Raw genomic sequence first — 113,821 nt, forward strand, 5'->3', positions numbered from 1 at the left:
CTCAGGGATATAGAACGGGTTCGTGATAAAGCGGACATCGAATAGTAAATCCACATCGAGTGGGACCCCATGTTTAAATCCGAACGACATAAAGTTGACCGTGAACGGGATGCGTTCCTCGTTGAATTGTTGCAAGATACGGTCCTTCAACATCTGCGGCTTCAAGTCACTCGTGTCATAAAGCGTATGGGCACGGTCTCGGAACCCTTCTAACAGTTCGCGCTCCATCTGGATGCCGACGAGTGGCGCATCCTCTGGTGCGAGCGGATGTGAGCGTCGCGTCTCTTTGTAGCGACGAACGAGCACATCGTCACGCGTCTCTAAGTACAGAAGATGTGGGTGTACGTTCTTCTTTTCTAAATCGTCGATGACGATGAACAGGCTATCGATAAAATCTCTCGTACGTGTATCAATGGCGACCGCGATTTTCGGTCGGACCGAGCTGATGACATCAATCAATTGTGGCAAAAGTACCGGTGGCAAGTTATCGACACAGAAATAGCCGAGATCCTCGAAACTATTCATCGCGACCGACTTCCCAGCCCCGCTCATTCCGCTGATGATGATCAATTCTTCTAATCCTTTAAAATCTTCCATCTCGCTGACGCCCCCTTAAAATTGACAACCGAGCCGTGTGTGTAGCTCTCTCCATCTAGTATAACGAACGTCCGAAAAAAAGAGAAGGACCGCGGTTCCCCGCAGTCCTACCTTCTTGAATCATGCGTTTTGTTCTTGCAACGATTCGAGGAGCCCCTCGATGAAGTGCTGAGCGTTCTGAGCGGCAATCGATCCGTCGTTAGTCGCCGTGACGACTTGGCGGAGCGTTTTGTCACGAACGTCACCGGCAGCAAAGATTCCAGGAATCTTCGTTTCCATCGCCTCGTTCGTGACGATGTAGCCTTGCTCGTTCGTAATTCCGAGGTCTTGGACGAATCCAGTGATCGGGTTCATGCCGATATAGATGAAGACGCCGTCGATTTCATGGTCTGTCTCTGTACCGTCAACCGTGCTGACGAGACGAGCGCCACCGACTTTGCCGTCTTTTTCTGTAATTTCTTTCAATGTGTGGTTCCAAATGAAATCAATTTTCTCATTGTCGAACGCACGTTTTTGAAGAATCTTTTGAGCACGAAGCTCATCACGACGGTGAACGATCGTCACCTTGTTCGCGAAACGTGTCAAGAAGACACCTTCTTCAACAGCTGAGTCGCCACCACCGATGACGAAGAGATCTTTGCCTTTGAAGAATGCTCCGTCACATACCGCACAGTACGATACACCACGGCCGCCGAGTTCTTCTTCACCCGGTACACCGATTTTCTTATACTGAGCACCAGAGGCGAGGATGATGGCACGCGCTTTATAGTCGCGGTTGTGCGCATGCACGATTTTGTATTCTGTTTCATCCGAGATGCTTTGTACGTCCCCATACGCATACTCCGCACCGAACGCTTTCGAATGGTCGAACATCTTTTGAGACAAGTCAGGACCGAGAATGCTGTCGTATCCTGGGTAGTTCTCGATGTCTTCCGTGTTGGCCATCTGACCACCCGGAATTCCGCGTTCGATCATAAGTGTTGAAAGATTCGCACGTGAAGCATATAGCGCAGCGGTCATTCCGGCAGGGCCGGCACCGATGATAATGACGTCATAAATTTTTTCTTCTGTCATGTTGATTCCACCTCTGCAAAATATTGATTGCCTTTAGTATAAGAAACCTGTATGGGTATCGTCTATCTTTATGCTTGTTCGAGTGTCCGTTTGAACGAACGAACCGTCTCCGTCAACGTGTCGACTGGGAGATGGAAGGCGTTCGCACAGTCCTCGAGAATCAAGGCGTCTCGTTTCGTATAAAACATCCAGACGAGCGCAGCGGCCGATGCCGTTACGTCCATGAATGCTTCGTCCGATAACAGAAGCGTAGCAAATCGTTCATAAAAATCACCTTCTAGGCTCATCCGTTCGGCTTCCGAAACATGCGCTTCCGCAAGGACGAGAGCGTCAAAGGCGCGCTTGACACGAACGTCTCCTTGGAACGGTTGCTGACAAAGGTCGGCACGACACATTTCCGCAAACGCACGGACCGTCTCGTTCTCCGTCACGGCGTTCGTCAGTGCGAGCGCTTCAAACGCCTCATCGTCTTTCAGGTTAGAAATGATTCGAATGATCTCAACCCGTGCTAAGTCCGTCTCTTGACGAAGACCTTGCACGAGCGCCGAACGAAACTCGAGGTTTTCCCGAATATCGAAACTCTGTTTCTCTTCGAACCGTTTCATCTCATCTTTGTTCAAGTAGGTGGCTGCCTCTTCTAATCGTCCTGTCTTATAGGCAGACACGCTGAGCCAATGCCCGAACAATGCGTCACCACGAAACCCGCGTTCTTTCAATAGACGTAACTCTTCATACGCACGGTCATAATGACCGACGAGCGCGAGTGTCGTCGCCAATTTATAACGTAAGTCAAACTGGAGTGGACGAACACGTGTGAGTGGCGTCGATAATTGCATCGCCGCTTCGGATTGTCCCGCTTCATGCAATAGAAGGATCGTGTTCAAGATCGCATGCAAGTTGCCCGGATTTTGATCGAGCACGTACTCGAGCGTCCGAAACGCCGCTTGGTCGTCGCCGAGGTAAAAACTGACGACGGATAGATTGTTATAGGCCGGCCAAAACGATGGATACTGCCCGATCAAACGCTCGAGCGTCGCCTTTGCCGCAAATAGCCGTCCTTTGTCGATTTGACGCTGCGCTTCTGAATGCCATGTGATCAATTCGTCTTCTTCCTCGTCCTCGAGCTCTTGTTCGAGTTCGATTAGTTCGAGAAGGGATTGCACGGCTTCCGTGTAGTGACCTTTCGTGTCACGTGCGAGATATTCAGATGCATAGTTCGCCGCTTCTTCGTATTGAGAGACATAGGCACAGTTGCTCGCTAAATGATAGAGCGCCTCTGTCGCGGTCTCGTCGAGCTCTAATACTCGTTTCCACACGTCATTGGCGTGGTAGACCTCCCCTACTTCAAATAACAGTTCTGCGTACTGTTTATGATAGTCGACGCGATGCGTGGCTGCCGCTGTCGCTTCAGCCATGAAAAAAGTCGCTTCATCTAGGCGACCTTCCCGTAACGCACGACGACCTCTATAGTAGTGGAGCTCCGCAGCGAGCGGAGATTCTGGTTCGGGTAGCGTCATTACTGCTTCATAGTTCGCTTCCATATTCTAAATCCTCCACATCATCTCTAAATCTTTTTTTAGTTGCAGGGATAAGAATACCGCACTCGAACAACGAGGGCAACTGAAAAAGTTAAAAAAAATTGCGACTATATTCCCTCTATAATGAATATTTTTTACTAGGTTTAAAAATTGTTTTTGAGCGAAAATATGATTCAGTCATTTCGACTCATTTTCCCATTAAAAAGCGGCATCCCTTTAAAAAAAAGTGATACCGCTCAAGTATTCTTTCATGTCTCTATACAAAAGAGGCATAAAAACATTTTGCGAAAAATTGTGTCAAATATGTGTCAGCGACTGGAGTTTCGAACCGACGACCCGCTCTCCCGGCAAGACGTCGCGATGCACGACCGCGCCCGCACCGACGACGGCACCGTCGCCGATCGTCACGCCCGGTAAGATGGTCACGTTCGCTCCAATCAAGACTTCATTTCCGATGACGACATCTCCGATTCGATACTCATCGACGAGATACTCATGACAGAGAATCGTCGAGTTGAACCCGATGACCGTGTTCCGACCGATGGTGATCCGTTCCGGAAACATGACGTCCGGCGTGACCATGAGGGCAAGAGCACTATACTCTCCGATGTTCATCCCGAGAAACGTCCGGTACAACCACCGCTTCGCCTTCACCGAAGGGAAGTAACGCCCGACGAGCACGACCGTCGTGTTTTTGAAGACACGTAGGAAGCGAATTGTCCGATACATCTGCCAAAGTGGGTTCGGTCCGTCGATGCGAAACCGTTTCGTCTTACGCATGGACGCTGACCTCGTCAAGCCATGCCTCGAAATGTTCCATCGAGTCGATGATGACGTCCGGCTCGAGTGATTCGAGGAACGGACGACCTTTTAGCGCCCACCCGACAGCGACCGTCTTCGTCCCAGCGTTTTTCCCGCTGAAGATGTCCGTATCGTTGTCACCGACCATGACCGCTCGTTCCGGAGACGAACCGAGCGCTTGAAGAGCACGTTCGACCGGTTCAGCATGCGGTTTTTCATTCTCGACATCGTCCGCTGTCACGACGACATCAAACAAGTGGTCGATTTTGAACAACCGAAGGCCCCGTTCGACGACCGGACGACCTTTCGATGTGACGACGCCCATCTTGTACCCTTTCGCATGAAGGCGATATAAGCCTTCGATGACACCCGGGTACTCTGCGACGAGTTGGTCATGCATGGCGATGTTAAAACTCCGATAGAACGCCTGCATCTCTTTCCATTCTGCTTCGTTCAATTCACGGAACGACTTCTCGAGCGTCGGTCCGATGAAGCGATAGATGTCCTCATCCCGATACGTATGTTCCGGGAAATAATAATCGAACGTATGACGGAAGCTGGCGATGATGAGCGGGTTCGTATCGAGTAACGTACCGTCTAAGTCAAATAAGAGCGTATCCATTAATCAAACAATCCTTTCTCTGATGGGTCATTGTATCGTTTCGCGTTGCGGCGAAGGACCATCATGACGATACCGAAGAGGATCAAGGCAATCGACACCATTTGGGCCGCACGCAAATCGCCTGACATGAGACTATCCGTCCGGAGTCCCTCGATATAGAAGCGACCAATCGAATACCAGACGAGATACGACAAGAAGATGTATCCGCGACGTGGGTTTCCAATCATACGCCATGCGACGAGGAGGATGACCCCGATGATGTTCCATACACTTTCATAAAGGAACGTCGGGATATAGTATGCCCCGTCGATATACATCTGATTGACGATCCAATCCGGTAGCATGAGCGTGTCTTGTAAGAAGCTACGCGTCGTTTCGCCACCATGGGCCTCTTGGTTCATGAAGTTCCCCCAGCGCCCGATGGCTTGTCCGAGGAGAAGTGATGGTGCCAAGATGTCTGTGACTTTCCAGAACGACATCGACTTTCGCATACAATAGACGATGACGACAAGGAGTGCCCCGAAGATGGCACCGTGAATGGCAATCCCGCCTTGACGGATATCGATGATCTGTCCGAGATTCTCTGAGTAGTAATCCCATTGGAACGTCACGTAGTAAATACGCGCGAAGATAATACTGATTGGAATCGACCAGATGACGACGTCAACGAGTCGTTCCGAATCATAGTTGATGCGCTTCGCTTCGTAAAGGGCAAGGACGAGTCCGAGCATTGCTCCGAAGGCGATGATCATACCATACCAGTAAATCGGCAGAGACCCGATTTCAAACGCTACACGATCAAATGTCGGTTCTACCATGATCACAAGTCTCCTTCAGTGTCCTGAATCGCGTTCGCGAGACGTTCCGCAAACTCTTCAGCCGTATTGATGCCCATGTTTTGCAGACGATAGTTCATCGCTGCGACCTCGATGATGACCGCCAAGTTTCGACCTGGGCGGACAGGGATCGTGAGGAGCGGGACTTCACTGTCGATGATTTTCATCGTGTTGTGATCGAGCCCGACACGGTCGTACACTTTTCCAGCGTCCCAGTTCTCCAAGTTGACGATGAGGCTGATCTTCTTATGCGACCGGACCGCACCTGCACCGAACAAGGTCATGACATCGATGATGCCAATTCCACGAATCTCAAGCAAGTGGCGAATCAGCTTCGGTGCTGAACCGACGAGGAGCTGGTCGCCCGTTTGGCGGATCTCGACCGAGTCATCGGCGACGAGACGGTGCCCACGTTTGACGAGTTCAAGCGCGGTCTCCGATTTTCCGACACCGCTCTGTCCTTTGATGAGGACGCCGACACCGTAAATGTCGACGAGGACGCCGTGCATCGCTGTCATCGGTGCAAGTTCCATCTCGAGGAAGTTCGTGATTTGCGACTCGATTGACGTCGTCACCGCATTCGTCCGCATGAGTGGGACGTTTGCCGCTTCCGCTTCTTCTTCGATTTCTGTCGGAATATCAAATCCACGTGTGATTAAAATCCCAGGTGTCGATTCCGTACATAAAATACGGGCACGCTCGCGACGTTTTTCTTCCGATAAGCTCGCATAGAAAGTCAACTCCGTCTTCCCGAGTACTTGAAGACGATTTTTCGCATAGTGCGTGTAGTAACCGGCGAGGACGAGTCCTGGTCGACTAAGGTCAGGTGTGGCGACCGGACGATGGAGTCCCTCTTCTCCCGCAATGACTTGAAGTTTAAAACGCTCAACGACTTGAGCTGTACGTACGATATTTTGCATCAGTATCTGCCCCTTTCACGCTCATTATTGTATCATAGCTCTTTCTCGGAAGCGTTAAGGAAGTGATGAAGAACGTGTCAAAAAATTGTTGAAACTTTCATACATGGCGTTCGTAGGAAGGGTATAGGCAAATAGAGGAGGTGAAAATATGGATGCGTTGTTTTGGATTGTCGTGCTCATCGCGCTCGTCATCGGAATCGGGACGCTCATCTACATCATCAAGTCATTGATCGATATGTGGAAAGAGTATGCGGCGACGAAAAACGAGACGGTCTTGCTCTTGTTCATTTTGAATATCATCGGATTCTTCTTATCCGGCGCGCTCATCTCGATGATTGTCGCCATCATCTTCTACTGGAATCGCTCGAAATCGATGCGACTTCTCGGCATCATCTTGTTGATTGCCGGTCCCGTCCTCTTTATCGTCTTCGCAGTCAGTGCGTTCACGCTGTTTGATACACAGATGATGGATTGGCAACAGATGGAGTATGAAATGAATTTATAATCAAAAAAATCCCGAAGGCTCAGCCTTCGGGATTTGCTTATTGTTGATGGAACGGATTATTCAAATCGGCTGGGTCGACGGGATCGACCGGATCCGACGGCTCCGTCTGGTCTTCCTCAAGGAAAGTCGACGGTGTATACACCGATCCGTGTTCCAAATCGATCGTACCGGTACGTGTACCCGCTTCAACTTCGATGCGAGGCGTTTGACCTCGACCGGACAAGAATTCGAGACGACGCTGCGCAACGTCTTTTCGGTCACGGATGATTTCAAGTTCGTCGAGTAAGCAGTGGAGTCCACCGAAGTTCGTCTCGAGTTCTCCTTCCACCTCGACGCCGTGTGGCAACACGAGTCGAATATTTCCGGCGAGCGAAGCGAGTTCGAACTTGGCCGGACGTGCTGTCGCGAGTTCCGCGCGGATGTTGCCGTTCCCTGTCTTGAGGGATGCTTTATCGTACTTCCCTCCGACGATGACGGCCCCGTTTCCGGTACGGACGTGCACGAGCTCCGCCTCGACCCCTTCAACCTCGACTGTCCCGTTTCCGGTATTGAGGAGGAGTTCGGACGCATGTACTTCGTGTAGGACGACGCGACCGTTCGCCGTTTGCACGCGGACGTTCTCGACGTCCAAACCATCGGCACGGACTTCTCCGTTCAACGTCTGAATATGAAGATGGTTGAAATGGTGATGCGGGACGTACAGTTCCACGTGGGCCCGGACGAGCTTGTCACGCAAGGAGACGACGAGACGGTCCCCGATGACGGAATGCTTGACCGCCGATTGCAACTGTTCGAGCGCTTTGTCCGCGTCTTGTTGGCGAAGCGGACGACCGGTCACGATGAGCTCACAATCTTCTGCATCTGACGAGACGATGGTCGCCGATGCGTTGAAGAGATCGAGTGAGATGTCGCTACCCGTAAATGGGAATGATTTCGAATACGTCACTTCCGGTCCGAAGTTCGAGCTGAAGGAGAAGTCGCTGTCACGAAGCTTCGTGACGAGTCCTTCTACCGCAGACGTCAGTTTCGTCGTGAGCGATTCGACCGAATAGGCATCCACCTTCTCCGTGTCTTGTCGATCTTCTAACGCCTGAACTTGTTCTGGTTCGAGGCGCTCGAGACGCTCGAGTTGCGTCATCGCCTCCTCGATTGTCAATTTTCCTTCCTTCACTTGCTGGAGAATCAGTTCACGCATTTCTTGTTTCACGTTCGTTTTCCCCCTTCAATTTGGTTGCACGTCAATTACCTTCCCGTTTCTCACCATTTCTATACTTATTTCTTTTTTCCTGCTTTTGGTTTCACGCGAGCCGCATCGCGTTCGAGTACCGGCTTCAAATACTTGCCGGTATACGAACCTGACACTTCAGCGACTTCTTCTGGCGTTCCCGTCGCGACGATGAGTCCGCCGCCGTCCCCGCCTTCTGGTCCGAGGTCGATCAAATAATCGGCCGACTTGATGACATCGAGGTTATGTTCGATGACGAGCACCGTATCCCCGTTCTCGACGAGGCGCTGCAACACTTTCAACAAGCGTGCGATGTCATCGACATGAAGACCTGTTGTCGGTTCGTCCAAAATATAAATCGTCTTTCCAGTCGAACGTTTATGAAGCTCCGAAGCGAGTTTGACACGCTGGGCCTCCCCACCGGAAAGTTCCGTCGCTGGCTGACCGAGTTTCATATAGCCAAGACCGACGTCATAGATGGTCTGAATCTTCCGCTTGATTTTCGGAATTTTGTCAAAGAATTCGAGCCCTTCCTCAATTGTCATATCGAGGACATCGGCAATCGTCTTCCCTTTATATTTCACTTCGAGCGTCTCACGGTTATAGCGTTTCCCGTGACAGACTTCACACGGAACATACACGTCCGGTAAGAAGTGCATCTCGATTTTGATGATCCCGTCTCCACGGCACGCTTCACAGCGTCCGCCCTTCACGTTGAAACTGAAGCGTCCTTTCTTATAGCCTCGCATCTTTGCTTCGTTCGTCGAGGCGAAGACGTCGCGGATGTCGTCGAAGACGCCCGTATACGTTGCCGGGTTCGAACGTGGCGTACGCCCGATTGGGGATTGGTCGATATCGATGACTTTATCGATATGCTCGAGACCTTCAATCTTCTTATGCTTCCCCGGCTTCGCTTTGGCACGGTTCATATTGTGTGCGAGTGATTTATAGAGAATCTCGTTGATGAGCGTCGACTTCCCAGAACCGGATACACCCGTCACGGCGACGAACATCCCAAGTGGAATCGAGACGTCGACATCTTTCAAGTTGTTCTCTTCGGCCTTGACGATCTTCAAGAACCGTTCGTCCGGCATCTTCCGTTCAGCCGGAAGCGGGATGAACTTCTTCCCGGCAAGGTATTGACCTGTGAGCGAATTCTTGTTTTTCATCAATTGCTTTGGCGTCCCGGCAGCGATGACTTGTCCACCGTGCTCCCCGGCACCCGGTCCGATATCGATCAAATAGTCGGCTTCCATCATCGTATCTTCATCATGTTCGACGACGATGAGCGTGTTGCCGATGTCTCGCATCTGTTTGAGCGTGGCAATCAAGCGGTCGTTGTCTCGTTGGTGAAGACCGATCGACGGTTCATCGAGGACGTACAAGACGCCCGTGAGACGTGAACCGATTTGCGTCGCAAGTCGAATCCGCTGTGCTTCCCCACCTGAGAGGGTTCCTGCAGCACGAGACAGCGTCAAATAGTCGAGACCGACGTTATTCAAGAAACTGAGTCGCTCCCGAATCTCCTGCAAGATGAGTCTGGCGATGGCGATATCCTTTTCACTGAGCTGTTCATTCAGCCCTTCAAAGAACGCAAGTGCGTTCACGACCGACTTTTCCGTCACTTGTCCGACGTGCTGGCCCGTGATCTTGACGGCGAGTGACTCTTCTTTCAAACGATAGCCATGACATGTCGGACAGGCGTGCGTCGCCATATACATCTCCATCTGTTCACGGATGTAGTCGGACGTTGTCTCTCGGTAGCGGCGCTCGATGTTACGGAGGACCCCTTCAAAGAAGATTGTGTTCGTCCGGACCTGACCGAAGTCGTTCTCGTAACGGAAGAGGAATGACTCTTCCGAAGATCCGTTCAAGACGAGGTCTTGGTCACGCTTCGACAGACGCTCGAACGGCACATCCATATCGATATTAAAGTGCTGGCACATCGCCGCCAACAGTTGCGGATAATATTGCGAACTCGTCGGTTGCCATGCAGCGACCGCCCCTTCTTTTAACGTCTTCGATGGATCAGGGATGACGAGTTCTGGGTCGACGTCTAGTTTCGTCCCGAGTCCGTCACACGTCGGGCAAGCCCCGAACGGTGAGTTGAAAGAGAACATACGTGGTTCGAGTTCTCCGATTGAGAATCCACAAATCGGGCAAGCGTGGTGTTCGCTGAAGAGAAGCTCGGTCCCGTCCATCTTGTCGATGATGACACGTCCGTCGGCGAGGCGTAACGCCGTCTCGAGAGAGTCGGCAAGGCGCCCTTCGACGTCAGGTCGGACGACGAGACGGTCGACGACGACTTCAATCGAGTGCTTCTTGTTTTTGTCGAGCTCGATCTCATCCGTCAGTTCGATGGTCTCTCCGTTCACGCGGACACGGACGAACCCTTCTTTCTTCAACGAGTCGAACACTTTGACGTGCGTCCCTTTACGACCTGACACAATTGGTGCCAAAATCTGAAGTCGCGTCCGTTCTGGCAATTCCATCACCTGGTCGACCATCTGCGAAATCGTCTGACTCGAGATTTCAATACCGTGGTTCGGACAGACCGGTTTCCCGATACGTGCGAACAAGAGTCGGAGATAGTCGTAAATCTCCGTCACCGTTCCGACGGTCGAGCGCGGGTTTCGGCTCGTTGTCTTCTGGTCAATCGAGATGGCCGGACTTAAGCCTTCAATCGTATCGACATCCGGCTTATCCATCTGTCCGAGGAACTGACGAGCGTACGCAGATAAACTCTCGACGTAGCGTCGCTGCCCTTCCGCATAAATCGTATCGAACGCGAGCGACGACTTCCCGGAGCCGGACAAGCCCGTCAAGACGACGAGCTGGTCACGTGGGATATCGATGTCGATATTTTTTAAGTTGTTGACGCGTGCCCCTTTGATGACAATCGCATTTTTCTTTTCAGCCATTTAATTCCCTACCTTCAACTCCAAGATTAAGTCACGCAATTCGGCTGCACGCTCGAACTGGAGATCGCGCGCCGCTTGCTTCATTTCTTCTTCTAGTTTGGCAATCGCCGCCTCGCGTTCGGCCGGTTTCATCGTACTGAGCGATTCGAGTGCCTCTTCTTCGGCCTCGACCGTCGCTCGGATGACACCACGGACGTCTTTTCGAATCGTCTGTGGCGTAATGCCATGTTCTTCATTATATGCTTGTTGGATTGTCCGACGACGATCCGTCTCTTCGATGGCTCGTGCCATCGAATCGGTCATCTTGTCCGCAAATAGGATGACGTGTCCGTTCGCATTACGGGCCGCCCGTCCAATCGTCTGGATGAGCGAACGGTCCGAACGGAGGAATCCTTCCTTGTCGGCATCGAGAATCGTCACGAGACTGACTTCCGGAATGTCGAGCCCTTCTCGTAACAAGTTGATCCCGACGAGCACGTCATATTTCCCGAGACGAAGGTCACGGATGATTTCAATCCGTTCGAGCGTCTTGATCTCGGAGTGCATATAGTTGACCTTGATTCCTGCTTCACGCAAGTAGTCGGACAAGTCTTCTGCCATTTTCTTCGTGAGCGTCGTCACGAGAACGCGCTCGTCTCTCTTGATGCGTTCGCGAATCTGGTCCATCAAGTAGTCGATTTGTCCTTTGATCGGATGAATCTCGATGGTCGGGTCGAGTAACCCTGTCGGACGAATGATCTGCTCAATCATGTTCGGTGTATGTTCGAGCTCGTACGGACCTGGTGTCGCCGAGATGAAAATCGCTTGTGACAATTTCTTCTCGAATTCATCGAATTTTAGGGGACGGTTGTCCTTCGCAGAAGGAAGACGGAACCCGTGGTCGACGAGCACTTGTTTCCGCGCCTGGTCCCCGTTGTACATCCCGCGTACTTGTGGGAGCGTCACGTGTGACTCATCGGCGACGAGAAGGAAGTCCTCCGGGAAGTAGTCGATTAATGTATACGGTGTCGAGCCTTCTGGCATCAAGTTTAAGTGTCGCGAATAGTTCTCGATGCCTGAACAATACCCCATTTCACGCATCATCTCCAAATCGTAATGCGTTCGCTGTTCGAGACGTTGTGCCTCAAGTAGCTTCCCTTCTTCACGAAACTTCTCGAGCTGCTCCTCGAGTTCCGCTTCGATGTTGACGATTGCTTTTTGCAGTTTTTCGTCACGTGTGACGAAGTGGGATGCCGGGAAGATGGCGACGTGATCGCGGTCCGCGATGATTTCACCCGTCAACGGGTCCATCTCACGAATCCGGTCGATCTCGTCTCCGAAAAATTCGATTCGCATGCAGTGTTCATCACGTGACGCCGGGAAAATCTCGACGACGTCCCCACGGACACGGAAACGTCCACGCTGGAAATCGATATCGTTTCGTTCATATTGAATGTCGATGAGCTTACGAAGCATCTCATCACGACCCATCTCTTTACCGACCCGCAGACTCAATACGAGGCTACGATATTCTTCCGGGTTACCGAGACCATATATACAGGAAACCGATGCGACGATGATGACGTCATCCCGCTCGAAGAGAGCCGACGTCGCCGAGTGACGCAGCTTATCGATTTCATCGTTGATGGAAGCATCCTTCTCGATGAACGTATCGGTCGAAGGTACATACGCTTCTGGTTGATAATAGTCATAGTAACTGACAAAATATTCGACCGCATTGTTCGGGAAGAACTCTTTGAACTCAGAATACAATTGACCGGCGAGCGTCTTGTTGTGGGCGAGGACGAGTGTCGGCTTCTTCACTTCTTGGATGACGTTCGAGACGGTGAACGTCTTCCCTGTTCCGGTCGCCCCGAGGAGTGTCTGATAACGGTCACCCCGGTTAACGCCTTCGACAAGTTGTCGAATCGCTTCAGGCTGGTCACCTCCTGGTTGAAATTCAGATTGTAATGCAAACGGAATCGATTCCATAAGATACTCCTCACCTTCTCATTTCATAGTGTCTTGATTATACCATAGACACGAACAAATATTCGCTTATTAGCTTGCATACGGATTTAAGCCTTTTCTCTTATATATCATCATTTCTTTTTCCTTTACTGTCTCAAAAGAAACATCAAATCTTGTTGCGTTTCACCTTCGAGAATTGCTTCACAATCGTTTTTGTAGCATAGAACACGGAAAGTCGGATCCTGGACCTTGTTCCTATTCGATTGAAATTCCCATGATTTTTAAAAAGTAGTGTCAAAATCATAAACATGTCGCTCTCTATCTGACTCTTTATGTGAAGTTTACAGGTGTAAATGTGAACATTTGTAGGAAAAAAGTAGGATTTTTGAAAAACACTGTTTTAAAACGCTTACATTTTGGGCATATAATGAAGTGGTAAGTCAAATTGCATAAGGGAGAAAGGGGAGTATCACATGTCAGCATTTGTAAGTGAAATTATCGGTACGATGCTATTGATTCTACTCGGTAACGGTGTCGTCGCCGGCGTCGTCCTCCGCCATTCCAAAGCGGAAAACTCTGGCTGGATTGTTATCACAATGGGTTGGGGTCTTGCCGTTATGGTCGGGGTCTACGCAGCCGGTATTTACGGAGGCGCACATATCAACCCTGCCGTCACGATTGGTCTCGCGACAGCAGGAGAATTCCCATGGGCGGATGTCCCACTCTACATCCTCGCTCAGTTTATCGGGGCCATCATTGGGGCATGTTTGGTGTATGTCCACTACAAACCGCATTACGATGCGACGGACGATCCAGGCTTGAAACTCGCAACGTTCTCTACTGCACCAGGTATCCGCAACACACCATCTAACTTGATTGGTGAGATTATCGGAACTTTCGTTCTCGTCTTTGCATTATTGTCATTCGGGGCAAACACATTTGCAGACGGACTCAACCCGCTCATCGTCGGTTTCTTGATCGTCTCAATCGGTCTTTCGCTCGGTGGTACGACGGGGTATGCGATCAACCCGGCACGTGACCTTGGGCCACGTATCGCACACGCATTCCTTCCGATTAAAGGAAAAGGTTCTTCCGACTGGGGCTATTCATGGATTCCAGTTGTCGGTCCGATTATCGGTGCTGTCATCGCCGCACTCATTTACGGCATTCTCGTCCCTTAACACATAATTTTGAAGGAGGAAATCACATATGGCGAAAGAAAAACGTTATATTTTAGCATTGGACCAAGGAACGACTAGTTCACGGGCAATCATTTTTGATCATGATGGAAAAATCGTCACAGTCGCACAGCGCGAATTCAAACAGTACTTCCCAAAACCAGGCTGGGTTGAGCATAATGCCAATGAGATCTGGGGTTCTGTCCTCGCTGTAATGGCGGAAGCGTTCGGTTCGGCGGATATCGACCCGAATGAAATCGCAGGGATCGGGATCACGAACCAACGTGAGACTGCGGTCGTTTGGGAGAAAGAAACGGGACGCCCTGTTTACAACGCGGTTGTTTGGCAATCACGTCAAACTGCTGATATCTGTGAAGAGCTAAAAGCGGCAGGTCACTCGGACATGGTTCGTGACAAAACGGGTCTTCTCATCGACGCCTACTTCTCAGGTACGAAAGTCAAATGGATCTTGGATAACGTCGAAGGCGCTCGTGAGAAAGCCGAGAACGGTGAACTTCTCTTCGGAACAATTGACACATGGCTCATCTGGAAACTCTCAGGTGGTAAAGCCCACGTGACAGATTATTCGAACGCATCACGTACACTCATGTATAACATTTACGAACAGAAGTGGGATGACGAGTTACTCGAAATCTTGACGGTACCGAAATCGATGCTTCCTGAAGTCAAGCCTTCGAGTGAAGTCTATGCGAACACAATCCCGTATCACTTCTTCGGATTCGAAGTACCAATCGCCGGAGCCGCAGGTGACCAACAGGCTGCCTTGTTCGGTCAGACGTGCTTCGAAAAAGGTGAAGGAAAGAACACCTATGGTACAGGTTGCTTCATGCTCATGAACACGGGTGAAGAAGCCGTCAAATCGGATCACGGTCTATTGACGACCATCGCGTGGGGCTATAACGGAAAAGTCGAATATGCGCTCGAAGGTTCGATCTTCGTTGCCGGTTCGGCAATCCAATGGCTCCGTGACGGATTACGGATGTTGAAATCAGCGAAAGACTCGGAGCAGTATGCGACGCGAATCGAATCGACAGAGGGCGTCTATGTCGTACCTGCCTTCGTTGGTCTCGGTGCACCATATTGGAACTCTGACGTGCGTGGTGCCATCTTCGGTCTCACACGCGGAACAGAGAAAGAACAATTGGTCCGTGCAACAATCGAATCACTCGCTTATCAGACACGTGACGTCCTCACATCGATGGAGAACGATTCAGGCATCAACTTGAAGACACTCCGCGTCGATGGTGGAGCCGTCAGCAACAACTTCCTCATGCAATTCCAATCGGACATTCTCGACGTACCGGTCGAGCGTCCGGAAGTAAGTGAAACGACTGCACTCGGTGCCGCCTACTTGGCAGGTCTAGCCGTTGGTTTCTGGAAAGACCAAGCAGAAATCAAAGACCAGTGGAAACTCGATAAGAAGTTCGAGCCGAACATGGACGAGTCTCATCGCGAAGCACTCTACAAAGGTTGGCAACACGCTGTCGAAGCAACGATGGCATTCAAACCATCAAAACTTGACGTATAAGTGGCAAGGGCATCCTCACGGGTGCCCTTTTTGTATGCAAAAAAAAGAGTACCCTGTGAAGGATACTCTTACAATTTACGAAGTCGGACACGTGGGCTCGTCGGCTCCCCGACGAACAAGATACCGAGTTCGTGTGGATCGGTCTCATACATCGCCCGTTGAACGAAACGGATGTCTCCGTTCAGATTCAACACCTCGAGCTTGATGTACGGTTTATGTTGCTGGAGCGCCTCATAAAAACTGTGCCCTCCCGTGATGATCGTCCCATTCACTTTATAGATGGATTCACCTGGGATAAGCTGCATCGCCTCTCCTGGTGAATTCGGAAGCGTGTCCACGATGACCGCCCCACGATTCCCATTGATGAAGACAGGTGTCGTACCCCGATTCTCTCGTTTGATCCACTGAAGTCCAAGCTCATAAAGAACGAACAAGGCGAACAGCGCATAGTCGACATACGGAACTTCCCATACATATGAGAGACCGAATAGACCGAGAGCGATCAACGCGAGTACCGCGCGATAGTTGCTCAATCGTGCGAGAAGCGTTCCCGGTAACGCACCGGTCGACAGTAAACTGACCCCGATCGGAATCGGAAGAATGATTGGCACCATCGGCCAGTCGAGACCGAACGTCGGTGGCAAGAAGACGACGAGCGGGAAAAACCAAATGCGTTTGACGACATGCCCCCCGATGAACTGACCACGTTTCGATAAGATCAGTGTCGGGGATGTCTCTTTCGGCCCGTTCCAGCGCAAGAGAATCGCTTCCGCGAGTGTGACGAGTCCGAATGTGAGCGCGTAGACTGTCCAATCAACTCGAGCGAGCTCTATCACCCAATCACTGAGCGCCCCATAAGAGACGACATCTCGCAACATGACGACCGCGAACAAGACAAAGAGTGGAAGCACCGGATTGAAGAATCGCGGATGCATCGTCAAGACCACGAGCGTATAGAGCACCGTGAACGAGACGGCCCACTCAAACGTGATGGTCGTCTCAAGTAGAATCGTCGCGGCCGATGAGAGGACCGCTAGAAGAAGACTTGGCCAGATGAAATGCTTCCATTCCGACTTCGGCGAGCGTCGTCTCGAACGAAACATGGCTCGTTCTCGTTTGACTCGTGTCATCGATATGTATGTAAGGGCGACGAGTGTCACCCAAAACAGTGGACTACCTAACAACGTCAGTAAAGCCGTAACACTCATTCGTACAACTTCCACGCGGTCCAATCCTTTCTTTCATTCAACGTTATTTTGCGGCTTCTTCGAGCGCCCGGTTCAATTGGGCATCGTTCGCCTCATCTTGAATCGCCTCGAGCAATTTCGATTCGAGCGCCGAAGCGGTCTCTTCATCGACTGTCCCAGAAGCCTCGAGACCATTGTCTGTCTGGAATGCTTTCACGGCGTCTGCCATCGTGTCACCATAGTACCCTGGTTGACCGCCTGGCTCATAGCCGATTCCCGTCAAGATTTTGTGCAAGTTCGAGACAGCATCGCCGTAATCTCCGACTTTCAATGACTCTTCTTCTGTCAACACACGGGTCACATTGAAGTAATCCGGTTGTTTCACTTCGATGTCCGGCTCGATTCCTTTTTTATTGATCCAGTTCCCGTCCGGCGTGAGCCATTTGCTCGTCGTCAACTTCAAGTTGCTGCCGTCCTCCAAATCGAATGCCGTCTGGACGACGCCCTTCCCGAATGTTTTCGTCCCGATGATTGTCGCGCCAGCCCCTTCTTTCATCGCACCCGTCAAAATCTCGGATGCCGAGGCGGAGCCCTCATCCGTCAAGACGAATAACTCATACGGCTTCGCTTCACGGGCGCGACCATTCTGTGCGTCACGGTCCCCGTCCGCATTTTCGATTTGAACGACCGGTTTTGATGTCGGTACGAACCCTTCCGACATCTCGATGACGGCCGGCAAGAGACCTCCCGGGTTCCCACGTACGTCGATGATCAAGCTGTCGATATCTTCTGACTCGAGTTGTTCGAGTTGTTCAAGGAATTCATCGGCCGTCGGTTCTGAGAACTGCGTCACTTGCAGATAGCCGATTTTTTTACCGTCTTGCTCCTTCACTTCTGAGAACACTGTCTCAATCGGAATCGTGTCACGCGTGATCTCATAGTCCGCCGTCTGACTGCCACGGCGAATCGTCAACGTGACGGTCGTCCCTTTTTCCCCACGGATGAGCTGGACGGCTTCTTGTACATCCATCCCTTCGATCGACTCCCCGTCGACCGCGATGATGATATCACCGGGACGAAGGCCTGCCTCCTCGGCCGGAGCGCCTTTGATTGGAGCGACGATTAAGATGTCTTCTCCTTTCTTCTCCAAAGTCGCGCCGATTCCTTCAAAACTCGATTCAATCGAGTCGGTAAATTGCGATGTTTCTTCCGCGTCCAAGAAATCCGAGTAAGGATCATTGAGTGCCGCCGTCATACCATCGAGCGCACCTGTCAATAAATCCTCTTCCGAGATGTCTTGTAACGAATGTTCCTCAATCAAATCACGCACTTGGTCGACTTTATCCCAGCCTTCCGCATTCGTCTGAATCGGAAGTGATGTGTCTGTAAACGCCATCGTCGCAAGGCCTGCACCGGCCCCAGCCACGAACGTTGTGCCAGCGAGTAGTCCTGCGGTTGAATTTTTCACGGGTTGGTCCCTCATTTCTCTTTGTAAGTCTTTTCATTAGTATAGCAAAAACGAGAGGAAAAGCGGACGCGTTCCACATATTTGGGACGCGTCCGCTTTAGTCAGTATCCAATATACGGGGCTGGGTCAATCGCATTCGGTTGTCCCGGTGCCCATTTTCCTCGATGCAACTCAAAATGGAGATGCGGCCCAGTCGACCAGCCGGTGTTGCCGAGCGTCCCGACCGTTTGCCCTGCTGCGACTTGTTGACCGGCGCTGACCGTGATCGCGTTTAGATGGGCGTAGACGGTCGTCCAAATTTCTCCGTTCATGACGTGGGAGACAAAGACGACGTTCCCATATCCGGTCGCTGGCGCCGCCTTGATGACGACACCCGTTGCGCTCGCGACGATCGGTGTTCCTTGGGCGTTGACGAGATCAATACCCTTATGAATCTCAGGGACACCTGTCAACGGATTGTTGCGCGGTCCGAACGGGCTCGAGACGTAACCAGAAACGGGACGGACGAATCCAGTCGAAGTGGACACGTTCGTCGGTGTTTCAACAGGCGGTGGCGTCACTTCAGGTGCCGCGACCTCCGTCTCCGCTTCCCGCGCCTCTCTTTCGGCGCGTGCCCGTTCTTCAGCTGCGCGTGCCTCGGCTTCCCGCTTCGCACGTTCCGCCGCCTCAGCGGCCTCCCGTTCAGCTGTCGCGATTGCCTCAAGTTGTTCACTGATGATCCGGTTCTGTTCGGCCATGACGGCTTGTTCTTCGCTGCGCGTCATTTTTTCGAGTTCGAGCTGCTCGACTTGTTCGTTCAGTTCGACCAACAAATTACGTTTCTTCTCGGCCGTCCGGTCAAGGTCTTGTTTCGTGATGACGAGCTCACGCTCTTTTTGTTTGATGAAAGAGAGCTGGGTGCGCTGAGTCGTCTCTAACGACTCGAGACGTTCCATCTCACTCATATAGTTATGTATGAGCTCCCGGTCCTGTTCGGCGATCGTGCGGGCCGTCATGACCCGTGTCACGAAATCACCGAAGGAACGGGACTCAAAAATGACTTGTAAATAAGAAGAATCTTCATGCACTTGTAAGACGCGAAGGCGTTCGTTCAACAGTTCCTTCTGGCTTTCCAAGTACTCTTCCTGAACAGAAAGTTGTTGGCGGGTCGCCTCGAGCTCTTCACGGGCCGTATCGACCTCGTGTTGTTGAATCGCGATTTGTTCACTCAAATCATTCAAGCGGTCATCGACGACGAGAATTTCCGTCTGCACGGCATCCCGTTCTGCCTCGGTGACCTCGAGCTCGGCATCCGTCTCGGCCTGCGCTTTTTTCGACTCCTCCAATTCATTGGACAGTCGGTCTTGTCGAGCTTTTAACGTGTCTTTCTCTGTCGCCATGACCGGCATGGCAAGTAATGATACACACAACCCTAGCGCAAGCGAACGTTTCATCCGCCAACTCCTCCTTATTTAAGTTAGATTTTCAAGAAGCGACCGAGCGATGTCGTCGATCCCCAGATTCCGATGAACGCACCGAGTGCAAGTAAGACGAGCGATACTTGTACTGTGAGCGTCGATGGATCAATCAACTTAAATATATCACTATTCAATTGATCAAGCGATGGTTGTAAAGCACTATATGCGACGTCATATCCGAAATAAATGACGAGAATCGGGACGAGAGCACCAAGCATACCGAGAAGCAGTCCTTCGATAAAGAACGGCCAGCGGATGAAGCTGTTCTTCGCTCCAACGAGTCGCATGATTTCAATCTCACGACGACGTGAGAAGATTGTCATCTTGATCGTGTTCGAGATCAAGAACATCGCCATCAATGTCAATCCGACGATCAACGCGAGTCCACCGATGCGAATCCCGTTGAAGAAGGCAAACATTTTGTCGATGTAGTCTTTTCCGTACTTCACATCATCGACATTTTCGAGTGAACCGACCGACTTGGCCACTTCCTCTAATTCTGTCGGGTCTTGCGCTTTGACGATATAACGGGCGTGGAGCGGGTTGTCTTTCTCAACCGTTCCGTATGCCGCCGCATCGTCCCCGAGTTGGGTTTGGAACTTTTGCAATTCATCTTCTTTCGAGCTGAATGTGACCGTCGAGACGCCTGGCACCTGTTCAATGTTCTGTCCGAGTTTCTCTACCGAGTTCTCATCCGCTGTCCGGGTGATGAATACTTGAATCTCGACATCGTTCTCGACGTTGTCCGAGATCTCATTGACGTTGAACATGACGAGTGCGAAGACACCGACAAGCAACAAGGTGATTGTTACGGCGCTGATCGCCGCGAACGACATCCATCCATTACGAAGTGTTCCTTTGAACCCTTCACGCAAATGGCGCAATCCACTCTTAAACATCATAGCCATATGCTCCTTTCTCTTCATCGCGCACTACTTTTCCATTCTCAATCGCGATGACGCGGTGACGAATCTTATCGACGATATCACGGTTGTGTGTCGCCATGACGATGGTCGCTCCGCGGCGGTGAATTTCTTCAAACACTTCCATAATGCCCCATGCCGTTTCCGGGTCCAAGTTCCCCGTTGGCTCATCGGCGATGATGAGTTTTGGTTTATTTACAATCGCCCGTGCGATTGAGACACGTTGCTGCTCTCCACCTGAGAGTTCATCTGGATAGTTGCGCGCCTTGTTTTTCAATCCGACAAGGTTCAACACATCCATGACTTGTTTACGAATCGACGTCGTGTCTGCTCCGACGACTTCTAATGCGAACGCAACGTTCTCATAGACAGTGAGTGTCGGAAGCAACTTGAAGTCTTGGAAGATGACGCCGAGTTGGCGGCGTAGCTTCGGTACGTGCCGGTCCTTCAATTTTCCGACATCAAGCCCATCAATCAATAATTGACCAGCCGTCGGTTTCTCCTCACGATAAATCATCTTCATGAAGGTCGACTTTCCGGCACCGGAAGGCCCGACCACATAAAGGAACTCGCCGTCGCGAATCTCTAGATCGAGGTCATCCATGGCTACGACGCCGTTTGGATATACTTTACTGACTTTTTGCATCGAGATCATAACGTATTCCCTACCCTTTTTAAAATATTTTTATGCATCTATGACGAAGTTGAATCAATTGTTTTAGTTACTGTATATTTCGCCTAGAGTCTTTTTTACAGGAAACAATCCCCTCTGTCAAGGTGTCCTTTTTTCGTGTTCGCCTGGTCAAAAAATCATCTAGGGCATAGTTGAAGCGACTACAATTATATCAATCCAACTTTTAAAAGACCATTACAGGATTGTTTCAGTTCGATTGAGTTCAGTGGGAAAATGTCGCGAAGAATCTCGCTTTCTCTCTATATAACAAAAAGTTGAAACCGCACTTCAAAAAGGGTGCTCCCGTAGGAACACCCTTCACGATATCGTCAATAATTAGTCATGTGGTTTCTCTTTCAATGCGTCAAACGGAGACTTTTTCCGCTTCCGATACTTGATATGGATCGTCGACGATTCATAATCATCGGAGGCTCGGATATCCCGACTCGACACCCGGACGAACGACCAGGCCAGGAGGAACATGATAAAGATCAGAGGGAACCCACCGACGATACTCGCCGTCTGTAGCGTATCAAGTCCACCGAGGAACATAAGCGTGAGCGGCATGATCGCAAGTGCGAACGCCCAGAAGAGACGGTTCCAAACGATTGGCTCGTCCTCGACATGCTTTTGTGTGACCGATGCCAAAATGTAAGACGATGAATCGAACGTCGTCGCCAAGAAGATGATGGCGAGAAGCGTGAAGACGCCGACGACGACCTTACCGAACGGCAACTGACTGATGATGGCGATGATGGTCGGAGCTGGACCGTTCGCCGCCATATAACCGACGACATCGAACGTGCCGCTTAAGTGGAGGTATAGTCCGTAATTCCCGAGAATCCCGAAGAACAGGATACATCCGAGCGTCCCGTATACCATCGTCCCGAAGATCATATTCCGAATCGTCCGGCCACGCGAGATGCGGGCGACGAACAATCCTACGAACGGTGCGTACACGAGCCACCATGCCCAATAGAATACGGTCCATGATTCTGGGAACCCGGTTGTCGTGAATCCACCGAAGTCACCGAACGGTTCCATCCACGTCGCCATACGGAAGAAGTTGTCCATGACAATCCCGACTCCGTTGAATGTCGTCTCCAAAATGAACCGTGTCGGTCCAAAGATGAAGACGAACGTCAAAATCCCGAGCGCGAGCCAGATGTTCAAGTCACTCAGTACTTTGATTCCGCCCTTCAGTCCGATATATGAACTGACGGCAAAGATGACGGTACAAATCAACATGATGACGGCTTGCATGCCAAGCGTGACCGGAATCCCAGTCAATTCGTTGACCCCTTCGGCAATCATCGGCGTCCCGAGCGCGAGCGTCGTCCCGGCACCACCTAATAACCCAAAAATAAATAAGATATCAATCAATTTGCCGAGTGGTCCGTCCGCCCATTTGCCGATTACGGGACGTACCGCTTCACTGACTTTAAGTACTGACTTTTTACGGACATAGAAGAAATAGGCGATCGGCAATGCCGGTAACGTATAGATTGCCCAGGCAATCGGACCCCAGTGGAACATACCGTATGCTGTCGACCATTGGATCGCTTCAGGTGACTCGGGTGTCAATCCAAACGGTGGTCCTTCATAATAGTAGACCCATTCAATGACCGACCAATAAAGGATACTTGACCCGATACCGGCAGCAAACAACATCGCCGCCCACGAGAACGTACTAAATTCGGGTTCTTCATCTTCACGACCTAACTTAATATGTCCATTTTTACTGAAGGCAATAAAGATCAAAAATCCGAATGCACCTAAGCCCATCGCTAAGTACAATACTCCGAAGTTAGAGGTCATGTATTCGTTCGCCGCCCCGACCCAGGCCTTACCAGTCTCTGGGAAGAAGATGAGCGGTAATGTCACCCCTAACAGTAATACAAACGAGCCGATAAAAGTCGGCCAGTCAATCAACTTCGTCTTCAATTGTCATCACTCCATTTCCATAACGTCTACTACTACCCTAACAATAATTCCCCAAGCAATAACACCCCAAACAAAAAAGCACGAGGTAAATGTTCACCTCATGCTTACGTGTCTTATTTTTTCTCAGCGAGCCAGGCGGCAACTGCCATAATCTCTTCATCGTCTTCGATGACGTTCGCAGGCATTGCGCCTTGACCGTTACGAATTACGTTTTCAATCTCTTCTGCCGACAAACGAGCACCGACTTGCTCGAGTGACGGACCACTCATTCCTTCAAGGTTCGCACCGTGACATGCCGCACAGTTTTGTGCGTACACCGCTTCCGCGTCAACCGATGCCGTGTTCGAGCCCGAATCCCCGTTGCTCGACGTGTCCTCTTCTTCGCCGCCGCCACATGCGCCGAGTGTCAGCATGGCGCCAAGGCCGATGGCCATCATCCATTTTTTCATAACCACGTTCCCCTCCTAAGTTGTAGAAATGACCTACATTTACCATTATAGCCGTTCACGTGTACTTTCTAACCTAATCTCACGAAAAGTACACAAAGATTCCACAACTTACGGAACGTTGATATAGCGTTTATCCGACGTGAACCCTTGTCCGAGCACCTCGTGCGCCTCGCTGAAGACGAGGAACGCCTCCGGGTCAATCCGACGGATGATCTCTTTCAGACGGCTCACCTCGCTCTGACGGACGACGATCATGAGCATCGGACGGTCGAGACGAGAATACGCCCCGATTGCCTGAATCTCCGTCGCGCCACGGTCGAGCTCCTCAAAGACGGCCCGGACGATGAAGTCCCGCTTCTCCGAGATGACATACGCCATCTTGTCTTGTGTGAACCCGAGCTGGACGAAGTCGATCATCTTGACCGTGATGAATAACGCGATAAGTGCATAGAGCCCGGTCGAGAACGAGAACGTGACAGCAGCGGTCAAGACGACAATGCCATCGAGGATGGCGATACAGAGATAGAGCGGGATGTGCGTGAACTTATGTAAGATCTGTGCGATCAAGTCCATTCCGCCTGTCGAGGCACGTCCTCGGAAGATGAGTCCGAGCCCGACACCAACGCCGACTCCACCGAAGATGGCGGCGAGTAACGTATCGTTCACGACAGCTCCCGCATCGATCGCCTCATAGAAGAGGATGACACCCGGTAAAAAGATGGAGCCGACGAGCGACTTCACGCCGAAACCGAGACCAAGGATGGCCCATCCGATGATAAGTAGCAACACGTTCGCAACGAGCTGGAACGCCCCCGGCGAGATGCCGAACAGTTCATACGTGATGACCGAGATTCCGCTCACCCCGCCCGACGCGAGGTTGTTCGGCAACAGGAACAAGCTGAAGGCCGAGGCGACGAACACCGAGCCCGTCAACAAATATAGATAGTCTTTGACGATTTGCTTCATTAAAGAAATTCTCCTTTACAGACAACGTGGCCCAAAGACGGGAGTCTTTGAGCCACATGCATCACATATTTGTTTTACGAAGGTAAGCATCGATGAACGGCATGACGTCGCCATCCATGACACCACTTGTGTTTCCGACCTCGTGGTTCGTACGGTGGTCTTTGACCATCGAATACGGGTGGAAGACGTATGAACGGATTTGGCTACCCCAACCGATGTCCGTTTTCTCTCCACGGATCTCGTCGAGCTTACGTTGTTGCTCGTCGAGTTCGCGTTGGTACAATTTCGCTTTCAACATCTTCATCGCCGACTCACGGTTCTTGATCTGTGAACGTTCTGTCTGACATGAAACAACGACGCCTGTCGGAACGTGCGTAATCCGAACGGCCGAGTCCGTCGTGTTGATGTGCTGTCCACCGGCACCTGACGCGCGGTACGTGTCGATGCGGAGGTCTTCTGTCCGTACTTCGATCTCGATGTCGTCATCGAATTCTGGCATGACGTCACATGACACGAACGACGTGTGACGACGGCCTGACGAGTCGAACGGCGAGATACGAACCAAACGGTGAATCCCTTTCTCCGCCTTCAAGTAGCCGTACGCGTTGTGCCCGACGATGCGGAGCGTGACCGACTTGACGCCAGCTTCTTCACCAGGAAGGTAGTCGACCGTCTCGACTTTCCAGCCTTGCTTGTCTGCGAAGCGCTGATACATCCGAAGGAGCATCGATGCCCAGTCCTGTGACTCGGTACCGCCCGCACCCGGGTGTAATTCTAGAATCGCGTTGTTCGCATCGTACGGTCCGTTCAAGAGGATCTCGAGCTCGAAATCATCGAACTCTTTCTTGAGCGATTGAATCGTCTCCGCGAGCTCTTCTTGCATCTCGGCATCCGGCTCTTCTTTGATGAGTTCGAGCGTCACTTCGCCGTCCTCATGTTGTGTTGCGAGGTCTTGGTACTTGTCGACCATCGCCTTGAGGCCGTTCGACTCGTCGATGACTTTTTGTGCCTTCTCTTGGTTGTCCCAAAAGTCAGGGTACGTCATCTCGTTCTCGAGCTCGGCGATGCGTGCTTCCTTCTCCGTTAAGTTGAGCGAAGCTCTGTAGTTCTCGAGGCGCTTCGCCATCGCCTCAAGTTCGTTCCGAATATCTGAAATTTCCATAGTGTTGATTCACCTTTCCGTAGGAAAGAGGCGAGCGGACCCGCCTCTTCAATAATTAAGCCTGTTGTCTACCGTGACAGTTCTTGAACTTCTTACCAGACCCACACCAGCACGGATCGTTCCGGCCGATGCTGTCTTCTTTCGAACGACGGACCGGTTTTTTCTTGACCGGTGCGTCTTCCTTCCCTGAGACGGCAACTTCCTCTTCGACGACTTTCTCGCGTCGGAGGTTGTCCCCGACTTCGGCACGGAGCACGAAGCCTGTCACTTCTTCTGAGATGGCTGCGTTCATCGCATCGAACATGTTGATCCCTTCCGCCTGATACTCGCGGAGCGGGTCGTTCTGTCCGTATGCACGGAGATGAATCCCTTGACGCAACTGATCCATGTGGTCGATGTGAGACATCCAGTGCGAGTCGACGGCACGGAGCACAATGATCTTCTCGAACTCGTTGAAGCGCTCAGGCGGTGCGAGTTGACGTTTCGCCTCGTACTGCTCGTTCACGCGCTCCATGAGGAGTTCGATGATCTCTTCGCGTTCTTTGCCGAAGAAGTCTTTGCCTTCGACCGTACGCTCGAGCGCGAGCGTCTGGTTTGCCCAATGTGCGAGCTCGTCGATGTTCCACTCTTCCGGCACGAGTTCGATTGGTGTGTATTGACCGACACCGAGTTCGACCGTCTGTGCCATCATCGAACGGACGATGTCTGTGACCGACTCGTTCTCGAGGATGCTCGAGCGGTCTTTATACATGACTTTCCGTTGGTCGGCCATGACGTTATCGTAACCGAGAAGCTGTTTACGTGCATCGTAGTTATTTCCTTCGACGCGTTTTTGTGCCGATTCGACCGCTTTCGAGACCATACGGCTCTCGATTGGTTGTGTATCGTCCATCCCGAGACGCTCCATCATGTTCTGGAGGCTGTCCGTTCCGAAGCGACGCATGAGCTCATCTTCGAGTGACAAGTAGAACTGGGATTTACCCGGGTCCCCTTGACGACCTGAACGACCACGGAGCTGGTTATCGATCCGGCGTGACTCGTGACGCTCTGTCCCGATGATATAGAGACCACCGAGGTCGATGACACCTTCGCCGAGCTTGATGTCGGTACCACGACCGGCCATGTTCGTCGCGATTGTGACCGAGCCTTTTTGACCGGCGTTCTCGATGATTTCTGCCTCACGCGCGTGATTCTTCGCGTTCAAGACATCGTGACGAATCTTCTTCTTCGTCAAGAGCTTGCTCAAGTATTCAGACGTTTCGACGGCAACCGTACCAACAAGGATCGGTTGACCAGTCGCATGGACCGTTGCGATCTCCTCGACGACGGCTTTGAACTTCCCTTCCATCGACTTGAAGATGAGGTCTGAGCGGTCCTCACGAAGAATCGGTTTATTCGTCGGAATCGTCACGACTTGCATGTTGTAGATGTTGCGGAACTCTTCTTCCTCTGTCTTCGCCGTACCGGTCATCCCGGCAAGCTTCTCGTACATACGGAAGTAGTTCTGATACGTGATCGTCGCGAGCGTCATCGATTCACGCTGAATCTCGACGCCTTCTTTCGCCTCGATGGCCTGGTGAAGACCTTCCGAGTAGCGACGTCCGTCCATGACACGACCCGTGAACTGGTCGATGATCATGACTTGCCCGTCACGCACCATATAGTCGATGTCGTGATGCATGACCGCGTTCGCACGAAGGGCGAGCCCGACATGGTGGTTGACCGCGACGTGCTCGATTGCGAACAAGTTGTCGATGCCGAAGAACTTCTCGGCGAGGTCGACCCCTTGGTCCGTCAAGAGAACCGATTTCGTCTTCACATCGACCGTGTAATCGTCTTCCTCTTTTAACGTACGCACGAATGCATCGGCACGCGTATAGAGCTCCGTCGATTTTTGAGCCGATCCTGAGATGATGAGCGGTGTACGCGCCTCATCGACGAGGATCGAGTCGACTTCATCGACGATCGTATAGTAAAGCTCGCGTTGCACACGGTCTTCCTTATAAAGGACCATGTTGTCACGAAGGTAGTCGAATCCGAGCTCGTTGTTCGTTGAGTACGTGATATCACAGTTGTAGGCCGCCTGTTTCTCGACACGGTCCATGTTCGACACGTTGAGGCCGACCGAGAGGCCGAGTGCGAAATAGAGCGGCTCCATGAGTTCTTTATCTCGCTTCGCCAAGTATTCGTTGACCGTTACGACGTGTACGCCACGGCCCGTGAGCGCGTTCAAGTAGACTGGAAGTGTCGCGACGAGCGTCTTCCCTTCCCCGGTTTTCATCTCGGAGATGTCACCGTTGTGGAGCACGTAACCCCCGATGAGCTGGACACGATAGTGACGCATGCCGAGCACACGCTCTGATGCCTCACGACAGACTGCGAACGCCTCTGGCAAGATATCGTCGAGCGTCTCGCCTTTCTCTAGGCGTGCACGGAACTCTTCCGTCTTCGCTTGAAGCTGTTCGTCTGACAATGCTTTGATTGGTTCGGCGAACGACTCGATCAAGTCGGCCGCTTTCTCTGCTTTTTTCAATACTCGTTTCTGTGGAGCAAATAACTCTTTCAAAAAGTTCGCCATACTCATATCTCCTCTGCACTCACTAAAAAATGCATGTTTTTTCCCTAATGTACAGTTTAACCGAAGTGGTGCCACCTTTCAAGGAAAGGCAAAACGAAACGACCCCCCGAAGCCGGAGGGTCGTGTAAGGTCAAGTATATTATTCTGGTTCGATCAAGCCATACTTCCCATCTTTACGACGGTAGACGACGTTCGTGTTGCCCGTTTCCGCGTCAGAGAAGACGAAGAAGCTGTGACCGAGCATGTCCATTTGAAGAATCGCCTCTTCCGTGTCCATCGGTTTCAATGTGAAGCGTTTCGTACGTACGAGTTCGAGTTCTGCCTCGTCCTCATCGTAGACGGCCGGTGCATCATCAGGTCCTTCGAGGGACTTAAAGTACTCGCCGACGCCACCTTCTTTCCCGCGTCCTTTACGGTTGAGTTTCGTTTTGTGTTTACGGATTTGACGCTCCAATTTATCGACGACGAGGTCGATTGCCGCGTACATGTCGAGGTTGATGTCCTCGGCACGGAGCAACAAGTTCGGCATCGGGATCGTCACTTCCACTTTTTGTTTCTCGTTATACACTTTTAAGTTGACGTAAGCCGTCTGTGCATCCGTAGGAGTTGTGAAATACCGAGTCAACTTCTCCAGCTTTTTCTCGACATAGTCTTTGATTGCTGGTGTGACCTCAATGTTTTCGCCGCGAATGTTATAAATCATCTGAACTCCTCCTTAAAATAACCGCTTGAACCAATGATTCGTCGAACGTGACGGAATCTCCTGCTTCATTTCTAAAAGAAAGTGGAACCAGGTGGCTCACTAATATTATACCCCGAAATCGCTATTTTTGAAAACGTTATCATCAGAAAATAATGACAATTTTGTTCCGAATTCAACATTTCCTACAACGAGCGAAAGGTATAGAAAGAAAATACCCATTCCACCTATTTTTAAACGCGTTTTTTTATTATATAGACAAAATAAAAAGCCGACTCCCGAGGGAGCCGGCTTCACGGTTTGAAATTATAATTTTACAACGTTAGCCGCTTGTGGGCCACGCTCGCCATCAACGATTTCAAACTCTACGTCTTGACCTTCGTCAAGTGATTTGTAGCCTTCAGATTGGATTGCTGAGAAGTGTACGAACACGTCTTTGCCGCCTTCTACTTCGATGAATCCAAAACCTTTTTCTGAGTTAAACCATTTTACTTTACCTACCATGTGTAAATCCATTCCTTTCACCATTGGAGAATACAGAGGGTTGTCCTCTACGGCTAATCTTACCACCTTCTTGTAAGCGTGACAAACACTTTCTCAAATATTTGTAAACGTTTCGTCATTTGGCTTTCATTGGAATTCTATTTCCCTACTTTTCATATTGTCTTGTTGAATTTACATTTTTTGTGATATATCATTGAAGGGATGATTTAGGTTTGTGCCGTTTGTCATTTAGCCGATCCTGAAAATCTAATACGAGGAGGATGGTGCAGCGTATGCGCTCCTACTATTCTGAGGAAAAATATCGCATCACAAAGCGAACCGTGGCGATTCTCCCTTGCTTTGACATTATGAAGCAGTCACGGATCATTCTCGAGGATGGCACCGAGATTTCAACCCCGCTCCGGCCGTACCAGTTGTTGCAACTTTCTTGCCGCCAGTACAACAGCTCGATCGAGGAACGAATCTTCATCGCCAAACGCGTCGCCGGCGTAAAAGGGAAAGTCCCTGTCGTAATCGAACCGACAACCGGACTCGTCTTCTTCCCGACGAAGTCTCCGAAGCGAGACGATTGTGAATGGTATGCCTGGTCCCATATTCGAGACATACTGAACATTGAGGAGGAGCCGAACGGTCTCGTCCTCACAAAAGATGGACATCAAATTCAGACGAACGCGACACCGTACGTCCTTCGGAACCAACTGAAAGCGACCGGTGAACTCGTCGCCCGGTTCCAACAATTGAATGCGAGCCCAGCGCTTGAATCATGACACGCCTTCCGTCGAAAAGACGGAAGGTTTTTTTCGTTTGTTTTGCTTCATTTTTTGAAAAAGAGGTCGATATTATGGTCGAGGTGACAAACATGCAAATTCAAGCCCAAGCGACCGCCGTCAGTTCGGTCATACCAGGCATCCAGACGAACCGGACGTACAAGGCCGAGCTCGTCAAACAGACAGGCCCCGACTCCGCGATCGTCAAGATCAACGGCGAAGAAGTCGAGGTCACATTCAAAGACGGGCTTCCGAAGACGAACCCGTTCCACGTGACGCTTGCCGAACAGGACGGCGTCTTGCTCGCGACCGTCGTTCCACAAAAGGAAGAGACGCTTGAACCCGCACCACCTGCATCGTCAAAGCTCGACGCGAAGATCCAGACGCTCCTCGCTTCCCTTCCACCCGAAGTCCGAAGCGCCGTCAGCCGTCTGCTCCAGTCCGGGCGTTTGCCGATGAACGAGGACACGGTACGCCTACTTGAAACGGCCTTCAAAGGAGACATGCGCGACGTCATCCTTCATCTAAAGACACTCGATACGCAGACCGTCCCGCGTGAGGTCGCACGGGAGATTGCCGTCCTTTCTTTAACTGAGGCGAGACAGCTCCTCACACCCCCATCATCAGACGCCCCGTATCCTCAAAAAGAGCGATACGTCGAACTCGTCAACTTGTCACGTCCCGTGAGCGAACGGGTGACACCGACGCCGGAGACGATTGACCGGGTCATCCGTGACTTCCCAACTCCACCGAAGATGGAGCGCACCGAACCGTTACCGCTCCCACCGGTGAACGGACGACAAGTGATGGTCAAGGAAGTGACGAGTCATCTCGCGAACGTGACGAACACGTTCCGAAACGAACAGGCAACGGTGACGAAACAACTCGGACAAGTCGCCTCACTCATCGAGACGAATCCTCATGCGGCACGTCCCGCGCTCGAGACCGTCTCGACCCGCTTGACGCAACTTGTCCAAAAGACGGACGCGCTCCTTCATACAGATGTGACGCAGGAAAAAAAACTCGTCGCCATGACCGCCAAGCTCGACCTCGCCTTGTCGTTACTATCGACAAAGCCACAAGAGAGCGCGGCACTCGTCAAAGACGTCCGGGCGACGTTGAACGACTTCCGTTACGCTCCGAACCAGGCACGGATCGAATATATCCCACATGGCGCGATGCGCGCAGGGGAGATCCCGAACGTCACGCCGCTGAAACTTGACGCGACACTATCCGGTCGACACGTCCAGGAAGTGACGCAACGCGTCCAGGCACAGGCCCAGCTCGCCCAAGCGAACAGCACGCCGACGTCCGCTCTATCGGTGCGAAGTGACACGACAAACCCTGAAGCGCAGCGACTCGCGTCATTCCTTCAGGTCCAACAGACGCTCAACCGCCTCGATGGTGGGCAGCTCCACCAGCTCCTCTTCGCCCTTCCGGCGAAAGTACAGGAGATCGACACCGGGATTCACGTCCATATCCAAAACCGCGAGGCCGGTGACGTCGTCGACTGGGAGAACAGCGTCCTCTATATCCGCTTAGAGACGCCTCGGCTCGGCGAAATCGGTGTCAAACTCGAAGCGAAAGACCGGAACCTCCGCCTCACGCTCGAGCATGACGATGCGACGGTCGAACGACTCGCCCGCCCGCTCCTCGGCAAGATCGAACAGACGCTCGAGACGATCGGCTATAAGAGCGTGACGACCCAGTTCAAACCGCTCACGAAAGCCGAACGCGTCGTCGATGAGCCGAAAGTAGCACCGACGACCGGCTATGACTTCAGAATTTAGGAGGCCACGATGTACCAACGCATGGATTTGACGAAACGAAAGACGGCCGCGGTCGTCCGCTATGACGAATCGACGGACAAAGCGCCCGTCGTCGTCGCCCGCGGAACGGGAGCCGTCGCTGAAAAGATTCTACAGGAGGCACGTGCCCGAGGCGTGGCGGTCGAGAACGACCATTCCTTGCTCGGACACCTGCTCGACCTCGACTTAGGGGACGCCATCCCTCCGCAACTCTATGACGTGATGGCGGAAGTGTTGCTGTTGATAGAAGAACTCGATTCCATTAAAGGAGAACCAAGATGAAACCAACCCAGTTATATGAAATGAGGCCTGAAGAACTGACACAGGCGATGTTACACGCACTCACGTATCATTACGAACGCGCCCAAGGCTCGACGATTGCCGAACGAAATCGTCACCTGCGCCAAGCGCGCGAGCTGTTGGTTAAGCTCCATCAAGGACTTCATGACGGCGGTGGCATCATCGCGGCGCAACTTGATGAAATCTATCTCTATATGGCGAACGCCAGCATCGAGGCGATCATCGACCAGGATCAGCAAAAGATCGCAGAACTACATACGCTCGCAAGCGACCTCGACAAGACGTGGAGCGAGGCGATGGAACGCGCTAAAACACAATCTGTCCCGACTGGAGGAAACCGCTATGAAAATTACCAATAACGTCCAAGCGTTAAAAGCCTATACGTCACTCTCTTTGAACCAGGCGTCGATGAAGAAGACGATGGACCGACTTTCGAGCGGGGTCCGGATCAATAAGGCGTCGGATGACGCGGCAGGACTCGCCATCTCCGAGAAGATGCGGATGCGCCTCGACTCGCTCTCGATGGCTGAGCGCAACACACTCGACGGCATCTCGCTCACTCAGACGCTCGAAGGCGGGATGAACGAGACGCATTCCCTTCTCCAGCGTATGCGTGAACTGTCGGTCCAAGCGGCGAACGGGACGCTCAGCGAGGACGATGCGAAAGCCGTCCAAGAAGAGATCAACGCGTTGACGGAAGAAGTGACCCGAATCGCCGAGACGACCGAGTTCAACTCGAAGAAGATCATGAACGGAGAATACATGCAGGGCGCGAATACACTCTTCTTCCAAATCGGGGCCGGTAATAACGAGGCCGTCGTCTTGAACGTCGAAGACATGCGCGCGCATGCACTCGGCATCACGACGACGACAGCGGGAGGCGAAGCATTATCTCCTGTCGACCATGACAACGATCAAGCGACAGCAAGTGTTTCCTATTACTCCCTCAGCGTATTGACGCCAGACAAAGCGGGAGAAGCAATCGCGAAGTTCGATGCAGCCATCAACCGCGTATCACTTGAACGTTCGAAGCTCGGGGCAATCCAAAACCGGCTCGAGGCGAACGTCAGCGTCGTCGCCATCGGTTCTGAGAACTTGACGGCGTCCGAGTCACGAATCCGTGATGCCGACATGGCCCGTGAAATGATGGACTTCGCCCGACTCAATATCTTGAATCAGTCCGGCATGGCAATGATTGCGCAGTCGAACGCGTTGCCGCAAGGCGTGTTACAATTATTGAACTAACCTAAAGAAAGGACGGTTGCCCATATGGACATTCGTCGCATCATGGAGACGCAATCGCTCCTCGGCTCAAGTAAGGCAAAACGCCCCGAAGTCGAACCCGGCGTCTCCTTCCAAAACGTCATCGGTCAAAAGCGTGAAAACCGCGAACATGAGCGGTTCCATCGCCAAATCGCCGTGATTCAGGAACAAGGAGAGCTTCTTGCCGAGAGCCAGACGGTCGAGGCGCTCGCCGATTATAAGAAAATGATCAAAGACTTTATGAAAGAGGCCGTTGACGCGGCACTCCGCCTCGAGGACAAGCGCGGTTTCAACCGCCGGGGACGTGCGAAGATCTACAAGGTCGTTGAACAAGTCGATCAAAAGCTCCTCGCGCTGACGGATCAGGTCATCTCAGGGGAAGCTTCACGCCTCTCCCTCCTCGACCAGGTCGGTGAGATTCGCGGATTGCTCGTCAACGTCTATGTGTGAGGTGTCGAGATGGCAGAACATTTGTTTTTGAAGAAAGTCAAATGTCCGTATTGTTTACAGGAAAGCAAGACCCAGCGTGTATTGTCACGTCACATCCGTCCGCTCGAGGTCGAAAAGGACGGCTATACGACGTATGACGGACCGAACCCGTATTTGTATGAGCCGACCGTCTGCGGTCACTGCCACCTCGTCTTCCATGACTCGTTCGACAAGGTGCGAAAACATAACCGGGAAGCACTCGAGACGCATTACTTCACACAAGTGAACCCGGATGTATTGAAAGGCGACCGGACGAACGAGCACGTCATCCTTCTCTATAAGTTTGCGGTCATGACAGCCCAGTTGAGCGGACAAAAACCGTCCGTCGTCGCCATGCTCGGGATGCGAATCGTCTGGATGTATCGGTTGATTGGAGATACGGCGTCTGAGAAGGAATGGATGCAACGCACGCTCGATAAATACAATGAGGTGCAAGAGGCGTACACGGACCCGATTCGGACTGGTCTACCGTACGACCAGCTCATGCTTCGGATTGCCGACCTCTCGGCCGCGCTCGACTATTACGAAGACGCGCGTCGCTGGTATGGGATTCTTCTCAGCAGTAAGGAAGTATCGGAGCGGATTCGGAATCAGGCACGGACGCATTGGGAAGATTTTCGGTTGGAGCATACATAAACGAAAGCGTAGGACGCTAAATCCTACGCTTTTTTTCGTGGTTATCATTGAGAGGTTCGACGATGGGGTATAAACAAATAGCTTACATACTAAAGGAGGATTTCTCATGTTTGAAACGCAATATCTCGATACCGTACGTGCCACCTTCAACAGCCAGAAACAACTCGCTGAGAGTGCGCTCGTCCAAGTGAGTGACGAGGACCTGCACAAGACGCTCGCGCCCGATACACTCTCCCTCGCCCTCATCATCCAGCACATGGCGAACAATATGAAATCGCGCTGGACTGACTTCTTGACGACAGACGGCGAGAAGCCGGACCGGAATCGCGACGCCGAGTTCGAGGACCAACAGTTGTCCCGGGATGAACTGATGCAGGTGTGGGATGAACGTTGGCAACTGTTGGACGACGTCTTGGCCGACCTGACACCAGAAGACTTAGGAAAAGATGTCATGATTCGTGGGGAGGCCCACTCCGTGATCGATGCGATTGAGCGACAAGTGTCGCATTACGGCTATCACGTCGGACAGATCGTCTATCTATCGAAGCTATTTGCCGGTAGCGACTGGGACGTCTTGTCGATCCCGCTACCGCATCAGCGGAAGTGAGACGTTTTCTCTTGAGCGATTTCGATGAGACGACGCTCTAGCGAACCGTCAAACGGAAATTGCTGATGCTCGATTCGTCGTTTCACCTCAGCAACGGTGTGCCATACGTGTTCAACCAATGCATCTGGATAGCCGTATCGTACCCGGTTAATGTCAAACTCCTCTTCATCGACGAGTTGCCATTCACCCGGTTCTCTCGAAATGAGATCGACATCCAAGTCAACGAAATGAATCTCCTCATCCGTAATGGTTGGGGGAAGGCCAATATTGGAGTACCAGCGCATCGTGCCGTCCTGTTCTAAATCAAGCTGTGCTGTAAATCCTTCATGCCGCATGAAGCATTCCAGCGAGTAAGAATCGTATGTATAACAGGCGCCTCGCGTATGATGTTGGAGCGTCCGCCCCGGCCTCGCATACAACAATACGTAATCCTCCGTTTCTTCCAAGACATGACTCGACCATTCATAATGGAGCTTTTGGTCATATTTGAGTAGAGAGACATCCTTCATCACTGACCTCCTAAAAGATGGGATATCTTCATTATCCTCTATCGTTCAGGTTTAGACTAGACAAAGAGGGCGTGCCGTTTGGTTTCGGCACGCCCTTTATTTATTTCGATACATCGATTGTGTATTCGTAACGGTCTTCCGCAATCGTATTGAATTGGTCGTTATACGGACCCTCTACGACAAAACGCACTTCGGTCAACTCTGCTGGCATCGAATCTACATGAAAGAGTACCCCGCCCTCTTTCTTCACTTTACCTAAAAATTCTCCTCCGACATCTTCCGAAATGATTATATCAGCGTTTACCTGTTCTCCTGTGTTCGTGACGAGGCGGGCCTGATTCGGATGAAATGAGACCGTGTCGTCACTCGTATTTTCGACAATCACGTTGAACGAGACGATGGTCACTTCTTTTTTATCATCGAACATGAAACGAAAATCAGAAGCAACCTGTAATCGAAGGGTTTGCACTTTATCAATCTGAAAAATGATTGGACCGATCTTTTCTTCAATACCTAGGTTACGATTTTTCATATAAATTTGACTGATGCCAATCTCATCCTCCTCTACCGCAAACTCTTCGGAGCCACCGATCCCTTCTGACTTATCTTCACCCTTGCTCGATTCACTTCCTTCTGATGAAGAAGTGGTTTCTTCATCCGTAGTCTGTTCGGTCTGCTCGGTAGTTTCAGAACTCGTTGCCTCATCCGTCTCCCCGCATCCAATCAGAAATACGAGAGGCAAAGTGAACAACCAATGTCGAACCTTCATGACACGCTCCCTCCTATTCGAAAATCTCGTCGGACAATGACTTATATTGAATATGTACCCATCTAATTAGAAAAATCATATATTTTATGATCATTCACCTACTTATTTTCCAATGACCATACAAAAAACGTGCCGACACTCGTTCGGCACGCTTAATCTTATTTCGTCACGTTGATCGTATATTCGTAGCGTTCTTCTGCCACTTTGTCGAAGTTCTCGTTAAACGGTCCATCGATGACGACTTTCAAGTCCGTCAGCTCTTCTGGCTTCGCCTTCACGAAGAAGAGAACGTTCCCTTCTTTCTTCACTTTCCCCATAAATTCGCCACCGACGTCATCTGAGAACCACAAGTCTGAAGACACCTGCTCCCCCGTGTTCGTCACGAGCGTCGCCTGGTTCGGATGGAAACTCATCGTCTCATCGACCGTGTTCTCGACAATCATGTTCATCGCGACGACAGTCACCTCTTCCTGTCCATCGAACGAATCGCTGTACGCTTCTGCGACTGTGAGTCGTGACGTCTGCACTTTGTCGATTGCGAACTGAATCGGTCCCATCGTCTCCGTGATCGTGACTTCCTTATTTTTCATATAAATCTTGTTCGTCCCGAGTTCACTTTGTTGGACGTCCGTATCTTCAGCAGTCGCCTCCTCCGGCGAACTCGCTACCGCCTCTGTCACTTCTTCTGTATCCGTCGCCGTCGTCTTCAATTCATCCGCCTCCCCGCATCCGACGAGTAGTGCGAGCGGTACCGCCACTAGTAAGCCAAACCGTTTCATGTTCATCTTCATCTCTCCCTTTTCATAATCAAAGTAATGTGGTTAAGACGAATATAACGAATTGGCAATCCATACCGTGACAAGAAAAAGTTCCAGGCAAAATAAAAGCCAAGGTCCACAATCGGACCTTGACATATACACTTATCCTCTTGATTTCAGCTCTTCTTCTTCGTATGGGTCCGGACGATCTTCAAGCGGCGTATCGTCCTCGACATATGCCTCGAGTTTCGGGTCCCGTTCCACATACTCATCGTACGCTCCCTCTGGACCATAGACGAAATAACGGCGTTTCCGTGACGATACCGGTTTGGACTCTTTCTCACGCATCTCGTTTCCCTCCTCTTTCCAGAAAAGAAGCAACGGCTACAATGATGTTTACCCGATTATAGCGGAAAACAGACGTGATTTCATCTTCGCTTTTTATCCGAAACCTTTTTGCATGATGTTCGTATATATTCATAACAATTAAAAAAGGGATGATACATATGCAATTAGTGAAGAAAGGGTTCGTACGGAGCCTCTTATGGTCGCTGCCGTTCGCAATCTTCGCGCTCTACCAAGGGTGGTCAGGAAATATGGACGGCGTACACGCCATGCTCGTCTACGCCGGAGTCGCTTTCTTTCTCGGACTGACGAGCGTCATTTATGAAGTCCGACAATGGTCGTTCAAAAAGCAGATTTTCATTCACTGGAGCGTCATGCACGTGACAATCCTGCCACTCCTTTGGTTTGGTGGGTCTACGCCAGTGACGTCACTTCAAGATGCCGTCCGTCTCTACTTAAATTTTACGGTAAGTGGTCTAATCTTGTTTACCATCTCGTATTTCATCATTCGCATGCGTCGTCAAGTGAAAACCTCTTAACACAACAAAGCTCGAAGGCGTATGCCCTCGAGCTTTTTACGTCTGTTGGTCGAATAGACCAGAGAAGTTAGAATCGACGTCCTCATACGGGTCGACGTACGATTTGACCGTCTTCCGTTCCATTCGGGCCGTCCCGAGCGTCATCCCGAGACGCTGGTGCTCGGCCTCAATGAGACGCGCAATTTTTTGACTGTCGTCGACGAGCTGCCTGAGAACCGTCTGATCGGCTTTCTCCAAATCAGGACCGTGCGCCGCGAGCAACTGTTCCCGATCGTCTAAGAGTTCATGGATTTGTTCCATCCACGTGTCATACGTCGGCTCCTCCGGGACTTGTGCCAGCAACTCTTTCAGACGCTGCGTCTTTAAGATGATCTCATCAATCGGCATCATGACTGCTTCGCGAGTTTCATCGCTTCCTTCCACGTGTCGCGGAGTTCCGTCGTGAAATCGAGTACCTCGTCGAGGATCGTCGTGTCGTTCTTGACGTTCGCATCGACGAGACGGCGCCACATGTACTCATAGAGCGAGTCCAAGTTCGCCGAGATGGCGATGTCTTTATTGAGTGTGAGACGAAGCTCTTGGAAGATGGCTTGTGTCTTTTGGATATTGATGTTCTTCAAATCAGGGTTGCCCTGGTCGATCGCAAGCTTGGCGAGGCGCATGAACTTGAGCGCCCCGTCATAAAGCATAAGCGTCAGTTCCTGTGGGTTTGCGGTCGTGACCGCATTGTTTTGATAAGCTGCGTATGGATTGGCTACCATTTAAATTCCTCCTCTTACATGCCTCCGCCTAAAAACTGTTGAAGTGAAGCGGCTTGTGAGTTCGCCTGGTTCATCGCCGTTTCCATCGCCGCGAAGCGACGGTAGTAGGCGTTTTCTTTATCGATGAGTAAATCGTTTAATCGTTTGATTCGTGTATCCATCTGCGTCATCTCGCGACCCATTGAATACGTCGGAGCACCAGCCCCGTCCGCACCGGCGATACGCGTGATGGTCTCACGTGAGTTTTTCGCGGTGTCACGGATTTGTGGAAGAAGTCCTGTATTTTCATCCGTGAAAAGTTTATACACTTGTTCCGGATCTTTCTCGATGGCCGCTTTTAACTTCTCTTCATTCAGCTCAATCTTTCCACCGTTCGTGAAGTCAGAACCGGTCGAGAGACCGATCTGGAATAAGCGAGACATATCAAGATCATTCGTAGTAGATGTTGCGCCTGACCATTTGCTACGGAGCGTGTCCATCGTTCCGCGAAGAATCGTGTCCCCACGGAGCATCCCGCTCATCGCTTTCTCTTCCCACTTCTTGATCTCATCTTCAGACAACTCATCACGCTGCGCCTGCGTGAGCGGTGCGAACGAACGGAAGCGTTCTTCGCGTGTCTTCTTGTTCATGAGATCGATTGTCTCATTGTATTTATCGACGAAGCCTTTGATGTTGTCAAAGATCTTTTGAGTGTCAGTGGCAGCGGAGAGGGTGACTGGTCCACTCGCAAATGTTGATTTTAATGTCAACGTCATGTTGTCAATCGTCGTCGTGTTCGAAGCACGTTCGACTTCAATCCCATTCACTTCGAACTTCGCATTTTGTCCAGTCGGTACAACCGTCCCCATACTAAAGGCAGATTTGAAGTTGGTATCAAATTGAATAGTAGAAGTTGCCCCGGTCTCTTTCGTCGACAAAGAGATTTTTCCAGTAGACGATTCAAAGAATGCAGAGAGTCCTGTCTCTTTACTATTTAATTTGCTCATTAAATCTTGTACCGTCGCGTCCGCACCTAATTCTATCTTTTGATACGTCCCGGTTGTACTAGATTTGTACTGAATTTCAAAACCAGTCCCAGAGGCGAACGAAGCAGAAACATCTTTTGGAATGATTCCACCAGGATAGTTTGTTGTATTGGTGGCAGTGACTTTACCAGTCGCTGCGTCATACGCAAAGTCCGTAGAATCTAAAACGTTTCCTGCCGCATCTTTTAAGACGACTGTCGAAAAGTCCAAATCTTTCGGAATCGTTAACTCGGTTCCAGCCGTTTCTTGAATGACGCGCTTCTGACCAGCAACAAATCCATTCATGTCTGATAACTTTGTCGTACTCGTCAACTTCTGCCCATTGCGATCGACAGCATCTAAAATAGTCGTCGCCGAGCTGGCCAACTGTGTTACCGAGTCAATCCGAACCGCACTATTTCCACTTGATGGTCCAGCAGTCACGCTGATTTTTGACTCATCCGATGAACTCGACGTCTTCGCATAGAAGTTTCGGCTGAACATCAAGTCGACCGCACTGTTCCGTAGGGTCATGAGGGAGCGGTTGATTTCGCGATACGCATCGCGCTTCCACTCCGTCGTTTGTTTCTTCTGTTCGAGTTTATCGACCGGCGCACGCTCGGCCTGCATCAATTGTTTGATAATCGTATCCGTATCGATTCCACTGGCGAGTCCGCCAAATCGGATCGGTGTCGTCATGAGAATCCTCCTTTATACCCGTTCATCAAAGAGTTGGTTGAACTCCATGAACGCCGCAAAGAAATCGAGTGATTTCTTGCTAGGGATTTCGCGGATGACTTCGTTGTTCGTATCCACGATTTGAATATAGTAGTCGTTCAATTTTTCATGTTTCATAAACTTCAAGCCCGTACGTTGTTGTTCGAGCACTTGATTCGCCTTCTCGACGGCCGCCTCTAATTTGGTGACGTGTTGAGGCGTCGGAAGAATGACGATGCCTTCGTCGGCGAGCTTCGCTTGATTCGCTTCGACGAACACGTTTTTTGTTTGTTCATACGGCAAGACGGAAGAAGGTAGGTGAAGCCGGACTTCTGAAATGGTCGGGTTCATATGGGTCTACTCCTCTTATAATTGTTCTCATGGACTTTATCGGTTGAAACGCATGAAGTTTATAGTAGTTTAATCAATTGGTTATCGTTTCTGAGCTTGTAACTCTTCAAATTGTTTTTGTAAGTGATCTCTTCTTTTCTCATCACTCGTGATCGCTTCATATGCAATCGATCGCATTGTTAATAGTAAGTCTTCTAATTCAGCTAATCACTTTTGTTCGAAAGATATAGCTTCTAATTCCTTTAATAATTTTTTCAATCGACAACACCTTCTCTTGTTCTACTTATCGACATGTCAACCAATAAATCAATGTAAGCCAACAAATTAATGAATCAGGTCATTCAAATAATTCGGGAATAACTTAAAAGAGGTGAAAAATTGATAAGGGAGAGAAACATCATGGACTGGGAAGGACTATCTGAAGAACAAGTCGCTATTTTGGTCGCTAGTATTTTAGGAGATGGGGAAATCACAAAGTGTTATGCGTATGATAGAAGAATAAACAACAGTTACCGGGAACATTTTAGTTTAGGTCAGTTGAGTTATCGGGAGTGGAAACAGCGAAAACTTCCAGATTTACTATATTTACGTGGGGATAATTTAGTGTCACGATCTATCCCACTTATGACAAGACTATTCCCTCTTTTTTATCCGAACAATAAAAAGCACATCCCATTCGAATTATTGAAAGACATTTATCACCCAGCATGTATACTGACACTGTATTTAGACGACGGTTCACTTCTTCTCAGTAAACGATTCAACCATAGAAAAAAAGAAATTCAATTCACACCACATATCGCTTTCTATTTACAAGCCTTTTCGAAAGAACAATTAGAGCAGCTCGCTACATGGATGAAAGATCATTACAAGATCAACGTCCGTACATCAGGTACACCAAGCGGTACGGGTTATTACTTAAAGACGACAAAAGTGACGGATACATTTGATATTTTGAATTTACTTAAACCTTACCAAGCTGAACTTCCAGACTTTATGTATAAGTTGTCTTGGGAAAGCCGTTTAGACGCTGAAGCGAAACATTATAAACAAACACACCCTGACTATACGATTCGCGTCTCAATCCCTGCAAGACCTTACAGTCATGACGAAGTCTCATCACTGATTGAATGGAAACAACAAGGTGTGACAGACAAAGAAATTGCCCAACGCTTAAATCGAACGTATTGGTCAGTCGTATATAAATGGCAAGACATGAAAAACCGTGAAGCATAAGCTCCACGGTTTTTAGTATAACGATTACATATTCAATTGCTATATTAACGGAGCAATTGAAGTACAGCTTGAGGCTGTTGATTTGCTTGCAGATGTCCATATTTTTCAATATGGTCCAGACTATATCTTCACCCTTTTACAATTCTGATATATTGATTATCAATATTGTAAAATAGGGGCTGGGCACTTCCCTCGCCGTTGTCGAGGTACGGATCTCATAACCATGGACCACAAAGTCGGTAGGTCGTTCATCCTAGTCGTTGAACCTTCATCACAGTTTCCTGACAGATGCTTGGCTGCTGATTGTCCAATCCCTTCCTTTTTTCAAAACGTTCACGCCCACCGTTTCCAGTCACGTTGTCGTAAGGAGGGCTCTAAGGAGTTCCAGCAATTCACCCAGTTATATTCTTATCCGTTACCAGATAAGACGCCCGTAAAATCTTACCGAAGGAGTTGAAGAACCGCTTCTGGTTGAGATTTTGCTTGAGCCAACATTGCTTGTGATGCTTGGTTAAGGATGTTGTTCTTCGTGAAGTTCATCATCTCTTTCGCCATGTCTACGTCGCGAATACGTGATTCAGCTGCTTGGAGGTTTTCTGCAGATGTGCTCAAGTTATTGATTGTGTGTTCGAGACGGTTTTGAGTAGCACCCATTTTTGAGCGTTCTGCAGAAACAGTCTCAATTGCATCATTGATTGTTGTGACTGCCGCACTTGCTGAAGATTGGTTTGTAACATCGATATTTGCTACACCTAATGATTTAGCTCGCATATCATTGATGCCTACACTGATGTCTTGACCTGCATTTGCTCCAATTTGTAGTTTCAAAGCATTATTTGAGTTGACGGTGATACTAACGTTAGCATCTGCAGTTAATGTGAATTCGAGTCCTTTGTAATCTCCACTAGTCACGGTAACTTTGTTTCCAGTAGCATTGTAAGAACCTCCTAATTCACCAAGATCCATTACTGCATCTGTACCTGTAGTGTTATCTGTAGCAGATGTGCCTGCAAATGTTCCTGTACCAGTTCCAAATTCAATTTTTGTAGCAGAACCTTCACCAACCGATGTAAAAGTAAAACCAGTTCCATTTGCCCATTCTGCTGTTACGCCTGTAGCTGTTGCTTTTTCATTGATTACATCTAAAACATCCTGAACTGTATCAGTTGATGCAAAGCTAAATGATGTCCCGTTGATTTCAAGCGCACTTGCCGAACCAATAGCTGCACCTGTGTTTGCTAGTGCAGTAGAAGTTGCATCAACATGTGATGCTTTCGATGCTAAAGTAGTATTAGCTGCAGTCAAATTGATTACCCCAGCCTTGGTATCTGCTGTTCCAGTAACATTCTTGACTGTAGTGTTTGATGCAGTAATGTCTACACCAGCACTACCGTTCAGTAATTTTTTAGTGTTAAATTCAGTGTTTTCACCGATTCGATCGATTTCTTGTGTAAGTTGATTAATTTCTTTTTGAATTTCTGTACGATCTGCATCAGTATTCGTATCATTCGAAGATTGTACCGATAGTTCACGCATACGTTGAAGAATTGAATGTGTTTCATTCAAAGCACCTTCAGCTGTTTGAATGAGTGAAATTCCGTCTTGAGCATTACGCGTCGCTTGATCTAAACCACGAATCTGTCCACGCATTTTTTCAGAAATCGCAAGACCAGCCGCATCGTCACCTGCACGGTTGATGCGAAGACCTGAAGACAGTTTCTCCATTGCTTTACCAGTTTGCGTTGTGTTGAACGACATATTACGATGTGCGTTCATTGCATTCATGTTATTGTTGATAATCATTGTAATTTCCCTCCATAGGTTAAAAGTTTTTCCGCTCTTCCAAGTCCTTTTGTCCGAGCATGCAAGGTTTAGGCCGGCCCCTCACCTTGCATTTTTTGGAACGTTTTATCGTTTCCATACTCTATATCGGAGTCATCTCGTATCTGTTTAGTGTTTTTTTCAACTTTCTATTCAAAACCTGTAGATTCTTACTTTTGAATAGAAAAAACGCCCCATCACTGGGACGTCTCCTCTTATCTCTTACACTTCCACCTTCATTTGTTCCGTCTCATTCTGCAAACTTTCCGCCACGCGAACCAACTCCGTCATCGCCCCGTTCACCTCACCAAGACTTGCCGCTTGCTGGCTCGCAGCTGACGTGACTTCATTCGCATAACGAGATGCTTCTTCGACCATTCCGACGATGCCTGCCGAGTTTGTCACGACCGAATCGATTTGACCGCGTGACTCATCGAGGAGTGAATCGACCGAATGAACATGGCTGTATACTTCATTTGCCGAATTGTGGATCGATGCAAACGCACCGCCTGCTTTTTCAACCAAGCCGACGCCTGTCTCCACTTCCGCTTTCACGTTCGCCATCGATGATGACGTATCGCCAACGAGACGTTTCACATCTACGATGAGATCCGTGATTTCTTGAGTCGAGTTCGCCGTTTGTTCCGCGAGCTTTTTCACTTCTGCCGCAACGACAGCAAATCCACGTCCATGCTCCCCGGCACGTGCCGCTTCAATCGACGCGTTCAAGGCAAGCAAGTTCGTCTGTGCCGAGATGTCACTGATGACATCCGTGATGCGTGAAATTTCGCCTGTCATTTCCGTCAACTGGCTGTTGAGTGTCGATGATTGCTCCACTTTCCCAGCAATCGCATGCATCGCGTTGACCGAAGACGACGCGAGGCCTTTCCCGCTCTCCGCTTCCTGTTGCATCTCGCTCGCTGAATCAAGCGCCGATGACATCTCTTGACGGATGCTCTCCATCGTCCGCGCAACCGCTCCAAGTAAGTCCATCGAGTTGTACGTCGCACTGACGTTGTCTTCTAACATTTTGTTGAGGGCATCCATCGCCACTCGAATGTTTTCACCCGCGACGTTTCCTTCTTGGACCGCTGCCGCGATCTCTTGCGCCGAACCTGTCAACTGGTCCGCCGTGTAGCGCATGTTCGTCCCTTGCTCGCGAAGGTGCTCGACCATGTTGTCCATCGATAAGAGCAAACGTCCCATCTCCGAACGGTCTGACGTCTTCTCGTCCGCGAAGTGGACCGTCAAATCACCGTTTCCAACTTCGACAGCTTTTTCTGAAGCCATCTCCACCGCTTTCAGTGGACGACGGGCGATCAAGTAGATGACGATGCCGCCGAGTGACGAGATAAGTAGCGCCACGACCGTACCGACGAGCATGACCTGACCTTGTTCCATCTCGAGTTCTGTCAAAAGCAATAGCGTGATGTAGCCGACCGCTCCGCCCGTGATAAAGGACGTGACCAAGATCCACGCAAGCAATTGTGTCGTAAAGTTTTTAAATACTTTCACTGTGTTGTTCCTCCTCATTGTGTTCATCACTCCCTATATCGTCCGATTTCCAATGAATGTATAGCGTTTTCAGTTGAACGTTTGGTCAATGAAAAAACGCACCCCAGAAAGGAGTACGTTAAAATGCTTCATCGTCACGTTCGACTCGCGTCACCCGTCGTGGAGTCGTCGCCGCGTCAATCGCGAGCGTGATTGCTGCCGCCCAGTGGAGCATCATCCCGACGATCGGAATGAACCCGAGGACCGATGCCGTGATTCCGACGGCCGCGCCGTACGAGAATCGGTTCAGTCGACTGAACGAGAGAATCAACACGATGACGTGATAGACGAACATGAATCCGAGGGGAGAATACCCCATCCCGATGATGAAAAGACCACCGAGAATCGGAATCCCGAGAAATGCTTCAAACGCTGCACCGAGCCATTTCAGATTTTTCACCATGTGGTTCACCTCATAATTCGATCATGTAAAACTCATAGCCACCGTTCTCTGCAAAGCCGGCGCGCTTATAGATTTCGAGCGCCGCCTTGTTTTCCGTCTCGACATCGAGCTCGACTTTCGTCCGGCCCATGCGGAACAATTGTTGCACCATCTGCTTCAACATCTTCGTGCCGTAGCCTTTGCCTTGCTCTCCTGCTTTGACGCCGAACGCGTGGATGCTTGCCGCATCTTCACCGACGAGAAGGGCACGGATGACGCCGACCGGTTTGCCGTCGACTTCGCCGATATACGTCACGCGGTCCGGTGTATCGATTTGTTGATAGATGTTTTCCGTCACATCGACCGGGTCACCGAACGCCTCGCTGAGCGTCGCGATGATGAGCGGACGGTCGTCCGCTGTCGCCTCACGGAGCGATACCTCGTCCGGTTTCAAGAACAGCTCCGCCTTCTTCAAGACGAGATTATATTCCGAGAACTGGTACGCCGCCTGAAGGTGCTCGAGCACTGCCTTCCCAGATGCCGAGTTCCGGTCGATGACGAACGTGAACGCCTCACAGCCGTTCAGTTTCGCATCCCGTTTTGCCGTCTCGAGCAGTGCCGTGAAGACGCCTTGCTTCCGGTATTCCGGATGGACGAGCGCGTTCACCTCATACTCGTTCGGGAGATACGGGAAGAGCATGAGATACCCGACGAGCGTCTCGCCGTCGTATACTGCATAGTCGTTCTGTCCGACCGACTCGTGACCGACTTTGACGTCGATCTTATCGCTCGTGTTGACCGCCTGTTCTAACGTTTTCACATCATCCGCTTGCTTGACTTCTTCTACTGTCCAATTCATAAACATCACCTCATTTGTATTGTAGCACAAAGGAAAAAGCCCGCCGTAGCGAGCCAACTTACGAGATTATAACGTCCGGAACTCCAACTCAGGGAGCGTCTCGATCAATTCAGCGATTTCATCCGTATGCGCCTCCGCGCCTGGGACGGCCTCTGTCGGTTCGACCCAGAAGAACGTCTTGTCGTTCGTGCCGAGATAGTTGCCGTACCCGACCTCCGTCGCGAACGCCTCTTCCGTCAACTCACGGTCGATCAAGTCCAAGTGGAACAAGAGCTGGTCGTCGCCGTCCTCGACGTTATAGTACAAATCGAACGTGCTGTAGCTCTTCGTGTCACCGATGTCGACGACGTCCTGTGTCTTCTCGATATAGACGTCACCGCGCTCAATCGCCGCAACGATTTTTGATGGCAAGATGATCTCGTACCCGAGCTCTCGGTCACGAATCGTTTGCGTCGTATCCTCTGTCCGTCCCCGGGACGAGACGACACCGACCGTTGCCACCAATGCACCTGTCACACCGAGCGCGAGCGCCCATTTCATCGATTTGTTCACAAGAACCACTCCCTAGTTGTTGATGTCTTCACTTGATTATCCCACAAGTTGATGACTTTTCATCAAATATTCTGAAAAAATGTTTCCCCTTACATTGACGACCGTCCGTCAATCCCATACGATGGTAATAACGTACTAGAGAAAAGAGGAACTGACATGTCTAACGAAACTACTTTGACGCGCGCTCAGCTCGACGCGCTCTTGAAAAACGTCTTCGCCCTTCAAATCCCGGTCATCGAAAAATTCATGACAGATTTGTTTAAACAATACGTCTCGACGGCTTCCACGTTCAAACAAGATATGGACACGATGAAAGCGACAGACTGGCACAAGCACTTCTTCGGTCAAAAGGTCATGCCGCACCTCTTCATTGAGAACCTTGGCTTCGGCGCATCGTTCCGCCATCAAGGTCAAGAGAAGGTCGTCAGCATCCCGGAGAACATGACAGTCGTCAAACCAGACTCGGACGCACAGATTAAAGAGATTTTAGAGAACCTCGACAAGACGCTCGCGTCGATGGACGGAATCAAAAACAAAGGACTCGTCAAGAAGTTCTATAAAGAAACGCTCGAACTCATCTGCCAACTCGGTAGCCGTACCGGTATGATGGATGACTTCTACGACAAAGTCAAAGGCAGTTTGACAACAAGTTCATGACAATGCCTCGCTCGAAGGAGCGAGGTGTTTTTTATGCTTCCTTTTCGATTGCCATCGGGAGCTCGATAAATTGGCTCCGACTATGGAAGACGACGCCGACCATGACGAGCGTGATCCCGACCAAAGCGATTGGGGACGGCATGACCGCATGAAGGAATAGGAGCTCACCGATGAGGGCGAACAACACCTCGAGCGCCTGCGTCGCCTCGACGGACGCCAGTTTTCCCATGTCGTGTTTGACGAGGTCCGTCGCCTTGAAAAACAGGACGGTCGCGACAATCCCTGACAACAAGGCGACGAGGAACGTCTGCCCGAGCTGGCACGATGAGGGACGACCCGTCGTCAACCCGTACCCGAACAACAAGAACCAGACCGGGAGCGATCCGAGACACATGCCGAGGATGCGTTCGAACACGTCGAGGTCCGTATGTTGCATCATCTTGCGGTTGCCGAGCGGATACGCGAAAGCCGCGATCACGACTGGGACGACACCGAGCCAAAAGAAGCGAGGCTCGAATGATTCGAAGAACTCGACTTGCATCAAGACGACCCCGATCAAGATCAGGCTCGAGAATCGAAGTCCTCGCCACGGGATCTGTTCGCGGGAACCGTCTGCTTTCTTAAAGAGTGGCGACAAGAGCGCCCCTGCGACGATCGTCACTTGCCACGTGCCCGCAATGAGCCAAGGAGGTGCGACCTCGGCCGCGAGGCAGATGGGAACGTAAAAGAACCCGAACCCGACCGTCCCCCAGACGATCCACGGACGCGGATTGTCTTTAAGCGCCGAGATGACCCGCTTGAGTCCACCCCGTAAGGCGACAACCACTATCAACAACGGGATCATCCATAAAAAGCGGAGCGAGGCACTATAGGCGAAGCTTCCTCCCCCGACTTGCATCACTTCGTTCAACACGAACGTGCTCGCAAAAAACAAGGCCGCGAAGACCCCGAGTATGAGTGGACGCATACGTTCCCTCCTTTCCGAATCCTGTCTTGTTCTCGGTATCCACCTCTTTCTCCTGCAAAAAAGACGGACGACACGTAGTCATCCGCCTGTTGATTCGATGATTCCGTCACGTCCGCAGTTCGAGCGCGGCGATCCGCTCCATCCGCTCGAGGATGGGCTTCGCCTGATCGATATATGCCCTCACTTCAGCAAGCGACAACGACGCCGCATGTGCATCCTCACTCCGCCACACTTCATAGACGAACACCGTGTCCGCCTCGTCGAGCGATACGTGGACCCGATACGATTCACAGTCCGACGTCGCCTCCATCTCCCGTGCCGCTTCCGATAAAATCGCCACGAGTCGGTCCCGTTGTCCCGCTTTTGTGACGAGCTTTCCGATCAGTGCATACATGCTCCATCCTCCCCTTTCCCTTGCCTCGTCTCATTCCACTTTTTGCGTCCGATTTCCTGCCTTACGGGTTCACATGTGCGGAGGTAAAAAAACGGACGGCACGTGGCCATCCGTCAGTGAATATCGCGTTTTTGGAAATTACCGCCTTTGACCTCTGTCACCTCGTACACGACGACGAACGCTTTCGGGTCGACTTGATCGATGATGTCCTTGATCTTTCTTTCTTCGAGCCGGTTGATGACACACGTGATTTCGTAATAGCTCTCTTTTGAATACGCCCCTTGGATCTGATTCAACGTGGCGCTCCGTCCGAGACGATCCCGAATCGTCTCGACCATTTCATGCGGTTCACTCGTGATGATTTTGAACGTCTTCGCCCCGCTCAATCCCTCTTCGACGATATGAATCACTTTTGAGGCGATGAAATAGGCGATCGCCGACAAGACGGCTCCTTGCAACCCAAACACTGTCGAGACGACGATGAAGACGAACGTATTCAAAAATAGAATCAAGTCACTCGTTCCGAACGGCAGTTTACGGGACAAGAGGACGGCCAGCATATCGATCCCGTCAAGCGCCCCCCCGTTACGGAGGGAAATCCCCATCCCGAACCCGAGGATGATTCCGCCGACTACGGTGATGAGGAGCGCGTCGCCCTCGATGATGGTCGGGACATGGTGCATAATCACCGTACCGACAGACAACGACGCAATCCCTGTGACCGAAAGGATGGCGAAACTTTTCCCGATTTGTTTATACCCGAGATAGATGAACGGGATATTGAGAATCCCGATAAAGATCCCGAGCGGCAATCCCGTGAGTTGCGACCCGACGATACTGATACCGGTGACGCCCCCGTCCGACACGTTGTTCGGGATGAGGACGGACTCCAACCCATACGCCGCGATGAGTCCGCCGATGATGTTCATGATGATTTGAAACCCCATCAACCAGGCTCTATTCTCTCGTTTCATGATGCATTGACCTCCTTCTCATGTTCAACAACCTTCTTAGCCTACCACAAAATAATACTGAAATAATTTACAGGGAATCATCAATCTATTCTGAATATTCATGTTAGATTCTCTGTCGCAAAGGATTTTGTATCGGCTCGTTTTGGTATACTTAAGAAAATGGAAAGGGGGCACCACGTATGCAGCGTACACCCATGCCTTCCCCGACACCGGAGGAAGTGCAGCGCTTAAGGCGCGAACATAATCCGATCAAAGCGTCCGAACTGTTTGCGAAAGTCGTCCTCTTGCTACTCGGTTCCCTCGTCTTCGCGGTCGGCCTGGAGGCGTTCCTCGTTCCGAACCAGATCATCGACGGTGGGATCGTCGGGGTCTCGATCATCGTCTCGTATTTGACGGAGACGAAACTCGCCATCTGGCTCGTCCTCTTCAACTTGCCGTTCATCTACTTCGGCTATCGGCAAATCGGGAAGACGTTCGCCGTCGTCACGTTGACGGCGATCCTCCTCATGTCGGCGTTCACGATCGTCCTGCATGACATCAAGCCGTTCACGGACGATTTGCTGTTGTCGACCGTCTTCGGGGGCTTCTTGCTCGGTGCCGGGATCGGACTCGTCATCCGCGCCGGTGGGTCGCTCGACGGGACCGAGATTCTCGCCGTCGCCTTCACGAACCGATTACCGTTCTCAGTCGGAGAGATTGTCATGTTCTTCAACATCTTCATCCTCGGGACGGCCGGTTTCGTCTTCAGCTGGGACCGGGCGATGTACTCGCTCCTCACGTATTTCATCGCGTTCAAGACGATCGATGTCGTCTTGGAAGGGATCGATCAGTCGAAGGCGGCGTGGATCATCACGAACGCACCGGAAGAAATCGGTCAAGCGATCATGGACCGGCTCGGTCGAGGCGTGACGTATCTCCACGGGGAAGGGGCCTACACGGGAGACGGGAAGAAGGTCGTCTTCACGGTCATCAGCCGACTCGAGGAGACGAAATTAAAAGACATCCTCGACGACTATGACGAAAAGGCGTTCCTCGCCATCGGCAACATTCACGACGTCCGCGGCGGACAGTTCAAGAAGAAAAACATTCACTAAACGTGAAATCCCCTATAACCGCTGGACACCATTTGCCAACGGTTATAGGGGATTTTTTAGGCGAAGCGGACCTGGTCCCGTCCATTCCGTTTCGCATCATATAAAGCCTCGTCCGCTCGTTCGAACACGACCATGCTCGGTTCGTGCCCGGCGACCGCGGCACCGATCGAGACGGTCATCGGGATGACCTCGCCCTGACATTCGAACGTCGTGTGGCGCACCGTCTCGACTAACGATTCGGCCACTTCTTTCGCCTGTTCACACCCTTCGATCACGAGCAAGAACTCCTCCCCGCCGTAACGACCGACGAACCCGCCTGGCGGACAGTGCCGTTCGAGCGTCTGACCGATATGTCGGAGCGCGGCGTCTCCTGCTAGATGACCATATGTATCGTTCAACTGCTTGAAGTGATCGACATCGATGACGAGTAACGTCCATGGCTTCCCGGACATCTCCAAGTCGTTCATCTGTTCGAGCGTCCGGTAACGGTTCGGGAGTCCCGTCAATTCATCGACGGTCGCCCGATGCGTATGCAGGAGGAACATCCATAGATGCGCCTCGAGCTTCTTCGCCCCCCAGTAACAGAGCCACGCCCCGAGCGACAGCATAAGGAAGTACGGGATGAAGACGTTCACGAACACCATCGTATCCACACTGCCGGTCACACGAATCAAGACGAGGAGCGCACCGAATCCGACATAGACGGCATATCCTCGTGATCGATGCATCGGGACACGCGAGAGGAGAAGCGAAAAGATGTAAAAGACGACGAACATGAGAATCGAATCGACGAACGGGGCACTCATTCCATGCAAGGTCATGCGTCCGATAAAGATGAGCGCGAGCGTGACGACGGCACCGAACGGTCCGGCGTACGTTGCCGACAAGGCAATCGGGATGAGACGGAGATCGATCCTCGCATCGCCAAGCTCAATGGCGTTTAAGGTCAACAAGATCGCCGTCAATCCGTTCGATACCCCGAACCAAAAACGGACGAACAGCGGGGAGGACGGTTGAATCGGCAAGACCGTCCGCATCACATAGAACGTGAGCGACATGAGTAAAAAGATGATACTGATATTAATAAAAAACTGGTTGATGACCGTTCCCATCGATTCGCCTCCTTCCCTTTCCGTTTCCATCCTATCCCAACCAGGTGAAAAATGTCACCCTTACATTCTATATTTACAAAAAAAGTCGAAAGCTCACGCTTCCGACTGCTTTTTGATCATCTGTTTCATCAAGTTGGCACTGTTCCGTGCCGACTCGTTCTCTTCTTGCATCTGAATATACACTTCATGACGATGGATATCGATATGGCGCGGGGCATCGATGCCGAGCTTCACCTGGTCTCCCTCGATGGCGAGCACGGTGAGCGTCACGTCATCTCCGATATGGATCGCCTCACCTTGTTTTCGTTTCAATACGAGCATCAGCGCACCTCCGTCTTCGTGCCGCCGAGCGGATAACGGGCCGGGTAGGCATCGTCTAAGATGACTTGCTTCCCGCGACGTTCTTTCGTCTCGATGACGATCGGTGCCTTCAAGTTGAGCGTCGATGTATCAAACGGCTCACGGAGCGTGACGATCGAGTAGACAGAGACGTGTTCCGCTTCTTCAATCCCGAGCTGATCCTTCGCCCCCTCCGACAGTTCGAACGCATAGTCCGACTTATGCCAGAACGGATTCGTCACGACGAACGCACACGCTTTCTCTTCGATTGACTGGAGTGACCAGAACGGCAGCTCTTCCCCGTACGGAATCAACACGAACGTCTTCGATTCCGGGAATCCCGGAATCTCACTGACAAACGTGATCGTCTCCGCTTCATTTATTTCAATCTTGCCAAAGTAGTCTGTTTCAATGAACATGGATTGTCCTCACTTTCAACGCGTTTCATCATACATCCCACCGACCGGCCACATCTCGAGCGATGCCTGTTGACGGAGAGAAATGTCCGTCGTCCATGGCGTGAACGAGATGTCCGCCGGTGTGAGCGATACATCAATCTGTGGCGGTGTGATATTCCATTCGATTTTCACATCCGCCGGCGTATACGTCAACTTGACACGGTCAATCGATTTCGGCATATAGCCCATCTCGACGATCGGATACGGGTCGTTCACTTTCTCTGCCGCCATCGAAGCAATCGGGTTGCCGTTCTCGATGCGCATCATGCGGTCCCCTTCACGGGCGATGTTCATCATCGCCTCGCGGGCTCCTTGTTCCCCCATCTGTCCGAACGATTGACCGAGTTCGAGCGCCCCTTTCAGGTTGCTCTCACTCCGTGCCACCGACGAGTCGATCTCAAGTTTCCCTTGAGTCGTCTGTTGCGTCATCTCAGCTTTCCCTTGCTGCATCGACATGTCCGCCCGACCTTGACGCATCTCGAGCACCGGTCGGTTCGAGGTCATCTGGATGGCAGCAAACGTTTGCCGCATTTCAAGTCTCGCGAGATTCATGACCGATTACCGGAGGAAGTCAAGGAGCGTCGGTTGAATGATACGGGCCCCGGCAGAAAGTGCGGCGCGGTGTACCGTCTCATGTGACTTCAACTCCATGATCACTTTCTCGACGTCGATGTCTTCGTTATCAGACATGATCGTCTTCGCGATGATCTCGTGGTCTTGCAGACGGTTGTCGACGAGCTCCAAACGGTTCGCCCGGGCACCGAGCTCCGACCGCTCCGTGATCAAGTTCTGACCGATCGTATCGAGCGTCTCGAGTTGGGCAGATAAGTCGGCACCTCCCGTATTTTCATCGGCGAGCAAGCCGCTCAGTTGCTTCAACCCTTCAAAGAGCTCTCGTCCGAAGACGGTCTCCGGCTGCATGTTCACTTGCATCGTGATGCCTTTTGAGACTTCGAACTCAATTTTCCCGCTCGCCGTCGGAGGACCGTCCGTTCCATAAATCGACTCGAGCGTCGCTCCTGGCGCTTCATTCAAATAGTCTTTCAGCGCCTGCATGTCAATGAGCGGTTGATCCGTTTTCGTCCCGTTATAAATATACTTCTCGCCCGCCTTCGAGTTGGCGAGTGAGCCGATATGTTCGATCAACTGGTCGACCTCACTCTTGATGATCGCGCGCTGTGACGACTCATACGTGTCGTTCGCGGCTTGCGTCGTCAATTCCCGAATCCGTTTGACGGCCTCGGTGACCTCGTTCAAGGTCGAGTCCGTCATGTCCATCCAGCTCGTCGCCTCGCTGACGTTGCGACGGAACTGGTCGACTTCCCGTACCTCGGTCCGGTATCGGATCCCCTGCATCGCGACGACCGGGTCCTCCGATGCCTTTTGAATCCGTTTCCCGCTGATCAATTGTTCCTGGACGCGGGCGAGCGTGCTATAGCTACTCGATAAGTGTTTCAAGTTCGTCTGTGTGAGCATCGTCTGTGTGACACGCATCAGTCATTACCTCCCAACGACACCCATGCCGTTAATGATTTTGTCGAGCATCTCGTCGACGGCCGTGATGTTCCGTGCCGCCGCATTGTATGCATGTTGATATTGGATCATCATCGTCATTTCTTCATCGAGCGACACCGCGCTCACCGACTGACGGCGCTGGTCCGAACTACTCAAAAGGGCGAACGTGCTCTTCGCGAGGTTCGCGTTCTGGCTCGCCTCGACCGCCATGTTCCCGATGACGTTCTGATAGTACTTCCCGATTGATGTCGTCGTCGTGGCCGACCCGGCAAAACTTAAGGCCATCTCTTTTAAGCGTGCGAGTTCGAGTGCCCCGCTCCCATCCCCGATATTGCCGTCTTTTGAGGCAGCGATCAAGTCAAGGTTACTCATGAACGTCTCGTTCACTTCGATGTTCGACGCTTTGATGTCGGTGTTCGTGTTCGTCCCTGCGTTCACGAAGAAATCGTTTCGTCCGTCGGTCCCTGATGCCTCTTTGTTCGTCATGTGTGCGTCGTTGAACGCCGTCGCGAACACGCTCGCCATCTCGTCTAAGTCTTTGAGCATCTTCGTATACGCCCCATCCGCCGCTTCAGGACCCGATTGGCTTCCGTACATCTCAACGAGTGCTCGTAATTTGCCGTTCGGCATGTCTTGGAGCGTCATCGTCTCAGCTGTCGCAGCATCTGCCGCGCGATACGACGACTCGGTCACTTCCCCGACACCACCCGTGATACCATCGACCAATTTGATCGGATTCGGATTTCCTGGCACGGTAATCTGGATGTCGATCCGTCCTTCTGCGACACGTTGCGAGTTCCCACGCGTCTCCCCGTTCAAGTAATCGACGGGCACACGCTCGAACTCGATATATTGCGAAAGCTCGTCCATATAACGGTCGCGCTCGTCATACAGTTCGTTCGGCAAGACGCCGAGTGGTTCCGCGTCCCCGATTTGACGGTTCACGTTATTGATCTTCGTCAACAGGTCGTTAATCTTTTTCGACACGACGCCCGCTTCTGCTTTCAAGTCATCTTGCACTTTCGTCAGCGACGAAGACATATAATTGAACGTCTCGGCGAGCGTCATCGCCCGCTGGCGGACGACGCTTCGTGCACCTGTATCGTCCGGGTTGACCGACAAGTCTTGAAGCGATGCCCAGAACAAGTCGAGCGACTTGGCAAGGCCGTTCTCGGATGGTTCGTTGATGATGTCCTCCATCCGCCCGAACGCCGCCTCTTTCGTCGCATAGAACGCATTCTTCACCGACTCGTCGCGATACTGTTGGTCGATCATGAGATCACGAATCCGGGCGAGCGTCTCCCCGCGTACCCCGGTTCCGAATTGTCCGGCTTTCGTGCCACCGAAGTTGACCGAGAGTTGTTCCGTCATCCCGAGGGTGAGGCGTTGGCGTGAATAGCCAGGGTTTGAGGCGTTCGCCACGTTGTTCCCCGTCGCCTGTAACGCCCATTGGTGTGTCGTCAGGCTGCGGCGCGCCGTCTCTAATCCCATAAATGTTGAGCCCATTCTGTACTTCCTCCTTAAACGTCACGGCTGAACGAGCGTGTTTCAAACGCCTGTTGTCCGTATGTGAAATCATCTGCTTCTGGCAAGAGCATATCCAAGTGCCAGGTAATATAACGAAGGGACTGTTCGAGAAGCGATGCGTTCAATTCGTTCTGACGCTTCAACTCGAACAAGACCGGTCTCAGTTCCTCTATCTCTTCATCGTCCAATTCATACGTCCCTTGAAGTCGTTCCGCTTCTTTTTGTGAGATTTGTCGGACGAGTTTCGCCTCTTCTTTGACGAGCGCGCTAAAAGCAGCCATGTCATTTTGGACGAGTAGCTGTTCTTTCGTATAGGCCAATTCGAGTAAACGTTTATGTAATGTGAGCATGAGTCTCTCCTTTTTCCAAAAAAAGAGCCGACTAAAGAAAGGGGTACCCCTTATTTAGTCAGCTTCCGTGCCGTGTTATTCAGTGCGAAGGCCTCAAACGGACCTCGCTTCCATTCATCCTTGTAGAAAGCGTTTGGCGATTTCACGCGCGTCCCGTGAATACGTGCCCGCATCAATCTCTGCTTTTAAAGCGTCGATTTTTGCGAGACGGTCCGGATGTTTCACCGGTTCTTCAAACCGGGCGCGGGCTTCCGCCGAGATTGACAATTGGTCCGTTTGGCGTGATGGCGCGGGCTTCGGCTCGACTTGCGTTTTCTTTTCATAAGTGTTCGGTAAATGTACCCACTTGGCTGAATCGATGCGCATGCGTCTTCCCCCTCTTCATGATGTTAATCCAAACGATAAGCGCGAGCACTTGACGACTTCGTCAAGCTCTCTTGTAGACTAGACAGTTCCTTCTGCATATCTCTCTGGCAGTTCGAACAGACTTTCCCTTCGTTCGTCGGTTGACCACAACGTACGCAGCCGACGAGGAGTTCCGGGTTGTCCTTGATGATCAGGCGTCCTTCATGGATATATCGCGTGATATCAAGTTCCGACACACCCGTCGCTTCGACGAGGGCGCCGATGTTCGTTGATTTGTTTTTTGGTTCACGAATGAAGTCACGAACTTTCAAAAAGTTTTGGAAGTCGACTTCACTACATGATGGGCAATAAGGCGAGCGACCTTGTTTCATAAACAAGCGTCCGCACATTTGGCAAGATGCTGCATCCATTGGTTTCACCTCTGCCTTTTATATCGGACGGGTTTTTGATTTGTTTAGCGCCCGAAATAAGCAAATCGCAGAAACTTCTGTCGCACCTGCCTGCCGTAACGAAAATGCCGCCTGATGGAGCGTCGTCCCTGTCGTATAGACGTCGTCTACAAGAATGATTTTCCCACATTTCACTGAAGTTGGTACAGTGAAAGGATTCGTTCGGTGTCGTCTTTCTTCTTTCCCGAGTTCGCGTTGACTCGAAACCTCGGTTTTCTCGATCAGTTGCCGGGTCGGACCAACCTTTTGTGCGAGCACCTCCGCTTGATTGAAGCGACGCGACCTGTGTCGTTCGTCACTGAGCGGGATGGGCACATATGTCGCACCAGGTTCTCGCAGTGCCCGAAGTCTTGGTGCGACCGATGCGGCGATGACGACGTCCCCACTGAATTTGAAGCGATGTAGCCACTCGATTCCCGCCTCGTCATAGGCGTACAGACAACGGACGGTCAAATCAGAGCCGAGTGCGAGCCAGCGGATGCAATCTGAGCACGTCTCCCCCGTCTCGTTCGGTTGACCGCAGCGCGGACAGCCTGTCCCGAGCGGCGTCAGTCGGTCCTCACATGACGGGCACACCCAGTCGCGTCGCCATAACGTGGCCGGTGTCCAAGGGACGGTCATCGGTTGGTGACAGAGAAGGCATTTCATCGACTGTTCGCCTTCACGATCGCCCGGATGGCGAGATCTTGCCGAAACGTCCGTTCATGATAAAAGAAACAGACCTCCCCTGTCGGCGCATCCGGCTTTCGTCCGGCCCGCCCGGCCATTTGGATGAGCCCCCGTGTCGTGAAGAGCCGATGTTCGCTCTCTAGCACCCCGACCTGCACGTCCCGGACCGTCATCCCCCGCTCCCAGATCGATGTCGCGAGGACGATTCCCTTCGTTTCTTGGAGCCAGTGCAGCGCGTCGGTCCGCTCCTCGGTCTCGGCCGATACCGTCCGACATGTAAATCCTGCTTCTTCTAACGTTTTGCGATATCGCTCGAGGTGAGGCTTTGTCGGCACGAACAGGAGACGCGGTTTTGCGGCGTGACGTCGACAGAAGTCGAAAATCTGTTCGTCCGACTGTTTGACGAGTGTCGGCACGGGTAAGTCGAAGCCGTGAAAACGGCGGGACAGATGCACCGTCGAAACCATCTGTTGCCAAGCGGTCGGGGTCGCCGTGATGAAGATAAACACCCCTTTTCCGACCCGATAGATGGTGCGCCATAATGTCACGTCAAAAGCGAACGGGAAGGCATCGGACTCATCGACGAGCACATAATCGAATACGTCACGTAGATTGAGTAGTAACGGTGCGGTCGCTACCGTAATCATTCCGATGGAGTCTTTCTCCCCACCCCCGTACCGTCTCGTGACGGGCACGGTGAATGCTTGTTCGAGCCGTTCCACCCATTCGATGGCGACATCTTTCCTCGGGGAGACGATCAATACCCGCTTCCCTTCATTGACGACCCGCTCGATCACCGGGAACGTCATCTCAGTCTTCCCGGCGCCACAAACCGCATGAACAAGACCGGTCTTCCGTTCGTCCCACCATGTGAGCAGTTGATTTGCGACCCGCATTTGGGCTGGTGCGAGCTCGAACGGCATCGTCAATTCGGTCGTTTCGAGTGGTGTCGTGATGTCCTGTTCTTGTAGAAAATCACATCGGCAGACACGTCCAAGATAAAGACAGTTCCGACAATAGGCACACGACCCGTGGTGACAGGTGAACGCCCGGACGTCCGTGCTGAGACAGCGTTGGCAGATGCCAAAACGGATGGCGCGCGTCCCGTTAGATGCGACGATGAGTTCCCCCATATCCCTTTGCTCCTTTTTCCTTTCACGCTAACAGAGTGGATCTTTGAGTACGACTCGGCTTATGGAAGACAACCGATTGACTAAACACAAATAGGACCCGACGAAAAAGTCGGGTCCTACCTGCTTATTTCTGTTTGTAGAACATGATCGCCTCGTACGGACGAAGGGACAACGTCGTCCCGTCGAGCTCAGGCACGTCGTAGTTGTGACTGACGACGCTCACCCGCTCGAAACCTTCTGGGATGGTGTACGTCGTTTCCGTTCCATAGAAGTTGGCGACGACGAGGAGCTCCTCGCGGTCGGTCTTCCGTGTATATGCCCAAACGTCTAACGAATCAGGCGTGAGGAGCGTATAGTCCCCGTCCGTCAAGACGTCAAGTTCTTTTCGTAATGCAATCAAGTTCTTGTAGTGGTAGAACACCGAGTTCGGGTCATCGAGCGCCGCTTCGACGTTCACTTCCTGGTAGTTCGGTGCCACGTTGATCCACGGTGTGCCGTTCGTAAAGCCGGCATGTGTCGTCGCATCCCACTGCATCGGCGTCCGTGAGTTGTCGCGTGACTTTTGTTTGATGGCTGCCATCATGTCTTCATGCGACACGCCTTCTTCGCGTTTCAACTTATAGTTGTTGAGCGTCTCGATGTCACGGTACTCGTTCAAGTCATCGAAGCCAGGATTCGTCATCCCGATCTCTTCTCCTTGATAGATGTACGGTGTTCCTTGGAGACCGTGGAGCACGGTCGCAAGCATCTTCGCACTCTCGACGCGATGGTTCGTGTCGTTCCCGAAACGGCTGACGACGCGCGGTTGGTCATGGTTGCACCAGAAGATGGCGTTCCATCCCTTCCCGTGCATCCCTTGTTGCCATGTCGACATGATGTCTTTCAACTGGATGAAGTCGAACGGGGAGGCGACGAACTTCTCGCCGTTCGGGTAGTCGACTTTCAAGTGATGGAAGCTGAACGTCATGCTGAGCTCGTTCTCGTCCGGGTTCGAATAGCGCACGCAATGGTCGAGCGTCGTCGACGACATCTCCCCGACCGTGATGACGTCATGCCCGTCAAATACTTCTCGGTTCATCTCTTTCAAATATTCATGGATGCGTGGGCCGTCCGTGTAGAACTTCCGACCGTCCGACTCGTCTTCCGGGAAATCTTGTTCTTTTGAGATCAAATTGATGACGTCGAGACGGAACCCTTTGATTCCTTTCTCGCGCCAGAAGCGCATCATCTCATAGACGTCTTCACGCATCTGTTCATTTTCCCAGTTCAAGTCGGCCTGGGTCACGTCGAACAAGTGGAGATAGTATTGCCCGCTCTTCTCGTCATATTCCCACGCGTTCCCACCGAACTTCGATTCCCAGTTCGTCGGCTCGTCGCGCCAGATGTAGTAGTCACGGTACCGCTCGTCTCCCGCCAATGATTTCTGGAACCATTCATGGTCTGTCGACGAGTGGTTGACGACGATGTCCATCATGAGGCCAATGCCCCGCGCCTCTGCCTCACGGATCAATTCGTCGAGGTCTTCCATCGTGCCATAAGACGGGTCGATGGCATAGTAATCACTCACGTCATAGCCGTTGTCGTGTTGAGGTGACTGATAGACAGGCGTCATCCAAATGTATTCGATGCCGAGTTCTGCCAAGTAATCTAGCTTCGCCGTCACCCCTTTGATCGATCCGGTCGCGTTTCCTTCCGGACTATAAAAGCTTTTCGGGTAAATTTGATAGACGACTGATTTGCGCCAATTTTTCTGTGTCATCAACGACATCTCCTTTTTGTAAGAGTTTTCATTTCAATAGGAAAGAGGGAAGAACTGCCGTCCCTCCCTCCCGAGTCAATGCTTATGCGACTTTATTTTCTTCGATTTCACCTTTCTTCATGTAGCGCTTCGACAAGATGAACGTAAGCGCGAACGGTACGATGATCGCGATGACCATCCCGACGATGAAGAGAAGGATTTTGTCTGTGAAGATTGAGAGGAATCCAGGGAGTCCTCCGACACCGATTGCGATTGCTTGAACATCATTCAATGTGATGAAGATGGCTGCGATCGCTGACCCGATCATTGCAGAGTAGAACGGGAATTTATTCGGCAAGTTGACCCCGAACATCGCCGGCTCCGTGATCCCGAAGTAAGCCGAGATCGCTGAAGTCGATGCCATGCTCTTTTGCTTCGCGTTGTGCTTGTAGACGAAGAACATCGCGAGTGCAGCAGAACCTTGTGCGATATTTGAGAGTGCGATCATCGGCCAGATGAACGTACCGCCTGTATCTGCGATCAACTGAAGGTCGATGGCGATGAACAAGTGGTGCATTCCTGTGACGACGAGTGGTGCATAGAACAATCCGAAGAGGAGTGCCCCAACGACCGGTACGGCTTCAAACGTGTTGACGAGTCCTGTCGCAATCACATTACCAATTCCACGTGTGATTGGTCCAACGATTGCGAGTGCGAGGAATCCAGTGACGACGATTGTCGTGATCGGAACGACCAAGAGTTGAATCGCATTCGGTACACGTTTTTTCAAGAACATCTCAATTTGGCTCAAAATATAAGCCGCAGCGAGAACCGGCAAGATTTGACCTTGATATCCGACTTTCTCAATCTCGAACAATCCGAGGATATCGAACGTCGGTACTTCTCCTTCAAGTGCCGCTGTTCCGTAGCCCCAAGCGTTCAAGAGGTCCGGGTGGACAAGCAAGAGACCCATAACAATCCCGAGCACTTCACTTCCGCCGAAACGTTTCGTCGCCGACCATCCGACAAGTGCCGGTAAGAAGACGAATGACGTGTTCGCCATCATGTTGATGAGGTCCCAAAGTCCTTGTAAGTTCGGATAAGCCTCGATGAGCGTCTGCCCGTCGATGAAGAGACCTTCAGAAGCAAGTAAGTTGTTGATCCCCATGAGGAGACCGGCCACGATGATGGCTGGAATGATTGGCATAAAGACGTCAGAGAAGACTTTGACGAGTTTTTGAAGCGGATTCATTTTTTTGCCGCCTGCGGATTTGACTTCGGCGACCGTTGCCGCCTCGAGTCCTGCGAGTTTGATGAACTCGGCATAGACACGGTCGACATCACCGGCTCCAATGACGATTTGATACACGCCCGAGTTCTCGAACGCCCCTTTGACGAGATCGACTTCTTTCACACGTGCCTCATCGACTTTTGACTGGTCTTTGAGGGAGAGACGGAGACGTGTCACACAGTGTGCGGCTTTGTCCACGTTGTCTTTGCCGCCGATCGCTTCAAGGATGTCTGCGGCAATTTGACGATAATCTGCCTTCATGTTTATTGTCCTCCTTTGTTTGAAAACTTCTAATGAAAACGGTTACTTATGAGTACAAACAAAGTATAACTTATCTATATAAGTTAAGTCAACAACTTATATAGATAAGTTTAACAGGGAGGTTTTGTGTCAAATTCTCTTGTGAAAAATCCCCTTGATCGAGCTCATTCAAACAAAAAACCTCTTCCTGTTCGAAAGAGGTTTTAGCGCCGGGCGACGTCACTGAACTGGAACTTGTCCAACCGGTGACGGGATTCCGTATATTCGAATTGTTGTCCTTCATATAAGAACGTATCGTTCGTGATGACGATGACATATTCATAGTCGTGCAAATCAAGACGCATCCGGTCGAGCTCGGTCACGTCTTCCGCCGCAATCTTCCGTTTGGCGTAGCTGATCTGTAAGCCAAGCTCCCCTTCGATATAGCCATAAATCGAACGAGCAGCAATCTCTTCTGTCAATCCAGGAACGAGGTCTTTGACGAAATAGTTGATGTCTAAGATGACGTTCTCCCCGTCAAAATTCCGGACCCGTTCGATGCGAAACACATGCGTCCCCGGCTTCAAGTTCATCCGTTCGGCGAGCCAAGATGGAGCCTCCATCTCTTCGAACGCCGCGACGTGCGTCTGGATGGAGTGACCGAGCATGCTGGCGTACACTTCCGAGAAACTGACGATGCCGTTGAATTGAAACTCGATTTGGTCGCGCTTCAATACGAAGACGCCTTTCCCGTGGTGCTTTCGAACGTATCCGTTCTCCTGTAGGAGATCGAGTGCCTTACGGACCGTCCCCCGACTCGCCTCGAACTGATGCATCAGCTCCGTCTCCGACGGGAGTTTCGAGTCTGCAGGTCTCGTGCCGTTCCGCATCTCTTCTGCCAACCGCTCAAATATTTGGCGATATTTCGCCATCGCATTCCCTCCTCCATTAAAAAAGACGACCAATAGCGGTCGTCTTGTGGTTTACCATTCGCGACGATACCAAGTGATGCCGATTGCACCAGGTCCGAGATGCGTTCCGATGACCGGACCGAAATGGCTTCCCGAGATGTGTGCTTTCGGGAACTTCTGTTTCATCGAAGCGATTTCTTCCGCCTGACGCTCCGGGCAGTTGGCGTGAATGATTCCGATACAGTATCCCTCACCGTCACCTGCGATCGACTCGTCCATCATTTCTTCGATTCGACGTACAGCCTTCTTATACGTACGAATCTTCTCAAATGGGACAATCAACTTGTCTTGGAAGTGGAGGACCGGCTTGATTTGTAAGAATGAGCCGACGAGCGCTTGCGCAGCGCTCAATCGTCCACCACGTTGCAGATGATCGAGGTCATCGACGACGAAATAGGCACGAATCGAGTCACGGACCGTCTCAAGTCGGGCGATGATTTCTTCCGGCGTGGCGCCTTTGTCACGGAGGTTTAACGCCTCTTCTACCAAGAACGCTTGCGGCATACAAGAAATCTCAGAGTCAAACGCATGAACGGTCACGTCGACCATATCATTTAACGCGACCATCGACTGATACGTTCCGCTGATACCACTCGAGAGTGTGATGGCGATCACGTCCGTCACATCATCCGGTAAATTCTCAATCAACTCGACCGTCTCCCCGATGACCGGTTGTGACGTCGTCGGTAGTTTGCCTGCCTCGATTCGCTCATAAAACGCCTCCGTCGACATATCGATCGACTCGCGGTACGACGCGCCATCGAAGATGACACTGAGTGGAGCGACATGGACGTCATGTCGTGCCAAAAAATCATCCGACAGATAGGCGGTACTGTCGGTTAAAATCGCAATGTTTCCCATACTATATCCTCACTTTACGTCGTTTCATTTTCCAATTATGTTAGGATTCCATTCCATATTGTAACACAAAAACGAGGTAAAGCATCGGTGACGCTCAAATCTCGACCCATCCCCGGCGAATCGCATCGACGACCGCTTGCGTCCGGTCGTTCACATCCATTTTACGGAGGACAGAGGACACATGGTTTTTTACCGTTTTCTCACTGATGAACAACATGTCACTGATGTCTCGGTTCGACCGACCATCTGCGAGAAGGTGTAACACTTCGACCTCACGACGTGACAACAATTGATACACCGGGTCATCCGTGCGACTTTCGACGCCCCGACCCGTTTGTTCCCCTTTGAATTGTAAGAGGCGACGGTATTCTTTCAAAACGTTCGTCGTCACTTTCGGGTGTAGGTAAGCCCCGTCCCGAGCGACGGCACGGACCGCCGAAATCAATTCGGTCGACGCCACTTCTTTTAAAAGAAAACCGGACGCGCCCGCTTCAAGCGCATGCGTGATATACGACTCATCATCGTGGATCGAGAGGATGAGGACGCGCGTCTCCGGTGAAAGGAGTGACAGTTGTTTTGTCGCCTCGATCCCGTTCATGTCCGGCATGTTGATATCTAAGATCATGATTTCCGGTTTTTGTTCCCCGGCGATGCGAATCGCCTCGCGACCCGTTCGTCCTTCTGCGACGACCGTAAATTCATCTTCTAAATCAAAAATCCGCTTCAATCCTTCGCGGAACAGTTCGTGATCATCCACGATTGCAATGCGTGTCTGTGTCATTTCCATGTATGTCTTCCCCCTTGTTCTCTCACGGAATCGGAATCGACATGCGGACGACCGTCCCCTTGCCGACTTCCGAGTCAATGGTGATACTTCCGTTCACCAACTCAATTCGCTCACGCATCCCGACGATCCCAAACGACTCTTCGCCAATCGAACTCGGTTCGAAACCGATGCCATAGTCGCGGATGTGAAGGTGAATCACATCGCTCGCCTGTTCGACATTGACGATGATTTCTGGCGTCTTGGCATGCTTGATCGCATTTTGCACCGCTTCCTGCACGAGACGGAACACGTTAATCTCTAACTTCTCCGGCAGACGGGCACGTGACCCGCGATAGTTGAGACGTGTCTTGATGGCCGTATACTCCTCCGTTTGGTGGAGATAGCGCTCGAGCGTCGGTAAAAAACCTAAATCGTCAAGCGACATCGGACGCAAATCGTAAATCAGGCGACGTACGTCGACGAGCGCCCCACGAATCAACTTTTTCAATTCATGTAATTCGGCAAACGCTTCGTCTTTCCCTCGTTTATCAAACGTCTTTTCAATCAAGTCGGCACGAATCAAAATATGGGCAAGCGATTGCGCCGGTCCGTCGTGCATCTCACGAGCGAGGTGACGCCGTTCACGTTCGGCCGCTTCAAATACACCGATGGCCATCTCCTGCTTTTTCATCATGTCCGAATATTCTTGTTGCAGGTCGTCCCGTAAGAAGTTCAAGACGACGCTGACACGACCGATCAGTTTTTCGGCACGTTCGATCGTGTCCTCTAATATAAGAAGACGTCGTTCTAAATCGTTACGACGTTGCTGGGCCGCCATCTCTTCTTTTTGAACGAGAAAACGCTCCAGTTGCATCTGATTCGCCCGTTCATAGGCGTCACGAATTTCTTGCTCACTATGTATATGAAACTTTTTGCTGACTTGAACGAGCTTGGCTTTTGCGGCTTTCACGAGTCGGTCGAGTCGATCGGACTCCTCGATGTAGAACTCGATTTTATCCGTCAATTCTTTCAACTCGTTTTGAATCGCTGAATATTCAGTTGATGAACTTTCGGTTATACGGACAATCTCCTCTTTACTTTCCGTCACCGTTTCAATCATATTTGTTATGATATGTTCTAAAGCTGTCCGATCGGTAATATGATTCACGATGCCATCCCCTAATAGTTCGGTAGTTAATCCTCATCTATCCTTATATATCGTCCACTTGAAACCAGGTTTACAGTGAACATGAGAGATTTTCTATAAATTGCATTCGCCAATTGAAGCGTATGTGCCTACTTGAATTCTAAAAAAAATATTCAAAAATAGAAAGGAGAATTTTCAGAAATGTCTATTGAGTCAAATTATACTATAAAACAAAGTGGAACATACGAAGTCGTCATACAAAAGTCAAAATTTATCGCCCACTTCAAACGTGTCGAAACCGAGGAAGAGGCGCAGACGTTTATCCAAGGCATCAAAAAAGAGCATTGGAACGCGAACCACAACTGTTCTGCCTATATCATCGGGGAACGGAATGAACATCAGAAAGCGAACGATGACGGGGAGCCGAGTGGTACAGCGGGCATGCCGATGCTCGAGGTGTTGCGGAAACGTCACCTCAAAGACACGGTCGTCGTCGTGACACGTTATTTCGGAGGCATCAAATTAGGCGGAGGCGGACTCATCCGGGCATACGGTGGGACCGTCAGCGAAGGACTCGATGCGATCGGGATTGTCGAACGCTTGCAAATGCAACAATTGACGCTTACCGTCGACTACACCTGGATCGGCAAAGTCGAGAATGAATTGCGACAGTCTACCTACTTGCTCGACGACATCTCGTACGCCGACCTCGTCACGTTTCACGTTTCAGTACCCGTGGAAGAGACAACTGTAGCGCTCGATTGGCTGACAGATATGACGAACGGTCAAGGTGCGCTACAAACCCACGATATCCGCATCATCGAACGTGATTTCAAACGCTGAAACGCCTATACTAAAAGAAACAACTGAAATGAGGAATCCACATGGAAACACCCCCACGCAAGAAAAAGTCACCTTGGAAAATCGTCCTCATCGTGTTGGGTGTCGTCTTGCTGATTGGCGGTTCTGCTTTCGGCTATTTTGTCTTCAAAGCGAACGAGACCGCCGAGAACGCGAACAAAGAGTTGGAGCGTGGCGACAAGTCTGAGCGTCGCGACGAGACCATCGATTTGACCAAAGACCACTTCTCCGTCCTGTTAGCAGGGGTCGATGGCGGCGCCTCGCTTGAAGAAGGTCGAAGTGATTCGTTGATGGTCGCGACATTCAACAAGGAATCACGTCAAGTGACACTCGTCAGCATCCCGCGCGACTCGTATGTCGACATCATCCTTGATGAAGGAGAACCATTCAAAGACAAAATCAATCATGCGTATGCTTACGGCGGCATCGATACGACGATCGCGACCGTCGAGAACTTGCTCGACATCCCCATCGACTACTATGCGACCATCAACTTTGATGGCATCGAAGACCTCGTCGATGCGGTCGGAGGCGTCGAGATTGACGTCCTCATCCCCATCTCCGGAAAAGCGACCGGAAACGTCGAGTTAGAACCAGGCGTTCAAGTGTTGAACGGAAAAGAAGCACTTGCCTACGCCCGCATGCGAAAACAAGACCCTGCCGGTGACATCGGTCGGGCCGGTCGACAGCAACAAGTCATCGAGGCCATCATCAACGAGGCGACCACGATCAATTCGTTCACCAAGTTGAACAGGATCATGAACGCGGTCGGCGAGAACATTCGAACGAACATGTCCTTGTCGGAAGCCTCACAGCTTCAACCGTATACGAAATCGCTCAAGTCGTTCAATCGTGAAACACTTGAAGGAACCGATTTGACGTTGAACGGTGTCTATTACTATGAGCTCGACCCCGCTGATTTACGAGATGCGCAAGCCCTTCTCCAAACGGAGCTTGGAATGCCCGTCACGGCGGACGAACCGTCAACCGATGAGACAGACGACTCGATGACCGAGACGACGATTTACTAAAGAAAACGGCCGATATCGCTAGGCGATACCGGCCGTTTGTTTATGTCCTTGGTCGACCAAGGAGTCGACGGGACGTTCGGATGATGGGTTTATAGTTCGGATGAATGAGTTCCGTCGATTCGACAATCAATTCGATGACAATCAGGACCACGACGAACGTGATGACAGCACCCAGCATTGTCGTCTTCGCAAATAAAATCGATGAGATGCCGAAGAATAGCGTCATCCCATACATGAGTAGGACAGCTTGGCGCGTCGTGAACCCCATGTCGATCAACTGGTGGTGCATATGCGACTTGTCCGGCGACATCGGAGGTCGACCTTGGACGAGCCGACGAACGATTGCGAAAATCGTATCCGAGATCGGCAACCCGAGCAAGAGAACCGGGACAACAAGTGAAAACAACGTCACGTTCTTAAAGCCGATCAGTGAGAAGACGGCGAGCATATAACCGAGAAACAGTGCCCCCGTGTCCCCCATGAAAATCTTCGCGGGGTAGAAATTGTGGACGAGAAAGCCGAGCGTACTTGCGAGCAACAATAAAGCCATCATCGTCAAATAGACGTTCCCTTGAATGATTGCTAAGACGGCAATCGTTCCGAGAGCGATACTCGAGACACCGGCGGCTAGACCGTCGAGTCCGTCAATCAAATTGATCGCGTTCGTAATCCCGATCAACCAGAGAACCGTGACCGGGATGCTCCATGACCCGAGATACAGTTGTTGGTCGAACGGGAGATTGACGAGCTCGATGCGCATCCCAGAGTTCAAGACGACGACCGTCGCAATCATCTGCCCCATCAACTTCACGCGGGCAGAGAGCTGGAAACGGTCATCGATCAGTCCGGTCAGGAGAATCACGACGGCCCCAATCAAGATGGCGTCATTATAACGACTCGTCGGGAGCAGTAGCGCATAGCCGATGAAGAAGGCGATGAAAATCGCCAGACCACCGATCCGTGGCATCGTCCGTAAATGTACTTTTCGTGCGTTCGGATGATCGACTGCACCGATAAAGAATGCGAATCGACGAACGAGCGGTGTAATCAAGATGGCCATTACAAAACTGACCAACATGGCAATCCATAGCATGGGCCGACAGTTCCTCTCTCAAAAAAATAGACTCTGGCGAATTATATCATATTTTGAATCGATGAGTTGATATCAGTCCGTTTACAACAAAAAGCCGATGGGGCGTTCCCCATCGGCTCAAACTTATGAATGTGTTACGGCTACTTCTTCTGCTGGTTCATATGTATAAAGACCGCGACCAATCTTTTTAATCTCTGGGTTGACCCCTTCAATCTTCACCATCAATTGGTAAATATTGCTAATGTGATGACGATAACGAAGTTCGAGTTCCATTTGGATATCACGTACGCTCATCGTCTGACGCTCTTTTAAAAGGTCCGTCACTTGATGAACATATACTTCGAGCGGATAACGCTGATTCACACGACGTGGACGTAGGCGTTTTGACGCATCGGTCGTTGAGTCTGTCTCTTCTTTGTCTCGACTCAACTCCGCGATCAAATATTCCGCACGTCGTTGCAATTGACGGTAAGATTCTTCGATTTCCATCAATTCTCGATAAATGTGCTCATTCACATTCGTAGATTCCATACACAAATCCCCTTCTACATCCAATTAATTTTAGGAATTCCCTATTTTAAATCAGTAATTCCTAATAATCCCTTGATATCTTCTATAAAAGTGTAACGGATTTGTAATGTGCTTGTCATCTCTTTTTGGGCAATATTGTCTATTCGGGACTTTTGGACTATAAAAAGACGGCGACTGTTCGGGGCAGTCGCCGTCTCACGGAAGATGATTGTAGTCCATTACACGCGAGCGCGTTCGAGGATGCGATCGAGTGAAAGGTCGTCGGTAGAAGCGACGATGAGGTCTGCATGACCAAGCATCGATTCTTCTCCGACGGCGACAGCAAACATGTTTGCCGCTTTGATTGCAGTTACGCCTGCAGCCGCGTCTTCAACGCCGATGGCGAGTTCGGGTTTCACGCCAAGGGCAGAAGCGGCTTTCAAAAACACTTCGGGGTGTGGTTTTGACTGGGCGACAGTTGCTGCATCGACAATATGGTCGAAGTAATGACGGACACCTAGTGCGTCAACGACCGCAAATGCGTTCTTTGAAGCAGACGCCATTCCGATTTTAAGTCCCGCCTCTTTGATTTCATCCAGGAATGAAACGATACCAGGAAGAAGATCGTCAGATGAGATATGTTGAATGAGTTCAACGTAATGCTCGTTTTTCTTTTGGGCGAGTTCTTCTTTCTCTTCCGGCGTGAAGTCGTTCTGTTTTCCGCCGAGCGTAAGGATCCGCTCGAGCGATTCAGTCCGACTCACCCCTTTGAGCGTTTCGTTGAATTCGCGGTCAAATGGAATTCCGAGCTCTTCACCGAGCTGCTTCCAAGCGAGGTAATGGTACTCTGCCGTGTCAGTGATGACACCGTCCAAATCGAAAATCACTGCTTCAATCGTTGACATACATGCTTTCCGCCTTTCCTTCAAATGCTTGTGTCGTCAGACTACATTTAGGGAACTTGACAAGTACCCGTCGCACGTTTGGTCAATGATGCAAACGGTTGCACTTGTTCGATTTCTATTATAAATGAAAACGTTATCTTGATGCAACCGTTTTCGCAAAAATCAAAAAAAGAGAAGAGCTCTCTGCTCTCCTCTCTCTTTTACAGTTGGATCCCTACGACTTTCACGTTCACCGAACGTGGTGTCATCGCAAGCATCGTATCCATATCTTGCGTGATTCGCTCTTGAACCGCCGTCACCGTTTTGATGATTGACTGCCCATATGCGATATAAAGTGACAAGTTGATCGTGATGCCTTCTTCTGACTCATCGACTTTCACATGCTTCATGAGCGCACGCTCTGACAATTTCGTGTCTTCTTGCGTGAACGATACGTGTTTCGTTTCTTTGACCGCGACTGCGGCGATCATTTCTACGACATGACGTGAGACGTTCACGTCACCTTCTGTGCTGTGCATTCCATTTTCGTATGGCATAGGGTCACTTCCTTAACTCTAGTTTCGTTTCCTCTTTATAAAGTGTAGCGGAAATGAAGCGTTTAGAAAAGACTTTACCCTTTCACACCCTTCGTATTTTGTACGCGCCTCACGTCAATCTCGACGAGCGGACGTAAGAGACGGACCATCGGCGGACTGATAATCACGAGTACCATCACGAATGCGACACCGAACAAGACGAGCAATTGCATCCAGGACGTCGGCATGAATCCAGCCGGCACGAACGCTTTCCAGGCGACGACAAAGAACACGTGAACGAGATAGACATATAAGCTATATCGACCAGCCCTCGAGAAGACCGGTAATTTTCGTCCCGGAATGATGAGCGCGAAGCTGATTGACATGAGGAGCGACACCGTATAGACAATCAAGAATGCGAACGGTCCGCTCCACATCGCCTCCGGCACCGCCGTATCATAAGCGAAGCGGAACTTGAACAAGTTTCCGATATGATAAAACGTGTCTGCTTGTTGGACGCGCATGGAGACCAATAAGCCAATCGTTAATGTGACAAAGACAATCGCTCCCCCAATCCGGTAACGATTCCGTTGTTCGGCCCGTTTCGGTAGCTCGAAGAAGTTGAGTGTGTTCCGTTCGGACATCCAGTTCCCGATTAAGAAGAACGGATAAAACATGATCACTTTTCGTAACGCGAAATAGCCGGTCGCCTCAGCCTGGAACCCGAACAAGAGCGCAAATAGAAGTGCGTATAGCACATACCCTTTTAGCTGAGTCACGTACGGGGTGATGATGTACCAGAAGATGATCGCCATCAAATACCAGAGTGCCCAATACGGTTTCAACAGATTCAGTCCCGGATTCTCTAGCGAGAAAATCGGGATGCCTTCTGTGAAAGCGAACCACGACCCGAGAATGACTTGCCAGATGACGTAGACGACGAACAATTGGATCACACGTAAATAACGGTTCTCCCGATAGAAGTAACCGCTTAGCATAATGAATAACGGCATATGGAAGGTGTACAGGAACAAATACACCCACTTCGGAAGAATGTCGTCATATACGCCGCGGACGTCCGTCAACAGGTGACCGAACACGACGAGTAAGACGAGTACTCCCTTAATATTGTCATACCAATAATTTCTCATAACATTCCCTCTAGTTCTTTATGATGATTGCGATGAAGCTGACCTTCATGTTTTCACGTTCAATTCGCACACGGACTGCATGGAAGGTCAGATAGAAAAATCCCTCACCTATCATAATCGATTCCCTCGCCAAGTGAAATTACGTTTCAACAAAATTTTCATGTCTTCACTGTCATCATTCCCATAATTCGCGTATTGCAAGCCGAAACGTCAAAAAATCCTCACGATTCAGCACGTTGTGTACGTATTCAAATAGACGGGATTGGGTACAGTATAGTATAGTAGTGTTACTAAATATTCAGAATATTCTAATAAAGGAGGTGGAGAGAATGGCTTCGATCATCCGGAATCGACATCATATGGTGCACGACCCGAAACGTTCATTCTCTAACTTCGGATTCTGGTGGTTAATCAGCAGCTTTTCCGTCGGGCTACTGATGGTGGCCTTTGAGTCGGTCCGTAACGGGTTCTCTGCCATTCATCCTGTGTTGTCTAGTATGGCCTTCCTCGGTCTCACGTTCGCGCTCGGTGTGTGCGCCAAATTGGTCCGTGACGTCTGGTGGCTCAACTATCTGCTCGAGCGCACCCAAAACCGGTACTTATACATCGGTGGCGACACGCTTCAGAGCTGGCAGTATACGCTCGACTCGATCTGGTTGCTCACGCGAACCTCACAAAAAAAGCTCGGCCGATTGTATATCCAAATCGACCGAACCGTGCATGCTGAAGAAGCGAAACGTTTATTCGCCGCCTATTTGATTGACCGAGGTGTCCTCGTCGTCTATTCTCGTCCGAACAAACCGAAAAAAATGGCTTGAACGAATTAGTCGAGGTGAGCGGCGATCCATGTCCGTGCCGCCTCGACTTCTTCCATGCGCACTTCATGCCCACCCGTATGATAGAAGAGCTCGACGTCCGCTCCGGCATTCCGGAGTGTCGATGTCAGCTCTTCTGTTTCTGCTTTCGGGCAAATCGGGTCGCGCTCTCCTGCCGAGATGAATACGTTCGTACCTGACAAGTCCGGCAATGTGAGCGAACGGTCTGGGACCATCGGATGGAACAAGAGTGAGGCGGCGAATGCCGGTTGACGGTACAGTGCCGAACCGATCAAGTTCGCCCCGTTCGAATATCCGATTGGAATCATCTTGTCGCGTTTGATTCCATACTCCGCTGCAGCATCATCTAAAAACTGAAGGAAGCGTTCTGTCTGCTTCTTTAAATCTTCGAGGTCGAGAACGCCTTCTGCGTGACGACGGAAGAATCGGGTCATCCCATTCTCAAGAATGTCCCCTCGTAGCGTTAGGACGTTCGATTCTGATGACAACTCTTTTGCGAGTGGGATCAAGTCTTGCTCGCTTCCTCCTGTTCCGTGCAATAAGACGAGCGTCGTCTCTTTCGTTCCTTGAATGAATTGATGAATCATATCCGTTCTCCTTTCGGGATTGTAATGGTTGGTAGCGTGCGGACAATCTTGTCACGGTCCGCTTCAAGCCATGGCGGCAGGCGTAACGTCTCACCGAGCGTATCGATGGATTCGTCCACGGTGAACCCAGGTACATCTGTCGCAAGTTCGTGTAAGATTCGTCCGGCATCATGGAAATAAACCGATCGGAAATAGTTCCGTTCTTTCACTTCGGTCGGTCTCAATCCAAGGGCAAAGATGGCGTCTTGCCACGTCGGATAGTGTTCACCGTCCGCGACCCGCCAAGCGATATGGTGGACCGTCCCCGTTCCGGGCACACCGTTCGGAAGAATCGTCTTTTTGACGTCGATGACGTTCCCATAGTCAGCCGTCCCTTTCAGACGTACCCATTCCTCGTCTTCTCCGACTCGTTCAAATCCAAACAGTTCCGTCAACAAGCGTACGGTCTCGTCTGGTGCTTTTGATAATAATGTCGCACCCGCGAATCCGACAATCGCCTCATCCTTCGTGACGCCTGGGATGACCCAGCGCGTCTGTTTCGTCGTCGGTCGCGCGACGAGTTCGACGACGAGTCCGTCCGGGTCTTCAAACAGAAGTGACGGCTCCTCGAACCGTTGCGTGGCGACGGTCGCAATTCCATGCTGTTGAAGTCTTTCTTCCCAAAACGGTAAACTTCCTGCCGGCACAAGATATGTCGTCACGCCGACTTGACCGCTCCCAACCTGTCCTTTCCCTAACCCAGGGATTGGGAAGAAGGTGATGACGGTTCCCGGTGTCCCGACCTCGTCCCCGAAATAGAGATGATACGTGCCCGGGTCATCAAAATTGACGGTCTGCTTCACGAAACGAAGACCGAGTACTTGTCCATAAAAATCAAGCGTACGTTGTGGGTCTTGTACCATCGATGAAATATGATGGATGCCTGTAGACTGCGTATTCATTGTCATCCTCCTTCATTATCTTGATTTCAAGATAAATCATTTGCCAGAAAAAGTGAAACTTTTTGCTCACGGTGGCGTACGATAAGAAGAGAGACATTCTAAGGAGGTATAAGAACATGGCATTACAGATTGAACGAGTCACCAAAGAATTCGGTGACTTCACCGCTGTCGACGACCTCACGTTCCGCGTGCCACAAGGAGAGATGTTTGGTCTTCTCGGAGCGAACGGTGCCGGCAAGACAACAACGTTCCGGATGATCCTCGACATTTTGAAACCGACCGATGGAAGCATCACGTGGAACGGCAAGGCAGTCGACCATCGGATTGTCGGATATTTACCCGAGGAACGAGGACTATACCCGAAGTCACAAGTGCGCGAACAACTCGTCTTTTTAGCCAGTTTGAAAGGCATGCGTTCAAGCGATGCCAAACGTGCGGTCAAATCATGGCTCGAACGGCTAGAGATTCCTCAGTATGAGACGATGCGCGTCGAGCAACTGTCAAAAGGAAATCAGCAGAAGATCCAACTCGTGGCCGCCCTGCTCCACAACCCCGAGCTCGTCATCTTAGATGAACCGTTCAGTGGACTCGACCCAGTCAACGTCGAAATCCTGAAACGTGAGGTACTCGCCTTGCGTGACGCTGGTACGACAATCGTCTTTTCGAGTCACCGGATGGAACATGTCGAAGAGCTCTGTCAACATGTCGGTATTTTAAAAGGTGGACGTGCTGTCGTCAGTGGTGACGTACCCTCCATCAAGTCGCGTTACGCCGAGCCAGCTCTCTTCATCGAGACGGACCAGATTCACGTGCTCGAATCACTCTCGGTCATCGAGACAATCGAGCCGTATAAGTCCGGTCATTTAGTACGTCTACATTCATTTGAAGATAGCGACGTCGTCCTATCGACACTCGTCCGCCATCAGGCGAACGTCAAGACTTTCATGCGCCAACCGGTATCGCTCAATGACATCTTTATCAAGGAGGTCGGACAGCATGTTTCATAACTTTGGACCGCTCTATGCATTCACCCTCAAGTCGAGGATCCGTTCGAAAGCGTTCGTCATCTCGACAGCGTTGACGATTCTTTTCATCTTCGGATTCACGAACATCGACCGCATCATGTCCTCGTTCGAGGATTCGGAGCAAGCGAGCGCCCTCGTCGTAACGGAAAACACAGCGCTCGTCGATACGATGCAGTCGCTCGGCTACGAAGACGTTGCCACGAGTGACATCACAGAAGAAGAGGCACGCTCCGGAATCAATGACGGCGAATACGGAGTCGTTGCTTTCGTCGACGGTTACGACGCCCGTGTCATCTCAGAACGCCCAGAGCAGGAATTCACGACCATCTTGCAAACGTCACTTCAGCAATTGCGTAATGCGGAGTTGATCGAATCAGCCGATGTTGACCCGGCTGTCATCACGGCTCTCAGTGAGCCAATCCAGCTCGATGAATCGTATCTCGGACGCGGAGGTGAGAACTCGGATGAGCTGCTCTCGTCATCGGCACTCGTCTATGTCATGTTGATGCTCCTTTACATCTCGATCATCACGTACGGATCGATGATTTCGACAGAAGTGACGACCGAGAAGTCGTCGCGGGTCATGGAACTGATCATCTCGACGACGCATCCGGTGACGCACATGCTCGCCAAAGTGTCCGCCATCGGAACGCTCGCCCTCATCCAGATCGGGATTTTCCTCGGGTTTGGTTATGTCAGCGCGAGCGGCAGTGAGTTAGCGACGACCGTCATCGAAAACGCCGGGAATGCGCGAGCTGTCATCTACTTACTCGTCTTCTTCCTACTCGGCTACTTGTTGTACGCGTCACTCTTCGCCGTACTCGGCTCACTCGTCAGCCGCGTCGAAGAATCCCAACAGATGGTCATGCCGGTCATCATGCTTCTCGTCGCAGCATTCTTAGTGGCGATGTTCGGCTTGAACAATCCAGACGCGACCATCGTGACGATTCTCTCGTTCGTCCCGTTCTTTGCCCCGATGCTCATGTTCCTTCGGGTCATGCTCGTCGATGTGGCCGTGTGGGAAGTCGCGCTCTCAATCGGCTTACTCATCGGAACGATTGGCGTGACGCTTTGGATTGGCTCGAAATTCTATCGTGGCGGTGTCTTATTCTATGGAACGAATGCCATTAAACAATGGCGACAAATATTACAAAACCGCCAATAACGTTTACAGCAAATTCGTTTTCGTTTACTCTAAAGAATGTGCAAAATGAGGAGGAAAACGAACTATGCGATCACGATTACTCGCGGCCTTAATCTTTACGTTTATGACGACGCTCACGACGTTCATCTGTTACACCGTCTTCTTAGACGCGGATGCGTTATGGCAAATCCTGCTTGCGTATGCAGGTAGTACGTTTATCGGAACGCTCGCGTTTTGGTATCCGGTCAGCAGACGTCCACAAACGTCTCGCTTCGGTGGCGCATGGATCGGCATCATGATTACTGCAACGACACTCATTGGCTTCACCGTCATCCGCTTCACATTCCGCGGCGACGCAGCAGCTCTGCTCGACTGGCAAACGGTGCTGGCGAGTCTCGCTTACACGTTCGGGTATGTCGGATGGGTGCTCACAATCTTGAATATCGTGCTCGGCTTTTTACTTGCCGGCACTCGTCCAAAAGTACGCTACGAAGCGCGTCCGATGCGCTAATCAATGAAAAATGACCAGGAGAGTGATTCTCCTGGTCATTTTTTTGGTTCTATATCACTGCAATTTATATGATTTGTCTACGACACCGTACTCTGCATACTGGAAGGAGTTGTCCGCGAACTGGTCGGGGACGAGTCGTTCCACATAGCGAGCGAACGGGACGATGTGACGATTGTGAGTTGAATCATGGGACCGTCCGAGGTCAAGGACAGCGTCGACGAGTGCTTCGAGGGCATGGTGCGACGTCGGCTCTTCATCCTCTTCAAAGATTCGCTGCAATTCCTCTTCATGCATCAAGTCGAAGATGCGCATCCGCTCCTCAAGTTGTCGCTGCATCTCCTCGACGGACTTCCCGTGCATCGCCTCCTCATAGGCGAGCTTCATCTGTTCGATTTCGGGTACTTTCCCTCGCATCAACACTTTGAGCGACTCTCCCGTCCAAATGTGACGCGCCAAATAATTGGAATCGATGCGCAGAGCTTCTGCGAGCGCCTCTATGTAAGGCATCGTCGGATAGACCTCACTCAGTTCCGTACGTCGAATAAAATATGGGGCGACGCCGATTTGTTCCGCAAGCGTCTCAATCGATAATCCAGCCCGCTCTCGCAAGATTCGAATCCGGTCCCCGTATCCCCGGTAAGGTGCATTTTTACCATCCATCTCATTTCCCCCTTCCCTCTCTCCATTATAATTCCCGAATTCACAAAAAAATACTCGGAAGCGTAGGCTCCCGAGTCATGAATCGTTCTCTTATTTCTTCGTCAATTCGACGACTTCTGAAGATCCAGCTGTCACCGTGTCGCCTTCTGCGACAAGTTTGTTCACGCCGAAGCTATCATGGTTCGTGATGATGATCGGAGTGATTGTCGATGGAGCGTTCGCTTTGATGAAGTCGAGGTCGAACGTGACGAGCGGGTCGCCTGCTTTGACAGATTGACCTTCTGTGACGTGTGTCTCGAAGCCTTCACCTTTAAGGTTTACCGTATCCAAACCGATGTGGATCAAGTACTCTGCACCGTTGTCCGCGTTGATGCCGATCGCGTGTTTCGTCGGGAATACCGTTGCGATTGTTCCGCTAACTGGTGAAACGACTTTGCCTTCAGTCGGCTCGATCGCAATTCCGTCACCCATCATTTTTTGTGAGAATACTTGGTCTGGTACGTTCGTGATGTCGACGACCTTTCCTGTAAGCGGTGAAACCGCGTTGAGTTGTTCTTCTTTACCACCAAATAGTTTTTTAAAGAATCCCATAGCTTAATCCCTCCAACATGTTCTATTGAATCGAAGTCTTCACTTTTATACCCGAAAAGCTAAAACTTCAATCCCTACCTTATTAACGGTATAGTAGATATAAGGTAGTGCGAAATCGTTTTACACATCGTAAGAATACGAGTGTGCAATCGCTTTTGCAAGCCCTTTTTACACTTTATAAAAATTTCACACGATGGAGGCGCTTACAATGACGACTTTCACAAAATTGTCATATGAACGGCCCGACTTGGACGCTTTAAACAGCAGATTGTCGGACTATTCTGCCGAATTACAGCAAGCGAGCACACTTGAGGAAGCGAATGAACTCATTCGTCAAATCAATAAGGAACGTAACGACTTTGAGACACAAAGTCAACTCGTCGCGATCCGACACTCGGTCGACACACGCGACGCTTTTTACGAAGAAGAACAATCTTTCTTCGACGATGCACTACCGGTCTATGAGAAAGAGATTCAAGCGTACTACCGCGTCTTGACGAACCACGAGCTTCGTTCTGAACTCGAAGCGGAATGGGGTAGCCAGTTGTTCTCTCTCGCCGAGCGTGCACTCGAGACATTCGAGGAGTCGCTCATCCCGAAATTGCAGGAAGAGAACCGCCTCGCGACGGCTTATCAAAAGGTCATGTCAGCGGCACAGATTGAATTTGACGGCAAGACGCTCAACTTGTCACAGTTCGGTCCATACCTTCAGTCACCTGACCGCGATGTCCGAAAAGCCGCATCCGTTGTCCGCTATACATACCTTTCTGACAACGGTGACGAGCTCGACCGGATTTACGGGGAACTCGTACGGGTTCGGACAGAGATCGCCCACGCGCTCGGCTTCCCATCATTCGTTGAACTCGGCTATGCTCGTATGCAACGCGTCGGATATGACGAGTCGATGGTCGACAACTTCCGCAAACAAGTCCGCGACGTCATCGTCCCGCTCGCTTCTGCGTTAAAAGAGAAGCAGGCGAAACGCATCGGTGTCAATCATCTCTACTATTACGATGAGTCGTTCGTCTTCCCGGACGGTAACGCGACACCTCAAGGGGACGAGTCGTTCATCATCGAAGGTGGAAACAAGATGTATCAGGAACTCTCAAACGAGACAGACGAGTTCTTCCAATACATGCAAGAACGCGGCGCCCTCGATTTGACGGCGAAACCAGGTAAAGCTGGCGGCGGATATTGCACGTACTTACCGTCTGAGGGTCTCCCGTTCATCTTCTCGAACTTCAACGGGACAGCCGGAGATATCGACGTCCTCACACACGAAGTCGGTCACGCCTTCCAAGTGTACGAAAGCCGTCATTTGACGACTCCAGAATACGCATTCCCGACATATGAGGCATGTGAAATCCATTCGATGTCGATGGAGTTCTTCTGTTGGCCATGGATGGAGCTCTTCTTCGGCGACCAAGTCGACAAGTACAAGTTCAACCACTTGGCTGGCAGCATGACGTTCCTTCCGTACGGCGTGCTTGTCGATGAGTTCCAACATGTCGTCTACCGCAATCCGGACATGACAGCTGCCGAGCGTCGTCAAGCATGGCGCGACTTAGAGAAGGTGTACCTTCCGCATCGTGACTACGAGACGAACGACTATCTCGAATCCGGTGCATGGTGGCACCAACAAGGACATATCTTCCAAAGTCCGTTCTACTATATCGACTACACGCTCGCGCAAGTGTGTGCGTTCCAGTTCTGGGTGCGCATGCATGAAGATCGCGAAGCGGCATGGAGCGATTACCTTACACTCTGTCAAGCAGGCGGAAGCCGCTCGTTCCTCGAGCTCGTTGAACTGGCTGGTCTCAAATCGCCATTCGCAGACGGCGTCTTAAAAGAAACAATCGATCAAATCGAAGACTATCTCTTGAAACATCCGCTCGCGAACTAACAAGTCAGACCATCGAAAAATCGATGGTCTTTTAGTTTGGGTTGATTTCGTTCTGTAGTTCGAACGGCAAGTCCTCTAAATTGATTTGCCGGCTGTCGAACAGATTGAACTGTTGGAGACGACTTTCCAAATATTTTTGTAGCAGTTCAGCTACCTTCTCTCCGGACAATCCATTCAAGTCCGGAACTTGCGTCACCGAGAGTTCGATAGTGCGAAGCCCGTAGTCCGGCAGACGCGATTCGATTTCGGCAAGCTCCTCTTCGGTCAACCGTTTCCCTGTCGTCGTTACGAGAAGCAAATCATCATCTTCCTGGTAGTCCTGACTGATGATAATGGCATCTGAAAACTCTTCTTCGATGAAATTGTTGATTCCTGTCCGGACGATGCTGTCTTGAACGAGCGTCGCGGCCGAAAAGATACTCGGAACGACGATGAGGACAGATAAGGCAATGAGAAGTCGATTGATTTTTTTATGGTTCGCATCCTGTTTCGTCAACACTTGAGAGATGCCCATAAACTTGACCCCGATGAACGTCGCGATGGCAATGAACGCACAGTTGATGACGAACAGGTAGCTCGACCCGATCAAATAATCCAAATTCCGTGTTGCGATTGAATATCCGACCGTGCAGAGCGGGGGCATCAAGGCGGTCGCAATGGCGACACCCGGAACGATGTTGTTACTCATTTTCTTTTGCGCCCCGATGATCCCCGCGGTTCCCCCGGCGAAGGCGATGATGACATCCCAAATCGTCGGTTCGGTCCGGGCGATGATTTCATTACTTGCATAAGTGATTGGGGAGATGGCGAAATAGATGGTCGCGACCGTGAGACTGACCGCGACTTGAACGAGCAGTAGACGAACACCCGCCCGCAATAACTTCATGTCATAAAGCGACAAGGCGAGACCGATACTCAAGATCGGTGTCATGAGTGGCGAAATTAACATCGCCCCGATAATGATGGGAATGGAGTTCATGTTCAATCCGATAGAAGCGATGAAGATGGAGCACATTAAAATAACGGAATCACTCGGTCGTACTTTCAAATTCGTGTACATCTTGTCTTTGAATTCTTCGGCGGTATACGTCTGTTCCATTTGGTTTTCAGCTCCCTTGTCATATCAGTCTCCTCTACACAAGCAAGTCCTTCCTTTATTTACCCGCAACTCGAAAGCGACAATCGATTTCGACAAAAGAAAAACTGGACCTTTGATCGGTCCAGTTCACATCATCAAATGACATCTAGCGGTTGTTTCGTCGTCGGTGGTGGGAATGCTTCATCGAGCGCCTCGAAATCTTCTTCACTCAAATCGAGCAAGAGCGCTGCCGCATTCTCCTCGACGTGCTCGGCCTGTCCGGCTTTCGGGATGGCAATCACATGTCCGCTCCGAACCGTCCAGGCGAGTAAAATTTGTGCGACCGAGGCACTATACGCCTCCGCAAGTCGATTGACCGTCTCGTTTTCGAAGACGTCTTTTTTCACGTCACTTCCCTCGGCGAGCGGTGCGTACGCCATAACCGGGATGCCTTGTTCTTTCAAATAAGGGAGCAGGTCATACTCGATCCCTCGACTCCCAAGATGATAGAGCACTTGGTTGACCGCACAATTGTCTCCGTTAGGCAGAGACAACAATTCTTTCATATCCTCGACATCGAAGTTCGAGACACCCCATGCCCGAATCTTGCCGTCTGCCTTGAGCTGCTCCATCCCTTGAATCGTCTCCTCGAGCGGGGCATCCCCTCGCCAATGGAGTAAGTAAAGGTCGAGATAGTCAGTCCCGAGTCGTTCGAGTGACGCATCGCATGCTTTGACGAGTTTGTCGCCGTATGCATTGTATGGATACACTTTCGAAACGAGAAAGACGTCTTCGCGTCGGTCTTGAATGGCTTCGCCGACCAACTTCTCCGACTCCCCTTCCCCGTACATCTCAGCTGTATCGATGACATGGAGTCCGCAGTCGAGTCCTGTCCGAAGCGCCTCCACCTCAGCGTCATGCTTTGATTCTTCTTCCCCCATACGCCACGTCCCTTGCCCGAGTGTGCGCATCTCCCGTCCGTCTTTCAATTCGACGACATTCTGTTTCAATGCCGCGAGTAATAAAGAATGTGGTAGTCGTTGATTCATAACGTTTCCTCCTTTGTCCATGCTTCATGTAACGGTCCCGTCGTCCCGAAGACGGGGTCGAGTGTCGGTTTCTCGACTTGTTCGATTCGCTTTACGTTGTCCGGTCGCTCTTCCGTCTTCCCGGTCAACGTGTCATAGTCGCGACCGTCCGGGTATGCCCCGACGACTTGGAAGTCTTGACTCGCCTCGATGCGCCGATGTCCCGTACCCGCCGGCAAGACGAGGACATCACCTGCACTGACGCGTACGAGATCACCATTCGTTCCTCCGAGTTGAAGGGTTGCCTCACCATGTAATACGCCCAACACTTCATGCGTGTTGCTGTGATAGTGATGATAATCGAACACCCCATTCACCCAACTGTTCGTCCATTCATTATGAGCGAACGTTTCCTGCATCCCGCTCGGGTCATCAAAGACGCCACGATACAGAAGCGCCGGATAGTCGGGATGATTCGGGATAGATCCGTCATCTGTAAACAAAAAAGTTTTCAAGTCCATCCTAAGTCCCTCCTTGTCTCTGTCTCTGTACCCGACTTCCCCACACAAAAAACGGTCGCCCTCTATGGACGACCGTGATTGTTATGAGATGACCTCTTCTCCAGACTGGTCGATATGGCACTCGCCCCAGGCGCACATGGCGTCTAAAATCGGTTTAAGTGACCATCCATACTCTGAGAGTGAGTAGATGACTTTCGGTGGAACTTGTTCGTACACCGTACGCACGACGATCCCGTCCGCTTCAAGCTCACGCAATTGTTGGGTGAGCATCTTCTGGGTGATGTTCGGCATGAGTTTACGCAGCTCACTCGTCCGACGCTCTCCTTTGATCAAGTGACACATGATGACGACTTTCCATTTACCGCCGATGACGTCAAGTGTCGCTTCGACCGGAATGTTATATGGCATATCAGTTCCTCCATTTCTTCCATAGGCACTTTTTGGTGCCTACCGCACTTTAAAGTACGTACTTCTCAAGCGGTTTTCATGCCCTTATGATAGCAACTGTAGCAAATCAATACAAGTTCATTTCGCTCGTAGCACCCTCTTGAGACGGTAAGGTACTTTTTCGACCGTACTGAACAATAGAGGAAAGTGAGATGTCTTTGCTATCGGGAGACGAAGGGCCCTCGTCTTCCACACCATTTTTCATCAACTAGGAGGAACTACTCATGAATCAACCATATACGCAACCTGTTGAAGAACAGGCACCTAAAAATGGAGGACTGGCATTACTCGCCCTCGCCATTAGTGCTTTCGGCATCGGGACGACCGAGTTCGTCCCTGTCGGATTGCTCGCATCGATTGCAAGTGACTTAAACATCGGGATCACACTCGCGGGTCTCATTATTTCAGGATACGCCATTGGTGTCGCCGTCGGTGCACCGATTTTAACGGCACTGACGAACCGAATGAACCGCAAGACGTTACTCATGGCACTGATGGTCGTCTTTATCGGCGGAAACTTGGTCTCTGCCATGTCGACAAGTTTTGAACTCTTGATCGTCGCCCGATTTATCACCGCGTTCTCGCATGGTGTCTTCTTCTCAATCGGAGCCACAATTGCCGTACAACTCGTACCTCCGCATAAAAAAGCGAGTGCCATTGCACTCATGTTCACAGGTTTAACTGTCGCGACCGTCACAGGTGTCCCACTCGGTACCTTCATCGGTCAAGCGTTCGGATGGCGTGCCACATTCTTTGCCGTCGCAGCACTCGGTGTCGTTTCAATCATCGCCAGCTTCTTCTTGATTCCGAAAGATTTGAAACAGTCACCACCGGCGAAGTTCTCAGATATGAAGAAATTACTCACAAACGGTCGTCTCATGCTCGGATTCTTGATCACAGCACTCGGTTACGGCGGAACGTTCGTTGCGTTTACGTACTTGACACCAATCATGCAAGACGTGACAAAGATTAGCCCGAGCTTGATCAGCGTCGTCTTACTCGTTTACGGAATCGCGGTCGCCATCGGGAACGCGGTCGGCGGAAAACTCGCCAACGAAAACCCGGCGAAAGCACTGTTCTATATGTTCATCGTTCACGCAACGGTCATGATCCTCATGTCGTTCATGATTCCGTTCAAAGTGGCCGGTCTCATCGCCATCGTCTTGATGGGACTTCTCGCCTTCATGAACGTACCTGGACTTCAACTGTATATCGTACAATTGGCTGAAAAATATGTACCCGCTGCTGTCGATGTCGCATCCGCACTCAACATCGCGGCCTTCAACATCGGGATCGCCCTCGGTGCGACAATCGGCGGACTCGTCGCCGATTCAATCGGACTCGTCCACACACCGTGGGTCGGTGGGATCATGGTCATCATCGCCGTCATCTTGACAGCCATCTCTCGTCGTTTGGAAGCAAACTAAGGAGGAGCTTATGTTCAACAATCATAAAAGCTACAACCGGATGTATCGGGAGGGCGAGCTTACGCTCGGCCTCCACATCCCTTTAGAAAATTTCAAGATGCGTACCCCGACACTCGAACGTCAAGTCGAACTCGCCCAAAAGGCTGATGATTATGGCTTCACGGCGCTCTGGTTACGGGATGTTTTACTCAAAGACCCGAACTTCTTGGACCCTGCCGTCGGTCAGATTTATGACATGTTGATCTACGGGACCCATTTACTCGGTCAAACAAAAAACATCGCGCTCGGTACATCCGCGCTCGTCTTACCACTCCGTCATCCCCTTCGTTCAGCGAAGGAAGTCGCGACGATTGAGGCGTTATTCCCAGAACGATTGATTCTCGGAATCTCGTCAGGCGACCGTCGTGCCGACTTCAAAGGACTCGGAGTCGATCACCCGACACGCGGCGACCAGTTCAAAGAATCGCTTCGTGTCATGGAGCAAGCACTCTATTACAACTACCCAACGATTGACTCACCTTATGGGGAAGTCGAACAGGCAACGCTCGTACCACGTCCGAAGAAACGGATCCCGACGATGATCACTGGATTCGCACAACAAGATATGGACTGGCTCGGGGCGAACGGGGACGGATGGATGTACTACCCACAGGCACCTTTCGCGCAGCAGCAAGTGCTCGACGCTTGGCGCGCGAGCGGTGAAGCGCACGGTCGTGCTTTCCGTCCCTTCTCGATGCCGATGCATCTTGACTTGACGCATGACCCAGACGAGCCACCGACGCCGATTCGCCTCGGTTTCCGTCTCGGTCGCAACCACTTAATCAAATTGCTCGAAGCGTATCGTGCCATCGGCGTGAATCACCTCTTCTTCGCCCTCTTCGACGGGGAACGTCCGGCTGAAGAAGTGATGGATGAATTAGGAGAATATGTGTTGCCGCATTTCCCACCCCTTAATTGAGGTTTGCCCTTCATTTTCGAAATGAAGGGTTTTTTGTGAATCGGACGGGTAAATAAAAAGGAATCTATGAAAAGGAGTCCTCTCATGCCCTCTCATCATGAAAAGGTAGAAAAGATTGAACTGTTTTTTGACTTGGTATTTGTATTTACGTTCATTCAACTCACATTGAAACTCGAACATCATTTGAGTGTTCATACGTTTTTAGAAGTTCTCGTCCTCATGGCCCTCATTTGGTACATCTTTGAAGGGTATATTTGGTTGACGAATACGACCAAACTGACAAGAAGGAACCATCAAATCTTCATGACGCTAGGGATGATTGGGTTTATGCTCATTTCTGTCGCCATCCCAAAAGCATATGATCAAGATGGCTTCATTTTCGGGCTTGGCTTTTTAGTGATTGTCGCCGTGCATTCGACGCTATTTTTATTGCACAGTAATGAGGATACGAAAAAAGCGATGCTTGCCATCGTACCGTACAATGTCTCATTTAGCATCATCATCCTCGTCGCTTCGCTGTTTGAAGGGAACGTACGCCTGATTGTATGGGGAATTGTCGCGATCGTTGCGGTATTAGGTCCTCTTGTACAGAAAAACAGAGGGCAGTTTGAAGTGTCCTCCTGGCACTTCCTTGAGCGTCATTATTTGATTCTCGTCATCGCTCTTGGCGAAACGATTGCGTCGACCGGTCGAGCTGCGATTGATGAAGATTTAACCTCTGATGTCGTTCTGACAATGATTCTTGCCCTTATGCTGACCGTTCTGCTTTGGTACTCCTACGTAAAGGACGATGAAGCAAGAGAGAATCGTTTTCAAGACATGCATACGGATAAAAGAGATCAGACAGCCAAGGCCGGGTTCTATTGGTCGCATCTTTCGATGTTCCTCGGCATCATCTTACTCGCCGTCGTCAAGATCACCATCGTACATGATCCGATGCAGACACTCGATTTGGCACATCGGATCACGTTGTATGTCGCCATCGTCTTGTTTGGATATGGTGTCATTTACTTCAATCGCCTGTTTTTTGATGTGTCTTGGAAGCGACTTGTGGTCCTCGCTGTCCTACTCGTCATCCCACTCATCGCACCCTATTTACCGGCAATCATACTCTTACTCGTGATTACCTTGATTTATTTCATCGCAATGATTGCCCCACTTCCGTTCTTGAAAACAAAGCAGAAAGAAACGTAAAACAAGCCAGAACCGTGATTCGGTTCTGGCTTGTTCGTTATCGGACTTCATTCTCCAGTTGTTTCAACTTTGACGAGTAATACTCGATGATGTCGCGGCGTCGGATGATGCCGATGAAGTATTTGCCGTCATCGACGACCGGCACGAAGTTTTGATCCGTGATTGCATCGACGAGTTCTTCGATTTGGGCCGTAATCGATACCGGCTTATAGCGAACGCGTTGCTTGATGTCTTTTAGACGTGTCCGGAGCACTTTTTCATAGTCTTCTTCCCCGCGAAGCTGTTCTGCGAGTGCCCAGAGTAAATCCCCCTCTGTCATCGTCCCGGCGTAAAATCCGTTTTCCGAAACGAGTGGGACAGACGTGAATCGATGATGTTTCATCTTTTCAAGTGCTTGTCGTACCGTTGATTCGGGGTCCAAATATTTGACGTCTTCTTTCGGATATAAAAAGAAAGCGATGTTCATTTAAATCTCTCCTCAATCTGTTAATCCACCCCGCTATTGTACCATGAATGGTAAGACAGGTTGAACTAAATCCATGTTCCTATTCTCTCTAATCATCCCCTTTCTCCTAAACGACACAAAAAAACATCGTGATTCTTGTCACAGCGATGTTTCGGTGCTTCAAAAGATTTGGAAGGGAACTCCAATTGATTTATACCCGTTTTAGTTGGAACTTATCCGTCCAGACACACAAAAGGCCCCCATGAGGAGGCCAAAGATTATTGAACAAACTGCAACAGTGTATCGTTAAATTTCTCTCGTTCATCGAGAACTGTCCCGTGCCCGCTCTCTTCAAAACGTTCAATGCGGGCGTTCGGAATGCCTTGTTCCATCTGTTCTGCGAACTCGAATGGGCAGATTTTATCATGTACGCCATGAATGATTAACGTCTCAACGTCAACCATTGGAAGAGCATCACGAAGGTCTTCGTCCCGGAGCGCTTTTGCCGAGGCAATCGTTCCGTGACTCGAAGCTACGAGCGCGAGATGGTGGAACCAATTTTGCATCGGTTTCGAATGTTCTTTCTCGAAGAAGATTTCCCCGAATCCTTCGAGCATCTTCGGCCGATCGGCTCGTGTATCGTCAATCAACGCGTCGACTTCATCCGTCGTCATCCCGTACGGATAGTCTGAACGTTGTGTGAAAATCGGTGCCGCTGCTCCTGCCAACACTAACTTTTTAAGGCCATCCTCTTTATAATCGGCCGCGTAACGAACAGCAATCGCGCCACCCATCGAGAATCCGACGAGTGTGAAGTCTTTTAAACCAAGGCCGTAGACGACCATATGCACGTCGGATGCCATCGTCTCATAGTCATACCCCGTCGCCGGCGCATCGGATTTGCCGTATCCTCTAAAGTCGATTCCGATATAGCGATAGCCTGCCTCAACGAGTGCATTCTTCTGATATTCGAACATGTTGTTGTTCGCCGGCCAACCGTGTAAGAAGACAATCGGCTCCCCAGAACCGACATCCTCCACATATAAGTTTGTCCCGTCATGTGCTGTAATATATCCCATCATCCAACCTCCACATTTTTAATTGATTGTAAATACTCACAACCTACTTGTTCCCGTTTCCAAGCCTTAAAAACCTTCTCATGTGTCACGCCAGAGCGATTCTCCTTTTAAGTAACCCTCAATGGCTTTTGCCCCTTCTCGTAACACCGCTTCCCGCCAAGACGAGTCGTCTGGATAAAACATCGCCATGAACTCGTTTTGAATCCCGTTACGCGCTTCGGGATCTTTCGTCCCTTCAAAGTACAGACGATTCTCTAAAATGATTGTCAAAAATTCGCGAATAGAGGCTTTCGTCGACGTTCCGAACGTACCGAACTCAAAGAGGGCAGAGACGAGTCCCTTGTCCGGATACTCCGTGTCTCGTACATAGTAGAAGTGGTTCGTCGAGTCCCCGAGCACTTCATCTGGGTCATACACTTTCACGTTGTCGAGACCGTACGCCTGTTTCAACTCTTCTTCGGTGCGACCGTCTCGCTTACTGATGACCATCGTCACTTCGTTTGTCGGGCCGAGTGCGGTATGCCAATCGAGATGGACCACTTTTCCGTAGCGCTCCAGTAGATCATGTTGAATCCCTTTCAAGAAGATGGCTGACGGTTCGTCTTCTTCTCCCCCATAGTACACACCTTTCGGGAATTGATACTGCCCCATCCCTTTCGCTCCACTCATCGCTTTGAAGCCATCGAGCTTAATGCCAGAGCCGAGGAACGAATAAATCTGTTCACGCGCCTCGTGGTAGTCGTCAATCACTCCGTCCGGTACGAAGAGATGGCGCATCAGTTCATATTCACGGTTCACGTTATATGGGACAGATTCACGATTGATGACATAGTTCCGGTTCAAATCGACATTATGCTCGTTGACCCGGCGGAAGTGTTTCATTCCCCACGGATTGACGGCATGGATGAGACAAAGACCTGTCGTTTCATGTCGCAGTTGTGACAATTGTGTTTGAACAAATTGATGCGTCACCGCGGCACCTGCATATCCTTCAATCCCATGTTCCCCGATGGTCATGAGAAGCATCGCTTTTCGATCTCGTTTCGGTTCGCCTAAGATGATGTCGATGCTTTCGTCCCCAATCGAATGCGTCAACAGCTCCGCTTTCGGATAAAAGTGTTTCACCTCCGGCAACAAATTGATGAATTTTTCCCGCGACTCTTCATAGGATGATGAAAAATACTGGCTCATCGCACTCTCCTCCATTCTTTTCTCTCTACTCCATTCCCATCCTACGGCAATCTAAAAACGCCTCCTGAAAGAGGAGACGTTTCGAGTCAAGGTGTCCGGATCCGTTTCGTATGTTGACGCCGGAATGCCATCACGTAGAAAATCGGACCAATCAAGACGGCACCGAATAACCAATAGAGACCCGCGTTCGCATACAATCCTTCAAACGAACGGAACACCCAGGCGAGGACTGTGAACGCGACAATCAGCTCGACGGTCCACAACAATCCACGACGAACCGCTAGGAGAATCGTATTCGTTTTTTGGAAAAAGGCTGCGACGAAAGCAATCAGAAATGCCGGAAAACTCGAGAGCCACAACATGCGATTGAGTGAGGACTCGGCAAAGTATGAGTTTCCGAGAGAGACGGTGATGAGGAAGTGCACCAATATAACGAGCAAGACGACCATCCATCCGACGAAGACATCACGTTCCATTTTTCTCATCACAAACAGCTCCCTTTCTAAAGAGTTGAATACTATGTATTTACCCGCTTTTTAAGCCTTCTCTTCCGCTTCCACTAAAAAAACGCATCCTGATTCCAGAATGCGTTTCACGTATTATCCGACCAACTCCCGTGCCCATGCTTTCGCACGTTCGAGCTCGCCTTCCTTCAGCATCTCCGTCTCCCCATCAACCAAGAACGATTCTTTTTGAACGTTCGTCGCGCCTTTTTCAATCATTTCCCCTTCGACGCGATTGACCGCATGACCGAACCAGTCGATGATTTTACCGAGAATCGGATTTTGTTTTTCTTTGACGACACTCGTATCAAACGCAGCGGTCCGCTTCCCGCGAAGCGCATTGTCCGAGATTCCGTCTAGAAACACTTTAATGTCCTCCGTCTCATAACCCCCGTGTGTCGGTGAACCGATGACGACAAGGTCGACGTGCGCCAAGTCACCAAGGCCGATGTTCAACACATGTTCCATGCGCGCCTCATGCTCTTTCGAAAGTTCTTCCTGCATCGCATGGGCAATCTTTTCTGTATGACCATACAACGAATCAAAAATAATCAAAATATTCATGATGAATCCCCCTTTGCCGAACGTCTCTTTATCCCCTTCCCATTCCAACGTTCGTTCATGCTTCTTTTTTGTACAGTGAACTTCGCTTGAAGAGCGTCCAACTCACCATAATAATGCCAAGTACGAGCAAGATATAGCCGAAGAACGTGACAAAGTCGCGCGTGTGATAGGGTGCTTCGAATCGGTATTCCGCCCGCTTCCATTCCGAGCCGTCCTCAACCGCAATGACGTCTTCAACGGGCTCCCCGACAACTTCACGGTAAGCGGTCCCAATCGGATAGCCATTTGAGGCATTCCCATAATAGCGCCCTGTCTCATCATTGACTTTTGAATCCACTTCACCGATTACGTCACCGAGCGAATCCTCATCTATCGTCGTATCAAGCACTTCATATGCATTTCGGTCGAACACGACAAATGTATATGCCCAGGAAAGGGCGGATACAGGAAGTGCAACCGTTAATGCGAAAAGAGTCAGGAGGGTCAGTCGCCTCATTTCAAACTCCATACGAACGTCGCTGTGTCGCTCACATCAATGTCATCCGGTTCGATTTCTGGCATCCGTGATTCGGAATAGACGACGTCCTGACTATAGAGGACGCTCGTTGGTGAGAATACGTGAATCTCTCCCCACGTGTAGTCAATCTGAAGCAAGTCTCCTAACGTTGCGCCTGCTCCATTTGCGAGAAGTTCCGCTCGTTTCTTTGCATTTTCTGCAGCGTTCACTAACAGCTGATCTTCAATCGCGTTCGGGTCTTTCATCGTGAAGCGAATCGACAGCACTGGATTCGCCCGGGATTGACTGATTTGTTCGATGGCATCTGACAGTTTGGACGTATCTAGCGGAAACTCGAGTCTCGTCTTCTGTTTACAGACATAACCGACAAAGCGTGACCGATAATTATTATGTTTATCGTGATATCGTTCATACTCCGTATCAATCGAAAAATCACTCGTCTTCAGGTCCTTCTTTTCAAATCCTGCGCGCACGATGGCCTTTTGAAGCTGCGCCACGGCGTTTGCTGCCTCAGTCATCGTCTCTTCATATCGTGGTGCTTTTGTGACAAGGTCCATATGAATCACAATCAAATCTGGTCGAGACGAGACATTTCCTGTTCCTTTTACCGTAATCGTACGTTCCATATTGATCCGCTCCTCCATAGTGTATTACACAGATTTTCGGTAATCCTGCCACATAGTCATTTTGTATAAAATTGTCATTTATTCCAAATCGATACGGCAAGTCCGCCAATATAGCCAACAATTGCGCCGCTCGCAATCCCATATACTAACTCGATATTGAAGAAGAACGAGAAGATCACACCGAGCGTCGTCCCCGCAATCAAGCCAAAACAAATCATACAGTCTTTCCATTCTAATGAATCCATCTTGCTCCCCCTTACCAATCCGCTCAATCTGACGACTACACCTCTTCCATCCCCATCTATAACTCATTCATTCTTTATGTCAAAGCGAATTCACTACTTTTCTTCTAAACAACCCTGTCGCATATTTCCTAATATGTAGTAACAGCCGATACATCCAAAATATCCTTTATTTAGGTAAGAAACAAGAGAAAATGCCAAAGAATCATTTCTTTGGCATTGTTTTATGATTCGTCGAGTTCAGTTGAAGCAAGCTCATACTCGGGTTGACTTGGTAGCACTTCTTTTTTCTTCTTCGGAAACGTAGCGTCAAACACCTCTATCTCATCTTCCTCTACTTCCAAGCCTTCGGTAAATACAGCGACACCTTGAACCCCATCTAGCGCCCCTTCGTATAGAGGTAGTACAAGTAGTCCCTTATAATACTGTCCGTCCGGCATCGCAATGCCGTATCGTTTTCCACCTACGAAACCATATGGTTCATAATGATATGGATACCCGAGTGTCAGGATTGCACGGTAACCAAGCGATTTCGCATGCTCGATTGAATGCGTAATGAGATGTCTGCCTACGCCTTGTCGATGATACTTCGGGCCGATGAAAACTGGACCGAACGTGATCGTTTCCACCAATTTCTCTCCATCTACAATTTTCGACTTCGAATAGAAGATTCCGCCAGCAAGTTCCCCGTCTACCTCGATGACCCATGACAATTCGGGTAAGTAATCTTCATGTTTTCGAAGTTGATGGATTGCATAATGCTCATGACATCCCGGGAAATATAAGTTCCAAAACGCTTCCCGCGCAATTTCTTCCACGCGACGCTCATCTTCCACTCTTTCTTTGCGAATATTCATCATGTTTCTCACCCTTTCACATTCAGTATACAAAAAGGTCCAGCTCTCGCTGAACCTCATCGTTTATTCAGCAGCCAGCGCTGCCTCTTCTTCGTGATATTTCTCGACGAAGGCATCAAGCAACGCTCGTACCTCGTCCGTCGATTTCGTTTCCATCAAGTTATGACGGAGCTCGCTAGCCCCACGGAATCCTTTAACATAAATCTTGAAGAACCGGTGCAAGTTCGAAATCGAACGTGGCACGTCCTCTTGGAATTTATCTTGAAGGTCCAGTTGCAAACGCAATAGATCGAGATGTTCTTCCATAGAGTGCTCACGTGGCTCTTTTTCGAACGCGAACGGGTTCTTGAAAATCCCACGACCAATCATGACACCATCGACCCCGTACTTCTCAACGAGCTCGAGTCCCATTTGACGGTCGAGGATATCTCCGTTGATGGTGATGAGCGTATCCGGTGCAATCTCGTCACGCAACTTCACGATATCCGGGATCATCTCCCAGTGCGCGTCGACTTTACTCATCTCGTTGCGCGTGCGCAAGTGAATCGACAAGTTGGCGATGTCTTGTTTCAAGAGATGCGTCAACCAGTCGCGCCACTCGTCGAGCTTCGCGAAACCGAGACGCGTCTTGACGCTGACCGGGATGCCGCCGGCTTTTGCCGCTTGAATGAGCTCAGCCGCGACTTCCGGACGGAGAATGAGTCCGCTCCCTTTTCCACGTTTTGCAACGTTTGGGACTGGGCACCCCATATTAATATCAAGTCCTTTATAGCCCATCTCGGCCATCCCGATACTCATTTGACGGAAGTATTCCGGATTGTCTCCCCAGATGTGGGCGACCATCGGCTGCTCGTCTTCCGTGAATGTCAAACGGCCACGTAGGCTGCCTTTCCCTTCAGGATGGCAATAGCTATCCGAGTTCGCAAATTCCGTGAAGAAGACGTCCGGGCGTCCCGCATGAGCGACGACGTGGCGGAAGACGACATCGGTCACATCTTCCATCGGGGCAAGTATAAAGAATGGACGCGGAAGGTCGCGCCAAAAGTTTTCTTTCATCGTAAAATCAGTTCCTTTCATCCATACAGTCCAACAAAATCACTCATCTATTCTATTATGTCTGTCGGATTGTATCAACTGACATTACTCATGATCCGTTTCTTTCGAACGAATGAGCTGAAAAAAGTGTGGGAATCCTTCGGTCAACAAATAATGAAGCACACGATTCGTGTATTCCGATTCGATCGTTCCCGTCCGAAGTAGCGTCTGGAGGACCATTCCGTCAATCCCGGCCATCGTCCACGTGGCGACCGCCCGAGTCATCGGTCCTTGTTCGACACCATAGGCTCGTACAAAAATTGCCTCAATTCGTGTGATCCAGTCTTCATACTTCTCTTTGAATTTCTGTTGAATGTCCTCATTCCCAATCATCGCTTCATGGGCGAGATAAAACTGGAGTCGGCTCTCCGCATCTTTTTGAAGGCGCTCCTGCATGCCTTCGTAGATTTCTTGGATAATCACCGCCGCTTCTTTCTGATCGTCATGAGAGACACTCTCGATTCGTTTGACCTCTCCGAGTCCTTCGTCCATCACGTCATATAGAATCGCCTCTTTTGACGTATAGTAATGATAAATCGCCCCCGTACTGAATCCGGCTCGCTCTGCGATTCCTCGAAGCGTCGTGCCTTTGATGCCTTGTTCGACGATGATTTCACGCGCGGCTTGTAAGATTTTTAACTTCCCTTCGTTCATCATCATCTAGCACCCTCCTCTGTTCTCATCGCTCATTATATCATAATGATGTGGCGAACTTTCGACACTTCCCTGTGAGCTATTAACTCACCTTGACAGCGTTTACAATACATTGTTACAATTTTCACATAAACATAACGAACGTTCGGTATGTTTAGTCATTGCATTTATTTCTAGTCATTTCATTTCTGAAAGGAGTGTCGTTTTATGTTTTTCTTCGAGTCGATTCCTTGGTATAACGTCGTCATGTGGTTCGTCGTACTTGGTCTTTTAATGGGTTTGAACGAGTTCGTCCGCTCTGGAAAACGGGCGAGTCAACTCATGTTCATGGCGTTACCGATTGCGTTGACCCCGATTTGGTTGTTTGTCGTCGATTCCGAAATTACATCCTGGTTCCACTGGGTGAAGGTGTACTCGGCACTCGCCGGCGCACTCATCTACATGGTCATCCGCTTCACAAACTACCATAAGAAACATCCATGGTATTTAGTACTCGTCCCGGCTATTCTTGCCATCAATATCATGGAGGCCGTCATTCGGGAGTTTCAAGTCGGCTTCATGGGATTTGATGGAGTCGTCGATGGAATGACTTACATCTCCGGTGGTTGGAACTATATCAACGCCTTCGCCGGGATTTTGAACATCCTCACGATTTGCGGATGGTTCGGTATCTTCGCGACGTCCGGTAAACGAGTCGATATGATTTGGCCGGACCAGACGAAACTGTGGATCATCGCCTATGGCATTTGGAACATCTCTTATGTCTACTCTTGTGCACCGGGCAATGCATTCTATTCCGGCTTCGCTTTGAACATTGCCGCAACGATTCCTGCTCTTCTTTGGGCGAAAGGGACATGGATGCAAAACCGTGCCCAGACACTATCGATTTGGATGATGTGGGTCATGACCTTCCCTTATTTCTTTGCGGTCGGCAGTACGTTCAACGTGAGTGTCTCGTATAATCCAGCAGCGAACTGGACACTCGCACTCATCAGTCTTGTCCTCAACGTCGTGCTCGCCGTCATGCAAGTGTCACGTATTGTTAAACGACGTCTCAACCCGTTGAAAGACGAGCTCTGGACCGATACCGAAGAATACAAGCGAGTCGATGCATTACGTGAAACAGAATCGCCTAATCCAAAGACAGCATGACAACACCCCATAGTAGATGGAATTCGAATTCCGTTACTATGGGGTGTTTTTTATAGGACTCCATTGCAATCGTAGAGAATATAAGCACGAAAGGATGATGACAATGATTTTGTGGATCAACGGCGCTTTCGGTTCAGGCAAAACCACATGTGCTAATATACTTCAGAAACAACTGCCGAACGCATTTCTCTATGACCCGGAGCAGGCTGGATTTTTTATTCGGGATCAATTACCGGAGAGCCTTCAGCAACCCGATTTTCAACATCACCCGGAATGGCGAAAGTTCAATTATCAAATGCTTTTGAAAATCGCAACGTCCTTTGATGGGGTCATCCTCGTTCCGATGACACTCGTTGACGCAACGTATGTAGATGAAGTCATCGGACGGCTTCAACGGGAAGGCGTCGATGTACGACATATCATTCTCGAAGCGAATCGACGGACACTCGTGAAACGATTGAATAAACGATTCGAGTGGTTCAACTCTTGGGAAAATCTCAAATCGACCGCTGCCAATCCGCATTCGAATCTGACATCCATGCAGAAAAAATTGTAACGGATTCTCAATCAAAACAAGACGTCGCGAGAGCAGTCGCTCAGCATGTTGGACTTACGCTTTCTTTAAAGTGATTCAGATTCATACATTTCTTCCACGGGTTCGTCTTCCCATTGGATGACGAGCTCGCTTGCATGGGAGAGATTCAACTCCACCGTCTCACATGTCGTATCCGTCAACCATATGCAGCGGAACAACAGCTGGCGGTAACCATACAACTCATCGACAATCTCGAACCGTCCACGTTTTACAAAGTGACTCAACTGTTCAATCGGACACATAGTATAAGTCGATTCATTAAATCGTGTAAGTGAAGAAGAATCTCGATCTACATTCAAAATTGTCACGGTGGCACGTCCTGTCCACACCATTTCTTTCTTGAACAAATCACGGATTCCATCTGCAAATACGAGACGGATCATCGAACCCATCACGGTCGCTTCCGTGATGACAGCGTCATGCAGGGAAATCGGGACGTTTCGGTTTCGAATCGTATATTGTTTCATCGAATTCCTCCTTTGTATATTTATCTTCTTCGTGATATTTCACTTCTCACCTTCCTTATGTACATCCCATAATCAGCAATGAATTGAAAAAACAATAATCAATTGAAAACATACTTCATTCATTCCGTTTATCAATTTAAAAATTGGTAAAATAAATATAAATAAGTGGGTTGTTTTGGATATCTATAAGAGAAAGGAGGATATGGTATGGAAAATATTTTGTTAGTCGGGCTATTCCTAATAGTTTTACTTATTGTGACAACTTTTATTTTGAGCAATTACGTTCAGCAATCACGACTTTCCCCTCGCTTCTTCATCATTTTCTCAGTCCTTTCTTCCGTTCTTCTATTAGCTTCATGTAGTTTCGAAGAGACGATTTCAATGGAACAATATGAGCAAGATTTATCGCTCATTGAGGAAAAATTGAGTTCCGCCAATTCTGAGAAGGAAAAATTACAAAATCAACTGAATTCTTATTTGTCTGAAAACGAAGACTTACGTCAACAATTAACGGATGCTAAAGAATCAACGAATCAGAAACTAGCAGAAGCCGAAACAAAATTACGTGAAGAGTTCGAAAGTGAGTTGAAACGCGTAAAAGAAGAAGCTGCGCAACAATTAGAGGAAGAAGTTGCTTCGGTTCGAAAAGAAGAGCAAGAGAAGTCGGCAGCAGCCATCGCAGAAGTAAAACAGGAACTTGAACAACAAGCACAAGCTTCGGAATCGACCAAATCGAATACTCAAACGTCACAACCCTCTGAGAATTTCCAAAACTGTACAGATTTACGCGGAACCTATCCAGGTGGCGTGTCTTCCGATCATCCAGCCTATCAATCTAAGATGGATCGTGACAACGACGGCTGGGCATGTGAATGATTACTTTTCGTAAAAGGAGTGGACCATCTTGGATTCACTCCTTTTACTATCGTTTCTGAAATACGTAATTCTCCACTTGTTTCGTATATCGAGGACCTTTCATCGTCTTCTTCACTTCTGTGATATCGACGTCTTTCCCTTTTGGCAATTGGAAATATTTGTCGAGTCCCGTCTGAGCGATTTTATTCGTACTACTCATGACCGCAATCAATTCGAACGTCTCATCAAATCGTGCCAACGTCGCGTCCCCGTGACTATCATTGCAGAGCAAGATGCCGCCCGGCTTCAAATAGTCCTTCGTCGCCTGACCCACAAATCCAGCATATTGCGAGATGATCAAATCGACCGGTTCGATGTCAAGCGGCTGTGTATAGTCTTGACCAAAGAATTCAATGGTACACGGCTCATCATATTCCTTTCTTTCATTCACCAATTCCTGTACCATTTCGAGGTTCTTGAAGAACCGAATCGTCCCTTTGAAACTGTCGATATAGATGACGTGAGGGATGATAAGGGACGGCGCGATATCGACGTGACTTCCAGGATATAGCGCCCGCTTCACGTCGAAGATGCTTGCAATCGTTTCGTACACTTGTTTCCGGTCACCAATTTTTTGTGCATACGCCTCATACATTTCTGACACTTGTTCAAGATTCATCTAGATCCTCCTAATATAAATATCCGAGCAAATCAAGCTTCCCGTCCGTCCATCGCTTATCCCCGACCGATCGAACCATCAATTCTTCGAATGACGCCTCCCCAATCCCGCGTGTCGTTTGATTCTCGTCATTGATTTGAAGCCATGTGCATGTATTCGATACCTTTTGAAACCCGATCCGTTCGTAAAGGTCTAGTCGATCTGCGAATAACAAGAGAAAATCGATTGGGTACTCTTCCCCGAGCGCAATGACTTTTTCCATTAGCGCCCGTCCAACGCCACGTCCCCGAACTTCTTCCCTCACACATAAATCGATGATGCCGAGCACGTGAATCGGAGCTCCATCCATATTCATCACACGAAAATCTAATCCGACTTGCCCAATGATTCGTTGATCCTCATACGCAATGAGCCGAAGATGGGGCAATTGCTTGAAATAGCGACGATTCGGATAAATGGATGGGAACGCGTGTTGTAAGAGCTCAATCAGCTCCATATCCATCGATTCTGAAAGGGTCATCTCGAGGTGCTGCTCGATTCTCATAGCCCCTCTCCATCTTGTTGAATACGTTCGTAGCGGACGATACTGACTCCGTTCGGCATCAGCTGTTGCTCGACTACATCAAGTTGAAGTGGCAAGATGTTTCCATCTGGGAAAAGACGTTTTCCGGAACCAATGATAATCGGATACATGATCAATCGGTATTCATCGATGAGATTGTTTGCAAGTAATGTATGGACGAGTTCACTGCTACCCCATACATGTAAATCCGGTCCGTCCTCTTGTTTGAGTCGTTTCAACGCTTCGACTGGTTCTGTCAGAAACGTCGTTGATTTCCATCGTGCATCCTCTGATTGCCGCGTAACTACATACTTCACTGCACGGTTGGCTTCCGGCCAAATGTCATCATGTTTTGGCCAATAACTCGCCCACTGATCATATGTTTTTCGACCAAGTAACAGATCAAACTCACTGTGCATCTGCGTTCGAATCCAAATGCCGAGCTCTTGACTCGAAAACGACTCTGTCCATCCTCCATGCATGAAATCCCCGCTCACGTCCTCTTCTTTTCCACCCGGTGCTTGAATGACACCGTCCAATGTCAAATGTTCCAGAACAATAATCTTCCCCATCTCCGACTCCCCTTTCGGCTGTTTGCAAAAAAAGCCCCCGATTGAATCAATCGAAGGCATCATACATCATACATTCATCTTATTCTACTTTCTCCATCCATGCCACCGTCTCCACATGCGCCGTATGCGGGAACATGTCAACCGGCGTCACTTCCATCAAGCGATACCCACGGTCGGCGAGGTAACGCATATCACGCGCTTGTGTCGCGACGTTACAAGAGACGTATACGATTCGCTTCGGTCCCATTTCGACCATCGTCTCGAGGAACGACTCGGCACATCCTTTACGTGGCGGGTCGACGACGATCACGTCTGGGTTCACACCGTCTTTCTTCCACTGTGGGAGCACATCTTCGGCCGCTCCACATGCGTACGTCACGTTATCCATCTCATTGACGAGCGCATTTTGTTTCGCATCCTCAATCGCTTCCGGTACAACTTCGACACCGTAAACGTGCGCCGCTTTCCGGGCGAGGAAGAGACTGATCGTCCCGATGCCACAATACGCATCGACGACCTGTTCTGTACCTGACAACTGTGCGTACTCCAGTGCTTTCCCGTATAGCTTCTCCGTTTGGACCGGGTTGACTTGGAAGAACGAGTGCGGGGAAATCGTGAACGTGAGTCCTGCGATTTTGTCCTCAATCGTCTCATGGCCGTAGAGCAACTTGTTCGTCGCCCCGAGGATGACGTTCGTCTTATCCGGGTTAACGTTTTGCATGATCGACGTCACGTCAGGGAGACGCTCGACGATATCCGCGACAATCTCATTCACGCCTTTTAACTTCGTCGTCTTCGTGATGAGGACGATCATGAGTTCACCTGAATGGTACCCGTAACGGGCCATGACGTGACGGATCACCCCACGTCCTGTCTTCTCGTCATACGCTGGCACGCCTCGTGCGTCCAATACATCACGGACGACTTGGATCGCCTTGTCATTACGCTCATCTTGAATCAAACATTCGCTCATCTCGACGATGTCATGCGAACGAGGGCGATAGAAGCCCGAGACGAGACGGTCCCCTTCTTGTTTGAACGGGACTTGTGCCTTGTTGCGGTAGCGCCAAGGTTCTGGCATCCCAATCGTGTCATGGACCGGCACATCGAACTGACCGAGACGCTTCAGCGCATCGACGACGCGTTCCCGTTTCTGGCGAAGTTGTCCTTCATAGCTGAAGTGTTGTAGCTGGCAGCCGCCACACTGATAAAAGATTGGGCAAGGCGGCTCGACGCGGTCGGCACTCGCTTCTTTCACGTTCAACAATCGGGCGAACCCATACTGCTTGTTCGTCTTCGTCACGACGATTTCGACCGTCTCTCCTGGCAACGCGTTCGGGACGAATAGCGTATAGCCATCGACACGTGCCACACCCGCTCCTTCATGGGTCAAGTCGTGGACGTGGACATCGAGACGATCATTCTTTTTCACTGGTAGCATACGAATGCTCCTTCCATTACAAATAGGAATGACTGATGTCGTCATTCCTATCTTTTCACTCTGCTTTATCGAGCGAAACATTGAACAATTGCTTGATCATCTGTTCGCGTTCATATTGTGCATTTAACTCTTCCATCTCGCGGATCCGGGCGTTCGGTGCGAGCACCGTCAAGTGACGGAATAAGTTCCGCATCTCACCTGTACACTCCCCGCCATACTCCCCGTCGATGTTCAGACTCATTGGCTCGGTCGTCTTCATCTTGACGCGGCTCGTCTTCACATGTTCGACGAGCGAGCTCGACAAATGTTCCCCTCGGAGGAGAAGACGGACGACATGGATGAATTCAAACAAGTTACATTTCCGAAGGATAAATAAGTCGAACAACCCGTCATTCAACGACGCGTGCGGTGAGATTTTTTCAAATCCACCGACCGAATTCGAGTTCGATGTGAGGAAGACCATGACTTCGCCTTGGAATGTCCCTTCATCGTGCTCGAGTTCGATGTACGTCGGTTTGATGAGTGGCAGTTTCTCCATTCCCTTCACGTAATACGCGAGCTGTCCGAGTGCCGTCTTCAGCTTCGATGGCACTTCATACGAGAGCTCGGTCATGATTCCACCGCCGGCGATATTGATGAAATAGTGGATGTCACCTTTCTCGCCTTCGATTTCTCCGAGGTCGACCGGCATCTCGAACCCGTCACAAATGACATCGAGTGCGCCGACGACGCTCAGTGGAATCCGCATCGCCCGGGCAAAGTCGTTCGTCGTCCCGACCGGAATGAGACCGATCGTCGGACGATTCTCAAGCGGTGCGAGCCCTGAGATGACTTCATTCAATGTCCCGTCTCCACCTGCGGCGATGATGAGGTCGAACTCGGCCGCTGAGGCCCGTTTTGCTTCGAGCGTGGCATCACCAATCGCTTTCGTCGCATACGTCGACGTCTCATAACCCGCATCCTCGAGGCGGTTCAAAATGTACGGGAGTTCCCGTTTGATCACTTCTTTACCAGATGTCGGGTTATAAATGACCCGCGCACGTTTCCGTTGCATATTGATTCTCTCCCCTGTGCTCAACTCGAGCGAAAAGCGAGACACAAGTGTCTCGCCGCCTGCTTAGCGTTTTGCGATCTCTTCGTGGAACAAGCCATCGAGGAGTGCCGGGTTCGCCATCCCTTTCGTCTGTTTCATGATTTGCCCGATGATGAAGCCTTTCGCACGGTCTTTCCCGTTCTTGAAGTCTTCGATCATTTGCGGGTGTGCCTCGAACAATTCGAGGATGTAGCCGCGGAGCAAGTTCTCGTCCGAGATTTGGGCGAGACCGTTCGCTTCGACATACGCTTTCGGCTCTGCGCCCTCTTCCATCATCGCTGTGAAGACACGCTTCGCAATCTTCGATGAAATCGTCCCTTCCGCGATCAAGCGGATGAGTTCTGCGAGTGCTTCTGGCGTCAACTTCATCGTTTCGACCGTTTCATTCGACTTGTTCAAGTGACCGAGTACTTCACCCATGAGCCAGTTCGCTGCTGCCTTCGGTTCAGCTCCAGCCGCTGTCGTCGCTTCGAAGAAGTCCGAGAACTCACGCGTCGACGTGAGGGCTTTCGCGTCGTATGCCGAGAGACCGTATTGGCTCATGTAGCGTTCACGACGTGCTGCCGGCATCTCTGGAATCGTCGCGCGAATGCGCTCTTTCCACGCCTCATCGATTTCGAGACGGACGAGGTCCGGTTCTGGGAAGTAGCGGTAGTCCGCTGCCCCTTCTTTGACACGCATGAGAATCGTCTTTTTCGCTGCCTCATCGTAGCGGAGCGTCTCTTGACGCATGACGCCACCTGAGAGAAGCAATTTGCGATGACGCGTCTCTTCGAAGTCGAGTGCCTTCAAGACGTTCGAGAACGAGTTCAAGTTCTTGAGCTCTGTCTTCGTGCCGAACTTCTCTTGCCCGAATGGACGGACCGAGATGTTACAGTCACAACGAAGCGACCCTTCTTCCATCTTGACGTCCGAGACGCCAGCGAACGAAAGGACTTCTTTCAAACGTTCGAGGTACGCGACCGCATCTTTTGGTGAACGCATATCTGCTTCACTGACAATCTCGATGAGCGGTGAGCCGGTCCGGTTGAAGTCGACGACCGAATGCTTCTCGCCCGTGTGGTTCATCTTCCCAGCATCTTCTTCCAAGTGTACGCGCTCGATGCGGAATCGTTTCATCTCGCCATCGACTTCGACGTCGACGTGGCCGTTTGAACCGATTGGCTTGTCAAACTGCGAGATTTGGTACGCTTTTGGCGTGTCTGGGTAGAAGTAGTTTTTACGGTCAAATTTTGTATCTGTCGCGATCTCACAGTTGAGTGCCATCGCCGCTTTGATGGCGAGGTTGACCGCTTCTTCGTTCAATTTAGGCAAGACGCCCGGGTGTCCGAGACAAATCGGACACGTCTGTGTATTCGTTTCGGCACCGTAAGTGCGTGAGCAGCCACACCAAATCTTCGACTTCGTGCTCAGCTCGGCGTGCACCTCGATCCCGATGATCGTTTCAAAGTTCATCGTACGTCCTCCTTAGAGCTGTGGCATCTTGAAACCGCCGTTTGCTTGTTCAAAAGCATGGGCCACGCGGTAAAGTGTTGATTCATCAAAGTAGTTCCCGATAATTTGAAGACCGACCGGAAGACCTTCTGAAAGACCTGCCGGGACCGAGATCGCCGGGATACCGACCAAGTTGACCGGAATCGTCATGATATCGTTCGCATACATCGTGAGCGGATCGTCGAGCTGTTCGCCGAGTTTGAACGCTGTCGTCGGAGCTGTTGGTCCAACGATGGCATCATACTCTTCGAACACTTTCGCGAAGTCCTGCTTCATGAGGGTACGAACTTGTTGTGCTTTCTTATAGAACGCATCGTAATAACCAGAGCTGAGCGCATATGTCCCAAGCATGATCCGGCGTTTGACCTCGTCACCGAAACCTTGTTCACGCGAATACGTGAACACTTCGTCGAGCGTGTCCGCTTCGGCACGACGTCCGTAACGGATACCGTCGAAACGAGCCAAGTTCGAAGAGGCTTCCGATGAGGCGAGCAAGTAGTAAGCCGAGAGCGCGTACTTCACGGACGGAATCGATACCGTCTCAATCGTCGCACCGAGAGACTTGAGCGTCTCAATCGCTTTTTCAATCTGTTCGCGGACACCAGGCGCGACGCCTTCTGCCATGAACTCTTCTGGGAGGGCGAACTTCATCCCCGTCAAATCTTGGTTGAGCGCTGCCGTATAGTCCGGCACCTCGACCTCGGCTGACGTCGAATCCATGTCACAGTGTCCCGCAATCGTATTCAATAAGTAAGCATTGTCTTCAACGGTACGCGTGAGCGGACCGATTTGGTCAAGTGAAGACGCGAAGGCAACGAGGCCGAAGCGTGAGACGAGACCGTATGTCGGTTTCATCCCGACGACACCGCAATACGCGGCTGGTTGACGAATCGAACCACCCGTATCCGAACCGAGGCTAAAGAGGACTTGTCCAGCTGCGACCGATGCCGCTGAACCGCCTGAAGAACCTCCTGGTACACGTGTCGGGTCCCATGGGTTACGGACCGGTTTGAACGCCGAGTTCTCGTTCGATGAACCCATTGCAAACTCGTCCATGTTCAACTTCCCGATTGTGACGGCACCAGCGTCATGAAGACGCTCGACGACTGTCGCATCGTGGGCCGGGACGAAGTTCTCGAGGAACGTCGAGGCACATGTTGTGCGCATCCCTTTTGTGACGATGTTGTCTTTCACACCGATTGGCATCCCGAAGAGCGGGTCGTCTGATATTTTGGCGAGCTCGTCCATGCGTTTCGCTTGCTCGAACGCATCTTCATTGAGTGTCAAAAACGCACCAATTTTGTCATCTGTCGCTTCGATGCGGTCGAACGACTCTTTGACGAGGTCCGTGACCGTGACTTCGCCTTCTTTTAATAGCGTGTGCAACTTCGCTACACCGTGGTCAAATAAACTCATGAAAGGCCTCCTTACTCAAAGACCGCAGGGACACGGACTTGGCCGTTCTCCCAGTCAGGTGCCATCCGTTCGACTTCCTCACGTGGAAGCGATGGACGAACCTCGTCTTTGCGTAGTACGTTTTTCAAATCTAGGGCATGGGTCGTCGGTTCGACGCCCGTTGTATCCAGCTCATCGAGTTGCTCGGCAAACTCGAGAATTTTTGTCAATTGCTCCGTGAAGTGCGTCACTTCTTCATCCGTGATCGCAAGTCGGGCAAGTCCGGCGACGTGCCGAACTTCAGCTTCTGTAATACGAGCCAAAATTCCCACCTCCAACAGTTTTCAATACATCGTTCATTATCATACCACTTTTTCATAAGACAAAAAAGGAAATCTATCTCGTTCTAAATTGTCTCATTTTTATCAAACTAGGGGAATCCTCCCCGAATATTGACCCTCTTTCAAAATCAGCTATACGGTCGGCAGCAGATTCTGATTATGCTTATGTATAGAAACGATTCATTAAGGAGGAATCATATGTCAATCCGAAATAAACTGATCACCGCTTTCAGCATCATGTTCGTTTTACTTCTCGGTGTAAGCGGTTACTCTTGGTATGCCTTGAACGCCTCAAAAGCGGCTCAAGAAGATATGACCGTCTCCTGGGTACCGGGGATGGACCAAATCCATCAAGTCGATAAACAATTGCTCGAAATTCGACGCCACCTCATTCGTCACGCTCTCGTCGACGATGCGGTGACGAAACAAAATATCGAGCGGGACATTCAAGCGTCCGTTGCGATTTTAGAACAGCGGATGGATGGCTATGAAGCGACGATTATTATGGAAGAGGACCAACAACTTTTTGATGAAGCCAGTGCGAACTGGAACGACTTCCAGACCGTCATGACCGAACTCATCCGGATTTCAAATGAAGAAGGTGAAGGAGCTGCGGAAGAATATATTCGTGATACGGCTACCGAAAGCGCGGATACCCTTTCGAACGCTCTCGGTCTTCTCGTCAACTTGAACCGTGAAGAAATTCAAACGGACACAGCTGCTGCGGCTAAGATGTTTGAACAGGTTCAGCTGACACTTCTCATCGTTCTCGGGGTCGCTGCTGTCATGACGGTTCTCATGATGCTCTTCATCTTCCGTTCGATCTTTGAACCACTCAAAGAGTTCAAGACGAAGATGCACGAACTCGCAACGAGCGAAGGCGATTTGACGACGTCGATTCCCGTGAAACGTCGTGACGAGTTCGCAGGACTTGCCCGCGACTTCAATCAGTTCATCGCCAACTTGCGTCAGTTGATTTTGCAAGTGAACGATGTGACAACAGGCGTGACGAAACAATCAACCCATATGTATGACGAATTGAAAGAACTCGATACGTATATGACGACGACTGCGGCTACGACCGAAGACTTGACCGCCGGCATGCAACAGACGGCCGCGAGCGCGCAAGAGATGAACGCGTCTGCATCGGATATGGAACGGACGATTCATCATATCGTGACAATGGCTGATGAGCGAAAAGTCGAAGCCAAACAGATTGATGAACGCGCCCTCTCTCTGAAGTCGCATGCGGTGGAAGCGAAGGAGAACGCCATCAGCGTTCTGCAATCGACACGCACGAACTTAGAGAAAGCGATGCAAGATGCCAAAGCCGTCCGTGAAATTGCAACCCTCACGAACGATATTCTCGACATCGCTGCTCAAACGAACCTTCTTTCCCTCAATGCTTCCATTGAGGCAGCGCGTGCCGGTGAGGCCGGTCGTGGATTCGCCGTGGTCGCTGACGAGATTCGAAAACTCGCCGAGACGAGCCGGGCGACCGTAGAACGCATCCAGGCCATCTCGACGACGGTCCTCCATTCGGTTGATCATTTGAATGAGAGCTCAGGTCAGATGCTTCACTTCCTCGATACGAACGTGTTGAAAGACTATGATCAACTCGAGGAAGCAGCCGGCCAATATAGCGAGGACGCGGGACGTTTCGAGACGACGGCGACCGAGTTTGCCGCTGCTGCGGGTGAGCTTGAACTATTGACGTCGAACATGATCGGTGTCATTCAAGACGTGGCAACGACCGTCAACAATGGGGCGCTTGGGACTCAGGAGATTGCTGAAAAAGTGACGATGTCCGTCGATCGCTTCGCTGAATTGAACCGAGCGACCGAACAATCGCAACAAAAGATGGAAGAACTCGATTCGTTGATTCGACAATTCAAGGTATGACTAAAACCCGCCGACACGTGATGTTCGGCGGGTTTTCTCATCAAGCGGCAGATTGCGCCACTTCTTTTTTACGTTCGAGTTCGAATCGTTTTGTCTCGGCGACGACGACACCTGAAAGGAACAAGAGCCCAATCAAGTTCGGAATCGCCATGAGACCGTTGAACACATCCGAGATGGACCAAATCAAATTCAAGTTCGTCGTCATCGCACCAAGTCCTGCGACTAAAATATAGAGGACACGATACGGGACGATCACTTTTTCCCCAAGTAAATAGTATGCGGAACGTTCCCCGTAATAACACCAGCCAAGGACGGTCGAATAGGCGAAGAAGACGAGTGAGACGGTCACGATGATTTCACCAATCGGTCCTAAGAAATAGGCAAATGACGCTTGCGTCAAGGCAATCCCTTCGAGTCCTTCCGTATATTGACCACCCATGACAATCGTGAGTCCGGTAATCGAACAGACGATGAGTGTATCAATCAACACCTGTGTCATCGAGACGAGCGCTTGTCGTCCCGGGAAGTCGGTTTTCGCTGCCGCGGCCGCAATCGGTGCAGATCCAAGTCCTGCCTCGTTAGAGAACACACCGCGCGCGACCCCGTAGCGAATCGCAGCACCTAACGCACCTCCACCGATGGCTTCGGCACTGAATGTGCTCGAGAACATCGTCGATAAGGCACCCGGTACCAATTCAAAGTTCATGATGAGAATCACGAGCCCGCTTCCGACATAAGCAAAAATCATGAACGGGACGAAGATCCCGACGACTTTTCCGATCGATTTGACACCACCTAAAATGACAAACGCCGTCACCGCCATCATGACGATTCCTGTCACAACCATTGGGACGTTGAACGAATTGTTCAAAGCGAGACTGATTGAGTTCGTCTGTACCCCGTTCCCAATCCCAAAGGCTGCGACTGATGCGAATAAGGCAAACAACATGCCGAGCCACTTTTTCTTTAGCCCGTGTTCTAAGTAATACATCGGTCCCCCGGCAATTTCACCTCGTTCATCGACGACACGATATTTGACCGCCAGGATGGCCTCCGCATATTTCGTCGCCATTCCGACAAAACCGGATAACCACATCCAAACGACTGCGCCCGGTCCCCCGAGGACGATTGCCGTCGCGACACCGACCATGTTTCCGGTACCGACCGTGGCCGCCAATGCCGTCATCAATGCTTGGAAATGCGAGATGTCCCCACGTTGTTTCTTCTTCGGTTTCTCATTCTTTGGAATAAAGGCCTCTTTCAAGCCGACACCAAGCCTCGTCACTTGAATAAAGCCGAGACGGACGGTCAGGAAGATTCCAGTCCCGACAAGTAAGATTAATAAATGTGGCCCCCACACGAGATTTGATAAACTCGACAGCCAACTTTCAATTTGATTCACTGTGTTGCTCTCCTCCTACGTTCTTGATTTGAGCGCTCTCCCTATATTTTTCAGAACATTCACAATCGAGTCAAGGTACGCCACCTAAAGAAAGCGTTTTCATAACGTTATATAATTGTAATATTTTCCCTAAACCCTTGTTCTTAAGAGCTTCTTAAAATTTATTTCGAAATATGTTTGTAATATATTTAAGAATAAATAAGCACCGATTTCAAATGAAATCGATGCTTGATTCTCGTTACGAACGGATGGCAGACACGACCTCTTCAACGTGTCCCTTCACTTTGACGTTACGCCACTCTTCTTGAATATAGCCGTCTTCATTGATCAGGAACGTCGAACGGACGATGCCGTAGTACTCTTTCCCGTAATTTTTCTTCAGTTGCCAAACACCGTACAATTCAGACACTTCATGATTCTCATCGACGAGCAAGTCGAACGGCAACTCATTCTTCGCGATAAAGTTCTGGTGCTTCTTCTGACTGTCCGCTGAAATCCCGATGACGACCGCGCCTTCCATCTTCGGCATCGCATCACGAAAATCACACGCTTCCGTCGTGCAACCCGGTGTCGAGTCACGAGGATAAAAATACAAAACGACTTTCTTGCCTAAATAGTCTTTCAGTGAGACCGTCTCTCCATTTTGGTTCGGTAATGAAAATGTAGGTGCGAGCATCTGTTTTCCTCCTTAACCGAACGACGGATCGACGAGTTGTTCGTCAAAACCATCGATCGCTTCCTCTAATTTTGTCTTTAATGGATCGAGTACTTCGATATACTCGATTGGATCTTCAGTGGCAGCCGCTTTTTGAAGCGTCTCTTCATTGTCGGTATACCACGTCTCATATGCTTTAAAATAATCGGCCATGATCGCTTGGTTCTCTTCGACCGTCAACGTCTCCGCCATCAAAAGAAAGACGTTATTGTCCGCCTCGAGTGCCGTATAGTCGGTCTGGGCGTTGACTCGGTCGTAGATCGGTCCTGCCTCATCTTCCGGAACCTCTGCAAGACGAGCGTTCGCTTCTGCGTTGACCCCATATTCGTTGGCCTGTATCCCGATGAGGAGCTCTCCGACTTCGGCGATGACATCCTCTGGTAACGCAGTCGGCGTGATGACGAGCGACCAGTCGTCGCCTTCTTTCACAGCGACTTTACTGAGTCGGTTCGGGAGCGGATTGCCGTCTTGGTCGACCATTTCATGAACGAGAAACGCCACGTCTTCGTCCTCGTTGACCCAACTCTCATAGATGTCACCCGGGGCAAGCTGACGCGTGACGGCACCGGTCGCCGGAATGTCAGTCAAGCGACCCGCGTAGTCGATGGCTGCGAGCGCCTCGGCATCGCCCGATTCGAGCGCCGTTTGATAGTCCGCATACACTTCCGTGACAGCGTCTGGCAATGCGCGTTTCGTTTCTTCTATAACCGTCTCTTCGTCGTTCCCACATGCCCCGAGCGTGAAGACGAGGAGGAGCGGAATGAGCCATTTTCTCATGTTGTTCGTCCTTTCTAAAGCCGTGTTCTCCCCCATCCTACCATGTCTCGAATCGTCGCTCCAATCGCATGTGTTTCTGGAAAATTGTTTCACTAGGATTTCTACGATAATTTCGATACAATACAGACGTAAGCGCTTTAACGCTCAACATCACTTTAAGGGGGAACGAGAATGATTCCATACAAACATGAACCATTCACAGACTTTACACAAAAAGAGAATGCCGATGCGATCCAAGCGGCAATCGAGAAAGTGAACGGTGAGCTCGGGAAAGACTATCCGCTCGTAATCGGTGGGGAAAAGGTTACGACGGAAGGTAAAATCACGTCTTACAACCCAGCGAACAAAGAAGAAGTGATTGGTCGCGTCTCAAAAGCAAACCAAGAGCTCGCAGAACGTGCGATGCAAGAAGCACTCACAGCATTTGACTCATGGCGCCACGTCGATCCAGCCGTCCGCGCAGACGTCTTGTTCAAAGCAGCGAACATCGTCCGCAAACGCAAGCATGAGTTCTCAGCTTATCTCGTCAAAGAAGCTGGTAAGCCATGGAACGAAGCAGATGCGGATACAGCAGAAGCGATCGACTTCATGGAATACTATGCACGTCAGATGCTCGAACTCAAACCTGGTAAGAAAGTCGAGAGCCGTCCAGGCGAATACAACCGTTATGACTACATCCCACTCGGGGTCGGGATCGTCATTAGCCCATGGAACTTCCCGTTCGCAATCATGGCCGGTACAGCTGTTGCGGCAATCGTTGCCGGTAACACGATTCTCTTGAAGCCAGCTTCAACGACACCAATCGTTGCTGCAAAATTCGTCGAAGTGATGGAAGAAGCAGGTCTTCCAAAAGGTGTCCTCAACTTCATCCCAGGACCTGGCGCAGAAGTTGGAGACTACCTCGTCGACCATCCGAAGACTCGTTTCATCAGCTTCACAGGATCGCGTGATGTGGGACTCCGCATCAACGAACGTGCTTCTAAATTGAACGAAGGTCAAATCTGGCTCAAACGCGTCATCGCAGAGATGGGCGGAAAAGATACAATCGTCGTCGACGAGTCAGCGGATCTCGAACTCGCAGCACAATCGATCGTCAAATCGGCATTCGGTTTCTCAGGTCAGAAATGTTCAGCTTGTTCACGTGCCGTCATCGTCGACAGCGTTTATGATACGGTACTTGACCGCGTCGTCGAACTCACGAACGAACTCTCTGTCGGAAACACAGAGAAGAACGAACACTTCATGGGACCGGTCATCGACGCAGCAGCCTTCAAGAAAATCACATCGTACTTCGATGTGGCAAAAGAAGAAGGACGCATCGTCGCAGGTGGAAACGCTGATGATTCAACAGGCTACTTCATCGAGCCGACGGTTGTCGCAGACGTCGACCCGAAAGCACGTCTCATGCAAGAAGAGATCTTTGGACCAGTCGTCGCCTTCACAAAAGCGAAAGACTTCAAAGAAGCGATCGACATCGCGAACAACACAGAATACGGCTTGACAGGTGCAGTGCTCACGCGTGACCGCGCAAACCAAGAATTCGCTCGCCAAAACTTCCACGTTGGTAACCTTTACTTCAACCGTGGTTGCACAGGCGCAATCGTCGGCTACCAGCCGTTCGGTGGATTCAACATGTCAGGAACGGATTCAAAAGCAGGTGGACCGGATTACATCCAACTCCACATGCAAGCGAAGACAACATCTGAGACATTCTAATCAACAAGGAGACGTTCCCTCGGGGGAGCGTCTCCTTTATTAGTGTGCTTTGAAAGTCTGATCGAACATGATGGCGATCTCTTCTTGATGGAGCAGGAACAGGTCAAATAGCGTCGGATCGAACGCCCCGTTCATGTCTTTCATCGCGACAATCGTATCGTCATGCGAGAAGGCAGGTTTATACGGGCGTACCGTCCGTAAGGCGTCATAGACGTCGATGATGGTAACGATTCGGGCAGCGAGTGGAATCTCTTCTCCCTTCAACCCTTTAACATATCCCGTCCCGTCCCAACGTTCGTGATGATAGAGCGCAATCTGATAGGCCATCTGGATAAAGTAGTTTTGAGGAAACTGGGTTTGTAAATCCTTCAACACTTCACCCCCGACGCGCACATGATCTTTCATGAAGACCCATTCTTGGTCGGATAACTTATTCGCCTTCAATAAGATTGAATCCGGTACAGAAATCTTCCCGATATCATGAAGCGGTGCCGCAAGTCGAATCCCTTCGATGAAGAGTGGCGACACGTCCGGGTGATGATGGTCATATAAAATCGTCGCAAACAGCGTCGACAAATCTTGTACCCGCTCGATATGGTTCCCCGTCTCATTGTTACGTAGTGCGGACAGTCGTAACAACGTCCGGACGAGCCCCTCTTGATAATCGATCATTTCTTTTTCCCGCTCTGCGAGGATACGCTGTGCTTCTTCCCGTCCCGCCTCGATTCGGTGCCGTTCGACCGCACCGAGAAGGGCATTACTGAAATCTTGCAGTGCCTGTTGTTCGTATTCCGTGTACGTTCGCTCCGAGACGACGGAATCAAATCCGACGAACCCTTGGCACGTCTTGCCTTGCATCATCGGGACCGCCAGCAAGCTTTGAATCGACTGCGGTTCGAGAATCCCGCGGACGACACTAGTTTCTGGTAAATCTGCCACGCGTGGAATGTACATCGTCTCGCCTGCCACGTGAGTGTTGACCCACTCGGGCAACACATCGATCGGCACGTCTTGAAGATTGTCCATCTCGGCGGTGATGCCCTCGGCGCACCACTCGAACGTGTTATGACAGACCTGATTCGTGAAATCGTAATCGAAGACATAGACGCGGTCGACCGCGAAATAATGTCCAAGTTCGGCTAGCGACTGGTCAACCCGCTTTTTGAAATCCGCAATCTCTGTTGTTAAAAAGCGATTGAGG

General features: G+C 50.5%; 122 protein-coding genes (2 of these 122 only partly in view). 30 read left to right on the top strand and 92 right to left on the bottom strand.

Annotated features, from left to right (window positions below; genetic code table 11):
* The 7 genes from rapZ to hprK all read right to left on the bottom strand — a co-directional run.
* On the bottom strand, positions 1–597 hold the 5' portion of the coding sequence (rapZ, locus tag KNP04_RS03270; RefSeq protein ID WP_074033636.1) for an RNase adapter RapZ. 276 nt of this gene lie to the left of the window's left edge; only the first 597 of its 873 coding nucleotides appear in the window; its start codon is at positions 595–597; its stop codon lies off the left edge, out of view.
* Between the two features lie 120 nt (positions 598–717).
* Positions 718–1,671: a thioredoxin-disulfide reductase gene (gene trxB / locus KNP04_RS03275; protein WP_074033640.1), complete on the bottom strand. Its 954-nt coding sequence runs from the start codon at positions 1,669–1,671 to the stop codon at positions 718–720.
* Between the two features lie 68 nt (positions 1,672–1,739).
* Positions 1,740–3,212 (bottom strand): tetratricopeptide repeat protein, encoded by a 1,473-nt coding sequence (locus KNP04_RS03280; RefSeq protein ID WP_214874637.1) that lies wholly within the window; start codon positions 3,210–3,212, stop codon positions 1,740–1,742.
* A 294-nt stretch (positions 3,213–3,506) separates the two neighbouring features.
* On the bottom strand, positions 3,507–3,989 hold the full coding sequence (locus tag KNP04_RS03285; protein ID WP_214874638.1) for an acyltransferase: 483 nt from the start codon (positions 3,987–3,989) through the stop codon (positions 3,507–3,509).
* Positions 3,982–4,632: a pyrophosphatase PpaX gene (gene ppaX / locus KNP04_RS03290; RefSeq protein WP_214693572.1), complete on the bottom strand. Its 651-nt coding sequence runs from the start codon at positions 4,630–4,632 to the stop codon at positions 3,982–3,984. The genes KNP04_RS03285 and ppaX overlap by 8 nt, the downstream gene beginning before the upstream one ends.
* The gene (gene lgt / locus KNP04_RS03295) at positions 4,632–5,450 is read right to left on the bottom strand and encodes a prolipoprotein diacylglyceryl transferase (RefSeq protein WP_074033649.1); all 819 of its coding nucleotides are present in this window, start codon (positions 5,448–5,450) and stop codon (positions 4,632–4,634) included. The genes ppaX and lgt overlap by 1 nt, the downstream gene beginning before the upstream one ends.
* Positions 5,451–5,452: 2 nt before the next feature.
* A complete protein-coding gene (hprK, locus tag KNP04_RS03300) occupies positions 5,453–6,388 on the bottom strand; it encodes an HPr(Ser) kinase/phosphatase (RefSeq protein WP_214693573.1) in 936 nt (311 codons plus the stop codon).
* 148 nt (positions 6,389–6,536) lie between these two features.
* Between hprK and KNP04_RS03305 the strand changes: the two genes are divergently transcribed.
* The gene (locus KNP04_RS03305) at positions 6,537–6,893 is read left to right on the top strand and encodes a hypothetical protein (RefSeq protein ID WP_214693574.1); all 357 of its coding nucleotides are present in this window, start codon (positions 6,537–6,539) and stop codon (positions 6,891–6,893) included.
* Positions 6,894–6,930: 37 nt separating this feature from the next.
* Here the strand turns inward: KNP04_RS03305 and KNP04_RS03310 are convergent, their stop codons facing one another.
* The 3 genes from KNP04_RS03310 to uvrB form a co-directional block, all read right to left on the bottom strand.
* Entirely contained in the window at positions 6,931–8,100 is a 1,170-nt protein-coding gene (locus KNP04_RS03310; RefSeq protein WP_214874639.1) for a DUF4097 family beta strand repeat-containing protein, read from the bottom strand.
* Between the two features lie 65 nt (positions 8,101–8,165).
* Complete coding sequence (uvrA, locus tag KNP04_RS03315) at positions 8,166–11,039, bottom strand: excinuclease ABC subunit UvrA (RefSeq protein ID WP_214785853.1); 2,874 nt, start codon at positions 11,037–11,039, stop codon at positions 8,166–8,168.
* Positions 11,040–13,010, bottom strand: coding sequence for an excinuclease ABC subunit UvrB (gene uvrB / locus KNP04_RS03320; protein WP_214746005.1), 1,971 nt, complete (start codon positions 13,008–13,010; stop codon positions 11,040–11,042).
* 452 nt (positions 13,011–13,462) lie between these two features.
* On the opposite strand from uvrB, the gene KNP04_RS03325 reads away from it, so the two are divergent.
* Positions 13,463–14,170, top strand: coding sequence for an MIP/aquaporin family protein (locus KNP04_RS03325; RefSeq protein WP_214874640.1), 708 nt, complete (start codon positions 13,463–13,465; stop codon positions 14,168–14,170).
* Positions 14,171–14,198: 28 nt separating this feature from the next.
* Positions 14,199–15,716, top strand: coding sequence for a glycerol kinase GlpK (gene glpK, locus KNP04_RS03330; RefSeq protein ID WP_214786928.1), 1,518 nt, complete (start codon positions 14,199–14,201; stop codon positions 15,714–15,716).
* 68 nt (positions 15,717–15,784) lie between these two features.
* On the opposite strand, the gene KNP04_RS03335 is transcribed toward glpK, so the two are convergent.
* The 12 genes from KNP04_RS03335 to cspD form a co-directional block, all read right to left on the bottom strand.
* Positions 15,785–16,924, bottom strand: a complete 1,140-nt coding sequence (locus tag KNP04_RS03335) for a PDZ domain-containing protein (RefSeq protein ID WP_214874641.1) — start codon at positions 16,922–16,924, stop codon at positions 15,785–15,787.
* Positions 16,925–16,967: 43 nt separating this feature from the next.
* Positions 16,968–18,371: a S41 family peptidase gene (locus KNP04_RS03340; protein ID WP_214874642.1), complete on the bottom strand. Its 1,404-nt coding sequence runs from the start codon at positions 18,369–18,371 to the stop codon at positions 16,968–16,970.
* Between the two features lie 101 nt (positions 18,372–18,472).
* Complete coding sequence (locus KNP04_RS03345; protein WP_214874643.1) at positions 18,473–19,804, bottom strand: murein hydrolase activator EnvC family protein; 1,332 nt, start codon at positions 19,802–19,804, stop codon at positions 18,473–18,475.
* 23 nt (positions 19,805–19,827) lie between these two features.
* Entirely contained in the window at positions 19,828–20,730 is a 903-nt protein-coding gene (gene ftsX, locus KNP04_RS03350; protein ID WP_214693589.1) for a permease-like cell division protein FtsX, read from the bottom strand.
* Positions 20,720–21,406 (bottom strand): cell division ATP-binding protein FtsE, encoded by a 687-nt coding sequence (gene ftsE, locus KNP04_RS03355; RefSeq protein ID WP_214874644.1) that lies wholly within the window; start codon positions 21,404–21,406, stop codon positions 20,720–20,722. The genes ftsX and ftsE overlap by 11 nt, the downstream gene beginning before the upstream one ends.
* A 354-nt stretch (positions 21,407–21,760) precedes the next feature.
* Complete coding sequence (locus KNP04_RS03360; RefSeq protein WP_214874645.1) at positions 21,761–23,368, bottom strand: BCCT family transporter; 1,608 nt, start codon at positions 23,366–23,368, stop codon at positions 21,761–21,763.
* Between the two features lie 113 nt (positions 23,369–23,481).
* A complete protein-coding gene (gene cccB / locus KNP04_RS03365) occupies positions 23,482–23,817 on the bottom strand; it encodes a cytochrome c551 (protein ID WP_214785865.1) in 336 nt (111 codons plus the stop codon).
* Positions 23,818–23,925: 108 nt separating this feature from the next.
* Entirely contained in the window at positions 23,926–24,783 is an 858-nt protein-coding gene (locus tag KNP04_RS03370) for a YitT family protein (protein WP_214874646.1), read from the bottom strand.
* A gap of 61 nt (positions 24,784–24,844) precedes the next feature.
* Entirely contained in the window at positions 24,845–25,945 is a 1,101-nt protein-coding gene (gene prfB / locus KNP04_RS03375; protein ID WP_214693596.1) for a peptide chain release factor 2, read from the bottom strand.
* A 55-nt stretch (positions 25,946–26,000) separates the two neighbouring features.
* A complete protein-coding gene (gene secA / locus KNP04_RS03380; protein ID WP_214693597.1) occupies positions 26,001–28,523 on the bottom strand; it encodes a preprotein translocase subunit SecA in 2,523 nt (840 codons plus the stop codon).
* 139 nt (positions 28,524–28,662) lie between these two features.
* Positions 28,663–29,226: a ribosome hibernation-promoting factor, HPF/YfiA family gene (gene hpf / locus KNP04_RS03385; RefSeq protein ID WP_214687196.1), complete on the bottom strand. Its 564-nt coding sequence runs from the start codon at positions 29,224–29,226 to the stop codon at positions 28,663–28,665.
* A 303-nt stretch (positions 29,227–29,529) separates the two neighbouring features.
* Positions 29,530–29,727 carry a cold-shock protein CspD gene (gene cspD / locus KNP04_RS03390; RefSeq protein ID WP_012726946.1) on the bottom strand — a complete coding sequence of 66 codons (198 nt, stop codon included), beginning with the start codon at positions 29,725–29,727 and terminating at the stop codon, positions 29,530–29,532.
* 272 nt (positions 29,728–29,999) lie between these two features.
* On the opposite strand from cspD, the gene KNP04_RS03395 reads away from it, so the two are divergent.
* From KNP04_RS03395 to KNP04_RS03430, 8 genes are all read left to right on the top strand, one after another.
* A complete protein-coding gene (locus tag KNP04_RS03395) occupies positions 30,000–30,494 on the top strand; it encodes a competence protein ComK (RefSeq protein ID WP_214745974.1) in 495 nt (164 codons plus the stop codon).
* 92 nt (positions 30,495–30,586) lie between these two features.
* Positions 30,587–32,284, top strand: a complete 1,698-nt coding sequence (locus tag KNP04_RS03400) for a hypothetical protein (RefSeq protein ID WP_251129817.1) — start codon at positions 30,587–30,589, stop codon at positions 32,282–32,284.
* A 9-nt stretch (positions 32,285–32,293) separates the two neighbouring features.
* On the top strand, positions 32,294–32,584 hold the full coding sequence (locus KNP04_RS03405; protein WP_074033686.1) for an EscU/YscU/HrcU family type III secretion system export apparatus switch protein: 291 nt from the start codon (positions 32,294–32,296) through the stop codon (positions 32,582–32,584).
* Complete coding sequence (locus tag KNP04_RS03410) at positions 32,581–32,961, top strand: flagellar export chaperone FliS (protein ID WP_214874648.1); 381 nt, start codon at positions 32,581–32,583, stop codon at positions 32,959–32,961. Before KNP04_RS03405 ends, KNP04_RS03410 begins: the two co-directional genes overlap by 4 nt.
* Positions 32,945–33,847 carry a flagellin N-terminal helical domain-containing protein gene (locus tag KNP04_RS03415; RefSeq protein WP_214874649.1) on the top strand — a complete coding sequence of 301 codons (903 nt, stop codon included), beginning with the start codon at positions 32,945–32,947 and terminating at the stop codon, positions 33,845–33,847. The genes KNP04_RS03410 and KNP04_RS03415 overlap by 17 nt, the downstream gene beginning before the upstream one ends.
* A gap of 24 nt (positions 33,848–33,871) precedes the next feature.
* Entirely contained in the window at positions 33,872–34,315 is a 444-nt protein-coding gene (locus KNP04_RS03420) for a YaaR family protein (protein ID WP_214874650.1), read from the top strand.
* A 9-nt stretch (positions 34,316–34,324) separates the two neighbouring features.
* Positions 34,325–34,990 (top strand): DUF2225 domain-containing protein, encoded by a 666-nt coding sequence (locus KNP04_RS03425; RefSeq protein WP_214874651.1) that lies wholly within the window; start codon positions 34,325–34,327, stop codon positions 34,988–34,990.
* A gap of 106 nt (positions 34,991–35,096) precedes the next feature.
* Positions 35,097–35,597: a DUF1572 family protein gene (locus KNP04_RS03430; RefSeq protein ID WP_214874652.1), complete on the top strand. Its 501-nt coding sequence runs from the start codon at positions 35,097–35,099 to the stop codon at positions 35,595–35,597.
* On the opposite strand, the gene KNP04_RS03435 is transcribed toward KNP04_RS03430, so the two are convergent.
* The 4 genes from KNP04_RS03435 to KNP04_RS03450 all read right to left on the bottom strand — a co-directional run bounded on the left by KNP04_RS03435 (position 35,585) and on the right by KNP04_RS03450 (position 37,981).
* Positions 35,585–36,106, bottom strand: a complete 522-nt coding sequence (locus KNP04_RS03435; protein WP_214874653.1) for a DUF402 domain-containing protein — start codon at positions 36,104–36,106, stop codon at positions 35,585–35,587. The genes KNP04_RS03430 and KNP04_RS03435 overlap by 13 nt on opposite strands.
* Before the next feature lie 100 nt (positions 36,107–36,206).
* On the bottom strand, positions 36,207–36,875 hold the full coding sequence (locus KNP04_RS03440; protein WP_214874654.1) for a DUF4352 domain-containing protein: 669 nt from the start codon (positions 36,873–36,875) through the stop codon (positions 36,207–36,209).
* Between the two features lie 158 nt (positions 36,876–37,033).
* A complete protein-coding gene (locus KNP04_RS03445) occupies positions 37,034–37,660 on the bottom strand; it encodes a hypothetical protein (protein WP_214874655.1) in 627 nt (208 codons plus the stop codon).
* A gap of 135 nt (positions 37,661–37,795) precedes the next feature.
* On the bottom strand, positions 37,796–37,981 hold the full coding sequence (locus tag KNP04_RS03450; RefSeq protein ID WP_214693614.1) for a hypothetical protein: 186 nt from the start codon (positions 37,979–37,981) through the stop codon (positions 37,796–37,798).
* 158 nt (positions 37,982–38,139) lie between these two features.
* Between KNP04_RS03450 and KNP04_RS03455 the strand changes: the two genes are divergently transcribed.
* On the top strand, positions 38,140–38,517 hold the full coding sequence (locus KNP04_RS03455) for a DUF3021 family protein (RefSeq protein WP_214874656.1): 378 nt from the start codon (positions 38,140–38,142) through the stop codon (positions 38,515–38,517).
* A gap of 36 nt (positions 38,518–38,553) precedes the next feature.
* On the opposite strand, the gene KNP04_RS03460 is transcribed toward KNP04_RS03455, so the two are convergent.
* The 4 genes from KNP04_RS03460 to KNP04_RS03475 are packed head-to-tail and all read right to left on the bottom strand — an operon-like array spanning position 38,554 to position 41,350.
* The gene (locus KNP04_RS03460; protein ID WP_251125722.1) at positions 38,554–38,904 is read right to left on the bottom strand and encodes a flagellar protein FliT; all 351 of its coding nucleotides are present in this window, start codon (positions 38,902–38,904) and stop codon (positions 38,554–38,556) included.
* Positions 38,904–39,278, bottom strand: coding sequence for a flagellar export chaperone FliS (fliS, locus tag KNP04_RS03465; RefSeq protein ID WP_214758342.1), 375 nt, complete (start codon positions 39,276–39,278; stop codon positions 38,904–38,906). Before fliS ends, KNP04_RS03460 begins: the two co-directional genes overlap by 1 nt.
* A 14-nt stretch (positions 39,279–39,292) precedes the next feature.
* Positions 39,293–40,981: a flagellar filament capping protein FliD gene (gene fliD / locus KNP04_RS03470; protein WP_214874657.1), complete on the bottom strand. Its 1,689-nt coding sequence runs from the start codon at positions 40,979–40,981 to the stop codon at positions 39,293–39,295.
* A 12-nt stretch (positions 40,982–40,993) separates the two neighbouring features.
* Positions 40,994–41,350 (bottom strand): flagellar protein FlaG, encoded by a 357-nt coding sequence (locus KNP04_RS03475; protein WP_114165849.1) that lies wholly within the window; start codon positions 41,348–41,350, stop codon positions 40,994–40,996.
* A gap of 399 nt (positions 41,351–41,749) precedes the next feature.
* Here KNP04_RS03475 and KNP04_RS03480 point away from each other — a divergent pair, with 399 nt between their 5' ends.
* A complete protein-coding gene (locus KNP04_RS03480; protein ID WP_214874658.1) occupies positions 41,750–42,586 on the top strand; it encodes an endonuclease in 837 nt (278 codons plus the stop codon).
* A 441-nt stretch (positions 42,587–43,027) separates the two neighbouring features.
* Here KNP04_RS03480 and KNP04_RS03485 read toward each other — a convergent pair whose 3' ends face one another.
* The 5 genes from KNP04_RS03485 to KNP04_RS03505 all read right to left on the bottom strand — a co-directional run bounded on the left by KNP04_RS03485 (position 43,028) and on the right by KNP04_RS03505 (position 47,754).
* Positions 43,028–44,389 carry a flagellin N-terminal helical domain-containing protein gene (locus KNP04_RS03485; RefSeq protein ID WP_214874659.1) on the bottom strand — a complete coding sequence of 454 codons (1,362 nt, stop codon included), beginning with the start codon at positions 44,387–44,389 and terminating at the stop codon, positions 43,028–43,030.
* 240 nt (positions 44,390–44,629) lie between these two features.
* Positions 44,630–45,922, bottom strand: a complete 1,293-nt coding sequence (locus KNP04_RS03490) for a methyl-accepting chemotaxis protein (RefSeq protein ID WP_214874660.1) — start codon at positions 45,920–45,922, stop codon at positions 44,630–44,632.
* A 118-nt stretch (positions 45,923–46,040) separates the two neighbouring features.
* Complete coding sequence (locus tag KNP04_RS03495) at positions 46,041–46,364, bottom strand: hypothetical protein (RefSeq protein ID WP_214745921.1); 324 nt, start codon at positions 46,362–46,364, stop codon at positions 46,041–46,043.
* A 10-nt stretch (positions 46,365–46,374) separates the two neighbouring features.
* Positions 46,375–47,202, bottom strand: a complete 828-nt coding sequence (locus KNP04_RS03500) for a GNAT family N-acetyltransferase (protein WP_214874661.1) — start codon at positions 47,200–47,202, stop codon at positions 46,375–46,377.
* A gap of 66 nt (positions 47,203–47,268) precedes the next feature.
* On the bottom strand, positions 47,269–47,754 hold the full coding sequence (locus KNP04_RS03505) for a hypothetical protein (RefSeq protein ID WP_214874662.1): 486 nt from the start codon (positions 47,752–47,754) through the stop codon (positions 47,269–47,271).
* A 156-nt stretch (positions 47,755–47,910) separates the two neighbouring features.
* On the opposite strand from KNP04_RS03505, the gene KNP04_RS03510 reads away from it, so the two are divergent.
* Positions 47,911–48,411: a hypothetical protein gene (locus KNP04_RS03510; RefSeq protein WP_074033734.1), complete on the top strand. Its 501-nt coding sequence runs from the start codon at positions 47,911–47,913 to the stop codon at positions 48,409–48,411.
* Positions 48,412–48,442: 31 nt separating this feature from the next.
* Here the strand turns inward: KNP04_RS03510 and KNP04_RS03515 are convergent, their stop codons facing one another.
* From KNP04_RS03515 to KNP04_RS03525, 3 genes are all read right to left on the bottom strand, one after another.
* Positions 48,443–49,378, bottom strand: a complete 936-nt coding sequence (locus tag KNP04_RS03515) for a DMT family transporter (protein ID WP_214874663.1) — start codon at positions 49,376–49,378, stop codon at positions 48,443–48,445.
* Between the two features lie 106 nt (positions 49,379–49,484).
* Complete coding sequence (locus tag KNP04_RS03520; protein ID WP_074033738.1) at positions 49,485–49,772, bottom strand: putative quinol monooxygenase; 288 nt, start codon at positions 49,770–49,772, stop codon at positions 49,485–49,487.
* A 113-nt stretch (positions 49,773–49,885) separates the two neighbouring features.
* Entirely contained in the window at positions 49,886–50,746 is an 861-nt protein-coding gene (locus KNP04_RS03525) for a YitT family protein (RefSeq protein WP_214874664.1), read from the bottom strand.
* A 179-nt stretch (positions 50,747–50,925) separates the two neighbouring features.
* Between KNP04_RS03525 and KNP04_RS03530 the strand changes: the two genes are divergently transcribed.
* Positions 50,926–51,840: a YitT family protein gene (locus KNP04_RS03530; protein WP_214693643.1), complete on the top strand. Its 915-nt coding sequence runs from the start codon at positions 50,926–50,928 to the stop codon at positions 51,838–51,840.
* Between the two features lie 56 nt (positions 51,841–51,896).
* Here the strand turns inward: KNP04_RS03530 and KNP04_RS03535 are convergent, their stop codons facing one another.
* The 17 genes from KNP04_RS03535 to KNP04_RS15475 form a co-directional block, all read right to left on the bottom strand.
* Positions 51,897–52,952, bottom strand: a complete 1,056-nt coding sequence (locus KNP04_RS03535) for a GGDEF domain-containing protein (protein ID WP_214874665.1) — start codon at positions 52,950–52,952, stop codon at positions 51,897–51,899.
* Between the two features lie 93 nt (positions 52,953–53,045).
* Complete coding sequence (csrA, locus tag KNP04_RS03540) at positions 53,046–53,273, bottom strand: carbon storage regulator CsrA (protein WP_214785909.1); 228 nt, start codon at positions 53,271–53,273, stop codon at positions 53,046–53,048.
* Positions 53,273–53,710, bottom strand: coding sequence for a flagellar assembly protein FliW (gene fliW / locus KNP04_RS03545; RefSeq protein WP_214874666.1), 438 nt, complete (start codon positions 53,708–53,710; stop codon positions 53,273–53,275). Before fliW ends, csrA begins: the two co-directional genes overlap by 1 nt.
* 15 nt (positions 53,711–53,725) lie before the next feature.
* Positions 53,726–54,301: a DUF6470 family protein gene (locus KNP04_RS03550; RefSeq protein WP_214874667.1), complete on the bottom strand. Its 576-nt coding sequence runs from the start codon at positions 54,299–54,301 to the stop codon at positions 53,726–53,728.
* A gap of 6 nt (positions 54,302–54,307) precedes the next feature.
* The gene (gene flgL / locus KNP04_RS03555) at positions 54,308–55,243 is read right to left on the bottom strand and encodes a flagellar hook-associated protein FlgL (protein ID WP_214874668.1); all 936 of its coding nucleotides are present in this window, start codon (positions 55,241–55,243) and stop codon (positions 54,308–54,310) included.
* A gap of 6 nt (positions 55,244–55,249) precedes the next feature.
* A complete protein-coding gene (gene flgK, locus KNP04_RS03560; protein ID WP_214874669.1) occupies positions 55,250–56,770 on the bottom strand; it encodes a flagellar hook-associated protein FlgK in 1,521 nt (506 codons plus the stop codon).
* A 14-nt stretch (positions 56,771–56,784) separates the two neighbouring features.
* Positions 56,785–57,141: a flagellar export chaperone FlgN gene (gene flgN, locus KNP04_RS03565; RefSeq protein WP_074033757.1), complete on the bottom strand. Its 357-nt coding sequence runs from the start codon at positions 57,139–57,141 to the stop codon at positions 56,785–56,787.
* A 114-nt stretch (positions 57,142–57,255) separates the two neighbouring features.
* Complete coding sequence (locus KNP04_RS03570; RefSeq protein ID WP_074033759.1) at positions 57,256–57,507, bottom strand: flagellar biosynthesis anti-sigma factor FlgM; 252 nt, start codon at positions 57,505–57,507, stop codon at positions 57,256–57,258.
* 23 nt (positions 57,508–57,530) lie between these two features.
* On the bottom strand, positions 57,531–57,878 hold the full coding sequence (locus tag KNP04_RS03575) for a flagellar protein (protein WP_251129818.1): 348 nt from the start codon (positions 57,876–57,878) through the stop codon (positions 57,531–57,533).
* 57 nt (positions 57,879–57,935) lie between these two features.
* The gene (locus KNP04_RS03580; protein WP_214874670.1) at positions 57,936–58,577 is read right to left on the bottom strand and encodes a ComF family protein; all 642 of its coding nucleotides are present in this window, start codon (positions 58,575–58,577) and stop codon (positions 57,936–57,938) included.
* Positions 58,578–58,600: 23 nt separating this feature from the next.
* On the bottom strand, positions 58,601–59,758 hold the full coding sequence (locus KNP04_RS03585) for a DEAD/DEAH box helicase family protein (protein ID WP_214874671.1): 1,158 nt from the start codon (positions 59,756–59,758) through the stop codon (positions 58,601–58,603).
* 124 nt (positions 59,759–59,882) lie between these two features.
* Positions 59,883–61,517, bottom strand: a complete 1,635-nt coding sequence (treC, locus tag KNP04_RS03590) for an alpha,alpha-phosphotrehalase (protein WP_214874672.1) — start codon at positions 61,515–61,517, stop codon at positions 59,883–59,885.
* A gap of 82 nt (positions 61,518–61,599) precedes the next feature.
* Positions 61,600–63,048, bottom strand: a complete 1,449-nt coding sequence (gene treP, locus KNP04_RS03595) for a PTS system trehalose-specific EIIBC component (protein WP_214874673.1) — start codon at positions 63,046–63,048, stop codon at positions 61,600–61,602.
* A gap of 203 nt (positions 63,049–63,251) precedes the next feature.
* A complete protein-coding gene (gene treR / locus KNP04_RS03600) occupies positions 63,252–63,959 on the bottom strand; it encodes a trehalose operon repressor (protein WP_214874674.1) in 708 nt (235 codons plus the stop codon).
* Between the two features lie 51 nt (positions 63,960–64,010).
* A complete protein-coding gene (locus tag KNP04_RS03605; RefSeq protein ID WP_214874675.1) occupies positions 64,011–64,859 on the bottom strand; it encodes a DegV family protein in 849 nt (282 codons plus the stop codon).
* A gap of 94 nt (positions 64,860–64,953) precedes the next feature.
* Positions 64,954–65,646, bottom strand: a complete 693-nt coding sequence (locus KNP04_RS03610) for a response regulator transcription factor (RefSeq protein WP_285801203.1) — start codon at positions 65,644–65,646, stop codon at positions 64,954–64,956.
* A gap of 22 nt (positions 65,647–65,668) precedes the next feature.
* Positions 65,669–66,793 (bottom strand): sensor histidine kinase, encoded by a 1,125-nt coding sequence (locus KNP04_RS15475; protein WP_214874676.1) that lies wholly within the window; start codon positions 66,791–66,793, stop codon positions 65,669–65,671.
* Between the two features lie 180 nt (positions 66,794–66,973).
* Between KNP04_RS15475 and KNP04_RS03620 the strand changes: the two genes are divergently transcribed.
* Both KNP04_RS03620 and KNP04_RS03625 read left to right on the top strand, forming a co-directional pair.
* Positions 66,974–67,615, top strand: a complete 642-nt coding sequence (locus KNP04_RS03620; protein WP_214874677.1) for a YigZ family protein — start codon at positions 66,974–66,976, stop codon at positions 67,613–67,615.
* Positions 67,616–67,656: 41 nt separating this feature from the next.
* A complete protein-coding gene (locus tag KNP04_RS03625) occupies positions 67,657–68,664 on the top strand; it encodes an LCP family protein (RefSeq protein ID WP_214874678.1) in 1,008 nt (335 codons plus the stop codon).
* Between the two features lie 40 nt (positions 68,665–68,704).
* Here KNP04_RS03625 and KNP04_RS03630 read toward each other — a convergent pair whose 3' ends face one another.
* The 5 genes from KNP04_RS03630 to KNP04_RS03650 form a co-directional block, all read right to left on the bottom strand.
* On the bottom strand, positions 68,705–69,757 hold the full coding sequence (locus KNP04_RS03630) for a glycosyltransferase family 4 protein (RefSeq protein ID WP_074033780.1): 1,053 nt from the start codon (positions 69,755–69,757) through the stop codon (positions 68,705–68,707).
* A 123-nt stretch (positions 69,758–69,880) separates the two neighbouring features.
* Entirely contained in the window at positions 69,881–70,288 is a 408-nt protein-coding gene (locus tag KNP04_RS03635; RefSeq protein WP_214874679.1) for a Rok-like winged helix domain-containing protein, read from the bottom strand.
* A gap of 218 nt (positions 70,289–70,506) precedes the next feature.
* Positions 70,507–71,172, bottom strand: coding sequence for a beta-phosphoglucomutase (gene pgmB / locus KNP04_RS03640; RefSeq protein WP_214874680.1), 666 nt, complete (start codon positions 71,170–71,172; stop codon positions 70,507–70,509).
* A 200-nt stretch (positions 71,173–71,372) separates the two neighbouring features.
* Entirely contained in the window at positions 71,373–71,690 is a 318-nt protein-coding gene (locus KNP04_RS03645) for an Asp23/Gls24 family envelope stress response protein (protein ID WP_251129819.1), read from the bottom strand.
* Between the two features lie 92 nt (positions 71,691–71,782).
* Positions 71,783–72,838, bottom strand: coding sequence for an acyltransferase family protein (locus KNP04_RS03650; protein ID WP_214874681.1), 1,056 nt, complete (start codon positions 72,836–72,838; stop codon positions 71,783–71,785).
* A 329-nt stretch (positions 72,839–73,167) separates the two neighbouring features.
* On the opposite strand from KNP04_RS03650, the gene KNP04_RS03655 reads away from it, so the two are divergent.
* On the top strand, positions 73,168–73,656 hold the full coding sequence (locus KNP04_RS03655) for a hypothetical protein (RefSeq protein WP_214693723.1): 489 nt from the start codon (positions 73,168–73,170) through the stop codon (positions 73,654–73,656).
* 5 nt (positions 73,657–73,661) lie between these two features.
* Here the strand turns inward: KNP04_RS03655 and KNP04_RS03660 are convergent, their stop codons facing one another.
* Together KNP04_RS03660 and KNP04_RS03665 are read right to left on the bottom strand one after the other, a co-directional pair.
* Entirely contained in the window at positions 73,662–74,261 is a 600-nt protein-coding gene (locus KNP04_RS03660) for an alpha/beta hydrolase (RefSeq protein ID WP_214874682.1), read from the bottom strand.
* Positions 74,258–75,202, bottom strand: coding sequence for a ring-cleaving dioxygenase (locus tag KNP04_RS03665; protein ID WP_214874683.1), 945 nt, complete (start codon positions 75,200–75,202; stop codon positions 74,258–74,260). The genes KNP04_RS03660 and KNP04_RS03665 overlap by 4 nt, the downstream gene beginning before the upstream one ends.
* Positions 75,203–75,318: 116 nt before the next feature.
* Between KNP04_RS03665 and KNP04_RS03670 the strand changes: the two genes are divergently transcribed.
* The 3 genes from KNP04_RS03670 to KNP04_RS03680 all read left to right on the top strand — a co-directional run bounded on the left by KNP04_RS03670 (position 75,319) and on the right by KNP04_RS03680 (position 77,882).
* Positions 75,319–76,209 carry an ABC transporter ATP-binding protein gene (locus tag KNP04_RS03670; protein ID WP_214874684.1) on the top strand — a complete coding sequence of 297 codons (891 nt, stop codon included), beginning with the start codon at positions 75,319–75,321 and terminating at the stop codon, positions 76,207–76,209.
* Positions 76,199–77,392 (top strand): ABC transporter permease, encoded by a 1,194-nt coding sequence (locus KNP04_RS03675; protein WP_214874685.1) that lies wholly within the window; start codon positions 76,199–76,201, stop codon positions 77,390–77,392. Before KNP04_RS03670 ends, KNP04_RS03675 begins: the two co-directional genes overlap by 11 nt.
* A gap of 64 nt (positions 77,393–77,456) precedes the next feature.
* Positions 77,457–77,882, top strand: a complete 426-nt coding sequence (locus KNP04_RS03680; protein ID WP_214693732.1) for a hypothetical protein — start codon at positions 77,457–77,459, stop codon at positions 77,880–77,882.
* Positions 77,883–77,936: 54 nt separating this feature from the next.
* Here the strand turns inward: KNP04_RS03680 and KNP04_RS03685 are convergent, their stop codons facing one another.
* Entirely contained in the window at positions 77,937–78,542 is a 606-nt protein-coding gene (locus tag KNP04_RS03685; protein WP_214874686.1) for a helix-turn-helix domain-containing protein, read from the bottom strand.
* A gap of 90 nt (positions 78,543–78,632) precedes the next feature.
* The gene (locus KNP04_RS03690) at positions 78,633–79,133 is read right to left on the bottom strand and encodes a PTS sugar transporter subunit IIA (protein ID WP_012727005.1); all 501 of its coding nucleotides are present in this window, start codon (positions 79,131–79,133) and stop codon (positions 78,633–78,635) included.
* Between the two features lie 208 nt (positions 79,134–79,341).
* On the opposite strand from KNP04_RS03690, the gene KNP04_RS03695 reads away from it, so the two are divergent.
* Positions 79,342–81,036: a M3 family oligoendopeptidase gene (locus tag KNP04_RS03695; RefSeq protein WP_214874687.1), complete on the top strand. Its 1,695-nt coding sequence runs from the start codon at positions 79,342–79,344 to the stop codon at positions 81,034–81,036.
* A gap of 31 nt (positions 81,037–81,067) precedes the next feature.
* On the opposite strand, the gene KNP04_RS03700 is transcribed toward KNP04_RS03695, so the two are convergent.
* The 4 genes from KNP04_RS03700 to KNP04_RS03715 form a co-directional block, all read right to left on the bottom strand.
* Positions 81,068–82,135 (bottom strand): DUF389 domain-containing protein, encoded by a 1,068-nt coding sequence (locus tag KNP04_RS03700; RefSeq protein ID WP_214874688.1) that lies wholly within the window; start codon positions 82,133–82,135, stop codon positions 81,068–81,070.
* A 134-nt stretch (positions 82,136–82,269) separates the two neighbouring features.
* Positions 82,270–83,163 carry an aldo/keto reductase gene (locus KNP04_RS03705; protein ID WP_285801204.1) on the bottom strand — a complete coding sequence of 298 codons (894 nt, stop codon included), beginning with the start codon at positions 83,161–83,163 and terminating at the stop codon, positions 82,270–82,272.
* The gene (locus KNP04_RS03710; RefSeq protein ID WP_214874689.1) at positions 83,160–83,663 is read right to left on the bottom strand and encodes a cupin domain-containing protein; all 504 of its coding nucleotides are present in this window, start codon (positions 83,661–83,663) and stop codon (positions 83,160–83,162) included. Before KNP04_RS03710 ends, KNP04_RS03705 begins: the two co-directional genes overlap by 4 nt.
* Before the next feature lie 81 nt (positions 83,664–83,744).
* Entirely contained in the window at positions 83,745–84,071 is a 327-nt protein-coding gene (locus tag KNP04_RS03715; protein WP_214874690.1) for a winged helix-turn-helix transcriptional regulator, read from the bottom strand.
* Positions 84,072–84,334: 263 nt separating this feature from the next.
* On the opposite strand from KNP04_RS03715, the gene KNP04_RS03720 reads away from it, so the two are divergent.
* The 3 genes from KNP04_RS03720 (at position 84,335) to KNP04_RS03730 (ending at position 87,689) form a co-directional block, all read left to right on the top strand.
* A complete protein-coding gene (locus tag KNP04_RS03720; RefSeq protein WP_214874691.1) occupies positions 84,335–85,537 on the top strand; it encodes an MFS transporter in 1,203 nt (400 codons plus the stop codon).
* A gap of 10 nt (positions 85,538–85,547) precedes the next feature.
* Entirely contained in the window at positions 85,548–86,495 is a 948-nt protein-coding gene (locus KNP04_RS03725) for an LLM class oxidoreductase (RefSeq protein ID WP_214874692.1), read from the top strand.
* A gap of 84 nt (positions 86,496–86,579) precedes the next feature.
* A complete protein-coding gene (locus KNP04_RS03730) occupies positions 86,580–87,689 on the top strand; it encodes a low temperature requirement protein A (RefSeq protein ID WP_285801205.1) in 1,110 nt (369 codons plus the stop codon).
* A 37-nt stretch (positions 87,690–87,726) separates the two neighbouring features.
* Here KNP04_RS03730 and KNP04_RS03735 read toward each other — a convergent pair whose 3' ends face one another.
* The 11 genes from KNP04_RS03735 to KNP04_RS03785 all read right to left on the bottom strand — a co-directional run bounded on the left by KNP04_RS03735 (position 87,727) and on the right by KNP04_RS03785 (position 95,468).
* Positions 87,727–88,155, bottom strand: a complete 429-nt coding sequence (locus tag KNP04_RS03735; RefSeq protein ID WP_074033810.1) for a CBS domain-containing protein — start codon at positions 88,153–88,155, stop codon at positions 87,727–87,729.
* A 257-nt stretch (positions 88,156–88,412) separates the two neighbouring features.
* Complete coding sequence (locus KNP04_RS03740) at positions 88,413–89,216, bottom strand: alpha/beta fold hydrolase (protein ID WP_214874694.1); 804 nt, start codon at positions 89,214–89,216, stop codon at positions 88,413–88,415.
* A 75-nt stretch (positions 89,217–89,291) separates the two neighbouring features.
* Entirely contained in the window at positions 89,292–90,404 is a 1,113-nt protein-coding gene (locus KNP04_RS03745; protein ID WP_214874695.1) for a M14 family metallopeptidase, read from the bottom strand.
* Positions 90,405–90,490: 86 nt separating this feature from the next.
* Complete coding sequence (locus tag KNP04_RS03750) at positions 90,491–90,889, bottom strand: hypothetical protein (RefSeq protein ID WP_214874696.1); 399 nt, start codon at positions 90,887–90,889, stop codon at positions 90,491–90,493.
* Positions 90,890–91,003: 114 nt separating this feature from the next.
* Entirely contained in the window at positions 91,004–91,471 is a 468-nt protein-coding gene (locus KNP04_RS03755; RefSeq protein WP_214874697.1) for a flavodoxin family protein, read from the bottom strand.
* Between the two features lie 55 nt (positions 91,472–91,526).
* On the bottom strand, positions 91,527–91,979 hold the full coding sequence (locus tag KNP04_RS03760; RefSeq protein WP_251129820.1) for a hypothetical protein: 453 nt from the start codon (positions 91,977–91,979) through the stop codon (positions 91,527–91,529).
* A complete protein-coding gene (locus tag KNP04_RS03765; protein ID WP_214874698.1) occupies positions 91,964–92,614 on the bottom strand; it encodes an SIMPL domain-containing protein in 651 nt (216 codons plus the stop codon). Before KNP04_RS03765 ends, KNP04_RS03760 begins: the two co-directional genes overlap by 16 nt.
* A gap of 74 nt (positions 92,615–92,688) precedes the next feature.
* The gene (locus KNP04_RS03770; protein WP_214874699.1) at positions 92,689–92,859 is read right to left on the bottom strand and encodes a hypothetical protein; all 171 of its coding nucleotides are present in this window, start codon (positions 92,857–92,859) and stop codon (positions 92,689–92,691) included.
* Between the two features lie 221 nt (positions 92,860–93,080).
* On the bottom strand, positions 93,081–93,713 hold the full coding sequence (locus KNP04_RS03775; protein WP_214874700.1) for a GNAT family N-acetyltransferase: 633 nt from the start codon (positions 93,711–93,713) through the stop codon (positions 93,081–93,083).
* A gap of 63 nt (positions 93,714–93,776) precedes the next feature.
* Entirely contained in the window at positions 93,777–94,769 is a 993-nt protein-coding gene (locus KNP04_RS03780; protein ID WP_012727027.1) for a tRNA dihydrouridine synthase, read from the bottom strand.
* A gap of 84 nt (positions 94,770–94,853) precedes the next feature.
* Positions 94,854–95,468 (bottom strand): TetR/AcrR family transcriptional regulator, encoded by a 615-nt coding sequence (locus KNP04_RS03785; RefSeq protein WP_214874701.1) that lies wholly within the window; start codon positions 95,466–95,468, stop codon positions 94,854–94,856.
* A 201-nt stretch (positions 95,469–95,669) separates the two neighbouring features.
* Between KNP04_RS03785 and KNP04_RS03790 the strand changes: the two genes are divergently transcribed.
* On the top strand, positions 95,670–96,614 hold the full coding sequence (locus tag KNP04_RS03790) for a DUF5692 family protein (protein ID WP_214745784.1): 945 nt from the start codon (positions 95,670–95,672) through the stop codon (positions 96,612–96,614).
* Between the two features lie 103 nt (positions 96,615–96,717).
* Entirely contained in the window at positions 96,718–97,170 is a 453-nt protein-coding gene (locus KNP04_RS03795; RefSeq protein WP_251129821.1) for an AAA family ATPase, read from the top strand.
* Positions 97,171–97,235: 65 nt separating this feature from the next.
* Here the strand turns inward: KNP04_RS03795 and KNP04_RS03800 are convergent, their stop codons facing one another.
* Positions 97,236–97,676 (bottom strand): hypothetical protein, encoded by a 441-nt coding sequence (locus KNP04_RS03800; protein ID WP_214874702.1) that lies wholly within the window; start codon positions 97,674–97,676, stop codon positions 97,236–97,238.
* 207 nt (positions 97,677–97,883) lie between these two features.
* Between KNP04_RS03800 and KNP04_RS03805 the strand changes: the two genes are divergently transcribed.
* Positions 97,884–98,552, top strand: a complete 669-nt coding sequence (locus tag KNP04_RS03805) for an excalibur calcium-binding domain-containing protein (RefSeq protein ID WP_214874703.1) — start codon at positions 97,884–97,886, stop codon at positions 98,550–98,552.
* A 46-nt stretch (positions 98,553–98,598) separates the two neighbouring features.
* On the opposite strand, the gene KNP04_RS03810 is transcribed toward KNP04_RS03805, so the two are convergent.
* The 8 genes from KNP04_RS03810 to gatC form a co-directional block, all read right to left on the bottom strand.
* Positions 98,599–99,210 (bottom strand): hypothetical protein, encoded by a 612-nt coding sequence (locus KNP04_RS03810; RefSeq protein ID WP_214874704.1) that lies wholly within the window; start codon positions 99,208–99,210, stop codon positions 98,599–98,601.
* A gap of 10 nt (positions 99,211–99,220) precedes the next feature.
* On the bottom strand, positions 99,221–99,754 hold the full coding sequence (locus KNP04_RS03815; RefSeq protein ID WP_214874705.1) for a GNAT family N-acetyltransferase: 534 nt from the start codon (positions 99,752–99,754) through the stop codon (positions 99,221–99,223).
* Complete coding sequence (locus KNP04_RS03820) at positions 99,751–100,344, bottom strand: dihydrofolate reductase family protein (RefSeq protein WP_214874706.1); 594 nt, start codon at positions 100,342–100,344, stop codon at positions 99,751–99,753. Before KNP04_RS03820 ends, KNP04_RS03815 begins: the two co-directional genes overlap by 4 nt.
* Positions 100,345–100,423: 79 nt before the next feature.
* Positions 100,424–101,785, bottom strand: a complete 1,362-nt coding sequence (gene rlmD / locus KNP04_RS03825; protein ID WP_214874707.1) for a 23S rRNA (uracil(1939)-C(5))-methyltransferase RlmD — start codon at positions 101,783–101,785, stop codon at positions 100,424–100,426.
* A gap of 55 nt (positions 101,786–101,840) precedes the next feature.
* Positions 101,841–102,839 carry a diacylglycerol kinase gene (locus KNP04_RS03830; protein ID WP_214693815.1) on the bottom strand — a complete coding sequence of 333 codons (999 nt, stop codon included), beginning with the start codon at positions 102,837–102,839 and terminating at the stop codon, positions 101,841–101,843.
* A 63-nt stretch (positions 102,840–102,902) separates the two neighbouring features.
* Positions 102,903–104,333, bottom strand: a complete 1,431-nt coding sequence (gatB, locus tag KNP04_RS03835; protein WP_214745758.1) for an Asp-tRNA(Asn)/Glu-tRNA(Gln) amidotransferase subunit GatB — start codon at positions 104,331–104,333, stop codon at positions 102,903–102,905.
* Positions 104,334–104,345: 12 nt separating this feature from the next.
* Positions 104,346–105,788 (bottom strand): Asp-tRNA(Asn)/Glu-tRNA(Gln) amidotransferase subunit GatA, encoded by a 1,443-nt coding sequence (gatA, locus tag KNP04_RS03840; protein WP_214874708.1) that lies wholly within the window; start codon positions 105,786–105,788, stop codon positions 104,346–104,348.
* Between the two features lie 11 nt (positions 105,789–105,799).
* Positions 105,800–106,090, bottom strand: a complete 291-nt coding sequence (gene gatC, locus KNP04_RS03845) for an Asp-tRNA(Asn)/Glu-tRNA(Gln) amidotransferase subunit GatC (RefSeq protein ID WP_012727041.1) — start codon at positions 106,088–106,090, stop codon at positions 105,800–105,802.
* Positions 106,091–106,306: 216 nt separating this feature from the next.
* Between gatC and KNP04_RS03850 the strand changes: the two genes are divergently transcribed.
* On the top strand, positions 106,307–108,010 hold the full coding sequence (locus KNP04_RS03850) for a methyl-accepting chemotaxis protein (protein WP_214874709.1): 1,704 nt from the start codon (positions 106,307–106,309) through the stop codon (positions 108,008–108,010).
* Between the two features lie 40 nt (positions 108,011–108,050).
* Here the strand turns inward: KNP04_RS03850 and KNP04_RS03855 are convergent, their stop codons facing one another.
* The 3 genes from KNP04_RS03855 to KNP04_RS03865 all read right to left on the bottom strand — a co-directional run bounded on the left by KNP04_RS03855 (position 108,051) and on the right by KNP04_RS03865 (position 110,904).
* Positions 108,051–109,412, bottom strand: coding sequence for an alanine/glycine:cation symporter family protein (locus KNP04_RS03855; RefSeq protein WP_214761634.1), 1,362 nt, complete (start codon positions 109,410–109,412; stop codon positions 108,051–108,053).
* Positions 109,413–109,650: 238 nt separating this feature from the next.
* On the bottom strand, positions 109,651–110,088 hold the full coding sequence (gene bcp, locus KNP04_RS03860) for a thioredoxin-dependent thiol peroxidase (protein WP_214874710.1): 438 nt from the start codon (positions 110,086–110,088) through the stop codon (positions 109,651–109,653).
* A 12-nt stretch (positions 110,089–110,100) separates the two neighbouring features.
* Positions 110,101–110,904 carry a hypothetical protein gene (locus KNP04_RS03865; RefSeq protein WP_214874711.1) on the bottom strand — a complete coding sequence of 268 codons (804 nt, stop codon included), beginning with the start codon at positions 110,902–110,904 and terminating at the stop codon, positions 110,101–110,103.
* Positions 110,905–111,075: 171 nt separating this feature from the next.
* Here KNP04_RS03865 and pruA point away from each other — a divergent pair, with 171 nt between their 5' ends.
* Positions 111,076–112,620, top strand: coding sequence for an L-glutamate gamma-semialdehyde dehydrogenase (pruA, locus tag KNP04_RS03870; protein ID WP_214786014.1), 1,545 nt, complete (start codon positions 111,076–111,078; stop codon positions 112,618–112,620).
* A gap of 39 nt (positions 112,621–112,659) precedes the next feature.
* Here the strand turns inward: pruA and KNP04_RS03875 are convergent, their stop codons facing one another.
* Positions 112,660–113,821 carry the 3' portion of a GAF and HD-GYP domain-containing protein gene (locus tag KNP04_RS03875; RefSeq protein WP_214874712.1) on the bottom strand. The gene runs 74 nt beyond the window's last position, so the window shows 1,162 of its 1,236 coding nt (coding positions 75–1,236); the start codon falls outside the window, past its right edge; it ends in the stop codon at positions 112,660–112,662.

Origin of the sequence: Exiguobacterium sp. CH10 (assembly GCF_018617635.1) — a bacterium.
GTDB classification, from domain to species: domain Bacteria; phylum Bacillota; class Bacilli; order Exiguobacteriales; family Exiguobacteriaceae; genus Exiguobacterium; species Exiguobacterium aestuarii_A.

Coding starts and splice junctions, on each gene's coding strand:
- trxB (WP_074033640.1), bottom strand. CDS start 1,671: ATGACAGAAGAAAAAATTTATGACGTCATTATCATCGGTGCCGGCCCT.
- KNP04_RS03280 (WP_214874637.1), bottom strand. CDS start 3,212: ATGGAAGCGAACTATGAAGCAGTAATGACGCTACCCGAACCAGAATCT.
- KNP04_RS03285 (WP_214874638.1), bottom strand. CDS start 3,989: ATGCGTAAGACGAAACGGTTTCGCATCGACGGACCGAACCCACTTTGG.
- ppaX (WP_214693572.1), bottom strand. CDS start 4,632: ATGGATACGCTCTTATTTGACTTAGACGGTACGTTACTCGATACGAAC.
- lgt (WP_074033649.1), bottom strand. CDS start 5,450: ATGGTAGAACCGACATTTGATCGTGTAGCGTTTGAAATCGGGTCTCTG.
- hprK (WP_214693573.1), bottom strand. CDS start 6,388: ATGCAAAATATCGTACGTACAGCTCAAGTCGTTGAGCGTTTTAAACTT.
- KNP04_RS03305 (WP_214693574.1), top strand. CDS start 6,537: ATGGATGCGTTGTTTTGGATTGTCGTGCTCATCGCGCTCGTCATCGGA.
- uvrA (WP_214785853.1), bottom strand. CDS start 11,039: ATGGCTGAAAAGAAAAATGCGATTGTCATCAAAGGGGCACGCGTCAAC.
- uvrB (WP_214746005.1), bottom strand. CDS start 13,010: ATGGAATCGATTCCGTTTGCATTACAATCTGAATTTCAACCAGGAGGT.
- KNP04_RS03325 (WP_214874640.1), top strand. CDS start 13,463: ATGTCAGCATTTGTAAGTGAAATTATCGGTACGATGCTATTGATTCTA.
- glpK (WP_214786928.1), top strand. CDS start 14,199: ATGGCGAAAGAAAAACGTTATATTTTAGCATTGGACCAAGGAACGACT.
- KNP04_RS03335 (WP_214874641.1), bottom strand. CDS start 16,924: ATGAGTGTTACGGCTTTACTGACGTTGTTAGGTAGTCCACTGTTTTGG.
- KNP04_RS03345 (WP_214874643.1), bottom strand. CDS start 19,804: ATGAAACGTTCGCTTGCGCTAGGGTTGTGTGTATCATTACTTGCCATG.
- ftsX (WP_214693589.1), bottom strand. CDS start 20,730: ATGATGTTTAAGAGTGGATTGCGCCATTTGCGTGAAGGGTTCAAAGGA.
- ftsE (WP_214874644.1), bottom strand. CDS start 21,406: ATGATCTCGATGCAAAAAGTCAGTAAAGTATATCCAAACGGCGTCGTA.
- cccB (WP_214785865.1), bottom strand. CDS start 23,817: ATGAAAAAATGGATGATGGCCATCGGCCTTGGCGCCATGCTGACACTC.
- KNP04_RS03370 (WP_214874646.1), bottom strand. CDS start 24,783: ATGAAGCAAATCGTCAAAGACTATCTATATTTGTTGACGGGCTCGGTG.
- prfB (WP_214693596.1), bottom strand. CDS start 25,945: ATGGAAATTTCAGATATTCGGAACGAACTTGAGGCGATGGCGAAGCGC.
- secA (WP_214693597.1), bottom strand. CDS start 28,523: ATGGCGAACTTTTTGAAAGAGTTATTTGCTCCACAGAAACGAGTATTG.
- hpf (WP_214687196.1), bottom strand. CDS start 29,226: ATGATTTATAACATTCGCGGCGAAAACATTGAGGTCACACCAGCAATC.
- cspD (WP_012726946.1), bottom strand. CDS start 29,727: ATGGTAGGTAAAGTAAAATGGTTTAACTCAGAAAAAGGTTTTGGATTC.
- KNP04_RS03395 (WP_214745974.1), top strand. CDS start 30,000: ATGCGCTCCTACTATTCTGAGGAAAAATATCGCATCACAAAGCGAACC.
- KNP04_RS03400 (WP_251129817.1), top strand. CDS start 30,587: ATGCAAATTCAAGCCCAAGCGACCGCCGTCAGTTCGGTCATACCAGGC.
- KNP04_RS03405 (WP_074033686.1), top strand. CDS start 32,294: ATGTACCAACGCATGGATTTGACGAAACGAAAGACGGCCGCGGTCGTC.
- KNP04_RS03410 (WP_214874648.1), top strand. CDS start 32,581: ATGAAACCAACCCAGTTATATGAAATGAGGCCTGAAGAACTGACACAG.
- KNP04_RS03415 (WP_214874649.1), top strand. CDS start 32,945: ATGAAAATTACCAATAACGTCCAAGCGTTAAAAGCCTATACGTCACTC.
- KNP04_RS03420 (WP_214874650.1), top strand. CDS start 33,872: ATGGACATTCGTCGCATCATGGAGACGCAATCGCTCCTCGGCTCAAGT.
- KNP04_RS03425 (WP_214874651.1), top strand. CDS start 34,325: ATGGCAGAACATTTGTTTTTGAAGAAAGTCAAATGTCCGTATTGTTTA.
- KNP04_RS03430 (WP_214874652.1), top strand. CDS start 35,097: ATGTTTGAAACGCAATATCTCGATACCGTACGTGCCACCTTCAACAGC.
- KNP04_RS03435 (WP_214874653.1), bottom strand. CDS start 36,106: ATGAAGGATGTCTCTCTACTCAAATATGACCAAAAGCTCCATTATGAA.
- KNP04_RS03440 (WP_214874654.1), bottom strand. CDS start 36,875: ATGAAGGTTCGACATTGGTTGTTCACTTTGCCTCTCGTATTTCTGATT.
- KNP04_RS03445 (WP_214874655.1), bottom strand. CDS start 37,660: ATGAACATGAAACGGTTTGGCTTACTAGTGGCGGTACCGCTCGCACTA.
- KNP04_RS03450 (WP_214693614.1), bottom strand. CDS start 37,981: ATGCGTGAGAAAGAGTCCAAACCGGTATCGTCACGGAAACGCCGTTAT.
- KNP04_RS03455 (WP_214874656.1), top strand. CDS start 38,140: ATGCAATTAGTGAAGAAAGGGTTCGTACGGAGCCTCTTATGGTCGCTG.
- KNP04_RS03460 (WP_251125722.1), bottom strand. CDS start 38,904: ATGCCGATTGATGAGATCATCTTAAAGACGCAGCGTCTGAAAGAGTTG.
- fliS (WP_214758342.1), bottom strand. CDS start 39,278: ATGGTAGCCAATCCATACGCAGCTTATCAAAACAATGCGGTCACGACC.
- fliD (WP_214874657.1), bottom strand. CDS start 40,981: ATGACGACACCGATCCGATTTGGCGGACTCGCCAGTGGAATCGATACG.
- KNP04_RS03475 (WP_114165849.1), bottom strand. CDS start 41,350: ATGAACCCGACCATTTCAGAAGTCCGGCTTCACCTACCTTCTTCCGTC.
- KNP04_RS03480 (WP_214874658.1), top strand. CDS start 41,750: ATGGACTGGGAAGGACTATCTGAAGAACAAGTCGCTATTTTGGTCGCT.
- KNP04_RS03485 (WP_214874659.1), bottom strand. CDS start 44,389: ATGATTATCAACAATAACATGAATGCAATGAACGCACATCGTAATATG.
- KNP04_RS03495 (WP_214745921.1), bottom strand. CDS start 46,364: ATGGTGAAAAATCTGAAATGGCTCGGTGCAGCGTTTGAAGCATTTCTC.
- KNP04_RS03500 (WP_214874661.1), bottom strand. CDS start 47,202: ATGAATTGGACAGTAGAAGAAGTCAAGCAAGCGGATGATGTGAAAACG.
- KNP04_RS03510 (WP_074033734.1), top strand. CDS start 47,911: ATGTCTAACGAAACTACTTTGACGCGCGCTCAGCTCGACGCGCTCTTG.
- KNP04_RS03515 (WP_214874663.1), bottom strand. CDS start 49,378: ATGCGTCCACTCATACTCGGGGTCTTCGCGGCCTTGTTTTTTGCGAGC.
- KNP04_RS03520 (WP_074033738.1), bottom strand. CDS start 49,772: ATGTATGCACTGATCGGAAAGCTCGTCACAAAAGCGGGACAACGGGAC.
- KNP04_RS03525 (WP_214874664.1), bottom strand. CDS start 50,746: ATGAAACGAGAGAATAGAGCCTGGTTGATGGGGTTTCAAATCATCATG.
- KNP04_RS03530 (WP_214693643.1), top strand. CDS start 50,926: ATGCAGCGTACACCCATGCCTTCCCCGACACCGGAGGAAGTGCAGCGC.
- KNP04_RS03535 (WP_214874665.1), bottom strand. CDS start 52,952: ATGGGAACGGTCATCAACCAGTTTTTTATTAATATCAGTATCATCTTT.
- csrA (WP_214785909.1), bottom strand. CDS start 53,273: ATGCTCGTATTGAAACGAAAACAAGGTGAGGCGATCCATATCGGAGAT.
- fliW (WP_214874666.1), bottom strand. CDS start 53,710: ATGTTCATTGAAACAGACTACTTTGGCAAGATTGAAATAAATGAAGCG.
- KNP04_RS03550 (WP_214874667.1), bottom strand. CDS start 54,301: ATGAATCTCGCGAGACTTGAAATGCGGCAAACGTTTGCTGCCATCCAG.
- flgL (WP_214874668.1), bottom strand. CDS start 55,243: ATGCGTGTCACACAGACGATGCTCACACAGACGAACTTGAAACACTTA.
- flgK (WP_214874669.1), bottom strand. CDS start 56,770: ATGGGCTCAACATTTATGGGATTAGAGACGGCGCGCCGCAGCCTGACG.
- flgN (WP_074033757.1), bottom strand. CDS start 57,141: ATGCTCACATTACATAAACGTTTACTCGAATTGGCCTATACGAAAGAA.
- KNP04_RS03570 (WP_074033759.1), bottom strand. CDS start 57,507: ATGCGCATCGATTCAGCCAAGTGGGTACATTTACCGAACACTTATGAA.
- KNP04_RS03575 (WP_251129818.1), bottom strand. CDS start 57,878: ATGAAACAAGGTCGCTCGCCTTATTGCCCATCATGTAGTGAAGTCGAC.
- KNP04_RS03580 (WP_214874670.1), bottom strand. CDS start 58,577: ATGACCGTCCCTTGGACACCGGCCACGTTATGGCGACGCGACTGGGTG.
- KNP04_RS03585 (WP_214874671.1), bottom strand. CDS start 59,758: ATGGGGGAACTCATCGTCGCATCTAACGGGACGCGCGCCATCCGTTTT.
- treC (WP_214874672.1), bottom strand. CDS start 61,517: ATGACACAGAAAAATTGGCGCAAATCAGTCGTCTATCAAATTTACCCG.
- treP (WP_214874673.1), bottom strand. CDS start 63,048: ATGAAGGCAGATTATCGTCAAATTGCCGCAGACATCCTTGAAGCGATC.
- treR (WP_214874674.1), bottom strand. CDS start 63,959: ATGGCGAAATATCGCCAAATATTTGAGCGGTTGGCAGAAGAGATGCGG.
- KNP04_RS03605 (WP_214874675.1), bottom strand. CDS start 64,859: ATGGGAAACATTGCGATTTTAACCGACAGTACCGCCTATCTGTCGGAT.
- KNP04_RS03610 (WP_285801203.1), bottom strand. CDS start 65,646: ATGGAAATGACACAGACACGCATTGCAATCGTGGATGATCACGAACTG.
- KNP04_RS03620 (WP_214874677.1), top strand. CDS start 66,974: ATGTCTATTGAGTCAAATTATACTATAAAACAAAGTGGAACATACGAA.
- KNP04_RS03625 (WP_214874678.1), top strand. CDS start 67,657: ATGGAAACACCCCCACGCAAGAAAAAGTCACCTTGGAAAATCGTCCTC.
- KNP04_RS03630 (WP_074033780.1), bottom strand. CDS start 69,757: ATGCTATGGATTGCCATGTTGGTCAGTTTTGTAATGGCCATCTTGATT.
- KNP04_RS03635 (WP_214874679.1), bottom strand. CDS start 70,288: ATGGAATCTACGAATGTGAATGAGCACATTTATCGAGAATTGATGGAA.
- pgmB (WP_214874680.1), bottom strand. CDS start 71,172: ATGTCAACGATTGAAGCAGTGATTTTCGATTTGGACGGTGTCATCACT.
- KNP04_RS03645 (WP_251129819.1), bottom strand. CDS start 71,690: ATGCACAGCACAGAAGGTGACGTGAACGTCTCACGTCATGTCGTAGAA.
- KNP04_RS03650 (WP_214874681.1), bottom strand. CDS start 72,838: ATGAGAAATTATTGGTATGACAATATTAAGGGAGTACTCGTCTTACTC.
- KNP04_RS03655 (WP_214693723.1), top strand. CDS start 73,168: ATGGCTTCGATCATCCGGAATCGACATCATATGGTGCACGACCCGAAA.
- KNP04_RS03660 (WP_214874682.1), bottom strand. CDS start 74,261: ATGATTCATCAATTCATTCAAGGAACGAAAGAGACGACGCTCGTCTTA.
- KNP04_RS03665 (WP_214874683.1), bottom strand. CDS start 75,202: ATGAATACGCAGTCTACAGGCATCCATCATATTTCATCGATGGTACAA.
- KNP04_RS03670 (WP_214874684.1), top strand. CDS start 75,319: ATGGCATTACAGATTGAACGAGTCACCAAAGAATTCGGTGACTTCACC.
- KNP04_RS03675 (WP_214874685.1), top strand. CDS start 76,199: ATGTTTCATAACTTTGGACCGCTCTATGCATTCACCCTCAAGTCGAGG.
- KNP04_RS03680 (WP_214693732.1), top strand. CDS start 77,457: ATGCGATCACGATTACTCGCGGCCTTAATCTTTACGTTTATGACGACG.
- KNP04_RS03685 (WP_214874686.1), bottom strand. CDS start 78,542: ATGGATGGTAAAAATGCACCTTACCGGGGATACGGGGACCGGATTCGA.
- KNP04_RS03690 (WP_012727005.1), bottom strand. CDS start 79,133: ATGGGATTCTTTAAAAAACTATTTGGTGGTAAAGAAGAACAACTCAAC.
- KNP04_RS03695 (WP_214874687.1), top strand. CDS start 79,342: ATGACGACTTTCACAAAATTGTCATATGAACGGCCCGACTTGGACGCT.
- KNP04_RS03700 (WP_214874688.1), bottom strand. CDS start 82,135: ATGGAACAGACGTATACCGCCGAAGAATTCAAAGACAAGATGTACACG.
- KNP04_RS03705 (WP_285801204.1), bottom strand. CDS start 83,163: ATGAATCAACGACTACCACATTCTTTATTACTCGCGGCATTGAAACAG.
- KNP04_RS03710 (WP_214874689.1), bottom strand. CDS start 83,663: ATGGACTTGAAAACTTTTTTGTTTACAGATGACGGATCTATCCCGAAT.
- KNP04_RS03715 (WP_214874690.1), bottom strand. CDS start 84,071: ATGCCATATAACATTCCGGTCGAAGCGACACTTGACGTCATCGGCGGT.
- KNP04_RS03720 (WP_214874691.1), top strand. CDS start 84,335: ATGAATCAACCATATACGCAACCTGTTGAAGAACAGGCACCTAAAAAT.
- KNP04_RS03725 (WP_214874692.1), top strand. CDS start 85,548: ATGTTCAACAATCATAAAAGCTACAACCGGATGTATCGGGAGGGCGAG.
- KNP04_RS03730 (WP_285801205.1), top strand. CDS start 86,580: ATGCCCTCTCATCATGAAAAGGTAGAAAAGATTGAACTGTTTTTTGAC.
- KNP04_RS03735 (WP_074033810.1), bottom strand. CDS start 88,155: ATGAACATCGCTTTCTTTTTATATCCGAAAGAAGACGTCAAATATTTG.
- KNP04_RS03740 (WP_214874694.1), bottom strand. CDS start 89,216: ATGATGGGATATATTACAGCACATGACGGGACAAACTTATATGTGGAG.
- KNP04_RS03745 (WP_214874695.1), bottom strand. CDS start 90,404: ATGAGCCAGTATTTTTCATCATCCTATGAAGAGTCGCGGGAAAAATTC.
- KNP04_RS03750 (WP_214874696.1), bottom strand. CDS start 90,889: ATGAGAAAAATGGAACGTGATGTCTTCGTCGGATGGATGGTCGTCTTG.
- KNP04_RS03755 (WP_214874697.1), bottom strand. CDS start 91,471: ATGAATATTTTGATTATTTTTGATTCGTTGTATGGTCATACAGAAAAG.
- KNP04_RS03760 (WP_251129820.1), bottom strand. CDS start 91,979: ATGGAGTTTGAAATGAGGCGACTGACCCTCCTGACTCTTTTCGCATTA.
- KNP04_RS03765 (WP_214874698.1), bottom strand. CDS start 92,614: ATGGAACGTACGATTACGGTAAAAGGAACAGGAAATGTCTCGTCTCGA.
- KNP04_RS03770 (WP_214874699.1), bottom strand. CDS start 92,859: ATGGATTCATTAGAATGGAAAGACTGTATGATTTGTTTTGGCTTGATT.
- KNP04_RS03775 (WP_214874700.1), bottom strand. CDS start 93,713: ATGAATATTCGCAAAGAAAGAGTGGAAGATGAGCGTCGCGTGGAAGAA.
- KNP04_RS03780 (WP_012727027.1), bottom strand. CDS start 94,769: ATGAAAGAAAACTTTTGGCGCGACCTTCCGCGTCCATTCTTTATACTT.
- KNP04_RS03785 (WP_214874701.1), bottom strand. CDS start 95,468: ATGATGATGAACGAAGGGAAGTTAAAAATCTTACAAGCCGCGCGTGAA.
- KNP04_RS03790 (WP_214745784.1), top strand. CDS start 95,670: ATGTTTTTCTTCGAGTCGATTCCTTGGTATAACGTCGTCATGTGGTTC.
- KNP04_RS03795 (WP_251129821.1), top strand. CDS start 96,718: ATGATTTTGTGGATCAACGGCGCTTTCGGTTCAGGCAAAACCACATGT.
- KNP04_RS03800 (WP_214874702.1), bottom strand. CDS start 97,676: ATGAAACAATATACGATTCGAAACCGAAACGTCCCGATTTCCCTGCAT.
- KNP04_RS03805 (WP_214874703.1), top strand. CDS start 97,884: ATGGAAAATATTTTGTTAGTCGGGCTATTCCTAATAGTTTTACTTATT.
- KNP04_RS03810 (WP_214874704.1), bottom strand. CDS start 99,210: ATGAATCTTGAACAAGTGTCAGAAATGTATGAGGCGTATGCACAAAAA.
- KNP04_RS03815 (WP_214874705.1), bottom strand. CDS start 99,754: ATGAGAATCGAGCAGCACCTCGAGATGACCCTTTCAGAATCGATGGAT.
- KNP04_RS03820 (WP_214874706.1), bottom strand. CDS start 100,344: ATGGGGAAGATTATTGTTCTGGAACATTTGACATTGGACGGTGTCATT.
- rlmD (WP_214874707.1), bottom strand. CDS start 101,785: ATGCTACCAGTGAAAAAGAATGATCGTCTCGATGTCCACGTCCACGAC.
- KNP04_RS03830 (WP_214693815.1), bottom strand. CDS start 102,839: ATGCAACGGAAACGTGCGCGGGTCATTTATAACCCGACATCTGGTAAA.
- gatB (WP_214745758.1), bottom strand. CDS start 104,333: ATGAACTTTGAAACGATCATCGGGATCGAGGTGCACGCCGAGCTGAGC.
- gatA (WP_214874708.1), bottom strand. CDS start 105,788: ATGAGTTTATTTGACCACGGTGTAGCGAAGTTGCACACGCTATTAAAA.
- KNP04_RS03850 (WP_214874709.1), top strand. CDS start 106,307: ATGTCAATCCGAAATAAACTGATCACCGCTTTCAGCATCATGTTCGTT.
- bcp (WP_214874710.1), bottom strand. CDS start 110,088: ATGCTCGCACCTACATTTTCATTACCGAACCAAAATGGAGAGACGGTC.
- KNP04_RS03865 (WP_214874711.1), bottom strand. CDS start 110,904: ATGAGAAAATGGCTCATTCCGCTCCTCCTCGTCTTCACGCTCGGGGCA.
- pruA (WP_214786014.1), top strand. CDS start 111,076: ATGATTCCATACAAACATGAACCATTCACAGACTTTACACAAAAAGAG.